Raw genomic sequence first — 115,343 nt, 5'->3', positions numbered from 1 at the left:
CGGTGCCGCGCAGGCATCCAAGACCCGCATGCCATCTTGCACATCGAGCAAGCTAGCGGCTAATTGCGCACCGGCATCTTGCACCGACACCAGACCTTGTTCAAATCCTGGTAGTTGAAGAACCGGAACTGGCTTCACCAGACGCACCGCGTCCGGGCCGATCTGGGTGGCGGCCATTTGTGCCGCTTCCAGCATGACTAAGTAATCCGCCACGGAAATCTGCCTTTGATTGACGCGCAGTGTCAAAGGCGGCGGCTGATTGCCGGCGCGCAAGATGGCTTGCCAATCTTGCGGATACGCCGCTTTACATTGATCTACCCACCATTGCGGGTAATTCCATAGCGCGGTCGGTTGCTTCATCACGGTAGCGAGCAGACTTGCCTGCTCGCGCAAAAAACGCCGCAAGATGGCATTGACCATGCCTTTGGCAAACACCATGTGCGGGCTAGAGGCGGCGGCATTGACGGCTTGATCGACCACGATAAAATCTTCGTAGGGAGCTTCTTCGCCATCCACTTTGACTAATAAGGTCAGCGCACAACACATCAAGCTGTACAGCAAGGGTGGCTCAGGCGGTTTAGTCGTCATTAAAGTCAGCAGGGCATCGACACAACCGACCTGCCGCATGCTGCGATAGGAAATATCCTGAATCGCGCCGCGCGCTTGCGGTGAGGCATTGGTTTGCGCAAACACTTTGGCTAGCGCCTGAGGTAGGGCCATCCCTTCCAACACATAAGCGACCGCTTGCGCAGCACCTACCAGACTAAAGGCCAAAGAATCGGCTTTAATTTCTGTCATTTTGAATTCGGCAGTGGCAGTCGGCGCTGGCGTTGCCGGATTGGCAGGCTTGAATGATTTCGCCTGACTCGACGGCTTCGCCGTCTTACTCGGGTTACTCGGCTTAGTCAGGGTTTTTCTTGAAGGTGTTTGCATATCATTCTTAAATTTTAGCGGTGCATTTACTAGTCTTGCCTAGATAGGCCGCTAGTGTAACAGCCTGACAGGCGCTCCAGCTATTTCAAACGTAGCGCCAGCTGTGCGCTGCTTAGATTCAAACAGATTCAGGCAGGCTCAAGCTGACTTCGCCAACAAGGGGGTGAAATGCTGTTGCTCTAACCAAGTTCGCAGATCATCGAAAACCTGCGTCGCTTCCAGCTCATTAAAAATTTCGTGATAAAAATCTGGGTAGAAAATCGCCTTGGCACGCGCTGGGTTTAGATTTTTGGCGAAGGCGGCACTGCCTTTCGGGTCGACCAGATGATCTTGTTGCGCGACCAGAAGTAAAACAGGAATCGTCAATTGCGCGGTGTGCTGAAGCGAGAACTCAGCCGCTTGCAACATTGCATTGAGCAGACGCGCACTGATCTTGCCGTGTACTAAGGCATCATTCTCGTAGGCCGCGACCACTGCTGCATCATGCGACAAATAGCGGGTTTTTAAACCGTTCGGTATTCCTAAACCTGGGATTAACAGGCTCGCCACTTTCAGCAAGACTTTCTCTAGCCCCGACATGTGCAACGCCAGCGCTGGAGAAGACAGGATCAGCGCCCGCACCGGCGCTAAGCCAGCCGTGGCAAAACGCGCTGCAAATACACCTCCCATGCTGTGCCCAAATAGCAAAGGCGGTGCTTGCAATTTTTTACTGAAATCGTTCAGCAGCATACGCGCATCGCGTAATAGTGCCTCGGTATCTGGCACATCACCGCGGCTGCCGCCAGACTGCCCATGACCGCGATGATCATAGGTGCGCACCGCAAACCCCAAAGTATTAAAAAACCGCGCCACATGCGCATAACGACCACAATGTTCACCTAAACCATGCATGATGAAGACCCCATCCTGCGGCGTGGCTGAGCCTTCTAAGGGCCAGTCGCGCACGAATAGTTGGGTGCCGTCGTTGCTGCTTAAAGTAAATTCCTGGGTGTTTTCTATGTGCGCGCTCATGCCCTTACTCGCTCCAGATCACATCATGTTGCTTCTTGTGCGCAGCTCTGAGCATATCTAGCAAGGGAAACATGCGGGCAGAAAAACTGACTTTGGCGACCGCCTCTTGCTCGTGTTCATGCTCATTGTCGTCATCATCTGGATGGGCTTCAATATCATGCACTACCTCTTCGCTGATAGGATGAGCGCGACTCTCAGCCACCGCATCCTCTATCACCTTGATCGCATTGGCAGTCTCGGCAAAGGTCAACACCCCACGATCGACATTTTTATGGAGTAGCTCTAAAGCCCGACGCGCATGTTCTTTATACATGGTCACTTCGGCGGCGGCCTTGGATGTAAAAGTGATTAACATTTTTTCTCCTATGTGGTGGTGAAACAGCGGCCATCTCCTTCTAGACGAAAAAAACGGTCAACGTAACTAAATGATAGTCCTAAAAAGACATTTAGGAGAGTCCCAGTGTTGGTAAATCACAAAAAATCCTAAGGCAGTGAGTGTTAAATTAGTCCGCCACCTACGCGCCTCGCACTACCCTATCCTGCTTTGAAGGAGGTCAGAAAGGTATCGACCACGTCGGCGTTCAGCGCTTTTTCCGGGCCTATGATGACGACCTGATACACCCAGTTACCACGGGCCACAAAACGCCCTAGTAGTTTGACCGTTTGGCCATTTTGGAGTTGGCCGATCGCCTCGATTTCACTGCCATCTGATTGACGTGGCTTGCTACTGGTGGCGCGTATGTTTTTCAACATGCCCGCTTGCATCGCGGCGAGCACCCCGGGTATTTTGCTGCTCTCATTGACTTTGGCATAACCGACCGCAAAACTCACGCCGCCCGCATCGGCGGCGGTCATGTGCAGATTCAGATTGACGCCATCGAGTTCCATCAGACGCGAGAACGAAGCCGCTTTGGCGGGCATTAGGATGGTAAACGGGGCATCGCTACCACGCACTTCGCGCCAGTCAAACTTAGGAGAACAGGCCATCAGCGTCACTGTCAGGAGCAGGGCTGCGAATTTAAGGAGAGAAGTCAGCACGGGGATAAATATATAAACAGGGAGGCAGCCATTGTATGTTATTCCGCCCCTACCCTGCAGCTCACCCTAAAACTACTAGCGACGGCACACCGTTTATCCACTGCCGTCACCATTCACCCGCATGCTGCTGCAATTGGTCGCAGCACGCTGGTGTCGTGCAGCACATCCGCTTACAGTGAGCCTAACGACTGGCCGCTGCGCTGATATCAGCAAGCATTTACACACTAAGGAGAGCAGTATGCAAAGCCCTACATTCGCACAAGTAATCAAAAGCTTGCGCCAGACTAGCCTGGAATTTTTTGCGCTGGCCCGCCAGGTTTTTCAGTATTTGATGACTTTAGCTATGCCTAACTTAATTCTGGCATGTCTGGGTGCCGCCTTGCTACTGAGCATACTGCCCCTGGCCTTGAGCCTGTTTATCGCTTTCTTGTTGATAAAGCTAGTAGTATTGCTGTGCGTGCTCAAGCCCAAGCAAACCAGCAATCAATAATCTAATTTAACTAAATCCATTTGCAGCGCCCTGGTGTAGAACCCGGGGACAGGGAGAACTAGCATGCATAAGTCTAACGAGAATAAAGTTTTAAATTTCACCCTGGATGTGTGCGAGACCGCGCGCGTCTTATGGTGGCGCTTCTTCGACTGGTTGGCGGTGGTCTCATGGTTGCACCTGATCCTGATTTGCTTTCTGGTGTTTCTGATTACCGGCCCTATCGGTTTTGGCCCTTTGGGCGGCTTGTTCTTCTGGGGCTCTATCGTCATCAAGAGTGTGGCTGGCGGCAAGCGTAAGGCCGAGTTGGCAGCCAGTGCCGCCATCACGCGGGCCGATGTAGAAGCCTTGGAGCGACGTTTGCTGGAAGCGCAAATGGCGGCCTTGCAGGCACAGATAGAGCCGCATTTTTTATTTAATACCCTGGCGCTGATCGGCCAGTTAATCGAAACCGATCAGGCCCAGGCGGCCAAAATTCATGCCGCCTTAATCCTGTATTTGCGCGCCGCCTTGCCGCAGATGCGTGACAAAAACAGTAGTAGTCTGGGGCAGCAAGTGGAGATGTCACGTGCCTATCTGAACATCATGCAAGCTCGCATGGGAGAGCGTCTCAGCACCAGTATTGAGGTCGCACCTGAGTTAGCACTGGCGGCTTTTCCAGCGATGATGTTGCAGACCCTGGTAGAAAATTCGATTAAACACGGGCTAGAACCAAAAGTAGCTGGCGGCCATATTACGATACAGGCGATCCGTCTCGACAACGATCTGCAAGTGACGGTCACTGACGATGGGGTAGGCTTTAATCTGCATGCCGATGACGGCATAGGCTTGTCGAATATCCGCGAACGCCTCAAAATACTCTACGGCAGCCGTGCGCAATTGATAGTCGAAGCGCCGGCCAATGGCGGTGCACGCGTCAGCATACGTCTGCCACTCAATTAATCTGTCTCCAGGAAATCTCTATGCCGACCGCCCTGATCGTCGATGACGAAACCCCGATGCGCGAGCAACTCAAGAGCCGCCTGGCCGAGGTCTGGCCAGAGTTGCAGATCGTGGCGGAGGCGGCCAATGGCATCGCCGCACTCGAACAAGCGCAGTTGCATGCGCCCGACATCATCTTTCTCGATATCCGTATGCCGGGTAAAAACGGCATAGAGGCGGCCCGCACTTTAGCGCAACAAGCGCAGATCGTGTTCGTCACCGCTTACGATGAATACGCGATTCAGGCTTTCGAGCAAGGTGCTATGGATTACCTGTTGAAACCGGTCGATGCGGAACGCTTAGCCAGCACTTGTCGCCGCCTGCAACAAAGACTGGCTGCCGTCGCCAGCGCCGCGCCGAGTACACATCCAGGCGCTGCCCCGCAATCCGAACAAATGGAACAATTACTCCAGCAATTGCTGCAACATAGCCAGGCACATAAAACCGATTATCTGCGCTGGATACAGGCCAGTGTCGGCGCCAGTTTGCGCATGATCAGCACCAAAGAAGTCTTATTTTTTCGCTCTGACGAAAAATATACCCGGGTACAGACCGAGGCCGCCGAATATCTGATACGCAAGTCGCTCAAAGAGCTGGAAGATGAACTCAATCCAGATGAATTTTGGCGCATACACCGCTCTTGCATCGTCAACGTGCAAGCCATCAGCGAAGTGACACGCGATTTCCGCGGCCGCCAATTAGTGCAATTAAAAGGCCACCCCGAGAAATTAGAAGTGAGCCGCAATCATCTGCATCTATTTCAACAAATGTAAATAATGTGGGGAGTATCTGAAATCGATGCTGGCTTGCGCAATGATTACCTACGCAAAATAGAAATCACCATCGATACTCACCCCTAGTATCTGTATAAAATTAAGCTCAACAGGCGGCAACTTCAAATCAACGCAAGCCACCGCGATCTTGCTCAGTTCAGGATTTGATCACCAGCAATCATCATGCTGCAGTCCCACGACGCCCCTCTTATTTTCTCGTAAAAATCGTTACTGTTCAGCCCGCTATGAAGAAAGTCAAAACCACTCAACACAGAGGCACAGAGACACAGAGATTCACAGAGGAAAGCAAGGCAGTTCCCCGTTTTTCTCTGTGTCTCGGTATCTCCTTTGAGAGGTTTTCGTCTTTTTTAATAATTTTAGTAGCAGGTTGAATAGATACTAAAAATCACAAAAATAGGGGAGTATCGCTTTTTAGTGGGCAATTGTCCTTATCTGTATTGCGCAAATGAGATATCACGACAGATACCCCCACTGAGTATCTTAATGATCTAAAAGGCGAATTGAGCATCATATTGAGAGTCGCAACATCTATCCCCTTTCGCTGGCAAGTTTTGCTATAGTGATCACCTAGCAAGCCAGCATCTAGCTTGGACCTCACAATTTTTTTCGCATGTTCTCAAGAAGACTAGCTAAAAAGGGCGTCACATGCTGCAACCAGGCATACCGGATAACGAAGTCGCGCGGCTGGCAGAGCTACGCTCACTGTGCGTGCTCGATACCCCGAGCGAAGAGCGCTTTGAGCGCATCACGCGTAGCGCGCAACTCTTGTTTGGCGTGCCCATCGTGCTGATTTCTCTGATCGATCAAGATAGGCAGTGGTTCAAGTCAAAACAAGGGCTAGACGCCAGCCAAACTCCGCGCAATGTCTCTTTTTGCGGACACGCGATCCTGCAGGATCCCATCTTTGTGGTGGAAAACGCCGACCTTGATCCGCGCTTTGCCGACAATCCCCTAGTCACCGCCGCCCCTTTTGTTAAATTTTATGCGGGCGTGCCATTAAATGGACCGAACGGCTACAAACTCGGCACTTTATGTCTGATCGCGCACAGCCCACGCAGCCTCAGCGCGCGCGAGCTAGCGGCACTCAAAGACTTCGCAGCCTGGGCCGAAACTGAGCTGGCCCTGAGCTATCATCAGCAACGTGCTTTAGACTGCGAATCCAAACTCGTTAACGTCCTGGAAAACGTCGCTGATGCGATCATCACGGTGGACCTGAACGATAGAATACAGGCGCTCAACACGGCCACGCTGGCGATGTTTAACTATACGGAAGAGAGCTTGCTAGGCCGCAATATTAAGAGCTTACTGACCGAGTCTTATCACAGCACCAGCGAAGGGTTCATACAAAACTACCGCCGCGTCAATCAGGCCAAGATGGCTGATCCACGCCGTGAAATGATAGGCAAGCGCAGTGACGGCAGCCACTTCGCCATCGCCATTTCCATCAGTGAAATGCAGCTATTGGTTGAGAAAAAATTGTGTTACCTGGTGATCATACGAGAGATTTCCGAACTCAAACTGGCGGAACAAAAACTCCAGGACAGCATTCAGTTATTTAACACCCTGATGAATAGCACCACCTCCTACGTGCATGTACGCGATTTGCAGGGCCGTTATCTGTATGTGAATAAGGAATACGAACGCATTTTTCATTGCAGCAATGCCGATATTCTAGGTAAGAGCTATCTTGATGTGCTGCCCTTGGAATTGGCAGAAAAAGTAGCAGTGAGCGAGCGCCTGCTGATCGAGAAAGGGCTCACGCTACAGACCGAAAATAACGTGCAAGGCGAAGATGGCACGCATACTTATCTGGTGGTTAGATCGCCCTTATTTGATCTCGAAGGGAAGATTACCGGCACCTGCGGCGTTGGCACCGACATCACGGACAACAAGCGTTTAGAACAAAAAACCATCAAGGCACTGGCTTCTTTGCGCGCCAGTGAAGAGCGCTGGAAGTTTGCGCTGGAAGGCAGCGGCGATGGGGTCTGGGATTGGGATATTCCTAGCGGTAAAGTGCAACTCTCAAAACGCTGGAAAGAAATGCTAGGCCACAGCGAAGCAGAAATCGGTGATGCTTTGACAGAATGGTCGAGCCGGGTTCATCCGGAAGACATGCCCGCCGTGATGGCTGATGTAGAGGCAAATCTGGACGGCATAACCAATAGCTTTTCGAACGAGCATAGGGTCTTGTGCAAAGACGGCAGCTATTTGTGGATACTTGATCGCGGCATGGTGGTGCAACGCGCTGCCGATGGTGCTGCTTTACGCATGGTCGGCACCCACACCGATATCTCGCAACGCAAACAAATGGAGCGTATCAAATCCGAGTTTATCTCCACTGTCAGTCATGAGTTGCGTACACCGGTCACCTCCATCCGTGGCGCTCTGGGTTTACTGGAAGCGGGCATACTCGGCACTTTACCGGACAAGGCCTTAGAGTTGATCAAGGTCGCGAATCGCAATAGCCAGCGTTTAATTACCCTGGTCAACGATATTCTGGATATGGATAAACTACTTTCAGGGCAAATGACGATCGCCAGTGTCAGCGTCAATCTGAAGGACTTGATCGCCCAGTCTATCGAGGCCAATGCCGCTTATGCGGCCAGCTATCAGGTGCGTTATCGGATGGAACAGACTAGCCTGAACGGCATCGCCATCGGTGACCCGGATAGGCTGATGCAAGTGTTGGCGAATTTACTCTCGAATGCGGCTAAATTCTCCCCACCCGGGGCTGAGATAGAAATCCGTCTGGCAGAGGCCGAAGCCTACTGGCGGGTCGAAGTCGAAGACCACGGCAGCGGCATACCATTAGATTTTCAAAGTCGTATTTTCGAGGCTTTTGCGCAAGCCGAAAGCGACAATACCCGCCAGCAGGGCGGCACCGGCCTGGGTCTCAATATCAGTAAAAAACTGATAGGAAAAATGGGCGGTGAAATCGGCTATGTGACGCAGCCAGGTCTGGGCACCTGTTTCTGGTTCACCGTGCCCCGTCCCTAAAAATCTCTATTTTTAGGGGAGTATCCTTAATGTTGCTGTTTAAACGCACGTACTGCAAGCGCAACCCCCAGGCACAATAGGCATACCCCTAGTAGTATCTGCTTCGCCGGGAACTCGCCGCGCAAGATAAACGTGTACAGCAGAGCAGACAAAGTTTCAAACACGATTAGTTGTCCAGCCAGGCTAGTCGGCAATTTTTTACTGGCGTGATTCCAGAATAGCGTGCCCAACCAGGAGGCGGCAAAGCCCAAGATCAACATCGCCGCGATAAATTTAGCCGGCGCGCTGCCCAAGGGAAAAGCATAGCCACCCGGTGCCGCATACAGTTGGGCAAACAAGGCGTAGCCCGCTAGACCTAGCAGCGCCAGCGGCAGTGTCATCAAACCCTGAGCGGTGGCCCAGGTGCTGGCACTAATATGCGTGTAGACCTTCATGTAACGCGCATTCATGATCGGATACCAGGTCCAGGCGGCCACTGCCAACAGTGCGATCAACCCGCCCTGCAGATATTGGCTCAGGCTACGCTGGCCATCCAGATGGCGTAATTCGGCCGCATTGACCAGCATCAGACCTATAAAAATACACAATAAGGGCAGTGCCAGTTTTTTCCAGGCGATGCCCTCGCTGGCGTGCTGCGGTGACCAATTCGAGCATATCGCGATCACCACTGGCAGCGTGCCGATCAACATGGTTGGCAAGGGCGCGTCCGCCAATTGTATGGCGCTTGCCAAGGCAGCGTAATAAATCACATTGCCGACCAGTGCCAGCTTGAGTGCCGCCAGCCAATCCTGTCTACGTAAGCGCGCAATGCGCTGGCGATCGAACCAAGCCGGAAGCAGGGCGATCAGGCCAAATGCGGTATACCGGCCAAACGATAAAATCAGGCCAGGGTAATCGGGCAATAATAAAGGCGTGATGAAAACCAGACCCCAAAGCAAGCCAGCAGCGAGTGCGGCCAAGATGCCGCTTAACATAAATTGATTCCTCATAAGGGAGAGCGAGCAGAGTGCGCATGATACTAGTTTAGCGCAACAATTGCGCGCATTCCCCTATTCTGCGCGAGCATTTCTGGTCTACACTACGCACTAAGTCGCCCCATTGGCGAATGCAAGTCCTAACACTCACTGGTGCCTTCATGTTGCTACGTTCCGCTTTACTATTTCCCCTGTTTTCTCTGTGCATGCTGAGCGCTTGCGATCGCCTGGGTCTGGCTGATCCGGCTAAAGACGCGGCCGCCAAAGAAGCCGATGCGCGCGCCACCGGCAGCGCCTGCCGCCACGCCGGGCGCGGCGTAGAAGATTGCTATACACAAAATCCGGATGCATCCCGCGCCGCGGTTTTTGCCGGTTGGAAGGAAATGAACGACTACATGCGTGAAAATAAGATAGAAGAAGTCAAACCTGATACCAGTGCAGCAGCGGCCAAAGCTGCGGCAGAGGAAGCCAGTAGTGCCGCGGCTAAAGCGAGCGAAGAGGCCAGCGCCAGTGAAAAATCTAAGTCATCTAAAAAATCAGCGAAACCCTAGTCATGCATAACAATGCCGCCTTAATTGAAAAATTTTATACCGCCTTTCAACAGCTAGACGCCGAGACCATGGCGCTCTGTTACGCCGACGACGTACAATTTTCCGACCCGGTTTTTCCGAATTTGCAGGGTAATGAGGCGGCCGATATGTGGCGCATGTTGACTAGCAAAGCGCAAGATTTCTCGCTGGTGTTTGACGGCATTACGGCGGACGAAAAAAAAGGCCAGGCGCACTGGATCGCCACGTATACGTTTTCGCAAACCGGAAGCATCGTGGTCAACGATATCCAAGCAAGCTTTGTGTTCAGAAACGGCAGAATTATTCGCCACACAGATCACTTCGATTTATGGAAATGGGCCCGTCAGGCGCTAGGAATCAAGGGAGTACTCTTGGGTTGGACGCCGCTGGTAAAAAACGCTGTGCGGGCGCAGGCGGCTAAAGGATTGAAGATATTTCGTAGTAAGCGTAGCTAAAATAGGCCGCAATCGCCACTTTAATACTGCGACTTAGAAAACCGAGAAACCAGCGTTTGCCAGCCTCTCGTCGTACCCTCAGGCTGCAGCTTTTTTCGCGGCAGTCTTGTGATAAATGATGATGTTTTTTCCGCCGTCGCAATTGCCGACCACGCGCTCTTTGGTTTCTGTGCCTTTGGGTGCGACTTCCAAACTGTAATTGCTGACGCCCTTGCCTGCCAGTTTCGTCTCAATTTTCGTTTTTAAATCCTCACAGGACGTCGTTGCAGCCCAACTGGTGGCGGATAACAGCATCAGACTGCTTGCCAAAATAGCTTTTTTCATCATGCATGCTCCTCTGTTTACGGAATAAAATTAGACAATCATCGTTGATCTTGCCTGTCGCCTCACTGAGCAGCGACCCGATTACCGTTCGTCAGTAACTGGTGATAAAACCTTATCATCTCTGCGTAGTTCTTAACAGATATTCTTTCATTTGTACCATGAAAGCGTGGTAAATCGTCTGCGCTGGCGCGCACCGGAGAGAATTTGAAGATATTTTCACTCAAACCATCAAAATAGCGCGAATCGGTGGCACCTAACATTAGCCCAGGCGCCACGATGGTATTGGCAAATACTTCGCGTATCGTGGTATTGAGCCGGCGATAGGCGGCGCTATCGATAGGCGAGACGCGTGATGGTTCGGAATTCCCCGCTGCGGTCTTGAGCTTAATCGCCTCATTTGCCACCACCTGTTTCACATGCTGTAGCACCGTGGCCTGGGTATCGCCCGGCAAAGTGCGGAAATTCACGCTCGCTTCGATATGTCCGGGTAAGACATTATCTTTATTGCCTGCATGTACCACGGTCAGTGCGGTGGTGGTGCGCAGCATCGCGTTGGTGCTGCCGCCTTTAACTAACTCACGCTGCACCAGAGGCCGAAATAGCCATAGATTCGACAGCAAGATCCGGTTCACACCATTCATCTCAGGCGCGATAGTCTCAAACATATCAAGTGCAACACCCTGTATCTGGGCCGGAAATTGCTGTTCCTCTAGCCGCGCCAAAGCCAGACTCATCATGCCTATCGCGGTCTTTTGCGGCGGCATGGAAGAGTGTCCAGGCGTGGCATCCAGACTCAGCTCTAGCGTTGCATAGCCTTTTTCCGCGATACCGATCAGAGCGGCTGATTGGTCCAGGCCTTTGAGTATGCCTTCGGTAATCAGCAAACCCTCGTCCAGCACGTAGTCGAGCTGGATCGCACGCGACTGCAATAGCGCAGCGATGGCCTGTCCACCTTGCAGGCCGCCCACTTCTTCATCATGACCGAAGCCCAGATAGATGGTCTGACGCGGTTGAAAGCCGCTTGCCAGCAGCGTTTCTACTGCTTCCATGATCGCGAATAAATTACCCTTATCATCCCAGGAGCCACGACCCCAGATATAGCCGTCTTTGATGACGCCATCAAACGGCGGCTGTTGCCAGTTTGCTTCGGTCGCTACGGCGATAGGCACCACATCCTGATGCGCCATTAAGAGTAAGGGCTTGGCCTTGGAATCACTGCCTTGCCAGGTGTACAGCAAACTTGCCGCGCCCACAGTTTCGCGTTTAAGTTTGCTGTGGATTAAGGGAAAAGCCTGCTGCATATGCGCATGCATTTTTTTGAATTCTGCGATGGCCGCATCGGGCTGGCCCTGATGCGAAATCGTTTGAAAACGTAGCGCTGTAGCCAAACGCTGCGCCACTGCATCCTGATCCAAACTCAGCACCACGGGCGGCGTCACCGCAATTTGTTTCGATGTGTGGCGTAGCGTATTAAAGCCCAGCACAGCCACCAGGATCAGCAACAACATCACTACAAATAGAAAAATTCGTTTCAGCATGGCGACTCACAGAAAATTTGCGGTGCCCGATCATTCCATGATTTTGTCGAATTGCCTAGTTTTTTGTCGCAAGCGCTATGTGGCTAAATAAGAAAATTTTCAGCTGCACTTCTTCCCTACTTAAAAACTTCATCCTGGCTCTTAAATCAAGCCGAAATCACGCGCTTTCACCCCTACAAAAATTTCTTGTAATTGTTTTTCATTCAAACCGAAAATCCCGGAAAACAGACCGCCCAGCACGGCGCGATATTCGTTCAAGACCGGGTAATCGCGGTTTTGAAAGAGCTTGCCCGGCTCTAGCCTGACTTGCTCACCGACGATGCGGCCGCCCTTGATGCCGCCACCCAGCACCCAGTACACGCTACCATGCCCGTGGTCGGTGCCGCGCTTGCCATTTTCGCGAAAGGTGCGGCCAAATTCACTGATTACCACCACCGTGGTATTGCGCCAGCTCGTCCCCATTTCTTGCTGATAAGCGGCCAGACCACGGCCAAGTTCTTCAAACTTATTCGCCAGCGCCCCGCTTGCTCCGCCCTGATTGACATGGGTATCCCAACCGCCGACATCGATAAAGCCCAGCGCATACTTATCGCGCATCAATTTGGCGACCCGTCGTGCTTCCAACTCAAAGCCCTTGGTCGAGAGCGCATTCCGGTCTGCCTGCATCATTTCATTTTGCTCGGCTTGCTGCTGGCTGCGCATTACCTCATCACGCACCGCAAATCCCTCGCTCACTTGTTGTGCCAGCCCTGTTTGCCCATACATAGCGCTGATGATGGCGCTTTGCCGCGCATCCATAGAATTTTTACCTTTTACTCGCAAGCCCGCATTAGCAATCTGCTGACTGCCTTGCATAATCAAAGGTAATTGATCGGTGAATGACATCGCTGCCGCACCATTGAGTTGCGCTGCCAGCCGGTTTAAAAATCCCGAATGTAAGTTGCGGGTAGTATTGAGTGGCTGCCCCAACTCTATGCTGTCTTGAGTTTCAAAATGGCTGCGCGATACATCATCGGTGCCGGCAAACGGGATAAACGCCGCCTCGCCTTTTTGGAACATCGGGTAGATGCTGGTACGCAGGGCTGGATGCAGGCCCCAATCGGCATCCAGTAATAAGGCACTGTCTAGCGACTCACTCGGTTTGGCGATGGCGATATTTGGTCTGGCCTCATAGTAAAAATTACTTGAGGTCGGGATTAATAGATTGCTGGCATCGTAAGCGCCGCGTAAAAACACCATCAACAACTTATTCTGGGTTGCAGGCGCGGCCAACAAACGGCTGCTAAGCGTGCTGGCACTGAGTGCGGCTGCAGCCTTGAGTAGTTCACGTCGATTCATAAAATAGCCTCGAAATTAAAGAGTTAGGACTTACGTAAAACCGCCCAAACGTTGTTGTAGCCGCCTTGTCGTACTAAAGTACTGTCTTCGGCGACACGCCTAGCTGGGACAATTTTGCGTAAGTCCTAAGAGTTTTTAAATTGAATTTAACGCCGCATCATCTCTGGGCTTGCCAGAAAAAATGCGGCCCATTCTTGCGGCGAACCGGCTTGCTGTAGCGCCTGCTGAGACTGCGGGCTAAATTTTTTCACCCAATTTTTCACATACTCAGAATTTGCCAGAGCGGGACGTGGCAAATCTTTCGCAGCGACCTTTAGCTCTGAATTTTCACTACGAAATAGCCCCGGACTGCCAGCGGCGATGGTTTTGGCGATATCGAAACGGCTGGCCATTTGCGCCGGGCTAGCCCAACTGCTTTCCTCCAAAGAGTAACCATCTGGCGTCTGGTGCCCGTTGCTTTGCTGTCCTAGACTATTCAACCAATTCAGCATGGGCAAGGTATTGACGATACTAGCGCCATCGTAAGCCAGTCGTACGCTTGCAATCACATAATGCAGCGGGTCTTTAAATTTAAGGCCTAGTGAGGCGGCAAATTCTGGGGTTTCGAACATGGTTTTGAGCACCGACGGGATATCGCCGTCGCTGCGTAGAAAACTCTGTGCCATGCCTTCAATCAAAGCCGGGCTGGGGCTATCCGAGACAAAATACAGCGCCAATTTTCGGCTAATGAAACGTGCGGTCGCTGGCTGCCTGCTGAGTAAATTGATGGTCTCATCCAACTCCGCCAAACCACGTCCGCGTATGCGCTTGCCTAGCAACTGTTTGTCGCCAAAATCATGGCGTTTGGGATTAAATTCGAACAAGCCTTTTCTGACGTAGGCCTTTTGCAGCTCAGGACGCAAATGCGGTGCGCTTGAACTGAGATTAATACCCACGCCGGTCAAGACGCGAGCCAATTCCTGCACATCGTTTTGACTGTAACCACTGCCTACGCCCATGGTGTGCAATTCCATCAGTTCACGCGCATAATTTTCGTTGATACGGCCGACTGCATTATGCTCATTGTCGAGATAGCGCAACATGGCCGGATGCATCACGGTGGCGCGTAATAAATCGCGGAAATTCTCTAAGGCATAGGGGCGTATCGCCTGTTCTTCAAAGTCACCCAGCATGGCACGCAGATTTTGTTTTTGATTCGAGATATTGAAGTGATTCATCCAGAACCACACCATCTGCTCTTGCAATTGCGCGGGCGAATACACGGCACGCAGCAAGGAGCGCGAGGCCGCTTCACGCGCCAGTCGGTTCAACTCTTGTTGATAGGCTTTGCGTAGCGTGTCATCGCTGCCTTTCTTTTGCACCGCCGCTTCTTTTTGCGCTTCCAGCGCGACCATCATTTGCGCAAACGGCTGCTGGCCTATCGTCATGCCATCAATCTGCGCCTGTATCGTCGCTGGCAAGACGGCGCTAGGGCGATGTAATTGTTGATCCAGATACAGATCCATGCCTAGCGTCTGCAAGGCAGCGGAGGTGGAGGCGTTCGCGCCCCAGCTAATCCGGTTCAAGAGTTTGTCAGGGTCGACTTTAGCCGCTTGCAGGGTAGCGCCAGGCGCAGCATAAACGGGCGCGACGGTTTTGACGATGGCGGGCGCTGCCGCAACAGCCGGCAAGGGGCGTGCGGTGTGCGGTTTGCTGGCCGTACTGCAGGCCACCAACAGGCCCAAAGTGACACAACTGAGGGCACAGCGCACGCGCCGCTGAAATAGAACTGACATGGAATAGGCTCCGATATATTTTTTATCAGGATACAACGCATGCCCGGCTTTTTCGTTGTCGTCTATTGCAGTTTTTAATAAAAGTTTAGTAACGCCATGTAACAAGCTCACAGCCCGTGTTACCGCACGGGCTGTGTCTGGGGCTGATTTATTCAGGAGCGAGGTGTTGGCCTAGAAATTTTTCGACTCGGTTCCAAAAATCGAGTTTGTTTTTTAATAGCCGGAACCCATGTCCCTCTTCTTCATACTCGACCCACTCAACTTGTGGATTTCCAGTTTTCACTGCCGCATAAAATTTTTGGCCATGTGGCAGCGGCACCCTTCTATCTGCTCCGCCATACGCCAGCAACAGCGGTTGCTTAATCTGGTCTGCGTGTTCCAGCGGGGAAGTGGCTTTTAACTGCGCGGCATCCTTGATCTGAGCGCCAACTAAAACCGGCATCCCATAGTTTTTCCACTCATCCCTGAGATCACTCCAATGGATGTCGTACAGCAGGTTAATATCGGTCACACCTACCCAATTGATACCGCAACGATACAGTTGTGGATCCTTAATTAAGCCCATCAGCGTCGCATAACCACCATAACTGCCCCCGGCTATACAGATACGCTTGGGGTCGGCAACTCCTTTGGCGATCGCCCACCGTACGCCATCGGCGATATCGTCCTGCATCGCCAAACCCCATTGCTTTAAGCCAGCATTAAAATGCTTTTGGCCGTAGCCGGTACTGCCCCTAAAATCCGCTTCTAACACGGCATAACCGCGCGAGGCCAGAAACTGCACCTGTGAATCCCATTGCCAGTGGCCGCCTCTTACATACGGGCCGCCATGCACTAACATCACCATAGGTAAATTTTTTCCGCTGCTAAATTTTGGTACAGTCAGGTAGGCGGGTATAGTGAGTCCATCTCTGGCGCTATAGCTGATTTGTTCTTTTGCCGACATGAGTTCAGGATTAATACCTGGCTGACTGCGTCCCAGTCGCGTCAATTGATTGGTTTTTTCATCGTGCAAATACCATGTGCCAGGATCGACATCAGAAAAGGAATGCACCAGCACGGTTGCAGCATTCGCCTCTTCGGCAATCGAGATTTGGTTCACCGTGTGCGGCAGCAGAGTATCAATATTTTTTTGACGCGCTTTCATGGCATCGTCGAACCAGACACTGGCGGCAGTACCCATTTCATAATGCAGGCCCAGCACTTTTTTCTGCGCCGTGTTATACACAAAATTGCCATTAAAATCGTAGCCTTTGAGCGAAATCACTGGTGCAGTTTCTAACTGATTTTTTTTCAGATCGAAAATATACAATGAACTTAAATTCTGTCCTTGATAGGCGCTTACATACAAATCACCTTCCGGGCTAAAAAATTCAGGGTTTATATCTTTTCGGCCACTCCAATCACTCTCTGAAATGACCCGCCAAAGGCCGCTATCCGGATCTTTATATTGTAGTTTGATTGAGGCGCCGTCTATGGTTTTTGCAATTCGTGGCACACCTTTTTTGTCGATCAGCCATTGACTCACCTTGCCAGGGCGCTGAATCATTTCTGTATTGCCGGTCTTGGTATTGAGCCTATACAAGTCATACGCGGTATTTTGATCGGATTTGCTGGTGACAGCTTGCATCACAAAAATGTCTGAAGATGAACTGTCATGTACGGTATCGAGGAAAAAAGTATTCCAGGGCAGTAGCGCATCGGTCTTATTTAGCAACTGCAATGATCGGGTATGACTCACCAGTTGCAAGCGCCCGCTACCGTCTTTATTCACCGCATATAAGCCTGGGCCGAAGAAATTTTCTCCCTGCGCCAGTTTGCGATTGCTCAAGTCGTACACCAGACGCGAATTATTTACCCAATGAAAATGACTGATATCACGCACTTCATAGCCAGCAATCACCTTCGCTTGTGTCTGCCCAATCTCCAGTACCGCCAATACCATTCTGTCATTTTTATCGGCCATCAGCATGGCCAGAGCGGTGCCATCTGGCGACAGCCTGGCGCTACTAAATTGCGTGTTTTGAAAAAAAGCGGGAGCTGGGATCTGCTTCGATTGCGCCTGTGCCGCGCCACTAAGAGCAACACAAAACAACAGGCAACATTGCAGCACAACTTTAGAACTGAAAAATCTAATCTTAAAACTCATTATCACTTTCAAAAAATTTAAAAAATCGAAAAGCTACGCTTCACTTTTTAACGAGTCAAAGCCAAACGAAAATAGCTAGCTACTGACTCGCTGAAGCGAGTCAGGCTAACTGGTATTTATGACCTGTTGATTGCAAAAGAATCGAGGGGTAAATAATTAAGCGACTCGATCAATTATTTACCCGCGTTTTTATACTAGAAAATCTTGAGGCGTCTTAAAAAGTCAATTAAGGCGTCGCGCAACTGGTCTTATTATCCTGCATCACACAGCTACTGATAGGCTTGCCTAGTTGATCCCAGGCTTGCATTTTCCAACTGGCGCCGACGCGCTCCATGGTCATGAAACCGGCTTGATTGCTATTGCTAAAGTGCGCTACTTCGGCTTTCGCGTAAGGCGTGGCGCCCGCTGGTACTTGCGACGGCAGTGCCTGATCTAAGGAAGAACCCCCATTGCCGGCGACAAACTGGGTAGGATGATCGGAAGCAAAGCTAATCGCCTCAAACAAATGCACGTGGCCGGCTAGCGTCGCCTGTACCTTAGCTGGAAACAGACGTTGGGGATGACTTAGCTGCATGATGTCTTGTAAAGCCGGATTACCCGATTTGAAGGCGGGGCCAAAACCCAAGATAGGATGGTGATTCATGAAGATAGAAAATTGTGCCTGCTCGGCCAGGCGATCGGCCGCCTGCAATTGCGCGGCATAAATTTGATAGGCGCTGGAAGTCTTTTCTAAAATTTGCCCGGGGACTTTGGATGAATCAAAGACGATTAATTGCGCGCTCTGCCCTCCCATCGTGCCTAGAGGTATTGCATAGGGCGCGCTGTAATCGCCTTGAATATCGTCGGCTTCGCGATTGCAATCACGTCCCGCTTGCAGTGGTCTAGGGTCCATAAAACGCCACCAGCCTTGACCGGCGCGCGTGCAGGATTCATGATTGCCGCGCACCACCACCCACGGTGCTGCCGCCAGCAACGGCGCCGCCGGGGTAAAAAAATCGGCGCGCCAGGTATCCCAGCCATAACCCCAGGGGCTGGCGGCACAGCTAGGATTACCAAGGCTGCAGGCATTTTCGCGGTAGTGATAATCACCCACGTGTATCACTAAATCAGGCTGAAAACTGGCTGCGGTCTTGGCCACTTGGGCGAAAGCCCACTTGGCCGCGTCGTTACACTCTTGAAAATAATTACTACCTTTTTGTAAGCGGCAACCGGTATCGCCGATTACGATAATTTTTTGCAGCGTGGCTTTCGGCAAGGGCAGTAGCTGCCCGGCGATACTGGCGGTTTTTACACCCGCGTGCAAGTCGGCTTCGCAACTACTTACCTCAAACAAGGATGCCTTGCTATCGGCAGCGCTGCTGACGGTTTTTCTTTGCGCGATGCTGGCCGGCGCAGCGCGTAATTGCATGCGGCTAGTCACGCCGTCCTGGCTCAGCTCAGGACAGCTAGTGGCCGTGGTGATGGCGCGTGCCTGAGCCTGCCCTTGTTCACCCAATACCACCCAAGTCGCGAGGATAGTTGCGTCGCCAGCCAGCGGCGCTACCAGCACGGTGCTCGGCGTATTCTGAACCACGCTAGCACAGCCAGTTAAGCTGAGAAGCAGGGCGATGCGACTCACCGCAGCTAGCCTGGGTTTTTTTAAACTAACAGCCATAATGGTTTTCTCGATTGAAATGTAATGTTGTTTGTTCGACTATTGTGCCAGTATTTAAGACTTGTTTATGCCTATTTCTGTGATGAGCACAATGGGGAACTTCTAAAAACCAAGGAACCGTGATGATAGCGACTCACAAGGAAAAGCTTTGCCGCAGAGGCGCAGAGGACGCAGAGGGAAAAACAAAAATTTTCTTTGCGTCCTCTGCGCCTCTGCGGCGAGAAAAGTTTTTGTTTTTAGGTTTTTAGAAGTTCCCTTTTGGAATTTTTTTCGGTGTGCTGTCAGCCTTCGAGCTAACCAATCGCCGCATTACACCCCATACGGTTCGACACACCTCTGCCATGAGCCTGCTGGAATCAGGGGAGAATATCAGTGTGATAGCGCTTTGGCTGGGCCACGAGAGTCCTGCCACCTCACATCACTACGTGGAGGCAAATTTGGCAATGAAGGAAAAAGCGCTCGCCCGATTACAGGAGCCAGGGGGAAAACTCCCACGGTTCCGGGCATCGGACTCGTTGTTGGCATTCTTGAAGACGCTGTAATTATGAATAACAAGTGATCATGCCTGCGCCACATTTGTAACGGAGCAGGCATGCTCGTTGGCAAATGCTATTCATAATCAAGTCCTATGCATAAAGACTGATTGCGACAGTCGCGGTGAGCCACCCATCGTCAAGTCAATTGCTTACATAACAAGCTAGAGTGTCTATCGCAGGTCGACAAAAAGCAACAAAAAATAACTGATTGGGCATACAGTATTCATCCATCAATTGCGCTATGGATGTTGCTGCCATGTCAGCCACCGGTCATTCCGATGTGCCACAAGCCGCTGTTTGCCGCCCACATGCCCGGCATGCAACAGTGCGGCCGGTACAAGGGCAAGCCGCCCCCAAGCAAGCCCCCGCGCTGTATCAAGCCCGTCATCCCGAGCAAAGTCTGTTCTATCGCACCATCGCTGGTCACGTCGAAACCTGGCTCGCGCTTGCCTCTAGCGGCCAGTTTGATGGGCAAGGTGATCTGCACACGCCAGCGCCTTATGTCGAGACTGCGTTTCGCAAAACCTCAAATGCGGCACGCATTTGCAAATTCGGCTTATGGCTTCGCCCGCGTCCGTTGTGAGGCTTGCGGTCATGATTTTCTGGTCGCCTTTTCCTGCAAAGGGCGCGGCGTGTGCCCATCGTGCAATACACGGCGCATGGTGGAGACGGCGGCGCATCTGTCCGATCACATTTTTCCCAAGCTGCCCGTGCGGCAATGGGTGCTCTCGCTGCCCAAACGCTTACGCTATTTTCTGCAGAACGATCCCAAGGCACTCAATACCGCATTGCGGATATTTCTGCGGGTGATCCTGGCCAGCCTGCAGGCACATTGCCCCAGTGCGGTGGCGCTCGATCGCAAGCGGGTGCAATTGGCGGCCTGTGCTTTTATTCATCGCTTTGGCTCGAGCCTCAATAGGCATGTGCATTTTCATATCTGCGTTGTCGATGGCGTGTTTGAGGCTGTGGATGGTGACGATGGCGATGAGAGCGGCAAAGTAACGTTTCATGCACTGGCGCATCTCAGTGCCGAGGCCATAGCTCAAGTGCAAAATGAAGCCAAACGACGTATCGTGCGCGCCTTCGTTAAGCGTGGCTTACTTGACAGCATTGATGGCGAAGTGATGCTGCTAGCCCGCCATGGTGGCGGTTTTTCGGTTGATGCCAGTGTGTGCATCGCAGCCGATGATAGAGCTGGCCTAGAGAGACTACTTCGCTATTGCGCACGTCCACCGTTTGCCATGGAAAGGCTGCACCGCAAAGGACAAGATCATTTGCTCTACCATTGTCCCAAACCGCAATCCGGAGGCAAGCAAGGCGATTTAATCCTGACACCATGCGAATTCATCGCCAAGATCGCCGCGTTGGTGCCGCCACCACGTATGCACCGTCATCGTTACTTCGGTGTCTTGGCACCGAATTCTCCACTCAGGGCAGCAGTCACCGCCATGGCGCCCATGCCGGTGACCCCGCCCGTTGCGCCGCAAATAGCTGCAGACCAAGAAGCCCAGACCAACGCCAAACGATCGCCAGCACGCTACCTATGGGCGAAATTGATCGCACGGATCTATGAAGTATTTCCATTGTTATGCCTGCACTGCGGCGGCCAAATGCGGTTGATTGCTTTCATCAACGACGGTGCTGAAATCCGCAAAATCCTCGATCACATCGGCGTAGAATCTAGCCCGCCAAAGATCAGCCAAGCCCGCGGCCCACCATTATGGGATGCTTGTGATGATGCCGAAGAAAAGGACTACTTTGATGATGGCGCAGGCGACGATATCGGGCAGAAGGGGCCCGATGACGATGTCGATCAGAGTGTGAATTGGTAAGGCTAATTTTCTAGTTTTTCAAAATGGGTGCGCGCAGTTTGGCGCATCAGGGCTAGCTTTGTGCTGACGGTTAATCAGAGGATGTTTTGAGGCGATGGTTGCTGCGATTTTGTGTGGATATGATGTTGCGCGTAGAAATGTATTGTGCAATCCAATCTGATTGGATAGAAACTTGCCCTTGTGATCACAGGGTTGGGGTAGAATACTTCGCTTAGGTGGGTTGAATTTCCTATCCTCACCAAACATCATTTAATCGTTGCGCATGAGGTCACCAATGTGGGTAACGACAGAACGCAACTATGTAACATGGCGGTGCAGGCACGCGAGGCCATTGGTGCCGAAGACCTTACCGTTCTGGCAGACCGTGGTTACATGAAAGGCGAGGAGATTCTGGCCTGTCACGGATTGGGGATTGATGCGCTAGTGCCAAAGACACATACCTCTGGCAATAAAGCTCAAGGTCTGTTTGATAAGGCGGATTTTAAATACGTCGCGGAGAAAGATGAATATCGTTGCCCGGCCGGACAAGCGTTAATTATGCGTTTCACCTCCATCGAACAAGGAAAGACGATGACCACTTACTGGAGTTCACAATGCCAGAGCTGCCCACTGAAAGTCAAATGCACAACAGGAGAGCACCGGCGCGTCAAACGATGGGAGCATGAAGACGTGTTGGAACTGATGCAGGCTAAACTGGCGGAAATGCCTGACGCCATGCTTGTGCGTAAGAGTACAGTCGAACACCCCTTTGGCACCATCAAAGCCTGGATGGGCGCGACACACTTTCTGACCAGGACCAAAAATCATGTCAGCACCGAGATGAGCTTGCATGTGCTTGCCTACAATCTGAAGCGTGTCATGAAAATAATGGGAATCATGCCGTTGATGGCAGCAATGAGGGCCTGAGAGCTTTTTTGGGTTCAAATACAGGGCTGTGGCACGCTTCAAATCTGAATGCCTATTTCCACCTTTAAAAATAATCGCACACTTGATAGACCTTCGTATTGCCTCTGTTCGCATTTCTATCGCGTCTTGTCTGCTTATCTCTGTATTTCTGCGTTTTGACACAGCCTGGCCCCGAAAGAGACGGCCAGAGTTCCGGTTAGCTGCCATTCAACCGAGATTTACGATATGAAGTAAATTTGGATTGAAATTAGCGGCTACCTTAAGATGCCAAAGCATGGCTGGTTTGCCGTGCAAACCGGTGGCTTATTTGATGCAAATACACAAGCAAAGTTAAAAAGAAAAATTTCAGAGTAGTCGAAAAAGGTAAATGTAGCGCTGAAAGCGCGTTTAAGATGGCTGGTCTGGATTGGCAAGTGCCTGTTTCCACTTGGTGTGACGACGGCACAAGAATCTTGCATCGAGCATCGCAGACCGACAGTACCAGTATCAACATAATCTGTTTAGCAATAGCGGTACACCAAGAGGCGTGGCGAATACTATCATTGTCAACCACGCAAGGTAAACTTGGGGGGATCTATGCGACGAAACCGAAAGTCGGGGTCATCGCAGTGATGGATATAGCCAAAGGCGAGGTTCTTATACTGCGATGTTTGTTTGATCTGAAATCGAAGATGAAATGAACGGCAATGCTTACTACCTGATACTGAGGATTGTCTCAATAGCCCAATTGTGAAGAGGATTTTCCGCTACCCTCCGGTGCCATGCCGCCACTACACCGAAGGATTGTGGGTTTGCATCAAATTTGAGTGTTCTAAAATTTCCAAGGCGAGCCATCGCAGAAGGAATAAAGGCGATTACGTCATTTACAGACAGGAAGCTCTGTAAGAATGTGTAGCACGGCAATGTGGCAATGACGTTCCTCGTCACACCTTGCTGATTTAGAAAATGATCGACCGTATCGCTAAAATAAAAAGCACTATTGTTCATAGCGACATGAGGAAATTTTGACAGGTCACTGAGATTTTGTACTGCATCGGGTATTCTTGATTTTGCGTTGACGATGCACGAGTAGTAGTCCTCCTTGATCAATGTCTGGTTAAGCCTGTCATCAATAAAATCTTTGAAGCCAATTAAAATGTCGGCCTCCCCCGATGCCAGCATTTCTTCGTGGGTTCTTTGATCAAAGTCCAGGATTTTGAATTTTATATTTGGTGCAGATCTTACGGCGGCTTGCACAATGAGTGGTACATAAGAAAGCTGTGCGTATTCATTCGCTATGATGGTGAATGTCTTTTTGATGGATGCCAGGTCAAATGGAAGAGTTTCATAGACATTGTCGAACTCGTGTATGACACGCTCAAACCTTGAGCAAAGTTCGTAGGCAAAGTCGGTAGGTTTTAGGCCGTTGCTTTGACGCAAAAATAGCTCGTTTTTGAATTCTTCTCTTAATTTCTTCAAATACCCACTGACGGCTTGCTGTGTCAAACCGGTCTCGGACGCGACCTTGGAGACGTTTTTTTCTTTGACGAGTTTGACGAAAACTCTCATGTGCCTGATTTCTATCTTGTCCATCATAAATATTTGTATCTCTTACAGGTAATCTCTGTTTGTCATTGTATCACCCGCCTCCTAGAATCTCCTCTCTTTCAATCATTCGAGATAAATTTATGAAAACTGTCGTCGTAATCGGAGCACTTGGCATGATGGGACAAGCAGCACTTAGTGGGTTAACGAGGCACAAGGTAGTCACAGCGAGTCGATCGGGTAAGGGCTGTGACTTTCAAGTAGATATTACAAATAAGGATTCATTGCGCAAATTGTTTGAATCTGTTGGCGAGTTTGATGCGGTTGTTAATACCGTGGGCCATTGCGAATATGCACCGTTTCAAGAAATGACCTCTGACCAATGGGCAACAACGATTCAAAGTAAGATGCTTGGCCAAATCAATGTCGTTCATGTTGGCCTTGAATATATCAAGGATGGCGGCTCTTTTACCTTGATTTCTGGAATACTAAACATGAAACCGGTGCCGCAGGCCATCGCTGACGCTACTACAAGTGGGGCGATTGACACCTTCGTAAAATGCGTTGCACATGAATTGCCTCGTGGAATTCGCATTAATGTAGTCAATCCCACTGTATTGGAGGAGGCGATGGATGTGTATGGAGACATGTTGCGCGGATTTCAGCCGGTTCCGGGGGCTCTGGTCGGAAAGGCATTTGAACGATCTGTCGATGGTTTTGTTACTGGCCAAGTTCTATTTGTTGATGCATAAAGCTTTGTCTTAACGCGATTTTCGATGAGACACCGACCGGATAACTATTTAATTGGCGCAGGTATGAGCGATCGTAAGATCGATGCTTGCAGCCAATTACATTTTTTCTCAATTGGTTCAGACGTAGTGATCGCGACTTGATCAGATAATTTACAAGGTGATCTGCACACGCCAGCGCCTTATGTCGAGACTGCGTTTCGCAAATACCTCGAGTGTGGCATCTTTGCTTACGGCTTCGCCCGCGCTCGTTGTGACGCTTGCGGTCATGATTTTCTGGTGGCATTTTCCTGCAAAGGGCGCGGCGTGTGCCCCTCGTGCAATACACGGCGCATGGTGGAGACGGCGGCGCATCTGTCCGATCACATTTTTCCCAAGCTGCCCGTGCGGCAATGGGTGCTCTCGCTGCCCAAACGCTTACGCTATTTTCTGCAGAACGATCCCAAGGCACTCAATACCGCATTGAGGATATTTCTGCGGGTGATCCTGGCCAGCCTGCAGGCACATTGCCCCAGTGCGGTGGCGCTCGATCGCAAGCGGGTGCAATTGGCGGCCTGTGCTTTTATTCATCGCTTTGGCTCGAGCCTCAATAGGCATGTGCATTTTCATATCTGCGTTGTCGATGGCGTGTTTGAGGCGGTGGATTATCATGACAGTGGCGAGGGCAGTAAAGTGAAGTTTCATGCGCTGGCGCATCTCAGCGCCGATGCCATCGCACAAGTACAAAATGAAGCCAAACGACGCATCGTGCGCGCCTTCGTCAAACGTGGTTTGCTCGACAGTATTGATGACGAAGTGATGCTGCTAGCCCGCCATGGTGGGGGCTTTTCGGTCGATGCCAGTGTGTGCATTGCAGCCGATGACAGAGCGGGGCTAAAGCGATTACTACGCTATTGCGCCCGTCCCCCGTTTGCCATGGAAAGGCTGCACCGCAAAGGTCAAGATCATCTGCTCTACCATTGCCCCAAACCGCAATCCGGTGGCAAGCAGGGCGATTTAATCCTGACACCATGCGAATTCATCGCCAAGATCGCCGCGCTCGTACCGCCACCACGTGCCCACCGCCATCGTTACTTTGGTGTCTTGGCACCGAATTCTCCACTCAGAGCCGCCGTCACTGCCATGGCGCCCATGCCAGTGATATCTCCTGAGGTGCCGCCTACATCCTCAGACCAAGAAGAGCAGACCAATGCCAAACGTTCGCCAGCACGTTACCTGTGGGCGAAACTGATCGCACGGATCTATGAAGTATTTCCATTGCTATGCCTGCACTGCGGTGGGCAAATGCGGCTCATTTCCTTCATCAACGACGGCGCAGAAATCCGCACAATCCTCGATCACATCGGCGTAGAGTCAAGCCCACCAAAGATCAGCAAAGCACGCGGCCCACCCTTGTGGGATGCCTGTGATGAGGCTGAACCGATAGACTACTTTGATAATGGCGCAGACGACGATCTCGGGCAACATGGCCCCGCTGAAGATGTCGATCAGAGTGTGAATTGGTAAGGACTGATTTTTAATTTTTCAATATGGATGCACGCAGTTTGGCGCATCAGGACTCGCTTTGTGTCTACGCTTCATTGGGAGCTGTTTTTGGGCGATCGTTGTTGCGATTTAGTGCGATTTTGATGCTGCTCTTGGAAAAGTGTTGTTTGATCAGACCTGGTTGGGACAAAACTTGCACTTGTGATCACGGGGTTAAGGTAGAATACTTCGCTTAGGTGGCTTGAATTTCCTATTCTCTATTCTCTTCTCGGACGCAATCGAGTCAGCCGCATTGACGAAGGTCGCGCTCTGTACATGCGAATTCGAGTCGCTTCCATCCAACTGAAGAGAACATGACCCACCCACAAGACCTGCACGCTTTGGCGAACAAGGCGCTCAATCAAATTGAATCGGACCAGGAACGGCAGGCCGCCTTGCGTATAAAGCCGTCCGGGCGCCGCCTCTGGGTAAAGGTAGTCAGCACAATGATCCTGGTGGCTGTCGTCACCTCTATTGTTGACAGCCGTACCCTGATCTTCTGGCTAGGGGTGTCTGAGCAGAAACAACTAGCCGAAATGACAGCAGCCCTGACTGCGGCCAAAGTTGCCGTCGAGCAATCTCACTCCACGACCGGCGAATGGCCGGACCGGGTGCCGCTTCCCGCACTGGCTTCACTGGTGGAGTTGCAAAATCCGGGACCCACCTACCGCTTGCTGGCCACAACCCAGCAATGGCAACTCACCATGACACCGTCTGGCGATCTGCAAAAGGCCCAACCATGAAATCTACCCCCCACGCTAGTCAATACGCGCGCACGGAAATCCATGGTTTCACGCTGGTTGAAATCTTGATGGCGATAGGCATCATCGGTCTGCTCGCGGCGGTCGCGGTACCGCAATACCAGCGGTATGTGGCGCGCTCGCACGCCGCAGAACTGCTGCTCAAGTTCGACGCCGTTAAAACCAACTTGGGTTCGCTCATTAGTTCAGGCAATGTGCAGGTCAATTGCGGCACGGTGCCCGCGGTGGTTCACGCGGCCAACCTGAAGAGCGAGTACGCCGGCATGGATGTGGGCTTTGAGCCCGTGACCGGTGGCTTTACCCCGGTGCTGCGGTATTGCGCCACCATCGAGGGACGTGGCCCGCAAGCGGTTCAGGTCGTCAGAGAGGCGCATACCGTCATGTCCCGTTCTGCAAGCATCAGCCAGCCCGTAGTGCTGGGAGATGCGGCAGCGAGCTTTGCTGTTAGGCTGGCCGGCGACACGGTGCTGTGCAAGGCGCTACCCGCCGCGAAACCCGCTGACATCTGTGCCAAACCGATGGGGCTCACCATGCAAGCTGATGTCATGCGACTTGCCAGTGGTGCCATCGTCCCCGGTGGCTATCACCTGCATACGCAGGGAAATCCGTTTGCAATGACCGTGGAGATGACCATTCTGGGGGTGCCGCCGCCTGGTGGCGCGGTGCTTTTCAACTACGGCAACTATGTAGATGACCACAACGCCTTCTCGCTGTGGAACCCAGGCAGCTTGACCGTGGCAATTTTGGGCAACGACTTCAACACAGGGCTCAATCTGCGTGATGGACAGACCCATCGCGTGTCAGTCTCATGGGACGGCGCAACGCAGACGCTGGCGGTGTACGACAACGGCAACCTCGTCAAGACGTTCACTGGGGCTGGTCGTGGTTATGCCTTGAACGGAAATGCAGAAATGTCGATTGGCGTCAAGAACAAAAGCCCTGGATTTTTCGAGGAAGGAACCCGGTTCAGCGGCGAGATTCTGCGTACCTCGGTGGTACAGCGTGCAATGACGGCGGCAGAGCTGGCAACCCCTGTCTTTCAGACGATGGCAGGCAAAAGTGAGCTGCTGATGGATGTCACCGTCGAAAACGGCAAGGTGGTCGATACCACGGGGCATCACGACATGCGGGAGGCGGGTGGCGTTAGTGTGACCCAGGCAGAGGTCGCAACGGCCCTGGTGCTCAAACCATGAAGTCCTCCCCCCACGCTATTGAGCGTGCCCCTAAGACAATCGGTGGTTTTACGCTGGTTGAGATCCTGATAGTGATAGGCATCATTGGCCTGCTTGCGGCAGTCGCGTTGCCCTCCTACCAACGTTATGTGGCGCGCTCTCAGGCGGCAGAACTCGCCTTGAAGTACGACGCGGTGCGTACCGCCATTCAGGTAAGTGCCAAGTCGGGGGAGATTCATGCTGCTTGTGGCAACCTGGCCAGCACGGTGCAGCCCGCCAATTTGCAGAGTAGCTACGCACAACTAGCCTTGAATTTCGATGCGGTGCCTGGCGGTTTCTCGCCGGTGCTGACCATATGCGCAGCGGCAGCCACGCAAGGCCAGCGGGGTGTGGAAGTGGCCCGGGAGGCGCATAACCTGCTCATGCGCAACAGCACCATCGGCCAAGGAGCGGTGATTGGTGAATCAGCGGTGAGCTTTTCCGTGAAGCTGGCAGGCGATACCGCCTTGTGCAAGGTGTTACCGCCTGCGGGAACCGCAAAGGCTGCGTGTGGAAAAGCCACTGGGTCGAGCGACAACACTGTTGTTACCCCACCCAAGCCCGGGAACATCACACCAAACATTCCTGCGTCTGGCGCCTCTGCGCCGCAGGGCCCTGTCTCCACACCGCAAAAGCCTGTAACTACAACTACCAACACGGCCTCTAGTTGCAATGCAGGCCCCGTCAATCTGGGAGTGATGCGCTTCTCCGGCAACAACCGCGTCAGCAGCGCAGGCAATCTCAACACCAATGGCGATATGACTGCGTTGTCGGCAGAAGTCGTCTTTACTGGCGGCCCCGGTAACGATCCGCTGGCAACCCTGCTGAGCTACAGCACCGACGCGGCCTATCGGGGTTTCACAGTTTATGACCCTTCGAATGTCCACATCAGCCTTGCCGGAAGATCCTACGCTTCTGGCGTGAACCTTGAAGACGGTCAAAACCACCGCCTGACCGTGAGCTGGCAACAAGCAGGCGGCACTTTAGTGCTTTACGACAACGGGCGCGAAGTCTGGCGCCGCGCAGGTGTGAACAGTGGTGGAACGGTTGCGGGCAACGGGCGACTAACGATTGGCCAGGAAGACTACTCGGCTGTCATGGGTTCGACGTCTTACAGAAGTGGCTATGTCGGCTCCATCGTGTCCGCCTCGCTGGCCACTACCGCTGTTACCGCTGCACAGGCGGCCTCGGATGGGCTGCATAACGTATTGGCGTCGAGTCTGGTGACCGATGTAGTCATGGGGCCGAACGGCCAACCTATCGACACCACGGGTCGGGCTACATATACCTCGGTAGGTGGAGTAACCTCCCAAAAAGCTCCGGTGGATACATCCATCATTCGCGACAAACGATGCCCATGACACGGAGCGATTTCTTGAACCATTCCTCACGCTTCAACACCGACCCGGTGACTGCACTTTTGGCTGCCGTAAAGCAAGCTTTTCCTCATCGCCCGGAACTGGCACGCCTGGATGGAGCCGACGGGTATTTGCGTTTGTGGCAAAACTTGGTAACAGCCAGCGGGCTGGATGAAAAGTCCTTGGCCAAACAACTGGCGCCCGCTTTGGGTTTGGACTTTGCCCAGAGCTTGGATGATGCCGAATCCGCTGCGCTGAGCTTGGTGCCTGTCCAGTTCTGCCTTAGCCACAAGGTGCTCCCACTCTACATGGATCAACTCACTTTGGTAGTGGCTACCGGTAACCCGTTTGATGAAAGCGTGGCCGAACGCTTGAATTTTTTAGTCAATCGCCCGGTGAAATGGGTGTTGGCGGCGCCTGACGCCATTGAAATTGCAGCAACCATAGCCTATGGCCGAGAAGCCACCCGACAGGCTAACGCCAGTGCACAGGAATTGGGCGTCGTATTGGCCAACGGTAAGGAAAGCTCCATCGTCACCCTTGGGCGCGCCATGCTGACATCGGCCATTGAACAGCGTGCATCTGACTTGCACATTCAGCCCTTTGTGGGCTCTGCATCGGTGCGTGTTCGGGTGGACGGTATGTTGCGGCGGGTCATGATGTTGCCCGATGCCGTGGCCGTTACGCTGATTCGCCACTTCAAAGCCAAGTGTGGAATGGACTCGACCAACAGCCTGATTCCGCAGGATGGCCGCATGACGCTTGTGTTTAAGGATCGCGAATTCGACATGCGCGTTTCGGTGCTGCCCGCCACCCATGGTGAGCGGCTGGTCATCCGGTTCTTGGAGCAAGGGCGTGTTCGTCGTCTGAGTGGTGCGGGCTTTTCATTGGCTGCGCTGCAAACCTTGCGCCGTGCGATACGCCGACCCTCGGGCATGGTCATCCTGACGGGGCCTACCGGATGTGGCAAAACCTCCACCCTGTACGGCATGTTGTCTGAGCTCAATAGTCACTCTGTCAACATCATCACCGTTGAGAACCCGGTGGAATATCGCATACCTGGTATCTCGCAGGTGGAAGTGAATGAAAAAGCGGGGCGGGGTTTTGCTACGGTTTTGCGTTCCATCCTGCGGCAGGACCCCGATATTGTGCTGATTGGTGAGATACGCGATGCAGAGACTGCTGAGATTGCGGTACAGGCCTCTTTGACAGGCCATCTGGTGCTGTCTACCTTGCACACCAACGATGCGATGACGGCCATCCCTCGGTTGTTGGATTTGGGCATTGAGCCCACGGTGTTAGCCGACTCACTGGCGGCAGTTGCCGCCCAACGGTTGTGCCGCACCCTTTGCAGCGAGTGCAGGACGCCCATAGCTGAGCCCTATTCGCCTGAGGAGATGTTGTTTTTGCAGACCACACACAACCCGCCGCGTTACCGCAGCGTGGGTTGCAAGGTATGTGACTACACCGGTTTTTTCGGCAGGCTGCCGATTGTGGACATCGTGGAGATGACGCCCGCACTGCGCGATGCAATTGCTGGGGGCCAGACCCGACTGTCCGAACTGGAAGCCTTGCGCGACGGAGGCTTGAAGTCTTTGGCGGCGTCGGGAAGCCTGCGAATCATTTCGGGTGATACGACGGTGCGTGAGGTGGTGGACACGGTAGGCCCCGGTTTCTGGTCGGAGCTGGCGCGACACTACGGCACTACCTTCCAGAGCGACCCTCTGGATACGTTCCCCGAGCCTATGGCGCTGTCTCCAGCGGTGTTGTTGATTAGTTCCAACGCGGCGATGTCGCTGACACTGAATGAGCTGCTCCAACCCCACGGCTACCGTGTGCTCCATGCCGCCACGCCTGACGATGCGCACGCCCTACTGGTGCAGGATGAAGAAATTGTGTTTGTGGTGGGGGATGTGGATGAGCACATCACGGTCGCGCAAGCGCAGACCGCATTTTTGGAAAACCGAGCCCGCATTGCTTGGGCGCGCTTGCCAGCTGCCATTTTGTTGCCCGCTTCACTGGCAGCGGATCAGGTGGCCTTGCGGGACTCGGGTGTAATGGGCACCATGTTCTTGAAACCGCTGGAAGGACCAGCGTTGGTGAACCATATCCGGCGCAGCCGCTCCCTGTGACGAAGGCCGCTGCCAGCGGCTCCAGTGCCTTACTAAGTAAATCCGTTTTTAACGATCGGGCCTTGCGTCCCGGTGTCGGAATCATTCCAGATGTCTTCGCCTACCAAGCGACGGTCACCCTGAATCCTGTATGTAATCAAACCCGACTTAAAGACCAAACCGCCATCACTGCGCTTGGCCTTGGCGGGCTTGTCATTCACCCAGACACGCTCTTTTGCATCAATTCGTATGGTGGATACAGTGGCACCACCACTATTTTTGGCGATCCAGTTGCCGGCATAGGGGTTTTCGTTGGAGACCACGGCAGCGGGTGTAGAGGACGGCGGTGGGGCTTTGCTCACAAAGCCGGCTTTCGCGTTGTCCGCCCTCGACTTTTTAATATCGCAGCGTTGTAGCTCGCTCATCTGGGTGCAACCCGACCGCTCCAGTTGCTTGGCATAAGTGGCGTTGATGGCATGTGCCGAAGTAAGGCTCAAAAACGTGGCGATGATGGCCACTGCAGATTTCATGGTTTGCATAGGTGACATTTCAAAGGAGGTCGTTGAACAAATGGGCAAGTTATATGATTTTTAAAAAATCAAAATTTCTTGAAAGTATGAAGCTGGTCCTTACGAAAGTAGTGAACGCCGAAGAACAGCCCACCGGCGGTGCCTGGGCTCGCCATATCGCCGGCCATTCTGGCGATCACATGAGTATCGGTTTCCTCGAGCAGATCAGCGCCTTTGGCAATGACGATGGTCGGCGCAATGAGCCCCGCAGCCCTGCCACCGACCAGGTGCAGGCTACCGACATCGGCCTTGGCGCTAGTGGATTGCAATTCGCCCTGCCCGGCGCGCTCAATCAATTGTCGTAACGTCTTAGCACCCTCTTGTAGCTCGGCTTCCAGTACGCGCAGTAGTGCGTCTGAGGGCGATTTGAATTCCGCCACGGCGTACGCTGTTGGCAAGTGAAACATGTAGCGTCCCACCCAGCCACCGCCCTGCAGCTGAAATACCAGCGCAATCCGGTAGGTGTCATCAATACACTCGGTCATAAATACAAAGGGCTGCAGAGTGAGCGCGCCACCGGTCTTGCGGTACAGGGGGCTCATCGCCATCTCCGTCTGCGCTAACTTGTAGGGCGCGATGCGAGCATAGCGGGCTTCAAATGCATCGGCTGTCATGCGGTCTATGGCACTGCCAATGGCCTCGCTGACAAACGGAATGGGCATGAGTAGCCCCGCCGCGCTCTCAGATGGAATTAGTACAAACTGACTATGCGGTATCGGCACAGCCTTTGCAGGTAAAACAGAGGGCAAGGTGCGCGAAAGACTGATACCCCGGTCGGCCGCTGCCGCGCTAATGGGCACGCTGGCCGGTGGCGCCGCGCAGCCAGCGAGCAGCGCCAGTTCTAGCGGGACAAGGAGAAGGAGGGATCTGCATAGGTCATGACGGCTAGATGCTTTAAACGGCGCTGGACGCCCTGGGCAGGGTCAGGGTAATGGCGGTTGTATTGTTTTCGTCGGATACCGCTAGAGTAATGGTTCCGTTTTGAGCTTCTGTGAGCAGTTTGGCCGAGTAATTGCCAAACCCTGTACCGCCTGACTTTCCACTGGTTGAATACTTTTCAAAAAATCGAGAGCGGATGTCGGCGGGAACAGCCCCTTGGTTTTCAATAACGATCCGAAGGGGAGACTGATCATAGAGTTTGACGGTGATTTTGCTGGAATCCGGTGCCGCTTCACAGGCGCTTTTTAATATGTTCGGAAGTAGCGAGTAGCACAGCATGGCATCACCTAAAGACTGCGGCACCTCATCCCCAACGGGTACATCGGTATCGACAGAGATGTGGATGTCTTTGCCCGCGTATGCGGTGCGGTTGATCTCCGCAATGCGTCGCAAAATGTCTGCAATTGGCACCGGCACCGCATGCAACTCGAACCGGCCAGTTTCAATTTTGAAAAGCTCACCTGACAGATTGATCATGTTCAGCACTTGCAAGGCCGTTTCTTCCACCAATTTGAGTTGCTCCAGTTGCTTTCTCCCCACGGAGTCATCCTCAATCAGCGCGTGCAGCAGGCCTAGCACTCCGGCCAGTGGGCCTTTCATATCGTGGCGCGTGATGTGGGCGACGTCCTCTTTGAGTTGGGCCATCTCCACCATGCCGTCATACTCGGCTTGCAAGTTTTTGCGCAATTGAACATAGCGCATGAAGTTGCGAACCCGGTGCTTGAGTGCATCGGGGTCCACAGGTTTGGTAATGAAATCCACTGCACCCAGGTCCAGGCCCTTCAATCTTGCGTCACTCGAGGTCATGGCTGTGACAAAAATGACCGGAATGTTTTCCGATGTGGGATGCTCGCGCAGATGCTTAGCCACCTCAAAGCCATCCATGCCCGGCATCATGATGTCCAGCAGCACCAAGTCGGGTGGGTCATCCGAGGTGCAGATCTCCACGGTCTTTGCGCCGTTTTGGGCCAAACGTACCCGGTATTCCGTCTTAAGCAGGCCTGACAGCAACACCAAATTGTCAGTCGTGTCATCTACGATCAGGATGGTCGGTTTTTGAGGCGCAACGCTCTGGTCGTCCGGTTTCTTATCCAGCCTTTTAGGTGCGGTAGTAGCCGCTTTGGCACCAGGCGCACGCCCAGGTTTCCAAGCTAGGGCTTTTTCTACCCGCACCATGAGTTGGCTAGGTGAATAGGGCTTGAGGATCATGGACGTCACGCCACATGCAATGGCTTCTTCGATGTGCGTGCGCTCAGCCTCTGCCGTGATCATGATGAATGGTAGTGTGAAGAGTTTGCTGTCCTCGCGCATAGTTTTTAGTAGTTCCAGCCCGGACATGACTGGCATGTTCCAATCTGACAGCACCATGTCTACATGCTGACTTGTCAAAATGCGCAGGGCGGCTTTTCCATCCACGGCGGTGAGTATTTTTTCCGCACCCAACTGACGCAACTGGTTAACTATCACCCGTCGCATGGCTTCGAAATCATCCACCACCAAGAAAACGAGTTCCTTGTCCAGATTGGGACATGGGGTTGGTTATAGATGGCAATGCTCATGCAAGTCTCTCCTGCTGCAGGGCCGCCAGTGCGGCATCAAAATCACAATCGGCCACCGCGGCAGCCACTCTTTCTAGTTTCGTTGCCAGTGGTGTCCCTTGGGCCAAATCCAGTAAGGTATCCAGTGCATCCGCTGCCTCTACATCACCGTCATGTAGCAGTCGGGTCAATTGCTGAAGCGAAGTGTGCCAGCATGGTTACAACTTTTTCCACATTGACCCGGTAGGCCGCGTAATCCGCCTCGAAGCGGGCAAGATTTCTCTTGTTTTCTTCCCGGAAAACTGTGGGCCTGAGTGTTTCCAACTCTTTCTGCACGGCAGCCTCCGCTTTGGCGACCTCTTGCATCGCAGAAGCGCGCACCGCAGGGTCTTGGGCCAATACCGCCTGTCGGAGTTCACGCCCCATCACCAGGTAATTGATCTGGGCATCTTTGGCCGCGGATACGCCGAGCAGGTCGTCGGAATACAACTTGTCGAAACCATCGATAAGCTGGCGTTGAACGGCGAGGTTGTAGATTCCCGTCACCAGCAGCAAGGTCAGTAAGGTGGCGTAGCCGAAGACAAGTTTGAGCGAGAGTGTGCGCCGCTCAAGTAATTTCATTAATGAGTTCATGAACGGGTCTCCGCAACTTCCAGATCGTGCATATGTGCTCTTTTTAACAACAGGTTTCCATTGAGCGTCGTACCGAGAATTTCAAAGCGGCTGCTCTTTGATGTGAATGTCGGCTGTGATGATGTCTGCACCCACCGCAAGGCTGAACAAAACAACCAGCGCCCACCCCTGTCGCAAGTGCCGGGCCAGAAAGGGGACCAATCCATTTTTTAGAAGTTCCCTTTTGGGATTTGCCTCGGTGTGCTGTTTAGCCTAGGCCCATGCACTGATACGCCAGCTTTTTAAATTCGAAAGAAAACGGGTGCCAGAAACTCATCTGGCGCTGCGCCATCAACACGCCGGCGATATTGTGGCGCGGTGAAATCCACCAATGCGTGCCAGCGATCCCACCCCACTCAAACTCGCCGGCCGACCCCGCTGGATCTGCTAAGCCCGGTTGTAAAATCACCGCGCCCCCGAAACCAAAGCCCTTGTTCGGCAAATAGCCAACGCTAGGGAAGGAGATGCCCATGCCAGCGGGCAGCTGATTTTGCATCATCATGGCGATCGTCGCGGGTTTCAGCAGCGCTCTGCCACCGGGCATCAGGCAGCGCAGCAGCGCCAGCATATCGGGCAAGCTAGAGACTAAGCCACCGCCACCGGACAGGCGCGGCACCGGCGTCAGATAGGCTCCGGGATAGGGCGCATCGTCGCGCCGCTTCAGACCGCGCTTGAGCCGGTTAGTCGGGTCGCTGCCCGAGTAATAGGCGGTCAGACGCTGGCGCTCAGATTCGGGCACCACGAAGCCGGTGCCATGCATGGCGAGCGGCGCAAAGATATGGCGGCGGATAAACAGATCAAAACTCTCGCCACTAATCACTTCAACCAGATGCGCCAGCACGTCGCTGGCGATAGAATATTCCCAGGAACTGCCCGGCTGAAACGCTAGCGGCAAATCTTCCAGCAAATCGAGCAGATGCGATAAAGGCGTAAACGCGTTAAACACATTGTGTTCTACATAGGCTTTATAAATGGTCGAGCCATGATCTAGCCAGCCATAACTGAGCCCCGAAGTATGCGTCAGTAAGTGGCGTATCGTGATCGCGCTTTTAGCCGGCTCGGTGTCATGAATATCCGTGGTGCCGGGACGCAGTACCTGGCGCTTAGCGAGTTGCGGCAGATAGATCGCTACCGCATCGTCCAAACCCAATTTGCCCTGATCCATCAGCAATAACACGGCGATAGAGGTGATCAACTTGGTATTCGAGAACACCCGAAACAAATGCTCGGGGCCTAAGGCAATCTGGTTTTCGATATCGGCATAACCGACACTATCCTGATACAGCAGCTCTTGGCCATGCAAGATGGCCGACGAGACACCGGCCAGGATTTGTCTATCGACATAGCTTTGCATGGCAGGTCGGATCACACTAAAGTCGTGGCTACTGGGCGCTGTCATGGTGAAAAACTCAAGGCAGAAAAATCACATTCTAACTGTTCGCAGTGCTCTTGCGTAAGGCCTTTGGCCGAACCAGAAGCGAGCAGCAGCGAGGCTAAGAGCAAACTGCGATTTGCTCGCAATGCCAGTTTTTAGTGCGACTAAACAGGCACAATAGCAGGCACAATTATTGCTATTAAGAATTTAACTGCGGGCGACTTTTTGGCGGCATCAGCGCAGCTCAGCAGGGCAGCAAATAATGCCGTTGTATTAGGTAAAAATCTAAGTATTAATACTTGCAAGCAGTAAAGATTTGATGCACCATGCCAACGCAAGCTTTGCTGGTGAATTGAGTGTCATTGAAATTGTTTTTTTAACTGGGAACGATATGTGTCAGGCGCATCAAAACGATATGAGAAGATTTTCTGTACTGCTATCCACGGTCATTTGTTCTGCGACGCTGCTGAGCGCCTGCCAGAAAACACCAGAACCAGAAGTGAACACCGAAGCCCCAGCCGTCGCCATCAGCGACAAGCCCACAGGCTTAGTCAAGGCCGCAGTCCGTCAAGTCGATAAGAACAAAGATGTAGGCCAATACCTGGATCAATTCTCAACCAAAACAGCGGCAGATATCGCCAAAGAAGAAAAACTGGCGAAAGAGGCGAAAGACGCCAAACTGGCACTCGAGGCCAAACTCGCCTTGGAAGCCAAAGCCAAAGACAGTAAATCAGCTAGCAATGCTAAGCCGCTTGCGGCGGCCCCCGTGCTGGTCGCGAAGGCGCCAGAAGTTGCCGCCTCGGCGGTGGTGTCAGCGCCCCCCAAAGCTGCGCCAGTTGCCCCTGTGGTAGTGGCCGCGACACCAGCCCCAACGCCTGCAGTAGCCGAGGTGACCCCGCTCAAACTGCTCTCTAGCGTGCAACCTGGTTTTCCTAGAAACGCGATACGTGCCAATGTCACCGAGGGCATAGTCAGCGCGCGCATCCATATCAGCACCGATGGCAAGGTGACTCAAGTCGAAATTTTAAAAGCCAAACCAGCCAAACATTTCGATCAGGAAGTCATCAGCGCCGCCCTGCAATGGAAATATGCACCAATCTCCAGCCCTCAGACCAAGCTGCTAGAGTTCGCCTTCAATCGTGAGAATTAGGCCAGGCACGCGTTAGCAATATCGCGCTTTAACTAAGCACCAAATAGCCATCAAATAGCAGCGCAGTCTTGGCGCTGCTATTTTTTTTGTCTGGTCGCTGCGCGCTAGCAGGCGCCCGCAGCGACGCCAATTCTTAGTGCGTTTCTGAGCACTGCGCCTCATTTTGGCGCTGGCAGAAGCTGGTAGACGTGGGAATTAGCGGCGTTTCTCTTCCTCCATACCCAAAATGCTTGGCACGCAAATTGCGTTACTCATACTTAGTTAAACAAAATTAGGACTTACGCAAAATTGTCCCAGCTAGGCGTGCCGCCGAAGACTTACATTAGTACGGCAAGGCGGATACAAGGACGCTGGGGCGGTTTTGCGTAAGCCCTAAAGATTCCGGTTTGATGTGCATGCATGTAAGCCCCATCCGGCAAAACATTCATCTTCGATTCCTCATTTTTTTGAATAAGGCGTCACGCAGCCTATACCCAGAGCTGGCGTGCGTACGTTCACCCCTTAAGGAATTTCTTATGCTAGACAAAATCAGTAAAAGAATTTTGGCCGAATTACAAATCGACGGCCGCATGAGTAACGTGGAATTGGCGGCGCGGGTCCGCCTGTCGCCCGCCGCCTGTCTGGAGCGGGTCCGCAAATTACAAGAGGCCGGTTACATCCTCTCGTACACCGCGCAACTCAATCCGCACATGCTAGACGTGGCCTTGCTAGTGTTTATCGAGGTGGTACTAGACCGCACCACGCCCGATGTATTCGAATCCTTCAAACGCGGTGTGAAGGCGGTACCGGAAGTATTGGAATGCCATATGGTGGCCGGTGGCTTCGATTATCTGGTCAAGGCCAGAGTCAAGGACATGAATGCCTATCGCCAGTTTTTGGGTAAATCGTTACTACAACTCAATGGGGTACGCGAAACCCATACCTATGCGGTGATGGAAGAAGTTAAAAACACCACCAGCTTACCGATCCATTAGTGGTTTTTAAGGAACATTGATACTTTAATAAAAACTCTCGCCTGATCCCCCACTGGCGCTACTCATTGAACTACCAATAGCTGGCAAGGCGCATATTCCATGCGGCTTGCCAGCCTATTTCGGCCTGCAGCCCGCATAGAATATGCGCGTGCGTCCAGCCATCCGCACTAAAGCTTAGGCTTCGCTAGCGGGCTTTTACATCTCCTTACACTCTTTCGATTTTTTGCCAAATCGGCTTAGGCTAAAATCTTCAATTGCCCAAAATCAACACAATGGGCACTATTCGCTGCGCCTCTTAGTCGGAATCGAAAATCTCTTTATCCAATTGTGCCGTGCTACATTTGCCAGGATTTTTGTGCAACAAGAAAATACCGTGTTTTTCCAGTGACAAAATTTCACCTATAAATTAACTACTCCTCATGCGCCCACATCCCAAGCTCCTCAGATTTTTTTCTATCGCACTATTGAGTGCGCTTGCTGCCTGCGGTGGCGGCGGAGGCAGCACTCCTGCCACGTCTGGGACTGGAACCATCACACCGCCGGTAGTGACGACACCGGACAGTTCGCTAGACCTGGCCTTGCGCACAGGAGACGCCAGTGCTATCACGGATGCCGCACCGATATCGATAGCCGCTCGCGATTTTGTGGCGCAATTATCCGATCAGCAAGCCAAACGTATCAGCACTCTGGTCGCTGGAGTCAGTAGCGAATACGCGCCTACCCAAAACAGTCAATTTTTATTACCACTCAATACCGAGTTGTCGGCACCCTGGATTATCGGCGACAAAGGACAGACACTGGCCAGTATCAGCATTGCCAGCAATGGCCGTAGCGCAGGCTATGGTGCCAACGTGCTCGAGCAATTTCGTAACAACAATAATCTGAACCATGCGCCTGCGTTTAAACGCTTGCTGAGCTGGTTGGTGCTGGGCGACGCGACTCTGGCGCTGCCAGCCAGCTTGCCAGTTGCCTGGGCCGGTATCAACGCCAGCAATGGTCTGGCCGGATTGACCAAAATAGGAGTGACAGCCACCAGCCTCGGTTGTGACTTGTTTGCCGATATCAACTGCAATCAAGGCGCGAAACTGCTGGTTTTAGGAGGCGATATGTTGGCCAATGCCAGTGCCGAGGCGAGCGTACGCGCCTGGGTTAGCGCTGGCAAGCCGGTACTTTATCTGCATACCAAGACCTGGGGTGACAGCGAATCCGGTCGCCAGATATTGAGTGGCATGGGTTTACAAATGGGCGGCTATGCCGGCAATTATTTCAGCAATGACTTAGTGGCAGCCGGCCGCAGCGAAGCCGACAATTTGGCCAAGCTTGATCAGTTTGCCGATAGCCGTGCTTTGATTAATCGTATCGCCAACAATAGCTGGCGCACTGACTACGGCTGGAGCGCCTGTACCACCTATGTTGGCTCGATTAACTGCGACAATGTACCCGATCTACAAAAAGACCTGATGACACCGATCGAGTCGCTGCGTCAGCAAATCGATAATTTCACCCGCAGCGGTCGCAACCTGTTCGCCACTCCGAATACCACGAGCTTACGCTTGCTGGCATTGTGGGCCGATGTGCAGCGCAAACAAATCGTTTATCCGGTCGATAAAACCAGTAAGCCGGTAGAGTTTCAGAAAGCGCTGGTGGCCGATGCGCTGGTGGCCTATGTGCGTCCACTGGGTGTGGCGCAAACTGATTTGAGTTCTTTCCTGAGTAAAAGCGCCGCCACTTTGCCGGTTTCCACCAGTGATGAAACCATCAGCATCAGCCTACCTGCCGATCAGGGCTTTACCGCGATAGGCCGCTTTGCCGTGCCTGGTAAAACCTTGCAGATAGAATTAATCGATGCCGGTAGCGCCACGGTGGCCTTACGCCTCAACACGCAACGCGTGAGCTCGACCCGTTACCTGGGCGCGACGTCCTATACCCGGCCACGCTATCTGGCCAGCCCGGCAATGCGCCTGGCGAAAGCGAGCCCCTTACAAGTGAACAGCCCTTACGGCGGCACCATGCAGCTAGAATTTAGCGGCGCTACTGCCGGCCAGATCGTAACCCTAAGGATACGCGGTGTAGCGCAACATCCTTACTTTGATCTTAGCGCTGGTAGCGATAAGGCGGCCTTTATTGCCGCACTCAACAATGGTCAATTTGACTGGGCTGAAATCAAGATGCCGGGCGCCGAAATCCATACCAAGGTCGCCAAGATGAAGGACGTGCTACAGAAAGACTATGGTAACGATATGGTGCGTTATCTCGATGAGCTACGCGATCTGCTCATAGAAGGCGATTACCGCATGGCTGGTTATGCATTGAAAGGTCTCGATCTACCCGCCGCCGTGCAAACTTTTTGCAACGGTCTGGCCTGGAATTGTACCGATGCCGTGATGCACCGCGGCCCTAGCACCCAGCACATTAATTCCGACGATTTTGCCGCATGCGGTAATGGTTGCTCGGGCAATCCCTACGATCAGGATTGGGGCGTGAATCCACGCGGTTGGGGCGAGAGTCATGAGCTTGGCCACAATCAGCAACAAGGCTTACTCAATATCTATGGAGGGCGTAGCGGTGAAGTGTCGAATAATCTGTTCCCGCTAAGGATGAACTGGCGTGTGCTGCATGAAAAGAATACCTATGTCGCCAATCATGTAGGCTATCGTTCTGCCTTCGATATGATCAATGCCGGTCGCACTAATGCCGATCCGCTGGAAGCCCGCTATCAGAGCATCTGGGGCTCGGACGCCTACGCCACACAGAACGGCGAACGCATGGCTTTCTACATGCAGTGGATACATTACTGGCATGCCAGAGTCAACGACGAGGCGCGCGGCTGGGATATCGTCACGCTGCTGTACTTGCATCAGCGCCAGTTTGCACGGGCTGATTGGGCCGCCAATAAAGACAAGCTCGGCTATAGTCAATACGCCACTCGTCCTAGCGTGGATGGTAACGACAATATGTTGATCGCCTTATCCTGGATCACCCAGCGCGACCAGCGTCCAACGTTCGACCTGTGGGGCGTACGCTACTCAACGACTGCCGCAGCGCAGGTCGCCAGCTATGCTTTTGCGGTAGAGCCAGCCTTGTTTTACGCGTATAAAGTGACGCCAGATAAAGTCTCTGCGGTTAAGAAAATAGACATGAGCGTGGCGACACCAGTGTGGCCGTTTTAAATTATACAAAACCAGTAACTATTCCGCCGACTATAAAGAAAGTCAAAACACCTCACCGCAGAGATGCTGAGACGCGGAGAACGGCAATGTAGTTCCCCGTTTTTCCTCGGCGTCTCAGCGTTGAGAGGTCTTAGTTTGTTTCGTCGTGCTCCTAGTAGACTGAATAGTTACCAAAACCATCATTGCAAAAACTATTGCGCAATATCCATGGACCTCGCAAGCCGATATCGGCCTGAAAGGCGCATGGGATGTTGCGCATAGTGTTTTGAAAACTTCTAAAAACCTAAAAACAAAAACTTTTCTCGCCGCAGAGGCGCAGAGGACGCAGAGAAAATCTTTTTTTCCCTCTGCGTCCTCTGCGCCTCTGCGGCAAAGCTTTTCCTTGTGAGTCGCAATCATCACGGTTCCTTGGTTTTTAGAAGTTCCCTTTTTGGATTTCTGAAAAAATCCTGGTTAAGCTCGTCTCATCCTCCCACTGCAAATCCCCAACGGTTAAAATAAAGCACGTCGCGCACTTAGTCGCGCTGCTTGTTACGACACGGGAATCAGTATGAAAATCGGTATGCAAACCTGGGGCAGTCATGGCGACATACGCCCGTTTTTGGCGCTGGCGCAAGGCTTGCAAGCGGCGGGCCATGAGGTCACTTTAGTGATTACCTGCGTCGACCATGCGCAGTACCAGGGCATGGATAACGAGCATGGCGTGAAGATCATCATGGTCGCCTCGCCGGTGATCGCCGATCCAGCCGAAGGCGCACAAGCGGCTTTAAAAATTTTCAATACCCGCAATGCGGTCAGACAATTAAAACTCATCTTTAGCACACTGTTCGCACCCGCCGAAGCGGCGATGCTGGCGGCGGCGCAAGCGCTGTGCCAGGAATCTGATGTATTGATAGGTCATTTTTTTCTGCATCCTTTACAAATCGCTGCCGAAAAATCCAAAAAACCATATATGACGGTGATGTTTGTGCACAGCCTGATTGCGACAAAATTTTTGCCGCCACTAGGCTTCCCTGCGCTCGGACAATGGGGCAATCGATTGGGCTGGTGGCTAGTGAAAACCACGCTACAACTGCAGCTCAGTAAATACCCGAATCGCTTACGTCAACAGCTAGGTATGCCGGCTGGCCCCGACCTGCTCAGCAAGGTCTGGAGTTCAGAACAATTAACTTTAATCGGCGTCAGCCCTACCATCGCAGTACGCCAGCCTGACTGGCCAGCGCATGTGCAAGTCTGCGGCTTTCTCGACATGCCTAATGTCGCACTCGAAGGTCAATTGTCCGGGGACTTGCAGCATTTTCTGCAGACCGGTGACGCACCGGTTTACATGACGTTTGGCAGTATGATGGTGAAAGACTTAGGCAGTCAAAGCCAGAGCTTGCAAGTGCTCACGGCAGCCGCCAAACTGGCCGGCTGTCGCGCCATCATTCAAGCTAATTTGTGGCAAGAATGTGGCTACACAAACAGCGCGAATATTTTGTACCTGAGCGCGGCGCCGCATCACCTGGTGTTCCCACATTGTCAGGCGGTGCTGCATCACGGCGGCGCTGGTACCACCCACTCAGCCACGCTGGCCGCTAAGCCATCGATCGTGGTGGCGCACCTTGACGAGCAAGAATTCTGGGGCAAACAATTGCAAGACCTAGGAATAGGCGGCAAGCCGCTCAGACGCCGTAGCCTCACAGCCGCCAAATTAGCCCAGCAAATTCTAAGCGTCCTGAACAGCCCGCAGATGGCACAACAAGCTGAAAAAATGGCGCTTACCATGCAAGCAGAAAATGGGGTCGCGACTGCGGTTAAGCTGATCAATGCGCAGTGTGCTGCGATTAAAATATAGAGGCAGGCAGCAAGGCTGCCAAATTACACTAGTCAGCCATGCATGCTACGGCTATCGCTTGGTGCTTGCGCGCGCTCTGTCAACCCATAATCGCGAATGACCCCGGCGATACGCAGGCGGTAATCCTCAAACACCACGTTGCGGCCCTGACTTTGCGCTTCTCTATGGGCTTCGCGGTTACGCCAGCCGGCCACCTTGACCACCAAATCGATGATTAAGCTGTCCTTCTGCTCAGGGCTTCGCTCGTGTAAGTTGGGATTTTTTATCATCCCCTGCACTATGCCGTAAGTTGATTGTGTTGATTACTGTTAAATAGCTACAAAATAGAATTAGATACCGCACTATTTAGTTATTTCCGCATGGAAAAATTCTTACTACTAAATTATAATCGCTCTGTTTTTTTCAAACAGAAATACTTTTTTTGAAAAAACTCCTTTTCACATTAAAGATGCCTGGTTCACTGCGTCAGGTTTGGCAGCATTTTTTCCCGGTTTTTCATTTCAGCGCTCAACACCAGTCTTAGCGGCATGCCGATTGCGGCATATCGGTATTCAAACCACATAGGAGAAATAAGTGCATCACCTGCTTACCTGTTTCCGGCTCTATCAAAAAAGCCGAAGCAATGTCACATCCGCCGTTTCCCGTCCTGCTAAGCTATCAGGTTTGGGTCTTATCCTAAGCACCCTGCTATCAAATCCCGTCTTTGCACAAAGCCAAGTAGATATCGGTGCCGCGCAACGTCAGTTGGATCAGATCCAGCGTCAGGAACAACTGCGCCTGCAACACGATCAGGACGAAGCACGCCGCCGTAACGACCCATCGGAGGGCATGGATACCAAAGCACTACAGCCAAAAATCAGCGTACCAGCGCTCGGTGCAGCCTGCCGCCAGATTGATAGCATTAGCATCAACGGCGCGAACCAGCTCTCGTCATGGACGCGCAACGGCATCACCAGCGCATTTACGCACCAGTGCCTGAAGATCGATGATTTCGAACGTCTGCTGGGCGAGATCACCAAGCGCTATATCGACCGCGGCCACATCAGCACCCGTGCCTACCTGGCACCGCAAGACTTGAGCAAGGGCCATCTGGAAATTCTTGTGATCGAAGGCCATGTCGAGAAAATCATTGTCGATGACGGTGATGCGCACAGCGTCTCACTGCAAAACGTGCTACCCGGGGTAGCTGGAAACATTCTCAATTTGCGCGATCTGGAACAGGGCATAGACCAGATCAACCGGCTCTCCTCGAACAACGCCCAACTCGATATCCAGCCCGGCGAAAAAGCTGGCGCCAGCGTAGTGGTGATTCACAATCAGCCTCGTTCGCCTTGGCACGCCACGCTCTCGCTGGATAATCAAGGTTCGGAACCAACCGGCAAACAGCAGGCCGCGTTCAATGCCAGCGTCGATAACTTGCTGGGCTTCAACGAACTATTTTTTCTCACGCACAGGGAAACCGTACCGGGCAATCAAGATAAAAAATTCTCGGGCAGCGACAGCTTTGGCTTGAATATCCCGTTCGGCTACACCACCTTTTCCATGAGCAGCAGCTATTCACGCTATGTCAGCACGCTCCGTGTGCCTAGCGGACTAGATTTGATTTCCAACGGTGACAACCGCGTTGACAACATACGTCTCGACCGTATCCTGTACCGCGATCAAGCCAGTCGCGCCTCGATGGCGGTGACACTGACGTCCAAAGACGCGAAAAATTTTCTGCACGACCAGTACCTGGGCGTCAGCAGCCGCGCCCTGACCGTGCTCGATATCGACAGCAATCTGTTCACCAGCTTCGCCGGTGGGACTATCTCTCTCGATTTCGGTTACGCCATGGGCCTGGATAAGTTAAATGCCCTGCATGATCCGGACTACCTGCCGGATTGGGCGGCACGCGCACAGTTCGCCAAATTTAAGGCAGGATTTGCCTACTCCCTTCCGCTGCGTCTGTTTGATAAAGACGCCAGCTTCACCAGTCAGCTGACCAGCCAGAAGGCCAAGCAGACCTTGTACGGCTCAGAACAAATCGCCATAGGCGGGCTGTATTCGGTACGCGGTTTCGTGCATAACACCCTGGCCGGCGACGACGGCTACTACTGGCGCAATGAACTTTCGCTACGTCAGCCACTGATACTGGGCGGAGAGAGCATGTCCAGCCGCATCTATCTGGGCTATGACCTGGGCGAAGTAAAAAATCGCACCGCTAACATTCCGCAAGGGCACATGGCCGGTATGGCCGTCGGCATCGCCGTCAATTGGCGCGGCGCTACCTGGGAATTGATCAATACCAGACCACTGGCCTTGCCAGCCACCATGACCAGAGAATCAAGCCAGACTTGGTTCCGCCTTGCTTACTCAATGTAAAAAATATCATGAATAAAATACACCGCGTTATTTGGAATGAACACACTGGTACCTGGGTTGCTGTCGCTGAAACCGCTAAAGGCCGTGGCAAGGGCAGTGGTCGCGCCGCCCGCAAAGCCATGCTGGCCGCGCTGCTCGCCTCGGGCTTGAGCGCCTTGCCGGCACTGGCCGAACTGGCATCGACCACGGCAGTACCCGCCAGCGGCAAGACCAACGCCTATATTTCCGCCAACGGCGTGCCGGTAGTAAATATCGAAACTGCCAATGCCAAAGGTTTGTCGCACAATAAATTTACCCGCTACGATGTCGAGACCAAAGGTGTGGTGCTCAACAACGGTAACAACAGCCTGGTCTCACGCCAGTCGCAATTGGCCGGGCAGGTCATCTCCAACCTGAACCTGGTCCAGGAAGCGAAGATCATTCTCAATGAAGTGGTGTCGACCAATCGCAGTACCCTGGCCGGGTTCACCGAAGTACTGGGCGGCAAAGCCGACGTCATTGTCGCCAACCCGAACGGAATTAGTTGTAACGGCTGCGGCTTCATCAATACCGACCGCGTCACTCTCACGACCGGCACCTCAAATATCGCGGCTGACGGCAGTCTGAATGGCTTTAACGTCAACCGCGGCGATGTACTGATCGAAGGCCTGGGCGCGAATGCCAGCAGCCAGCAGATCCTCGATATCGTCGCGCGTTCGGTGAAAGTCAACGGCAAGATCAATACCCTGGGCCATGGCAGTCTGGGCATCACTACCGGTAGCAATAGCTGGAATTATGCCGACCGTAGCGTAGGTCAGCCACTCGCCGGTGAAGGCGCAGCACCAGCTTATGCGCTCGATTCCACCACGCTTGGCGGCATGTATGCCGGCCGTATCCGCATCATCGCGACCGAAGCGGGCGTGGGGGTACGCATGGCAGGCGACGCCGCCGCCAGCGCTGATGATTTCAGCATCAATAGCGCCGGCAAGATAGAGCTGCAGTCAGCCATCAGCGCGGCACGCGATGCCAGCATCAACAGCAGTTCGAATAGCGGCATTCAAGATGTCTTCCTGAATGGTAGCAGCGCCAAAGTATCGGCTAAGCATGACCTGGCAATTACCACCGCTGGGCAGCTCAAGCTCAGCGAAGCCGAACTATATGCCGCAAATCAGCTCGCGCTCAGCGCTGCCAGCCTGAGCGATACCAGCAGCGCTGGCAAAATGCGTTTTGCCGGTGGCAACAGCAAGTTGGCCATCACTGGCAATGCCACGATAGACGGCGCAGTATGGGGGGCAGGGCAGGCCTTATCCGGTAATTTTGGCAGTCTGACGATAGCGGGCGGCAGTGCTACCCTGTATGCCGGTAGTAGCCTCGATTTAAGCGCGACTGGCAATCTGAACCTGGCTACCGCAGCGGTGCGTGCCAACAACGACCTGACGCTAACTTCCAGTGGCGGTAACATCAGCACCAGCGCTGGCGCCACCCAGGGAATACAAAGCAGCTCAGGAACGCTACGCCTGAATGCCGGCAATGGCATCAATAATGCCGGCACCATGACCGCCGACGCCGGCAGCCTGATATTGCGTAGCAACGCCAACGTGCTCAACTCCGGCACCATACATGCAGCAGGCACGCTCGATATCGCCGACCAGAACAATGGCAGCACCGAAAATTTCACGAATACCGGCAGCCTGCTAGCCGATACCAACATCACTGCCAAAGCGGCAAATTTTATCAATACCGGCAACCTGCAAGCCACCGCGGGCATCAGCCTGCAAGCCAACAGCCTGAACAATTCGGGAACCCTGACAGGTTCGACTACCGCCGGAAAATCCGCCAGCCTCAACCTGAATTCGCTCGACAACAGCGGTACCCTGCAGTCACAGGAAGACCTCAACATCAATATCGGCGGCAGCCTGAGCAATAGAGGCAAGCTGTTGGCAACGCATGACTTGAACATTGCAGCGGCCAACTCAGCGCTGGTCGTCAGCAATAGCGCCAGCGGCGTGATCCAGGCCGGCAACGCGCTAAGCATCAGCGCTAGCAAAGCCACGTTTGATACCCAGGCCGGCACCGTATTGGCCAATGACATCAGCCTGGCGCTCGCCAGCCTCAACAACAGCGGCACCGTACAGGCAAATAATGCGATGCAGCTGGCGATCGGCAATGCGCTGATTAACTCCGGAGTCCTGCTGGCCAAGGCTGGCTTGAACAGCAATTCGGCCAGCCTGGACAATAGCGGTACATTACAAGCCACGCGAGGCGCCAGCATCAGCACCGGCGTACTCAATAACAGCGGCAAACTGATCGCCTCTGATTCAGCCAGCCACGCCGGTCTGCTGAGTGTCAGCAGCCTCAACAACAGCGCCAGCGGCGTGATCCAATCGGCACAAAATCTCAACATCACGCTGTCCGGCGCCAGCCTCAGCAATTCGGGCAAGATCATCGCCGCGGATGACCTGAACCTGACATCGACTGGCGGCGGTTTAAGCGTAAATAACCAAACCGGCGCCTATCTACAAGCTGGCAATACCAGCGGTGACAGCCTGAATCTAGGCGGCACCCCGGTCAGCCTCAACAATGCGGCCAACGCCTATATGCTGGGCGATCAACTGAGCCTAAACCTGGCCAGCCTGAACAATGCCGGCACCATCCAGGGCGGCACGGCCAGCAGCAGTATCAGCAGCAGCGCCATGCTGAGCAATAGCGGTGTACTGACGCTCGCCACCGGAGGCAGCGGCGATAGCAATATCAGCGCCGGCACCCTGACTAACAGCGGCACCCTGCAAAGCACATCCGGCATCGCCATCAATGTCAGCAATGCCTTAAGCAATGACGGTACCTTGCTGAGCGCCGATGACCTCACTGTCCATTCGGCCAGCCTAAGCAATACCGGCACCCTGCAAGCCAATCAGGGCAGCAACATCAGCACTGGCGCGCTGAGCAATAGCGGTAAACTGCTGGTCTCAACCTCGGCCTCCTATGGTGGCACGCTCAATGTAGCCACTCTCAGCAATACGGGCAGCGGCGTCATCCAGTCAGCCCAGGATCTCAATCTCAAGCTGAGTGGCAACAGCCTCAACAACGCCGGCAAACTGATTGCGGCAGATGACCTGAACATCGCCTCCAACGGTAGCGCCCTGAGCGTCACGAATCAGTCGGGCGCTTACCTGCAGGCTGGCAACGCTAGCGGTGACCGCTTACATCTGGCCGGCACCGCGATCACCCTCAACAATAACGCCGGTGCCAGTCTGTTGGGCGATCAACTGGACCTGAGCCTGGCCAGCCTGAACAATGGCGGCAATATGCAGGCTGGCAACGCCGCCAGCAGCATCAGCGCCAGCGGCGACATCAGCAATACCGGTACGCTTAACCTGGCCAGCACGGCCGCCGGTAGCGGCAGTATCACGGCCAACAGCCTGAGCAATAACGGCACGCTGCAATCGGCTGGGGCGGCCAGCATCACCGTAGCCAATACCCTCACCAACAACGCCAATCTGCTGATAGGCGGCGCACTGACCGTGCGCGGCAGCGATACGTTTTACACCCTGAACAATAACAGCCGCCTGCAATCCGGTGGTCTGATGGATCTAAGTGGGAACGGCGGCGGCAACGGCATGGATCTAACGCTAGGCAACAACGCCATTCTGTTGGGCGACAGCGTCTACCTTAACCTCGGTACGCTCAGCATAGGCAATAACGGCATGCTCAGTTCTGACAAGGGCATGACTATCAACGCCAATTCGCTGTCTTTCGGCGGCAGCGCTGCACGCATCGTTGCGGTCAATTCCGGTAGCGGCAGCGCCAGCATCAGGCTCGCCAACAGCTTTAGCAATAACGGTGCGGTGCACTCCAGTGGTGACCTGACGTTTTCCGCCAGTTCCGTCAGCAACAGCAATACCGGCGGATACTCGGCGCTCAACAATCTCACGCTGATCGCGCGCGACGGCAATCTCTACAATGCCGGTGCCCTATATGCCGGCAATCAGCTGACGGCATCAACTCCAGCCACCTTTACCAATGCCGCAATCAGCGGCACGATAGATTCAGACCGCGATATCAGCATCACGGCAAACACCTTCGTCAATGACCATACCGTCACAGCCGGACGTGACATCCGGATCTCCGCCAACACCTTCCGCAACGAAGTGGCCGGCGGCGATACCCGTGCCTGGACCGCTATCAACTGGGGGAGCGACGTACATGATTCGACCGATAACTATAAAGATGGCGCTGACGATAAACAGACCCAGTACTGGCACCGTGACGGCGAATCACATCAATACTATCAGGGCGGCCAACCTGGTTTTAAACCGCAGATCATTGCGGCCAATAGCCTGTCTATCGTCGATTTCAGCAACGCGTATAACACCGGCGGCGTGATCTCGGGTTCCACGGTCAACCTGAGCAGTGCGATTTCTGGCGCACAATTTACCAACAATGATCTGGCACTCAACCGGAAATCGCATAAAAACACCTGGGAAATTTTCACTCACTGGATCGCCTTAGGACCGGCAACCTATGATGATCATGTCACCAGAAATAACCAAAGCTTCGTCAATGGCGAGTCGCAAATCAGCAATATAGGCGCTGGCATTTTCGCCAGCAATTTGAATGCCTCCGGTTTCGCGCTGGTCAATCAGGGTTCCGCATTGTCGGTCTCGACCAAAAAGAAAAACGAAAGCGGCGCCAGCGGCAGCGCTTTGGGCGGTGCCGTCACCGGTACCGATAGCAGTAATGGCACAGCCTTGGGCGGCACGGTAAACGGCGCAAACCTCGGTTCCGGCGTCGCCGGCGTCACCAATGCACAAGGCAAACCGGCGATTCATTTCGGCGGTCTGCTGATCACTCTGCCTTCCAACCCTAACGGTTATTTTGTGCCTAATCTGGCACCGGGCAGCAAGTATCTGGTCGAGACCAATCCCTTGTTCCATGTCAGTTCCAACTATGTCGGTTCCGATTACATGGCGCAGCGTTATGGCTACAATCCCGACAGCGTCATCAAACGTCTGGGTGACGCCAATTACGAAGCCTATCTGATACGTCAGCAACTAATCAACCAGACCGGCAGCAATATCCTCAAGGGCTACGGCAATGAAGCGGGGCAGATGCAACGCCTGATGGATCAGGCCTTGGCCGAAGGCAAGCGCGCCGGCTTCACTTTCGGCGCGGCACTAAGCGCCGATCAGATCAAGAACCTGCAAGAAGATGTGGTGTGGATGGTGGAAACCACGGTTGCCGGCCAAAAAGTGCTGGCACCGGTGGTCTACCTGTCCAGCAAGACCCGCGATGCCATCGTCAGCGGCGCGGTGATCTCCGGCGACAATGTCAAAATGAACCTGAGCTCGCTGAGCAATACCGGCGGTACGATCAGCGGTAGCGAATCACTGAGCGTGGTTTCCAAAGGTGATATTAGCAATACCAGCGGCACCATCACTGGCGGCAATGTATCGCTCACCTCCACTGAAGGCAGCATCAGGAATGAAACCCTGGCGAAGGGCGACGGCAATAGCGAAAACTACGCGACCGTGATCGGTAAAACCGCTGGCATCAGCGCCACCGGCAACCTCTCGCTTGATGCCAAGCAGGATATCATCGTCAAAGGTGCCGATGTCGACGCCAAAGGCAATGCCTCGCTGGCGGCCGGCGGCAATGTCACGTTTGACACCATCGTCGACAAAACCACCGACACCACGCATTCCTCGTCAGGCAATCTGCTGCATAACACCCGCTCCAGCACCACCACAACGACGGAAAATAATCTGGGTTCAAAACTCAACAGCGGCGGCAATCTCAGCATCAAGAGTGGCGGTGACACCACGATTGCCGGTAGCAGCGTGGACGTCAAGGGCGATCTGGCAGTCGATACCGGCGGCAGCTTCAACGTGATAGCGCGGCAGGATAAAACCACCGTGCATTCAGAAGAAACTACCTCGGGTCTCGGGGTAGGCGGCGGCTTGGCAGGTAAGGAAAAAGTCACGACCGACAGCTTTAAGGGCACAAATTTCGGCTCTACCCTGAATGTCGGCGGCAATGCCACGATCAAGGCGGAAAAAGAAATGGTGGTACAAGGCTCGAATGTCGATATCAAGGGAGATGCCGAGATTGACGCCAAGAAAGGCATCAGCATACTCGATGGCCTCAACGAAGAGCGCACCACCACCCGTACCGAAACCACGACTTACCTGAAAATGGATAATGCCGGTGAAAAGAAATCGGGCGCCAAGACCGGTGACAGCAAGAAAAACGGCGACCTCTATGCCAGCGCCGAAGCCAATGCCGATGCCGGAGCAGGTGCTAGCGGCACTTCCGATCTGAAGCTGTCGGAAGTCACCACCAGCACGACACGCTCTGGCTCCAACACCAGCGTGGCTTCGAATTTCAAGGTGAACGGCAACCTCAAGGCAAAAACCGATGGCAAGCTGACAGTACAGGGTTCGAACGTGGAAAGTGGCGGTGACATGACGCTGGAAGCCAAGGAAATCGCAGTACTGGCTGGCCGCAACGAAACATGGAGCAACACCGAAACCACCACCACCTCGGTCGGCATCTACAACGAAGGTGACGCTTCCGCCAAGGCCGGCGCCAACGGACAAGCCAAGGCTGGCACGATAGGCACGAACGCCTCCGGCGAGGCAAAGGCAAATGCGGAAGCCGGTGGCACCACCACATTCGGGGCGCGTACGGAAAATGAAAAAACCAGTGAATACAAGCTCACCAATAGCGGCTCTAGCCTGAAGTCTGGCGGCAAGATGAAAATTGCGGCAGAAAACACCGCGCTCTTCGTTGGCGCCGATGTACATGCCGACGGCAATCTCGATATCAGTGGTAAAGACATCGTGACTCTGGCCGCGCAGGATATAGAACTCAAAAGTAGTTCCAAAACCACGCATACGGCCGGGCTGTATATCGATGGCAAAGTCAGTGCCGAAGCCAGTGCGCAGGCCGATGCCGGCAAACTTAGGCTAAACGGTGATCCGGCCAGCGCCAGTGGCAATGCGGAAGCCAAAGCTGATACCAGTGCCGGTGTGCGTTACAAGAACGAGCAGGAATCGAGCTCTTCCGGTTCCGTCACGCAAAAAACCTCTAGTTTCAGCTCTGGTGGCAGCATTAGCCGCACTGCGACAAATACCATCGTCGATCAGGGAACGCAAATCGATGCCAAGAAAAATTTCACTCAGAGTGCCCGTGAAATCAAGGAAATCGATGCCAGCGACTCGTCATTTTCCAGCTCCAGCTCCTCCAGCCATGACGTGAAATTAGGCGTAGGTGCAGGTGCCAGCGCCGGTGCCAGCGGCGATGCAAAAGGCGAAGGCAGTGCTGATAACGGTGCAGGAGCAGGTTTCCGCGCCAAGTACGAAGGGGAAATCAAGGGCGAAAGCGAAAGCAGCACCACTGCCAACACCAGCCGTTATAAAGCCGGTGGCGACATCAGTTCGACTTCGACCGAAAAAACTACGCTGATAGGCGCCAAATTTGAATCCGGTGGTAACACCACCCTCAATGCCGGCTCTTTAGACTATCAGGCCGCACGTGACACCACGAGCAAGAGCGATAGCTCGCATGAAATGAGCGCTGAACTCAAGGTTGATGTGATTGGTTCCGTCGGCGGCAGTCTGAGCGCTGAATATCAAGGTAACGACAACCGCGAAAAATCGAGCACTGCCAAGACCGGCAGCATCAATGCCGGCGGTAACCTGATCATCAATACCAAAGGCGATGCCAAATTTGAAGGCACCAATCTGAACGCCGACAACCAAGCCAGCATCGTCGCCGGTGGTACGGTAGAGATGAAAGCGGCACGCGATACCCAGGAAAGCAGCAGCAAGAGCGCCAATGCCAGCCTGGAACTGTCAACCAGCAAAGAAAGTAAGGGCGGCGAAGCGAGTCTGGGCTATGCGCAGGAAAACAGCTCTAGCAGCAAGGCGCAAACCGGCAGCGTCAACGCCGGTAGCGGTGGTATCGTGATCAGTGCCGGCAAAGATGCCAACTTCGAAGGCACCAAAATCAAAGCGAGCGGCGACGTTGCCGTCAGCGCGGCCGGCAAAGTTAATTTGAGTGCCGCCAAAAACACCGAAACCAGCACCTCATTTGGCGTTGAAGCCAGTGTCAGCGCAGAATCGGGCGGCGAAGGCAGCAAAAAATCCGGTGAAATCGGTGGCAACGCAGCCTATGCTAAGTCGGTAGATTCCGATACGGCATCGATACAATCCTCGTCCGGCAAGGTCAGCGTCAAGGCCAAGGAAATCGTCAGCCAGGAAGCTACCATCAAGGGCGAGCAGGGCAGCAAAATCGACGGTCGCCTGAGCACGATCAAGGCGGAAAAATCGGATATCGCGATAGGCATAGAAATGAGCGCCTCCGGTGAAAGTGAATCGAAGAAAGCACCGCCAAAATCCGGCTCCAAGACCACCGATGATATGCCAAACAAGAGCAGCAAACCGGAACCGGATGGCAAGCCACGCGCCAAAACGACTGACGATTTGCCCGCCAAATCGGCGAATGACAAGCCTGCCGTGCCATCTGCCGCTGAACGCAAGGCGAGTACCGAGCAATTGAAGGCGGACCAGGGCAAGCTTAATCAGGCCATGAAAAGCGAGCAGGAAGCCGCCGCCAAACCTGCCGTCAAGAGCCAGGCAGAGCCTGCGGTCAAGGGGGGGCTGAGTCCGGCAAAGCTGCGCCTGGCAATGACAGCGGAAACAATCAGTTAAAGGTCGATAACGCCAAACCTGATCAGGCCAAGGAAACCAAGCCACAAGCCGCTGACAAGCCTGTGACTGCAGAACAGCGCAAGGCACAGATCAATCAGCTCAAGGCAGACAAAGCCAAACTCGATAAGGCAATGGGACAGAAAACGGCCGCTAAGCCGGCAGTCAAGAGCGAAGCTAAACCAACTGCCAAGCTAGACAACAAGCCTGCCGAAAGCCAGGCGAAGGATGTCGCGCCAGCAGCCGCAGCCGCCACGCCGCCCAATGCGGCGACTCAGCAATAACCGCCAGCGTTAAACGGCGCTCCCGGAACGTAAGGTCAGCATCACGACACTGCGTTCCAAATCCGGACTATTTTGGCAAACCATTCATCAGCGTATGAGTGGCCAGCCAGAACAGTCCGGATTTTTTTTAGCGGCTTACTCCGGCATCAAGCTGGCAGCGCAGCACCGCTTGCCAATACCAAAGAGTATCAGCCATGCACGCTGCGGCTATCGCTTGGCGCTTGCGCGCGCTCTGTCATGCCGTAATCGCGGATCACGCCGGCGATACGCAGGCGGTAATCCTCAAACACCACGTTGCGGCCCTGACTTTGCGCTTCTCTATGGGCCTCGTGCTTGCGCCAGCCGGCCACCGCCGCTTCATCGCGCCAGAACGACAGCGAAAGAATTTTTTGTGAATTACTCAGACTCTGAAAACGCTCTATCGAGATAAAGCCATCCATCTGCTTGAGGCTAGGTGCGAGCGAAGCGGCGATATCCAGATAGGCTTGCTTGGATGCCGCATGCGGCAGTACTTCAAAAATAACGGCGATCATCTTAGTGACTTTCTGTGAGGGTAGGAGAAATTTGCTGAAACAGCGGCAAACGGCCATTCAGCGAGGGGCGATACGTCCATTGCAATTGTGTTGGATCTAAACCGATAGTCAGCGCCAGCAAGCTTTGCAACGCCGCTGTGCCTATGCCCAGGGCCAGAGTTTGTCCCGGACAAAGGTGGCGGCCGTGACTAAAACCTAGCAGAGTATGCGCAGGACGATCCAGACTAAATTCATCGGCATTTGGGAAGTCACTCTCGTCTCTGCTGGCCGCCGCCAACACCAGCAGAATGGCGTCACCAGGCTGGAGTTCGACTCCGGCGATGCTGCAGGTCTGCACCACGAAGCGACGGGTGTTTTGTACCGGTGGATCATAACGGCAAACTTCTTGCAGCATTGCCGCGATTTGCTCAGGCGTGTCGCGCATCTGCTGCTGCAAGCCGTTTTGGCTCAGCAAGGCCACCAGACTATTTGCGATTAAACCGGCTGTTGCCTCATAGGTTTGCGACAACAGGCCGATCAGGTTGGCGAGTATCGCATCCTGATTTTGCCAGCCAACTTGCCGCGCTGCTTGCTGTATCCGGCTGACTAAACTATTTTCGCTAGTCGACGTGGCGGCCAACAATTCACCGAAACGCGCTAGCAGAGACTGTGCGGCAAGGCCGGCGCTAGCCAGTTGTTCGGCACGACTCAAAGGCGACAGGCAACGCACAAAATCGCCCATCCATATGGCCAATTGCGACAACTCCGTTTCGGCAAAGCCGAGCAAATCAGCCACCACATACACTGGCAACTCGAACATCCAGGCATTGATGCCCGCGGCAGTTGGCAGGCCATGCTGCTGTGCCAGCAAGTTTGAAAAATAACTGGTTCTGGCGGCGATCTGCTCCGGTGTTAGCGAGGCCAAGGCTTGCGCTAAGACCAGCTTAGGCGTGCTATGGGCACGGCCTTCATTCATTCTGACCAGACGGCCAAAGACTTGCCCAGCGCTAGTGGCAGCGATGGCGAGTGGCACAGGCTCGCCCGCTGGTCTCACCACGCATGCTGGATGCTCCAGTACTTGCCGCACTACGGCCGCACTGCTGGCGACCCAGAGCTTGAGTTCAGTATCAAATTGCAAGGCTGGGCCAACCCGCAGACTGCGGTAATAGGGATAAGGATCAGAATGGCAGACCGCGGCGACTGGGTTTGATGGAAACATTTTGTGTGCTTAAGAAGTAAAGTATGGAACGCAGTGTAGCGCTTGATCGCCTGCGACAATTCGCTTACCATCAAACTATGCATGCAGACTACGCTGACACCCAACTGTCCCAACTGGCCGCCGCCATCGCCGAACCGGCGCGCGCCCGCATCCTATGCTGCCTGATGGATGGGCACGCCAGAACCAGCACCGAATTAGCGGTGGTGGCTGAGGTCAGCCCCTCGACCACCAGCGTGCATTTAGCGAAACTCAAGCAACAAAACCTGGTCAAGCTGATGGCGCAGGGCAAGCATCGCTACTATCAGTTGGCCAGCAGCCAAGTGGCCGTCGCGCTAGAAGCCTTACTGTCTTTGGCGGGCGTCCCCAAAGCCAAGTTTGTACCGAATACACCGAGTAGATTGCGACGCGCGCGTACTTGCTACGACCATATGGCGGGTACTGTTGCGGTGCAGATTCACGACTGCATGATGGAGCGCGGCTGGTTACTGACTAGCGCATCCGACGACCCGGCCTATACCTTGAGTGCAGCTGGCGTCAGTGGCTTGCAAGAGATCGGTGTCGATGTCAGCGCCACGTTGAAATTGCGACGACGCTTCGCCTGCTCCTGCCTGGATTGGAGCGAGCGTAGACCGCATCTGGGTGGTGCTTTAGGCGCCGCCTTGCTCGCTCTGTTGCTGCAACGCGGCTGGCTAGAACGCGATCTGGACAGCCGCGCACTGGGGATTAGTCAGCCAGGCGCTAAGGCCTTGCAGCGCCTATTCGGGATTAAAATTTAAGAAAATTAAAAAGGCAGGCGCAATATCCATGCGCCTTACAAGCCATTTTGCTGCCAGAAGGCGCATCCACATTGTGCCTCGCTCTGGGGCGCTTTGGCTAATTGCGCCAGCACTTTATCTCTGAGCATCCTGAGCATGCAATATTCTACGATACCGTCGAAGACGTAAATGAGTCCCAGATTGATGAAGATGGCAGACCAGATTGATTCGTCTTGCAAATGTCGTCCGCTCCCGAATTGGAACCAAAAATATAAGGCGGCGCAGCCTAGCGCCAATGCACTGAAACGGCTCCATGGGATGGCGGAACGATCTTGTTTTGCCTGATCAAGAATTTCCTCATAGTGCCGCGGCGCTATCTCTTTCAGCTCCGGTATCGCCATTAATAAGACGGTGGTACTACTGTAATTATGCATTTCTTAATTTGAATCCGAGGCGGGTTGCGGGTTGCGGTCAGTTAAAACCGGTAGCAACCCGTGCGCTACACTTACTTCAATAAGCCTTCTGCCGTCATCGCCGCTACCACTGCCGGGCGAGCTGCCACGCGGGCGCGGAAGGCCAGCAAATTGCTCAAGCCCGATATATCCAGACCGACGAATTGCGCCCAGTTGGTCACGGTAAACAGATACGCGTCAGCCACTGTAAATGTGTCGCCCATCAGATATTGTTTACCTGCCAACTCACCATCGGTAAACTTCAAGCGCTCGGCCAATCTGCTCAGCACCATAGGCTTGTAATCAGCCGGTGTAGCGGGGTTAAACAGCGGGCTGAAACCCTTATGTATTTCGGTGCCTATGAAGTTTAACCACTCTTGTAATTTGGAGCGTTCAAAAGTGCCGTTGGCGGGGGCCAGATGTTTATCCGGTACCTGGTCGGCGATGTATTGGACGATGGCCGGGCCTTCACGCAATTGTCTGCCGTCATCCAGCACCAGTAAGGGCACATAGCCTAGTGGATTAATTTTGTAATAATCGCTGCCGTCCGGCAGTTGATGGGTCTTGGTCGGTGCCGAGATCGCCTCATACTTCAGACCCGCTTCTTCCAAGACGATATGCGGTGACAATGAACAAGCGCCAGCAGAATAATATAGTTTCATGGTTCAGCCTTATTAAGTTCTTAGCGTTAAATTGAGGGCAGGCATACGCCTGAATCACCATCTTAACTCAGCTAAATTAGTTTGGCTGAAATGGCAATTATTTGACGTCACTCTGTGTCATCACTCTCGCCACCAATATTATCTGCAGCTTTTTTACGCCCCTTATCGACTCCAGCCTTGAGTTTATCGGCCTTCAGCATAAACCCATCGACACTATGATTATTGCTGACGCGTAGCGCCGGAGAAAACAAATCATTCATGTAAAACTCGTCTGCCATGCGGCCATACCGCTGATGGTTCAGCATCAACACCAGAGCCGATCCTAGCCCCGACAAAAATACGACCGTGATCAGTAGCCGTCGGCTCGGGCGCGGCTTGATGGTGAGCAAATGAAAATACAAAGTAGCGCCCGCAATCGCGACAAACATATGGCTGCCGTAACGTGTCAAAACCTCCCATGAAAAAGCGAAGGCCAGCAGCGCACTGCTAAAACTCCAAAGTTCAGCGAGCATTAGACCGCAGGCAGCGATAAACAGATGACGACCAAAGCGTGCGTGGCCACCAAACAGGCGGTTGGCAAAAGCCCACATGCCGCTCCACACCAAGCCAGTCGCCAGTACTGGCGCTAAGGCAATCAGATAGCGTATCGGCGCAAATTTATCGGTATCGGATAACCAGGTGCCAAACAGACCTAGGATGCAGATCATCAGCAGGCCGGTCAAGGCCGGTGGCAATCCTTCCCAGGCATAATTATTCGTGTCGAAAGCTTCTTGCTCGACCTGAAAATCGGCAGAACGCAGACGCACATTGGTTTGCCCCAGACGCACCACTGCATTGCCATCGATGCTCAACAATGTGTGGCGTTTACCCTTGTAGACCAGACCATTGCGGCTACCCAAATCGATCAGGCACAGTTGCCCTTGCGGATCGAGATCGACCACCGCGTGATGCGCCGCAGTATGTACATCATCGAGAATAAAATCATTGTCGTAAGCGCGCCCCAGACGTATCGGCAAACCACTCAGACCGTGGCGCTGCTGCACCTCGCCATTGCGCGAGAGAATTTCTATGTAGTAAGCGGACTTCATGGCTTGCTCACTTTGTTGATGCTGATAGAGTTCAGGAATAGGCGCGATAGCCGCATCCCATTTTCATACGAGACCCCGCGCGCATCGATACGGCTTTGCAGGCTCATGCGACTCTGGTCAGTGCTGGCGGTGAATAGGGCAAAATCATACAGCCCAGAAAATTTTCTATAAGCGCGCACGCACAACACAGCGCGTAAGGGCAAACTTGGATTCTTTACGAAGTCTTCAGTACAACTTGCCGCTGTCAGGCGCTGATCTTTATTCCCGGCCGGAACTTGATTTTTAAAACTATTGCTGATCAGATGAGAAAAACGCAGCGCATCGAGTTTTTCGCTACGGGTAAAGGTATGCCGTATCGCAATATTCCCGGTCTGCATCAAGGCCGAAACATAGATCGCCGACTCCATCTGGCAATTCATTTGATCGACTTCAAACGGCGCCTCGGGTTTAGCATTGGAGCGCCCCCAGCAACGGACCTGCTCAGATTCCCTGACCGGCACCCGATACGGTCCCAGCGCTTTGAGCGTCAAAGGCGTTTCGAGTAATTTGTTCACCATGACGTTTTGATGCGCGATCAGTTGTTGAGCTACTTCGGCATTAAAGTCTTTCGCCGTTTTCTTTTTTTGTTCAGCTTGTGCCGCCACTTTATTGAGCAGCTCGACCACGAAACGCGCTGGCACCAAAAAACTCACCAGTTCGCCATCGAGGCGCTTAGAAACATTCACCCCGGCGATCTTGCCTTCGGCGGTGATATTCGGCCCACCACTCATACCAGAATTGATAGGGCCGGTAAACATGAACTGATCATAAAAAGCCCGGCCTATGATGCCGTTGTACGAACCTTCAGAAATGGCGAAGCCAAGATCGAGAGGATTCCCCAACGAATACAAATATTGACCCTGCGTCAGAGCAAATAATTTGGCAGGCAATTCTGGCACCTTGAAAAATCCAGTGCCTTTGCGACTCACTCGTACCACAGCCAGATCATGCAGCACATCCACCGCCAACAATTCGACATCACCGCGCTGGCCATTGGTATCGACGAACTCGCCAACATACACCTCAGGCTCTAGCGCAATTTGCGACATCACATGGTAATTGGTCACCACCAAATCGCTACTACCAATTAAAAACCCCGAACCTACCGAGGCCTGGGTACGCCCGCTTTTGAGCAAGACGCGGATTTGCAAAAGATCGTTCTTCGCTGCGGAATACAGTTTTTGCGCGGCCGAAGAAGGCGGCGCCAGCGGGATGCTCTCCAAGGCGGCATCCGCTTCGCTGGTGGCGGGTAGCTCGGGGACGGCATCGGCCGCCATCAGCAGCGATGGCAGGCACACTAACAAGATCAAGAGCTGCTTTAATTTCATGAAAACTTTCAAAAACCAGATGCCTAAATGCACTTATCAGAGTAAGCATACTCGATTTTATTGCAACTATGCATAGCAAATATAAACTCGCAAATGATTAGCAAAGGATTACCAAAGAAACATTGCAATAAATTACATTTTTACCAATAATGAGGCTCTAAATTAGCTTTTTAGACACACTGGCCGCAGGCTTCAGCGCTCATGCACGGCCATTTTCTGTTCCGATTGAAGACTCAATAAGGAATCATAATGACACCACCAAGCATGCCTGTTACAACCAAGTGCGCGCTGCTCGCCTTGGTCTGCCCGCTATTCAGTTTTGCGGCCAGCAATGTTCTAGAAAATCAGCAATTCAGCCCACCAAATTTTGACCTGCATCATCACTATCACGCCGAAATCCGCCGCACCAGTTTGGGTGTGCCACACATCAAGGCGGATAATTGGCGTAATTTGGGCTACGGTTATGGCTACGCTCAGGCCGAAGATAATCTCTGCACTATGGCCGATGCCTTTATCACCTACCGTGGTGAGCGTTCGCTGTATCTGGGTGCCGAGGCAGGGCCATTGAACGGCAGTACCCTAGAAGCGGCCGCCAATCTGGACTCTGATTTTTATCATAAACATATAATTTCAGCGAGCGTGATTGCCACTGCCAAAGCCGCACAAAATACCGACTTGCGCGAACTGATCGCAGGTTTTGCGGCAGGTTATAACCGCTATCTGCAGCATCTAAAAAATAGCAGCAATACCGCACACCGTACCTGCCGTTATGCGGCCTGGCTGCGGCCTATAGAAACCGAAGACATCTACCGACGTATGGTGGCTGCCAATCTGGCCGGTGGCTATAGCAACTGGCTCAACAGCATCGCCAGCGCGCAGCCACCGACAAATAGTCCTGTGATGCAGAAACAATCGCTTCCACAAAAACTCTTACCCGAACACATCAAACTACCTGCTATGCAGGTAGGCGGCAAGCATGGCGTAGGCAGCAATATGATCGCTTATGGCAGTGCCGCCAGCGATACTGCTAGTCCACTGCTGTTTGGTAATCCGCATTGGTATTGGCGCGGACCTGATCGCTTTTATCAGACGCAGCTCAGCATCCCCGGCAAAATCAATGTCAGCGGGGCCTCGTTTCTGGGAGTGCCGGTCATCTTGATAGGCTATAACGACAATGTCGCCTGGAGCCATACGGTCTCGACCGCCCGCCGCTTTGGCTTCTTCGAACTCAGTCTGGCCAGCGACGATACTAGCGCCTATCTGCGCGACGGTAAAAAAGTCAAGATGAAGGCCGTCAAATTAAGCGTGGATGTGTTGCAAGCCGATGGCCGCGTGGGGCAAGTGAAACGTACTCTGTATCGCTCCGAATTTGGGCCCATGGTCAATCTGGGCTTACTCAATCCGGCACTGGCCTGGAATACCAACACTGCGTTTGCAATACGCGACATCAATGCCGACAATTTTCGCAGTTTTCGTAACTGGTTACGCTGGAACCAGGCCAGTTCTCTGGATGAATTTATTCGCATCCAAAAACAAGAGTTAGCCATTCCCTGGGTTAACACCGCAGCGATAGGGCGCGGCAGCAGTAAGGTCTGGTATGCCGATATTGGTGCGGTACCCAACGTCAGCGCGGCCCAGTCCGCAGACTGCACCACCCCGATAGGCCAGATGTTGGGCGCGATTCCGCAATTGGCACGCATCCCGTTTTTTGACGGTGCGCGCAGTAGTTGCGACTGGAAAACCGATCCCGATTCGGCACAAGCCGGAGCACTGGGCGCCGCCCGTATGCCAAGTCTGCAGCGCAGCGACTATGTTGCCAATATGAACGACAGCTATTGGAGCACTAATCCCAAGCAGCTAATGAGCGGCTACCCCGACATCATGGGCGATACCGGGAATTTTTCTTTGTCTATGCGTACTCGTCTCGGCCATCTTATGGCGCAAGGACGCTTGGATGGGCAGGATGGCTATCCCGGAAATAAAGCAAGTATAGAAACGCTGAAGCTGATGGTGCTCAACAGCCGGGCGCTGACAGCCGAACTCTTCAAGTCTCAGGCGATAGCGCTGGTTTGCGCCGCGCCGCAAATAAATCTATACAGTGATCCTGAGACTGGCCAGAGTTTCCCTGGTAGCGCGATCGATGTGCGGGCCGCCTGCGCCGCCTTGCGGGCCTGGGACAATACCGGCAATCCTGGCGCGCGCGCAGCCCATGTCTGGGATGAGTTCTGGCGGCGCGCCTCGCTGTTACCCGAAGCGCAGCTGTATCAAGTGCAATTTAATGCCAGCGATGCGATCCACACGCCACGCGACCTGAAACCTGCAGCCAGCGGCTATCTGCAACAGGCTTTTGCGGCGGCGGTCGTGCGGGTGCAGGCCAGTGGTTTCGGTATGTTGGCAACGCGCGCCGAAACGCTGTTCCTCACTCGCAATCAAAGACGCATAGGTCTGTATGGCGGTTGTGAATACTCAGGTTATTTCACGGTCAGTTGCTCTGAGAATCAGCTAGATCAGGGTGGCTATAGCATGGACCTGAATCCTAACGGCAATACCTATATGCAAGTGGTGAGATTTCAGCCACATGGGGTGGAGGCCTACAGCATGCTAAGCCACTCGCTATCGGACGACCCGGCCTCGCGGCGCTACAGTAATTTCAGTGAATATTATGCGAATAAACACTGGTTAAAAGTACCGTTTTCGGAACATGAAATCCGTAACGATGCGGGCTATCAAAGCCTAGTGATCAGTCAGCACTAAAAGTGCGGCATAAAAAAAATCCGGATATTTCATCCGGATTTTTTTATTTACTACTTACTGCGGCTAAGGGTTTTTTCTAAAAATCAATACAGCCACAGCTTATCGGCATCCAGTTGCAACCAGTATTCGCCCTGCTCTAATTTGAACGGGGAATAGGCGCGTAGACTGCCCTCGCTACCGGCATGGCCGAACAGACATTCCCAGCGATCCCCCAAATACATGCAGGTGGTCAAAGGTAGTTTGATCGCATTATCGGTCTGGGTAGATGACAGGCGCACTTTTTCCAGGCGGATGATGGCAGTCGCCTCCTCGCCTACATGCTTTCCGCGCAAAGTTGCCTTGAGCTTGCTACCGTTGACATCGATGGTGGCAAACTCGCCGTCACGCTGTACGATTTTTCCGCGCAGGCGGTTATTGCTGCCCATGAATTCAGCAGTAAACAAGGTAGCCGGTGTTTCGTACATACTTTGCGGTGTGCCTTGCTGCTCAATCACGCCATTGTTAAGTAATAAAATACGATCGGAAATCGCCATCGCCTCACCCTGATCATGCGTCACCATCAGTGCCGATAAATTCAGTCGCACGATCAGTTCACGCAAGAAGGCGCGCGCCTCTTCACGCAATTTGGCGTCCAGATTCGAGAGTGGCTCATCCAGCAAAATGACGGGTGGGTTGTACACCAGCGCACGGGCTATCGCCACCCGCTGTTGCTGACCGCCCGACAATTGATGCGGAAAACGTTCACCCAAGTGTGCCAGGCCGAGTTGCGCCAAGACTTCTTTGACCTTGGCGGCAATATCGGTGCCGTTCATCTTGCGCAGCTTTAGCCCGTAGCCTACGTTGTCGTTAACGGTCTTGTGCGGCCACAGTGCGTAGGATTGAAATACCAGACCCAGATTGCGTTGCTCGGCCGGAATCTCTAAATGCGCAGCGCCATCAAACACTTTACGTTCACCGATATGGATACTACCGGTCTTAGGTGTTTCCAACCCTGCGACGGCGCGTAACAGCGTGGTTTTTCCACTACCGGATGGTCCCAACAAGGCCACCACTTCGCCGCGTTCCAGATTCATGGAAACGCCCTTGAGAATAGGATTGGCAGTAGCACCGGAACCGTATTCCAGGGTTAATTCATTGACGCGTAATTCAGACATAATGTGCTCTCTTAATTTTGTAGGTATTCGTTTGTTCTAAGACGATTTTTTAATGGCTTAACTTGACGCCGAAACGTAGTGCCAGACCCAGACCAACAGCGACCAGCGCGATATTGATGAAAGATAGTGCAGCCACCAGATCGACTGAACCGCCCGCCCACAGCGAGACGATTAAGGCACCGATCACCTCAGTACCAGGTGACAGCAAATACACACCGGTAGAGTATTCACGTTCAAAGATCAGAAACACCATCAACCAGGCACCCATCAGGCCAAACTTCACCAAGGGCAGAGTTACATCGCGCGTCACCTGGCCACGGCTGGCACCGACCGCACGTGCGGCTTCTTCCAGCTCTGGTCCTACCTGCAACAAGGCAGTGGAGATCAGCCGCAGACCATACGCCATCCAGACCACCGAATACGCCAGCCAGACTGAAAAGATGGTGGAGCGCACTTCACGCAACGGCGGGATCAAATTGTCCATTAACCACAGCGCCACAGGATTGTCGAAGTGCTTGAGCCCGCCTTCCAGCCAGCTAGGCACGAACAAAAATACCCATAAAAATGCCAGACCTGCCAATAAACCTGGAATGGCACGCGGCACCAGCACGCTGTAGTCGAGCAGACGGGTAATGCCATCCGGTTTTCTATGCATCGCCAGCGCAATCGCGGCATAACAGATGACAGCCAAGGCACCACCGATAACGCCGATCAAGACAGTATTCAAAATACCGCGCATCAGCGAAGGCTGCTCTAAAATATCGCGGAAATGTTGCAAGGTCAGCACATCAGCCAGTTGCACGCCTTCACCCCAATACGAAACAAAAGCGCGCAAGACGATCCCCGACAACGGGATCACGATAGTGAAGGCCAACCAAGCCGCCAACACCGCAAATGCCAACCATTTCCAGCGTCCCAAAGGCAGGGGTTTTTGACGTGCGCCCTTGCCCTTGATGGAGACATATTTATTCGCAGATTTGAGTAACCAGCGCTGTATCATCACCAAAGGCATGGTGACCGCCACCAGACAGACTGCCGCTGCCGCCATCAGATGGTAAGAAGGGGTACCGAGTTTATTCGTCAATTTATACAAATAGGTGGCCAACACCAGATGGCCCTCAGGATCACCTAAGACCAGCACCAGTCCGAACACTTCAAAGCCGAGGAAAAACACCAGTACCGCGGCAAATGCCAGCGCTGGCATGATCATAGGCAGGGAAACATGCAAAGCCACCTGAAACGGTGAAGCACCTGCCACACGAGCGGCCTCTTCCACATCGGAGCCTAGACTCTTCAAAGCCGAAGAAGAATACAGATACACGTGCGGCACATGGGTCAGTCCTGCGATCAGCACGATGCTAAAGAAGGAGTAAATATTCCATGGTTCCACGCCGGTCAATTGCTTGATCCACAGCGTATAAAAGCCGACTGGCCCCATCGCCACCACATAGCCGAACGCCATCACCATAGGCGAGACAAAAATCGGCACCAGTAACATCGGTTCTATCCAGCTGCGCCCTGGCAGATCGGTACGCGTCATCAAAAACGCCAACATGCCACCGAGCGGCACCGCGATCCCGGCCAGGCCACTGGCGAGTATCAGACCATTCCAGAAAGCGTCGCGAAAATCCGGATCATCAAAAATGAAACGATAGGAATCAAAGGTAAATTCTTTGATAGGCGCAAAGAAGGGCGCCGACAAAAAACTCTGAAAAAATATCAGACAAATCGGCGTAAAGATCACCAACAAGGCCAAAGTAACGACCAAACCGCGTGGCCAGTTGAGGTGCGACCATTTAGCGGGGGGCGCGAGAGCGGGGGTGTGCATAAGATGCCCTGTTCAAATTAAAAAGTATGTGCTTAGCCTACATCAGATCCAAGGACGCTAACGCATGCAAATATAAAAAGGGGAAGAGAGCGCGTAGTCACGGCTCAGGTCTGCAACAGCGACTACGCACAATTGAGGGGTTTACTTCTTACCTGCGGTTTCTTTCCATTGCTTCAGGAAAGCCAGGCGTTTAGTTTGATCCAGATATTGCAAGAGCATAGGATTAACCGGCAAAGGCTTCATGCCCGCACCGACTCTTTTTGCCAAGCCTCTAGGATTGGCTTCGCCAGTGACATCGGGTCGGATAGAAAATAAATTCGCCTCATTGGCGATAATATTTTGACCGCGCTTGGAGAGTGTGTAATCAAGCCAAAGCTTGGCCGCATTGGCGTGTTTAGCGGCTTTGCTGATAAACATCACACGCGCCAGGATCAGCGTGTAGTCGGTAGAAAATTGCACGCCTATCGAAGGATCTTTGGCGGCTCTGGCCAGAGCATAAGAACCGAGGATGTTGTAACCGAGCAGATTTTCACCGGACGAGATGCGCTCTAACATGGTGCCGGTAGAAGACTGTACCCGCACGCTAGCGGTACCAAAGGCCTTGGCCAGATTCCAAAAATCAGTATTCTCGCGGCTGTCCTGAGTGATGAACATGAAGCCGACACCCGATTTTTCGATATCGTAAGTCGTCACCTTGTTTTTGAATTTTCCGGTGTTGGTGCTAATTAGCTTGGCAAACTCGGCGTGGGTCTTAGGCACTTCATCCGCGCTCACCAGACGCTTATTGTAGACAAATACGGCCGGCTCAAAAGTGGTGCCGTAGGCGGTCGTATTCCAGATTGCCCAAGCTGGGATATTGCTGATTTCTGGTGAGGCATAACTCAGGCCATAGCCATCCGAAGCCAATTTAATTTGCAGATCCATGGCGGATGACCACAACAGATCCGCGCTATTGCCGCCGGCCGCCATTTCAGAAATATAGCGGTTATAGACTTCGGTGGAATTCATGTCGTTGTATTCGACCTGCAATTCCGGGTAGATGCTCTTGAAATCTTTGATCAAAGGCTCGACCGCCTTAGTATCGGTGGCGCTATAAATCACCACTTTGCCTTCTTTTTTCGCGGCATCGACGATCTTGCTGTAATCGGCCGGATAGCCGGCCGGCAATTGCGCCCAAGCCGACAGACTGAAACTAAGACCTGTGATAGCGCTGACTATGAGTGATTTTGAAATCATTTTGTCTACTCCGTGATGGGATCTAATTTTTTATTTATGAATGTTTATGGATGAAGCGGGTATAGCGATCAAATTTATTGCGCGCTTACTTTTACTGCAAACTGCTAGCTAACGTACCTGACCAAACTCTTGCGCCTGCGTGCGGTAATTTTGTACTGCGCGTTCTATGTAGTCAGTCAGGGCTTTGCCAGTCATGGCAAACGGATACAGACCATGCGCCTTGCGCATTTCATCAAAGGCTGGGGTCGCCATCACAGTCTGGAAGTGACTCACCCATTTTTGATATTCCGCCTCGCTGACCTGCGGCCCCATGTAGACCCCGCGAATAATCGGCCAGGTGACGTCGTAACCTTGTTCGTGCGCCGTCGGCACGTTCGCCAGCGGACCCGGCAAGCGCGCGTCCGACAATACCGCCAATACCCGTATCTTGCCTTCACGCGCATGTAGACTCGCTTCTGAGGCGTCGCCAGAGACTGCCTGTACGTGGCCAGCCAATAGCGCAGTGAAAGATTCACCACCGCCCTCAAACGCCACCAACCTCAAGCTCTTAGGATCGATCTTCGATTGTTTCGAGAGCTGCGCCATCTTGAGCCAATCCTGACTACCGATGGTGCCACCGGCGCCGATCGCCACCGCCGCAGGCTTGTCTTTGATGGCCTTCATCAAATCACGCAAATTTTGGTAAGGTGAATCGGCGCGCACCGCGATCATGCCGTAATCGGTGCCTATCGCTGCCACCCAGCGCACATGACTAGGTTCAGAGCGACCAAATTTACCCTCCGCCAGATTCAATAAGGAGCCGCCTGAATACGCCACCAGGGTATTCGGTTCATTCTTGCGCTGCGCCACGATAGAACTCCAGGCTACCGCACCGACCCCACCTGGCAAATAATTGATCTGCATATCGCTAGCTGGCATCGCTTGCCGCGCCAGCTTACAAGTCTGATCCATGCCGCCGCCAGGCTTGGCCGGAACGATGCACTGCACCTTGTGATCCTCAGCCTGCACCGGTGCCAGCGCCAGCCATAACAGGCTGATCGATAGGGTGATGCAAAGTGGGCGAACGGCAAACGACATGAACGGCTCTTTCTTGTAATGAGATCAGGAAATCAAGAGATTCCAGAATTGGACAAATCATACCGCTATCTGTCTTTCAGTAAGCTTTCAGCAAATAGCGCAGCTTGAAGTCATGCGCATATCAGAAAAAACTGTAGTTTTTATGAAAAAAAATAGTGAACACCCCGCTCGCGCATATTCCATGCGCCTCTCCAGCCAGCATGGCTGCAAACCCGCATGGAATATGCGCGTTAGCGGCATGGTTTAAATTTAATACGGCTCAAATGGTGAACGCTTTTGCCTTACCAAAGCCAACGCCTGTCGTACCTGCTTTATCCGGGTAGCGGCTGCAAATCGTAGTGAAACACTTTGGAGATAATCTGCCAGCGTCCCTCTAGTTTGATCAGGGTCAGCAGATCGGTGAAAAATTTGGGACCGATCGCACATTCCAGGCGCGCAAAAGCGGTCACCGGCCCGGCTAGCTCTATCGATAGTATACGATCCCGGCGCGCTTCATGGCGACTAGCGGGAGACTCGCGCTGGGCGACGATGGGGAAATACTCTTGCATAGTCAGGTGCAACAGGCTGCCGTCGCTGGCGCAGAAATATTGTGCGCTGGGATGGAACACGCTTGCCAGCAATTGGCTATCACTGCGATACAGACCGTCGAAATAGTCGGACAGCAAGGCGATGATCGCTGGGTAGTCGGTTTGCATAGTGAGCATTCAGGTTTGAGAGTTTAGAAAATTTTTAGTCTTAAACTTCGACTTGGTTCAGCCACAGTCTGATTTGCTGTATTACCCAGTCCGCGTCATCGAGCGGGATATCGTGACTGGCATGCGGATGTAGCCTGAGCGGACAGCGCCAGCGCTGCGCCAGGGTGATCGAGCACTGTACATTCACCAATCTATCTTGCTGCCCAGCGAGTAATAGCAGCGGCACGGTGGGGGCCTCTGGGGCGGCGCGATAACTGATGGCGGCGTACAGCTGGCGCAAAATATTGCGCCGCGTGCTAGGGCATAGTCTGGCATAGCTGATCCACTGTTGCAAAATAGCTGGCGCCGCTGCGCTAGCGCTTTGCTGGCTGGTCAGGCGCAAGATCAGGGCTTCGCGCTGGGCTAAGGAGGCTGTGCACAAAAAACGCAGCAAAGCTGGATAATTTTGCGGTCTGAGACGCTGATAAAACGGGTTAAAGGGCGCCAGGCTGGTATTGATCAAGACTAGTTTTTCTACCTCATGTGGAAACTGTCTGGCCCAGTCGACTGCCACCATCGCGCCTAAGGATAAAGCCAGCACCCGATAAGGTGGGCTATGTCCGAGTTGCTGCAATTGCCTGCGTAGATCTTGCCACATGGCCGCCACATTACTGGCGCTGGCTTGCGCATGCAGACTGCCATTGCCAGCAAAATCGAGGCAGATGACGGGGGCTGCGAACTCAGTTTGAAATTGCGCCGGGAAAGCGCCCCAATGTCTTTGCTCACGCATCAAGCCGCGCAATAAGACCCAAGTGCCGGGCTGTGTGGGCGCGCTGCTGCTCATGGGCGATACCAGCGCGCGACCGCGCGTTCTTGCTGACGACAGCGGCGTGGGCCAGTGGCCAACCAATTCTCATGACCGCAGGCGGCACGAATTAAAAAATCCAGCCAAACTGTATGCCCGCGCAAGACTCTTTGCAGGCGATGTTGCGCGGTAGGATTGAACATGCCATGGCGTGAGAACAATTGCCTTGGGTTTTTCTTAACCCATAACCAGGAGCCCATCTCCAGCGTCAGTGGTAAAAAAGTTTTGCCGGGATCTTGTTGCGCTTGCAGATAGAGATAATCCCAGATGTCGCCATGGGTACGATATTGCAGACTCTGAGGCTCAAACAGGTAACGGTGATTCGGGTGGCTCTGTTCGAATAATTCTTCCAGCGCCAGGATGTCTGCCAGATGCGAGATTGGATGTACGCTATGCGCATGTGGAAACCACAGGCGATCGCGTAAGCCAAAGCCAGAATGGCAATCGAGCGCAATGCTAAATGGGCGGCTGAGTAATTCGTCGCTGACGACACGACACAGAGCCAGATTTTCTAACTCCATCTCACTTCCGAGTACCCCTCGATACCAAGGCAGACGCGGGCTGTAGCGATGCCCGCCAAGTAAAAATGGTACCTTGCCCAAGGCCTCTACCGGCGCATTGCGCATCAGATCGACACCCTGAAAATTGCAACGGGTATTGTCTGCCATGCCGGCCGGATTGATTAAGGGCATGAATACTAGCCGCACTTCTTGCAAGAGATGATGCAGACTCTTATCCCAGCTCAGACGGGTAATCAGACCACGCAAAAAACATAATAAGACTTGCGTACCGATACGCTCCAGCCCGTGGATGCCGCCAAAAAATCCTATCGCAGGCAGACTTTTATCTGGATTCCCCAGGCTCAGTTGATACACGGGATAAGTCTGCGCGGCGGCAGTCACTTGGCACACTACCTGGCTTTCCAGATGGCCAGCGCCTAGCTTAATCAGACGTTCCAGTTCTCGTAACTCGGGCAGGCTGTGCATGGGCGTTGTGGGTGGAAAAGAACTCGCCCATGCTAGTGGAGTAATAAAAAGAAAGCAAGATTAATAAGTCAGCGAGAACTTAGGAAGTGTGAAACTTTTTTGCTTAGGCTCACTCTAACTCACTCCACCAATTGCATTTGCCCTGTATCGGAAGCCAAGACATGTTAAAGATAACGACGACACTCGCGACTAGCTGCTTGATTTTATGCGGACTGGCAGGCTGTGCAATCCCTTACGACATCATGCAAGAGCAGGCGATCGACGCCTGTAAAAAAATCGACGATAGAAATGAAAGAAATAACTGTCTGGCAAAAAATAAAACTAGCTATGAAAGCTACGAAAAACAGCGGCAAGAATTGCTGAATAAAAAATAGATACTTAGGGCTGCGTCGCCAGATTCAACACGGCTTGCCGCAGCGCCGCATGGATATGCGCGACCTCGCCGCCCGGGCTGCGTTTATGCAAGCGGAATAGCATTAAACCTTCGACTTGCGCGACGATTAAGATCGCTCTGAGCATGGCTTGCTCATCCGAAATTGCCGGTGAAATACCCTGAATTAATTTGAAAATTGCTTTTCTTTCACGCGCCAACATCTTATCCATCAGATTAGAGGCAAATTCATTTCGCTCTGCCAGCGCCCAAATCTCAAAAAATACTCCATGCGTGACCGGGTCGCTTAATTCATCCAGGAACATCTGTATCGTGCTGTCCAGCCGTTGTATGCGGTCGCGTCCATCCATATTGGCGGCAATCGCGTCGACCTTGGCCTGAAAATTATTCATGCTGAACTGCAGCATGGCTTCGATCAGAATATCTTTACTTTTGTAGTAATGCTGCACATTGCTCAAACTGATGCCGACATCGCTAGCGACCCGCCGCATACTTAGACCGGCATAACCTTCGCTGGCAAAAATTCGTCGCGCCGCATGCAAAATCTCCAGCGCACGGCCCAAACCTTTTTCTGTGGTGAGCGAGGTCTTGCTCTTGAGTGGGTGAGTGCTAGCTGTGGTATTCATGTCAGGATAAATGGGTAAGTAACAGGATTTAGCCTCCCGTACCAGGCTAGGGTTTTCGGCGGCGCGCCTAGCGCGCAACAATTTTGCGTAAGCCTTAAGCCGGTAAATTATCCCACAGCCATTGACAAATAGTAGGGCTGACCTATAATTTGCACGCTATAGGTCGAATGACCTAATTACTCTCTACTTGCAAAAAATCTACTGGAGTCTGTATGAGTCATCAAGTCTTTGTGTCCGGCGTAGGTATGATCCCCTTCACCAAACCCAGCGCCACTGGGCCGTATGACGAGATGGGCGCGGCCGCCGCACGCATGGCGCTAGCCGATGCGGGTATCGCCTATGCGGACATACAACAAGCTTACGTAGGTTATGTGTATGGCGACTCGACCAGCGGTCAGAAAGCCTTGTACAAAGTCGGCATGACTGGCATCCCCGTTTTCAACGTCAACAACAATTGCTCGACCGGTTCCACCGCCTTGTTTCTGGCACGTCAGGCGATCGCTAGCGGCGCGCTCGATTGTGTGCTGGTGCTGGGTTTTGAACAGATGAGTGCGGGCGCTCTGGGTTCGATTTTTCAAGACAGACCGAGTCCGTTTGATGCCTTCGATGCGGTCACCGATCAATTGGTGGGCATGCCGCAGATCCCGCTGGCCTTGCGCTATTTTGGTGGTGCTGGTCTGGCACATATGCAAAAATACGGCACCCCGCTAGACGCCTTTGCCAAAATCCGCGCCAAAGCCAGCCAGCATGCCGCGAATAATCCCCTGGCAGTGTTCAAGCAGGTCGTGAGCGCCGAAGAGGTGCTTAATTCCACCATGATATGGCCAGGTGTGATAACCAAGCTGATGGCGTGTCCACCGACCTGCGGTGCGGCGGCAGCGGTGCTGGTATCAGCCTCTTTTGCTAAAGCGCGCGGCCTAAACACCAGCGTGTATATCGCAGCGCAAGCCATGACGACCGATACCCCATCCACCTTTGAATCCGATGACATGATGCGCTTAGTCGGTTACGACATGAGCAAGGCTGCCGCCGCGCAGGTGTACCGCCAAGCCGGCATTGGCCCTGAGGATCTTGATGTGGTCGAGTTGCATGACTGTTTCGCGCATAACGAGCTGATTACCTACGAAGCGCTGGGTCTGTGCCCAGAGGGCGGTGCGGATAAATTTATTTGCGATGCCGACAATACTTATGGTGGCCAAGTGGTGACCAATCCTTCCGGTGGCTTGCTATCGAAAGGCCATCCTTTAGGCGCAACTGGGCTGGCGCAGTGTTTTGAGCTGACCCATCAGTTACGCGGCAGCGCAGGTGCGCGCCAGGTAGCCGGTGCACAAATCGCCTTGCAACACAATCTGGGTCTCGGGGGCGCTTGCGTAGTCACCATGTACCGCGCCAGTTAAAATTTTTAAGGGACAAGCATGAACTACCAATCCGCCTGGATGACACCAGAATTAGAAAGTTTTAGGGATGCCGTAAGACGTTTTATCGCGAGCGAAATTACACCACATCAGGACGCCTGGAAGCAGCAACAACATGTCGACCGCAAGCTGTGGAATAAGGCCGGCGAGATGGGCATGTTATTGGCCGATATCCCGGAACAATATGGTGGCGCTGGCGGTAATTTTGCTTATCAATGCGTGGTATTTGAAGAACTTGCCAGTGCTGGCGATAGCGCCTTCGGCATCCATGTACATGCGATAGTCGCGCATTATCTGTTAAACCAGGGTACCCAAGCCCAGAAAGAAAAATACCTGCCCAAATTAGCCAGCGGCGAAATGGTGGCGGCGATCGCCATGTCCGAGCCGGGCGCAGGATCGGATCTAAAAGGCATACGCAGCACTGCCTTGCTAGACGGTGACGCCTATCTGCTCAATGGCTCCAAGACCTTTATCTCTAACGGTTATCTGGCGGATCTGATCGTGGTGGTGTGCAAGACCGATCCTGAGGCCGGTGCCAAGGGCGTCTCTTTGCTGCTGCTGGAAACAGAGAATTGCGCGGGCTTTAAGGTCGGCCGCATACTCGAAAAAATGGGCCAAAAAGGCCAGGATACCTGCGAGCTGTTTTTCGATAATATCCGCGTGCCGGTAGAAAACATTTTGGGTGGGGTAGAAGGAAAAGGCTTTAGCCAACTGATGACCGAACTACCTTACGAGCGCACCATACTCGGTGTCGGCGGAGTGGCAAGCATAGAACGCGCCCTGCGCCTGACGGTAGAACACTGTAAGCAACGCAAGGCCTTTGGCCAGGCTCTGATAGAGATGCAGAACACCCGCTTTGTACTGGCAGAAATCAAGACCGAAGCGACCATCGCGCGTACCTTCATCGATCGCTGCATCGTCGATATGATAGAGGGTCGCATGGACGCCGAACTAGCCTCGATGGCGAAATACTGGGTCAGCGATTTGCAGTGTAAAGTGGTGGATCAGTGTCTGCAATTATTTGGCGGTTATGGATATATGCTGGAATACCCGATTGCCCAGATGTATGTGGATGCCAGAGTGCAAAAAATCTACGGCGGCGCCAATGAAGTCATGAAAGAGATTATCGCCCGTTCTCTGTAATTGCAATCCCAGACGAAAGACATACCATGGCCGGACCCTTGGCAGGATTACGCGTTATAGAAATGGTGGGGCTAGGCCCTTGCCCGTTTGCGGCCATGATGCTGGCCGACATGGGTGCCGAGGTGATACGAATCGACCGTAAAGCGCTCGTTGGCGCAGCGAATCCCTTCCCTATGCTGGGTACCAAATTTGATGTGATGGCGCGTGGTCGCCGTTCGCTAGCGCTGGATCTAAAACAGCCCGAGGCGCGCGAATTACTGCTCGATTTGGTGCAGCACGCCGACGTTCTGATCGAGGGTTTCCGCCCCGGTGTGATGGAGCGCCTAGGCTTGGGTCCTGAGCCTTGTCAGGCCCGGAATCCTAGTCTGGTGTATGGACGTGTGACCGGCTGGGGTCAGACCGGGCCGCTGGCACAGGCCGCTGGGCACGACATCAATTATCTGGCACTCAGTGGCATGTTGCAGGCCATGGGGCGCGCCGACACGCCACCGCCTCCGCCGCTCAATCTGGTGGGCGATTTTGGTGGCGGCGGTATGCTGCTGGCCTTCGGTGTGCTGTGCGCACTGCTAGAGGCGCGCGGCTCGGGTAAAGGACAAGTCATCGATGCCGCGATGCTAGAGGGCTCGGCCTTGCTCGGTTCCATGATTTACGGCTTTCGCGCCTTTGGTGCATGGCAAGATCAGCGCGCGGCGAATCTGCTCGATGGCGGGGCCCATTTTTACGATAATTATGCCTGCGCCGATGGTAAATTTGTCTCTATCGGTGCGATAGAACCGCAGTTTTATGCGCAATTATTACGCTTGTGTGAGATCAGCGATCCCAGCTTCGACGCGCAAATGGATAGGCAGCTATGGCAGCAGCTGAAACAAAAGCTGGCCGCCATCTTCAAAACCAAATCGCAACGCGAATGGTGTGACTTGATGGAAGGCAGCGAAGTATGCTTCGCCCCGGTATTAGACATGGCAGCAGCACCGCAACATCCGCATAATCTGGCGCGTGCCAGTTTTATCGAAGTGGCAGGAGTTAGCCAACCGGCCCCGGCGCCGCGCTTTAGTCGCAGCCAAACAGCGGTCAGCGCGCCACCTGCCACGCCAGGGCAACATAGTGAAGCAATACTCAAAGACTGGCATATTGCCCCCGAGCGTATCGCTATGCTTTTGGATAAAAGAGTGATTTAAAGCTGTTTTTCTGAGCGTTGATGTTTAATCGATGACCACAAGGAAGCAAAAATAAAACTCACCCCGACTAAGCCCGTAAACAATTCAGGGATATGGTATTTGATACTGGCAAACATGATCAGGGCCAAAATACCGATCGCATAATGTGCACCATGTTCCAGATACACATATTTCTCCAAGGTGCCTTGCCTTACCAGATAAACCGTCATGGCACGCACGAACATGGCACCGATGGCCAATCCCAGCATGATCAAGACCACATCGCTGGTGATCGCGAAGGCACCGATCACGCCATCGAAAGAGAAGGAGGCATCCAGCACTTCCAGATAGAGAAAACCGCCTATGCCACCACGTTTTACGACACCGCCCAGATCGACGCCGGTGAGTTCTTCTTTCTCCAGCAAGTTACTGACAAAATCGACACCGACATAGGTGATGATGCCCCACACCCCGGCTAATAACACGGCCAACTGTTGCTTTGCGCCCACCAGACTAATACTCGACAGCACCACCGCCAAAGCGAGCAAGACCGGCACCGATCCTATCCTGCCGAATAAGGCGAGCTTTTCTTCCACATGGCCTAACCAGTGCAATTCTTTTTTCTCGTCCAAAAGAAAATTCAGAAACACCAAGAGCAAAAATACCCCGCCAAATGCCGCTACCTCGGCATGGTGGGCAATCAGATGCGTAGAAAATTCTTTGGGATTGTGTAGCGCCAGTCGCCCCACCTCCAGCAAGCCCAAATCAGCCGCCTGCGCCACCACCACCAGAGGAAACAGCAAGCGCATCCCGAACACTGCCAGCACGATGCCCAAGGTTAAAAACAAGTTTTGCCAGTAGGCGTCCCAGTTTTTTAAAACAGAGACATTCACCACCGCATTATCAAAAGAAAGCGAAATCTCTAATACCGCCAAGATCAACGTAAGCCCGAGCGCGCTGGCGGCCGCTGCCATACCCCCATGGGTGTAACCCCAATAGGCGGCCAAGGCTAAGCAGATCAGTGAGATCAGGATGGAAAAACGGAAGTGAAGCATGTGCGCCTATCTAATCGGGGAAAGTTGACAGCAAAGAGTGACATACAAAGGCTTTTTGACGCAAACTTATTCGCCTGAGCCCAGGCTTGCTTGCCCTTAAAAATGAGCCCCCCCGCTGCGGCGCATATTCCATGCGGGTTTGCAGGCATGCCGGCCTGTAGATCCTATGATTTAAAAAAAAGAGTCGATCCCAAATCTCCCCGCCCTAAAATAAAAGTACGAACAATCAATTTAAGGAGATCAAAATGGAATCGACTCTTATCACAGATTTTACGCCAGAGATGACTACTTTGGCTGTGGCGTTTGAATTATCCAAAGCGAGCTGGAAGATAGGCTTGCACGATAGCAAACGAGAACACCCTGCGATGCACACCGTTGCCGATGAAGCTGCTCAGAAACGGCTAGAGCAAGCCGTAGCGGTGATTGAAGAGACCAAACAAAAATGGGGACTAGCTCAGCCGCTGCGCGTGGTCGTCATGTACGAAGCGGGGCAGGACGGTTTCTGGATCGCCAGAGCGCTCATCCAACTCGGTTATGAAGCGCTAGTCATTGATCCGGCCAGCATCCCGGTAGAGCGGCACGCACGACGTGCCAAGACCGACCGTTTAGACACGATCAAACTGCTCACCTGCTTGCGCGCCTGGCTACGCGGCGAACGCGACCGCATGCATGTCATCCGGATACCGGAGTCTGCCGCGGAAGCGCAACGCCAGCTGGTACGTGACCGCGGTGAACTGCAAAAGGAATGCGGACAACATCGCGACCGCATCCGCAAGCTATTGCGCACCGTTGGCTGCTGGGACAGCATGGATAGTCACTTTGCCAGGCGACTGGCCGATGGTGACGTCAGATGTCACGACGGCAGCGCACTAGCGCCCGAGTTACAGCAGCGGCTGCGCCGGGAAAGCGTACGCATGGAGCTGGCCGAGCAGCAACTGCTGGCGTTAGAAAAGGCCCTGGTCAAGCAACTGCCAGAAAGCACCCAAGAGCGCATCGCCACTCTGACCCGGCTCAAGGCCATCGGCAAGGTGGGTGCGATGCGCATTGTGCTCGAATTATTCTGGCGCGATTTCGACAATCGGCGCCAGGTCGGCTCCTGCGTAGGCTTGGTGCCGCAACCCTACGACAGTGGCGAAAGCCATATCGACCAAGGCATCAGCAAGCAAGGCAACCGGCGTGTGCGCGCCTTGCTGGTCGAAATGGCGTGGATGTGGCTACGCTACCAGCCGGAAAGCGCACTGACGCGCTGGTTTGATAAGCGGACACAAGGCAGCGGACCGAATAAACGCGCCCGACGTATCGCCATCATCGCGGTCGCCAGACGACTGGTGATTGCCTTATGGCGCTATTTGAAGGATGGGGTTATTCCAGACGGGGCGACGTTAAAGGCAGCGTAGAGTTAAGCAAGGGAGCAGCGACAGAGCAAACCAACGAATTGAAGTGAATAAGCCCGCCATGCGCCTTGGTTGCCAACAGCAACCGCCTATACGAGATGGGGTTTATTGGAATTGAGGTCACCTTAGCGCAACGCGCATGCAGGATTTGGTTGGCGTAGAAAAGCCAGCGGATAGAAGGTGGTGAAGCTCTATGCTTCACGAAACGATGACCGAAAGCTTCAAAGAGTTTGAATGAGCGTCACTGTAGATATGCCCAACAGGAGTCAAGGACGCGCTGAAAAGCGAGCATGGTGGTAAGGCAAAAAGCGCGCCTTACCACCCGGCGACAGCGTAATGTTGATTACTTGGGCGTCAAGGGTTCGCTACGCTGGGCTACGCCCACCCTTGACACCCAAGTAATCAACAAAGTAAAAATAGCCGTGAATGGGATAAATTTGAGAAAACCTCTTGATGTTAATCATAGAAGGCGCATGGGATATGCGCCCTGGGCTTGCCCGCTTTGAAAATTAAAATGTCGCCAAAGTACGACAAAGCTAGACGATAAAAATCGCTATTGCTACCTAGCCGCGCGCGCTTTTGGCGCGATACAACAAAAGCTCTGGCATGAACGCGCAATACACTTGCTGCTATCACTCTCTACACTGGTTTAAAAAACACGCCAAACATGGCAAACCAAACTACAAGAGAGAGACACGAGATGATGGATAGGCGACAATTTATACGTAGTGCAATGTATTTTACGGTGGCCAGTGCCACCGCAGGTCTGAGCGCCTGTGGTGGTGGCGAATCAGCGGCTGCCGAAGGCACGTTTTCCTTCCCTTCAGGCGTCGCCAGCGGTGACCCAAAAGCGAACAGTGTGGTGTTCTGGACCCGCTGCGTCGGCCCCGCAGCCCAGCTATCGATCGCGCTAAAGCTGGAAGTTTCCAGCTCAGCGAAATTTGAGACCGTGCTGGCATCCGTCGCACTCTCAGCCACCAGCCAGTATGATTTCACCGTGCGCGCCAAAGTAACCAATCTGCAAGCCAATAGCGTGTATTTCTACCGCTTTGTCAGTGGCCAGGATAGCAGCGTGGTAGGCCAGACTAAGACGGCACCAGCCGCCGGCAGCACCCCAGCGCAAGTGAAATTTGCCTGGCTTACTTGCCAGGACTGGAGTGTGAATCACTGGTCGGCCATGGATTTACTGGCGGCAGAAGAGATCGATTTTATGGTCCATCTGGGCGACTACATCTACGAAACCGTGGGGGCATCGTTCCAAACTGCACAGGCCGAAGCAGCCCACACGCGCATCAGCTTACCAAACGGTCTGGCTGTACCTGGCGGTGGAACCTACGCCAATAGTGTGGACGATTACCGCACGCTGTACCGCACCTATCGCTCCGATCCGCGTTTGCAAGAATTGCATAGAAAATTCCCTATGATCGCGATTTGGGATGATCATGAATTTTCTGATGATTGCTGGCAAGATCACCAAACCTATAATAATGAAAATAAGCAGGAGACCTCGCGCCGACGCAATGCCAATCAGGCTTGGGTAGAAAATATGCCCATCGATTTCGGCGATGTTTCGTTCGACCTGAACAATAGCAGTTACCAAAATATCCGCATTTATCGCGATTTTCAATTCGGTACGCTGATGCATCTGGTGATGACAGATCAGCGTCTGTACCGCGACGACCACGCGGTTGATGAGGCCGCGGTCGCACTAGCCTTAGGGCATAATCCGGCGAGCGGCAACGATGCCATCGGTGCGCGTTATTTTGTACCGCAAACGAGCTTGAAGCAATTTGAAGGCCTGGATACTTTTGCGCTACAACACGCACCAAGCATACTCGGTGCCACCCAGACCCAGTGGTGGAAAGACACCCTAAAATCGAGCAATGCGGCCTGGAAAGTATGGGGCAACGAGGTCACCCTGAACCGTATGTGGGTCGATATGCGCGCCGCCGCACCAGCGCCTTACAACCAGGTGTATATCGTCAATGCAGATGCCTGGGACGGCTATCCTACCCATCGCGCCGAGCTGATGACTTACCTGAAAACCGAAAACATTAAAAACGTGGTGGCGATCACGGGTGACTTGCATGCCTTCCAATGTGGCACCATCCGAGATAATCCTGATCCAGCCATCGGTACTGCAGTGGCGGTCGATTTTGTTGCGGCCGGCATCAGCAGCACCTCTTTCTACAATTATCTGAAAGCCGGTGCTGGTGGAACACCGCTGGAACCTTTGGTGGCGACGCCCGCGACATTTGATGCGATCATACGCGGGAATAATCCTGATTTTGCTTACGTTGATCATGATGCTCAGGGTTATGCCGTAGCGACGGTTACAGCCAGTGCGTTTACCGTGATGTTCAATAAAGTTAAACCACTCAACGCCGATGGCAGCAAGCCAGCCCAGCCTTTACTCAAACGCACCCGTATCAACCTGGCCTCAGGTTCGACCTCACCGCAAGTGACAGACAACGTTTAGTCGCGTTTGCGCAACACTGAGCGCTTGGTTTTTAAAAAACTGGGCGCTCTGAATAAGTCACAAGTCTTCACTTTCTTATTCGTAAAACTTATCCGGGTTTACAATACTGCACGATGCCGCATGGTGATCCCTTGCGGCTTTTTTCATAAACGGGCTAACAAGGACCTATCATGCACCTGACCCCCTTCAAATACCTGCTTGCCGCCTGCACCGTGGCGGTGAACCTGGCGCAAGCCGCTCCCGCACCGGCAACGCCCCCCGCCACCGTACGCCTGGACTATATGCATAGCGGCAATGCGCTCAATGAACAATATGCGATAGAACGCGTGGTGATAGAACCCTTGCCATGGCCGGGTAATCTGACACGCAATCTGGACGACAGTAATTTGGGGATCAACCGTGTCGAAGTGGTCGATGCCAAGACGGGTGAGCTATTGTATTCACGCGGCTTCTCGACGATTTTTGGCGAGTGGCGCAGTACCGCAGAGGCCGCGCTTACCAGTCGTGGTTTTCAGGAATCGGTACGTTTTCCTAAGCCCGAGCGGCCAGCACGGGTGCGCATACTCAAACGCGACGAACGTAATGCTTTTTCGGTAGTCTGGAGCGTAGATGTCGATGCCGATGCGCCGGACGTGGTGCGCAAACAAGTAGCAGCACCAGTTAAACCGATTGCCATCCGCGTCAATGGACCTTCATCAGAAAAAGTCGATCTATTGATACTGGGTGACGGCTATACCGCCGCCGAAATGGGCAAATTTGAAGCCGATGCGCGCCGTTTGTCTGATCATCTGTTTAAGGTCTCACCCTTCCGTGAGCGCGCCAAAGACTTTAATGTCTGGGCGCTGGCTCAGCCTACCGAGGAATCTGGCGTGTCGCGACCATCGACCGGCGTTCATCATGCCTCGCCATTGGGAACCCGCTATGACATTTTCGGTAGCGAGCGTTACATACTCACCACCGACAACCGTGCGCTGCGTGAAATCGCACAGTACGCGCCTTATGAATTCATTGAGATACTGGTAAATAACGATACCTATGGCGGTGGCGGAATTTTCGGACAATTTAGTACCGCAGCGGCCAGCAATGACTGGGCCAATTATTTATTCGTGCATGAATTTGGTCATCATTTCGCAGGTCTGGCCGATGAGTATTACACCTCGCCCGCAGTTTACCTGCCGTCCGACAGCCGTCAGGAACCGTGGGAGCCGAATGTCACAGCGATGCGCGATCCAGCCCTACTGAAGTGGAAAAATAAGATCAAAGCTGGCATTGCATTGCCGACTCCTTGGCCTAAAGAAACTTACGAGGAGCATGCGCGTATTTATCAAAAACGCCGCACAGAATTACGTGCCGCCAATCGCCCAGAAGCAGAAATGAACAGCTTATTCACTGAGGATCTGAACTACAACAATGCGTTATTTTCCAAGGCACCACATCAGCATACGGTAGGCGCATTCGAGGGCGCCAACTACGAGGCAAAAGGTTATTATCGCCCAGAGCTGCAATGCCTGATGTTTGATCGCAGTAGCACTTTCTGTGCGGTCTGCCAGGATGGCATCAGTAAAGTGATCGACTTGTATACCAAGACGGTAAACCAGAAATAAATTAGTACAAGCGAGAAGAAGAGACCTGTCCGTGCGCTGTTATTAGCGCGGACAGTGACATCGTTGCCCTCTAAAGCCATCTCGCCAAATAGAAAAAGCCCGTCGACAAATGCACGACGGGCTTTTTTACAACAATCTTGTATTAGCGTTTGTTGATTTTAGGACTTACGCAAAATTGCCCCGGCTAGGCGCACCGCCGAAGACAGTACGTTAGTACGGCAAGGCGAGTGCAACGAAGATGGGGTGGTTTTGCGTAAGTCCTATATTTATTAAAAGAAACTCTGAGGTATCACCAACACATCGCCAGGCCGTACCGGTACGTTGGCAGAAATATCGCCATCCTTAATTAAGTCACTTAAACGAACACTGAGTTTTTGTTGTTTTCCATCTACGCTACGGATGATATTTGCTTTATTTCCTGAAGCAAATTCAGTAATGCCACCGACCGCAATCAAGACATCCATCAAAGACATACCTTCCCGATATGGCAAGGCCTGCGGTCTGGCCGCCTGTCCTATCACACGTATCTGCTCTTGATAGGGGCCGATAAACCCAGTGACGATGACAGTGACCACCGGCTGCTGTATGAATTTAGCCAGGGCTTTTTCAATATCACGCGCTAGCTCAGTCGAGGTTTTCCCCATTGCAAGGACATCTTCTACCAAAGGAGTAGTGATTTTTCCATCCGGTCTGACCGTAATGATGGAAGAAACCTCAGGATTACGCCACACCACCACATTTACACTATCACCTGGACCGATCAAATAATCATGTGCCGCAGCCATAGGCGCAGCTGCCGGAGCCACCATTTCGGGTGTGCTGGCACAACCACTCATCATTAAGAAGCTAAAATATATAGCAATAAAAGCAAGCAATTTTGTAGCTTTGTTAGATAGCGTATTCACATTAATTCCTTATATACGATGAAGAATTCTCATAGTCGAACATCTGACACAAGTTGACACGAGTACATGATAGTAACATCAAGCGAAATAAAAATATTGTTTCAATACCATGTATTTTTATAAATTTAAATCAGTCTGATATTTTTATTTTCTACCAAGAAACGAAAAAGAATTTCCGACTAGCACAGCAAAAAAATCGCCCCCTCCGTATCAAAATCAAAGCTAGCCATACCACTCAACACAAGCAAATATTTTAGTAAGTATCTCGGTTAGTATTACAAATACTGCCACAAAAAAAGCCAAGCATAAAGAATTCTATGCTTGAGAAATTGAACGCCTTAATTTTCTATGCCTTGAAAAGCATTTCAAAAAATGAAATTTTTTATGCATTTCGGAATGTTTGCTATTTTTATACATTTCATAATATGATTTGTTCACAAAAGCGTGTCAACATATCGAATAAGATGGTAAATTACTACTGTTTAGTTTCACTCACACGGAGAATTCGCAAAGATGGAGGAGTTGCTTTCACAGTTACAATCCCTGGTGAGGGGCGGTTGGAAATATCGCTGGTATGCCGTAACGATCGCTTGGATAGTCTCAACGATAGGTTTCGTCGTCGTCTACAAATTGCCGGATAACTTTCAAGCGTCCGCTAGGGTCTTTGTTGATACACAAAGTATCTTGAAGCCGCTGCTATCGGGAATGACCTCCGTTCCCAACGTCGAGCAGCAAGTCTCAATTATGAGCAGAACGCTGCTTAGCCGCCCAAACGTGGAGCGAGTAATGCGTATGGTCGATCTCGACATCCGAGCCAATACCGGCAAAGATCGTGAACGCATGATTGATGACTTGATTGCCAAAATCAAGATAGGCGGCACCGCCCAAAATGACATCTACTCCTTGGCCTTCAGCGACGAAAATCCCAAACTAGCAAAAGATGTGGTTCAGGCCTTGTTGACGATTTTTGTAGAAGGCAGCTTCGGGGATAAAAAACAAGACTCAAACAAGGCGGTCGTATTTATCGATGGCCAAATAAAAATTTATGAAGAGAAATTGGTCGCTGCAGAAAATGCCTTAAAAGATTTCAAACTAAAAAACATGAATATCTTGCCTCGTCAGGGCAGCGATTCTAGTAGCAAACTAAGTGAGATGACCGACAGCCTCAGTCAGGCAAGATTAGAATTATCTGAAGCAGTCCAAGCCAGGGATGCCATCAGAAGGGAAATTTCCAATGCGGAGTCTGCGCTAAGACCAAGCAATCCTGTGCTCGCACCGAATCCTGAAATCGACGATAGGATACTGGCATTAAATAAAAATCTTGATTCTTTGCGTTTGCAATTTACCGACCAGCATCCCGATATACTTTCGACCAAACGCCTTATTGCACAGTTAGAAGCGCGAAAAGCGGAAGAAGCCAAAGTAAGAAAGCCTAGTTCAGAAATAACCACTAGCAATCCTTTGTTTCAGCAATTAAAAATCTCTCTGTCAGTCGCCGAAGCTCGGGTCGCTTCTATGCATGCGCGCACCGACGAATATGCACGACGCATAGCAAGACTGCAGGTATTAAGTAATGCCGCACCAGAAATTGAAACGCAACTGTCTCAATTGAATCGTGACTACCAAATCAATAAAGAAAATTACGAAAAACTGGTCGCTAGTCGAGAGTCTGCCAAGTTGTCTGGGGACTTGAATACCACCACAGAAATGATGACTTTTAGAGTGATTGACCCACCGTCTGTCCCACTAACGCCAGCAGGTCCGCCGCGCTTAAGATTATTCTCTTTAGTGTTTGCCGCGGCTTTAGCAATAGGACTGGCGGGCTCAGTCTTGATGAGCAAAATACGTCCAACTTTCCTCAGTCATATAGATCTACTTGAAGCTACTGGCTTACCTATTTTGGGTACCATTTCTATGAAATGGACCAGCGCAGAACAGGCAAGGCAAAGAAAGAGTTTATATGCATTTGGTCTATCCACTTTCGTGCTTTTAACGTTTTATGCGGCGCTGATGGGCTTTATTTATTTCAAGTCATAATTTGAAACCTACATAAAAAAGTAATTTTTTGTAGGCAGCAGATTGTTTTTACTTTTGCTGATCAAACAAGGATCAGAGAGCGAATATTTTTGGAGTTAGCGTGAGTATTATCGAAAAAGCAGCAGGTAGACTTGAGCCAAACAAAGCAGCAGTGGTGCCGCCTATCGATGCCACTATTGTCACGCCTGTAGTCGAGAGAAAACATGAAATTCGCGCAGAAAAAAAGGCCGCATTGGAAGAGCTTGGTAAAACCAATACCCGAAAAGTTGAAATTGACATCGAGCAACTACATCGACTAGGTATGGTCACACCAGATGGTGCCAGGACCAGTATTGCAGAAGAATTTCGTCTGATTAAACGCCCATTGATAGAGAAAGCTTTCTCTCAAAAAGGGAAGCCGATTCATCATGGCAATCTGATTATGGTGGCCAGCTCGCTTCCAGGTGAAGGCAAAACGTTTTGCGCAGTGAATTTAGCTATAAGTATGGCGATGGAGTTAGATCACACCGTCTTATTAGTCGATGCCGATGTGGCGCGCCCCTCAGTTCCGCGCTATCTGCAAATACGCGCTGAATCAGAAGCATCCGAAATAGGTTTAATGGACGTGCTACTCGATGATAATTTGGATCTGGCTGACGCCATGCTAAAGACAAATATCGATAAATTGACACTGCTTAGAGCGGGCAGAAGCCATCACAGAGCGACCGAATTACTGGCTAGCCAAAGCATGATTGCGCTACTGAGTGAAATCGCCGATCGCTATCCAGACCGCTTGATTATTTTTGACTCACCACCTTTACTGTTGACGAGTGAGGCCAGAGTATTAGCCAGCCAAATGGGTCAAATCGTCTTGGTTGTTGAGGCCGAGTCGACCACACAACATGCAGTTAAAGAAGTATTGCATCAATTAAAAGCCTGTCAGAACGTCAATCTTATTTATAACAAAGCCAAGACACTCTCTAACGGGGATTACTATGGACGCTACTACGGCTAAGAGTTTTGGCGTTTTCAGAAGCACTAGCTTTTCTGCACTCACCATTATTTCTATTTTTTCTACATCCAATGTGCTTGCTGCAGACTGGAAATTCGTCCCTACGCTCGACTTCACTGAAACTTATACCGACAATTATAAATTGACGAGAAAAGGCACAGAAGAGAATGCCTTCATTACACAAATAATTCCTGGAATCCTAATTAACGGGACTGGGCAGAGGCTGAAATTTCAAACAAAATACCATCTGCAAAACACCTACTACTCGGGATCAAATAACGACTCTAAGATTGACCATCTTTTGTATGCGAACGCCAATGCAATATTGGCGGAAGATCTTTTTTTTTTAGATGCTAGTGCCAACATTTCGCAACAAAACCTTAGCCCTTTCGGTCAAGTAAGCAACAATAACATTAACGCTACAAATAACCAGGCAGAAGTCAGAACTTACAGCGCTTCGCCTTATTTTCGAAAGAAATTTGAAAATAATTTCATAGCGGAATTACGTTATACACGTGACTCGGTTTCTAGTGACCAGCAACTTTATTCCAATAGTAAAGGAAATAGTTTTCGCGCCAATATCAATAGTGGATCAGCATTTAAATCGATCAAGTGGGGTCTAAATTATGACCGCAAAGAAATCGATTTTGAAAAACAAGCCCCACTGAATACCACCACCACCACAGGCAATCTCGATTACGCAATTTTACCTTTAGTTAAATTGACGAGCACCTTCGGCTACGAAAATAATAGTTACTTCTACCAAGGGTCACAGGCCTCAGGATATTTTGGAAGCCTAGGCTTTATCTGGACGCCCACTGAGCGTACCAATATCCTTTTTAATGCGGGTCAACGTTTCTACGGGAAAACGAAAACACTGAGCATAAATCAACGCGCCCGCATGAGCGTCTGGAGCTTAGGATATAACGAAGACGTTACCACAACTAGGGCTGAGTTCCTCATCCCTGCAGGAAACAACACCTCGGGATTTCTAAACCAACTATGGCAAACCAGCATTCCCGATCCGATACAGAGACAAAAAATTGTCGACGGTTTTATTCGTGATTCGGCGCTTCCAACCTCTTTGTCACAACCGATAAACACATTTTCCAATCAGGTTTTTTTACAAAAGACTCTGCTGGCCTCCGTTGCTATGACTGGCGTACAAAATACCGCAATCTTAAGTCTTTTCGATTCCAGCCGCGACCCGCTGTCAAAAACTGCCAATTCGACCCCGCTTCCTTTAACACAGGGCATAGTCAAGCAGACCGGAGCGAATGCCTCGTGGCAGCTGCAATTTTCTCCACGAACCAATGCAAATTTAAATCTTGGCTACACAAAATCTGAAGACTCTCTCACTTTAGTAAAGGATACGTTCAAGACCGTAAGACTGTCATTATCCCGGCAAATTCAACCCAAATTGAACGCGATGTTGGAAGCTAGACACGTACAAAAAAGCTCTAACTTTGTGCAAACAAATTACGAAGAAAATGCCATCACCTTGTATCTTTTTTTAGGTTTTTAGCGGAGGCGGGCCACCGATGTACGAGTTATATTACGGCTTTACTGCGAAGCCATTTCAATTAAAACCAGATCCGCGTTTTTTCTTTGGTAGCAAAGGACATAAACGCGCAATGGCGTATTTAGAGTATGGAATTTCTCAAGGTGAGGGGTTCATCGTCATCACTGGAGAGGTTGGAGCAGGAAAAACCACCCTAATGCGAAATCTATTTTGCGAGCTGGAAGCAGACCGTATTTTAGCGGCACAAATCGTCAATACGCATGTCGGTTCAGATGATATTTTAAGGCTAGTTGCGGCCGCCTTCGGCTTAGCATATGAAGATGCCAGCAAGGCCGCGCTCTTGACTAGATTAGAACAATTTTTAAGGCAATGTGATCAGCAAGGTAAGCGCGCCTTATTAGTAGTCGATGAGGCTCAGAATTTAACCCCACGTGCGGTCGAAGAGTTGCGCATGCTCTCCAATTTCCAAACCGAAGATCGTTCTTTATTGCAAACATTTTTACTTGGTCAGCCAGAATTTCGACGAACTTTATTAAGTGGAGAAATGCAGCAATTATTACAAAGAGTCATCGCCAGCTATCATCTTGGCCCACTCGATCTCACTGAAACCCAAGCATATATAGAACATCGCTTACATACAGTAGGCTGGAATAATGACCCTAGTTTAAGTAGTAAGGCATTTGCTGAAATCTATGAATACACGGGTGGGATTCCACGAAAAATTAACTCTTTATGTGACCGCTTATTCTTGATGGGATACCTAGAGGAATATCATGCTTTTGGTGAGGCGGAAGTAAAACAAGTCATAGCAGACATTCGACAGGAATTTGAACTCCCCTCGAAAATTGCTTTAACAAACCAGAGCATTCATAAGTTACCTGAAGAAAAAGAACTTGCGCTGGCAAGTTTAGAAAGTGTAGACGACCGATTAGGAAAAATGGAACGATCTATTGCATCCATGATAGACGCGCTAAAAAAAATGCTTCCGACTACAAAAGCTAACCACTCATCCGAGAAAGATAGTTGATGGATCAATCTAGTACTTCGCCTCACAGCATCATTTGCATCGTAGGTGCTCGTCCAAATTTTATGAAAATCGCTCCCATCATGGCAGCGCTGAAGAAATTTGAACCCAACTTAAATGTGAGCTTGCTGCATACCGGGCAACATTATGATGTGGCGATGAACGAACAATATTTCCAAGCGCTGGGAATTCCCAATCCGGATATCAATTTGGAAGTAGGCTCTGGGACTCATGCCACGCAAACGGCAGAAGTGATGTGTCGATTTGAAGCTGCGATTGAAGGAAAAACTCCTACGGCGATCTTGGTTGTTGGTGACGTCAACTCGACCATCGCCTGTGCCTTAGTAGCTACAAAAAAAGGCATCCCTGTGATCCATGTTGAAGCTGGTCTGCGTAGTTTTGATCGTGCCATGCCAGAAGAAATCAATCGCGTTTTAACCGATCAAATTTCAGATATGCTATTCACCACTGAACCTAGCGGCAAAGAAAATTTGCTGCGTGAAGGTATCGCTGATCATCGTATACATTTTGTGGGCAACGTGATGATAGATACTTTGCGTCACAATCTAACACGGGCAATTTCCCCACAAAAAATAGCAAGTGATATAGGTCGTTCTGATTTTTTCTCTGATGATGCCAGATACGCGGTAGTGACTATGCACCGACCTTCGAATGTCGACGACAAACTAGTATTAGAAAGTTTGCTCCAGACGATAGCAACGATTAGCACCCAGCTACCGGTAGTTTTCCCTTTGCATCCAAGAACAAAAGGAATGATTCATCAATTTGGTTTAGATAAATTACTCGACACCACAAAAATATTGCTATTGCCACCTATGGGCTATCTTGAAATGCTAGGTCTGATGCAAGGAGCAACGGTGGTGTTAACCGATTCAGGCGGAATACAGGAAGAGACTACCGCGCTAGGTGTACCGTGTATTACGCTCAGAAACAATACCGAAAGACCAATCACGATAGCTGAGGGGACTAATACTATCGCAGGCCAAGACCCAGAAAAAATTCTTGAGATTCTTCAAGATGTACTTCGCACCGGCGGAAAAGCTGGCCGTATACCTGAATACTGGGACGGCCATGCGTCCGACCGAATCGCCGATGTCATTGCGACGAAGTTCGGAATACACAAAACGACGACCTCTTGAATTTATGCATCGCGTCGAAAATATTAAGAAAAAAGTTGCCACTCCTATGATACGCAATGCAATGACGATTGATGTCGAAGACTATTTTCAGGTCTCAGCATTTGCGCCTCATATATCAAAAGAACTTTGGCCAACGTTGCCATGTAGGGTTGAAAAAAATGTGGATCGCATACTTTCTTTGCTCGATCAATCGGGAGTAAAGGCCACTTTTTTTACGCTAGGTTGGATCGCAGAGCGATATCCTGAAATGGTGAAACGCATAGTCAGCGAGGGGCATGAACTGGCTAGTCATGGCTACTCGCATCAGAGAGCAAGTGAACAAACAGCGTCAGAATTCTATGCGGATGTCAGCCAAAGCAAGGCCTTATTAGAGCAAATCAGCGGTCAAGTGGTACTGGGTTATCGGGCGCCCAGTTTCTCTATCGGCAGTAATAATCTTTGGGCTTTAGACGTACTCTTGAATGCAGGTTATAAATATAGTTCAAGTATTTACCCCATCAAGCACGACCATTATGGAATGCCGCATGCACCGAGATTTGCTTTTTATCCGAATGGAAAAGATGGTTTGCTTGAGTTGCCCATTACGACCTTGCGTATCATGCAAAGAAATTTTCCAGCCGGCGGCGGTGGATATTTTCGACTATTCCCCTACCAGATGTCGCGCTGGTTATTGAAACAGGTGAATCAAAACGATCAGCAATCTGCGATATTCTACTTTCATCCCTGGGAATTAGATCCGAATCAGCCTAAACAAAAAAACATAGGATTTAAAACTCGCTTTCGTCATTACGTAAATCTTGATAGAACCGAGAATAGACTTAAGGCTCTGACTAAGGATTTTCTTTGGGATCGTATGGATAAAATTTTTTTAAGTAACAAATGAATATGGAAGCACAGTCCGATCACCCAACAGCACTAGGAAAAAATGCCCCCATTGAAATTCATTTGATGCAGGCACAAGACATAGCTCGCTGGGACAGCTTTGTTAACTCCAGTCCAAAGGCAAGTTTTTTCCATAGAGCTGGTTGGCAAGCCGTCATAGAACAAGCGTTCGGACATAAAACTTGGTTTTACTACGCACAGCAAGAGGGGCAGATTGTCGGGATATTGCCCTTGGCAGAAATAAAAAGCATTTTATTTGGGCACTCATTAAGCTCCCTACCATTTTGTGTCTACGGTGGTGTCGTTGCCAACACAGAGGATGTAAAAAATGCACTCGATCAGACCGCAATTTCGCTCGCGGAACGATTGCAGGTTGGACATCTCGAATATCGCCATATCCAGGCACAAAATCCGACCTGGTTATCTAAAGAGCTGTATGTAACGTTTAGAAAAACGATAGCAAGTGATGAAGAAGCAAATATGCTTGCAATTCCTCGAAAGCAACGCGCTATGGTACGCAAAGGAATTAAATTCGGTCTGTGCAGTGAGTTAGACGAAGATATTAATCGCTTTTTTTATGCTTATTCTAGCAGCGTGCATCGCTTGGGCACTCCCGTGTTTTCCAAGAAATTTTTCCGCCTGCTTAAAGAAACCTTTGCTGAAGACTGTGAAATCATGACCATCGTTAAAGATGATAGGACGATCGCAAGTGTCATGAGTTTTTATTTCAGAGATGAAGTCTTACCCTACTATGGCGGGGGCACCATAGAAGCGCGCGATCTTGCTGCTAACGATTTTATGTATTGGGAATTGATGCGCAGGGCTGGTGCGCGAGGTATTAAGGTATTTGATTTTGGACGTAGCAAATTGGGAACAGGCGCCTTCGATTTTAAGAAAAACTGGGGCTTTGAACCAGAACCACTGCATTATGAATATAGATTGCAATCATCTAAGGCTATTCCAGAGAATAATCCACTCAATCCTAAATATCAGCTTTTTATAAAATTGTGGCAGAGAATGCCAATCAGCTTTGCAAATTTGATAGGCCCGCATATTGTTAAAAATCTGGGTTAAACGATGACGCAAGAAAAAGAACATTTATTGCTGTTGGTTCACCGTATTCCCTATCCGCCGAATAAGGGTGACAAAATTCGCTCTTATCATTTATTACAACATTTGCGCAAAACACATATCGTTCATCTCGGCACATTTGTCGACGATGAAAACGATGTCCAGCATATTGATACGGTAAAAGACTGGTGCGGGGACACCTACTTTTCTATGCTTCGGCCAAACTTTGCAAAATTGGCGAGCCTTACTGCCTTGTTGAAAAATAGGGCATTATCCTTAGATTACTATCGTAGCCGATCGATGCAAACCTGGGTCGACTATACGATTAAAAAATATGCAATCACTAAAGTGATGGTCTTCTCGTCAGCGATGGCTCAGTTCGTTGAAAATATGCCTAACATGCTACGTGTTATTGATTTCGTCGATATTGATTCCGATAAGTGGGAACAATATTCGAGCAAGAAATCTTGGCCTATGAGCTACCTTTATCGGAGGGAAGCGCGTACTTTACTCGCATACGAAAAAACACTAGCGAGTCAGTTCGATGCTTCCTATTTTGTCTCTCAGGCTGAGTCGGATCTATTTAAGCAACTCGCCTTTGAAAGCGCAAAAAAAATTGGCTATTTTAACAATGGCGTCGATACCGATTATTTTTGCCCTAAAACACTTTATGAGAATCCTTATTCGGCAAATGAAAAAGTAATCGTTTTCACAGGCGCAATGGATTATTGGCCAAATATTGATGCGGTTGAGTGGTTTGCCAATGAAATTTTCCCCGCTTTGCGAATTCAACATCCTGAGGCCGGGTTTTGTATTGTTGGAGCCAGACCATCGGAGCAAGTTTTGCTGTTAGCGCAACGCCAAGGAGTGCGTGTGACTGGCACAGTTCCTGATGTTCGTCCTTTTATTGCGTATGCGCATACTGCAGTAGCACCACTACGTATCGCACGTGGAATTCAAAATAAAGTACTTGAGGCTATGGCGATGCAAAAGACCGTAGTTGTTTCTGAACAGGCTCTGGAGGGTATAGATGCCCTTCCAGGTGAGGGACTGCTGCTTGCCAAAGACGCGGATAGTTTCAAAAAAATCTTATCAGAATTATTAAAAGAAAACCATCCAAGAGATGTACCCATCGCGCGCCATCTAGTCGAAACAAAATATAACTGGAATCACAATTTATCGGTACTCAACCCGGTATTTGAAACCGGTTCAACTGTTCGAGCTAAAAATTCCTCTTACGCGGCGTAATATTTCAGAAAAACCAGAGAGTTCAGCTTCAAATTCAATTGCAGAAATATTCTCACCATCTAAGAAGCGATTTAGCTCTAATAATGGCGTAGTACTATAGTTTAAGCCCGGCTTACATGTTGTAGCTGAAATAATTCCGAGCTCGCTTAGCCATGGAAGGTATTCTTTACTATAGATACCGCTAGGGTAACAAAAGTGTTCTAGGCGATGCGAAACAAGGTTTTGTATGCTGTCCCTATTTTCCTTCAGTTCAGTTGCCAGTCCTGCTTTTTCGTTTCCACCCAGATTGTGCCTATGAGTATGCAACTGTATATCAACACCACTTTCGTGCATGGCCTTTACTGTTTGCATATTCAACAGATAGAACAAATCAGATTTCTCAAAGGCGCTACGGTCTATACCCAAAATGGATGCCAGACATCCTACAAAATCCTGAACCTGTTCAGCGCTAGCTAGGGTTTCGGCAAAGCTTATCAATTCATCCACTAGTTTACGAGTCTCGAACTTGGTAGCCCGATGACCGGCATTCCGGGGAAAACCATTGATGAGAGAAAGATCAATCTCAGTTTTTTCTGTTTTCCACAAAAGATAGCTTACTGCGACATTCATAACCTGTGTCTGCTTTTCTGCATAGTAAGTTGTCAGATATAAAGTCCAAGCGAAGTTGTGCTCCTTAAATAATGGCCATGCAATGCTTTCTACACCTTGCCAACCATCATCAAGAGTGAATACTAAAGAGTTATGGATTTTCTCTCCAGATTTGAGCATAGCAACCGCATTATCGAGACTAAGTACAGTAAAACCCATCTTAGATATTTTATCTAGGCGTTGCTTAAACAAATCCCTAGTCATAAACAATTTTGGCCGAAAGAGATGTTCATCGGAGGTAGAAAATCCGTGGTAACAAAATATTCTCAAACCATCAGAAGTAAGTTTTCTTGATAAGCTAAATAATCCCAAATATTTAGAAATCAACAAAATAGCTATTTTTACATTTAACACAACTATCCTTTGAAATTCCTTAGGCACATTACTATCAAACGCAAAAAACACCTGAAAGACTATGATTTTGGTGGGAATATCGAATGATTAAATTCTCGGCTACGATCACTTAATGCAAAAATACAAGTCAAAGTAGCTAGCCGACGTTGTTTATTTTTTCAAAAAATTGCTCTAACATTAATCCATCCATAAAGAATTTTGTCGCCCAATTTGGATATCGATAGGTCATGTAACCGCCATTGATAGGATGAGAACCTTTGAGTGCACCCTTTATTTTCAGGTCATCAGTAGTCAAATTTTGTATGCTCATATTAAATCGATTAGCTTTTTTTGCATACGGTATCAATTCTTGATCACCAGTCAATTGTGCCAATCGCAGCCAGTTGATCGCCATTTGCGAATTTCCTGTAATACAACTCCAAGACGCTGCTGTTTTCCAGTCTGGCGTGTAATACGCATTTAAAGCCCCATCTTCTCGCTGAGATAGCGCGACATGCTTTGCCATCTTGAAGGCTTTTTCAATGAAATCGTTTCGTTCTGCTGCAACGCCAACTTCCAGTATTCCTCGAATGGAATAAGCAATCGTATGTGTCAATGCCGTTAAATCGGAATTTTCCGAAAGACAATTATCTGGTAACCAATCATTGGTTTGAGCGCGTGATAAAGTCCAATCGACATTGGCGATTGCCGCGTCCAGATATTCATCTTTACCTAATGCTTGATATGCTCTAACCAGACCAAATGCGGAGCGGGTATTGTAACTATTGAGTTTAGATGAGGTAAATGGAGATGGAAAACGTCGCCAAGCACCATCCGTGTCCTGCGCGGCAACCAGCCAATCAGCACTTCTGATCAAGGATGATTTAAATCGTTCATCACCGGTTTCTAGCCAAGCTTTAGCCCAACCGAAAAGCACTTGTCCTGTGTTGAAAATAGTTGGTGCGACAACCTCCGCGTCGATCATGCCAGCTCGAACACCACCGTCAGCTAATTGAATATCCGACTCCCAAACAGCCATTCTTGTGGCTGCTTCAGCATATTTGGGGAGATTGTAATATTTGGCATAATCATAAAGCGTAGGGATCACATATCCCGTTGTTTCAGGATAAGATGCCAGCCATTTTTTTGCTCGAATATCATAACTATGGGGAACGCCATCATCAGATGTCGCCGTTTGTGCATACAAAAGCCAATCAGCTGCAGCGCGTAGATGGTTCTCAATTGGCTGAACTGATTGCTGAGGGCTTGTCAGTTTTTCTTTTACAGCTTGTATTAAATATTGCATAAACCACGTCCCATATTATTTTCTATTGATCACATCAGCAATTTGGCTTCAATCGAAAAACAAGAAATTATTATCAAATTTATTAGTTTTCTATTTTACATTTAATGATCTAATTCCCAAGTATCTATTTATCCACATTTTTCAAAACATGGACATAGCGTGGCAATAGTTTTTGGAATGCCCAATAAAATAGTTGTCTTCTGACATCAAAAGGAAGGGCATATCTATGTAAAGGTTGAATTAGTAGTTCTATTAAATTTTTAAGCCTATATGAAAAAAACCCGAAAAAATGGGCAAGTTGATTGGAAAATTGCCACAATTTTCGCAATATGTGATCAGAAAATTTTGGACGGGAAGCGTACTTATCCGTAAACGCTAGGAATTCTTGTAGGGACTCTGGGCCGAAATACCATTCCAATTTTTCGCTAATGAAGGATCGACTCATTACTCTCTTTTTTTGACCAAAACTTGCACGCGCTAATCCAGCCTCCTCTGCAATACGGCGACAAATTGGCCTATCATAGTCGCCACCTATCGACCATGCATGCATCTCGGGCGAATTCGATATGGCCACAATATCGCGATGAGCGCGACAACCAAAAAAAGGGAGTGGCATATGAATAAACCCAACACGTAATCTGAATTCTTCCAAGTCCCCCCCGCTAGGATCGCCGCGAATAATTTGATCTGAAATATGTTCACAGTTTTTATCCCAAACTTTATCGCCATGAAACCCAGAGATAAAAACTCTAGCTTGAAGTAAATTCTCAAATGGTGCAAAAAAAGCATCCTCACCACCTGTGCCTAAAGACAGGAATTCGCTTTCTTTATTGCCATTTTTATATGCGATACGGGAAAATTCTTTTACTTTCAAACCTAGGGTTTCTGCGATTTCGGCACCATTGTCGTTATATGGCTCATCAGAGTCCGGATTAAACAATGTAATTGCTTCTTGACAACCAGCTTCTTTCGCCAATACAGAGCAAGTGACAGAATCATATCCTCTAGAGATTGAAACTAGCGGGATAAATTGTTGTAAGCGACCTGGTAGACTAGCATTTTCCAAAAGAACGCTTAAGCAACTTGCCAAAAAATTCCTATATTCGGAAAATGTAGAAAATTTGGGGCAAGGTGTTTTTTCCAGCCTGCGAACGACAAGATTTTGTTCAATTAAAATATTGCAATGAAAATACATTTCGATTCGCATAGCTTTTTCTAGCGGTACGCTTTTTATTGCTTTATTGAGACCGTTGATTATTGATGAGATGTCATCTCTATAAAAAAGATAATCTGCTTTTAGCGACTGTTTAGAAGATGCAACAACAAATGCCATCGAATTCGAGGCCCAAAGCGTATTTTGAACCTTGATGATATAAACACGTGCCACAGTATTACTAGGGCATGCGATGAATAGCTTCTCCCCTTGGATAGCCGCCCCGCTCGCAATACAAACCGAGGATTCCAACATCCCTTTTGCTGTTAAATTTCCAGCCCAGCAACCTTCGTAAAAAAAATCGTTTCGGCAATCAATTCCAGATCCATGGATAACTTCAATCTTGTCGAATCCTTGCTCAATACGCATACACCAGGCAAGCATAGGTAATTCTTGTATTTCATCAAACACAAAGTTCATTATTTAGCACTCCTTTCTATGCTTATTTACATTTAAATGACTCTGTCTATAAAATTGAAGCAAGTGCCGATTGATCTCGATAAGCTCCGTATTTTTCCAACGTCCCCAAGCAATCAAGTGAAACTTATTTAAAACATCAATGTAAAAGCATGCTATTTATTAAAAATCTATATTGATTGAACTGAGTTAAGTCGACTCTATTCAATTATTTCTTTCGCTATGGAGTTTTATTTCACTCAAAGTAAGGTGAAGAATTTTGCAAATTTCCTCGATTTCGACCGGGGTCATACTCGCGCCGCAAGGTACACCTAACATACGTAAAGACAATTGCTCGGCATTCTTAGTATTTTGTGAAAAAAAACTTTTATAGCCGAGACGACTCTCCACTCCTTTTTTTTTTAATTTTTCCTTCATCACTGTAAGATCGACCATTTCTGGCAGCTTGAGCATAATCCTAGCTAGATATCGACCTTCACTATATTGTGGAAATCCTATCACTTCGGATTTTTTTAGATTCTGATAATAAAGTTCAGCAACACGAATTTTTTGCCTATTGATGTCAAGCAGCTTAGAAAATTGGATCAAGGCAATACCAGCCTCCAAGTTGCTGATCATCGAATAATGATTACTTTTTTCACTACGCCATCCAAAGAGCCCAAGCAAGCGGCCTAGATAGTAGGACGAATTACCCGTGTAAGCGCTCCAATGATAATTCCATAGGAAATCAAGCAATGCGCTCATGCGCTTATATGATGGAGGTAAGGCTTCCATCATCAATTTTGCGGCCTCATTGTGTGCCATGTTATTAACGATCAGAGCGCCACCAGAACCTCTAATTCCAGTGACCAGGGTCTTTGATTGTGCAAAACTAAGGATACCAACATCACCAAAAGTCCCCAACAGCTGGCCATTGTTGCTCCTTACCCCCATCACCTGTGCTGCGTCATCAATCAAGAATATTTGAGCGTCTTTACAAATTTGTTCGATTTGTTCAATTTTTGCAGGGCATCCATACATATGGGGAGCGATTACTGCCAAGGTTCGGGAGCCAAACGCAGCCAGCATCGCATTTGGATTCAAATTCAAATCATCATCGACATCGACACTTACCGCTATCAATCCGCATGTTTGTATTGCCTGCACAACGCTAGGACAAATATACGCAGGGATAATGACTTGATTGCGTTCTGAACGTGACCGGTGGAAAATATTTAAAGCCACTTCAATTGCGTGATGCCCATAATTACTCAAATATATTGGCGACGAAGAGTAATACTCCATCAATTGCTTGCTTAAGGCCGTTAAATATCTTCCTTGATTTATTTCCCCCATCAAAATACAGCGCACTATCACTAAGTACTCAGCACATGACCATTCTGCATACGCTAAACGATAGTGCCTCATCCCTTGCGCCTTAAACGATTTTGCAAACGAAGCAGCATAAAATCCATCCAAGGTAGTGGGTCATTCCAACGCCAGCAGGAATCAATCGTTTTAAAGGAAAGCGATGGCTGGTCTTTGATCTTGCCGCCCTCTTCAAAAGACCAACGGTCGGGCAATTCATCTCTCCAGATGCGGCTAGGCTCGATTTTAATTTCCGACGGAGCGGCCAAACCGCATTCATATGCATAAGCTGCAAATGGCAAATTAGTCCCGTTCACGGTCGCAACCTCTTGCTGGAAATCGGTTCTGGCAACAGTTGGTTCAACCATATAGAATCGACCATCACGCTTATCGCGTTTGTACTCCATGCTCCCCATGCCGGTAAAACCTACCTTCTTGAAGAAATCGCTGGTTGTTTTTGTTAACTCTTCGTGAAATTCTCTTGCGACCGTACAACTAGCAGTTCCCCCTATCCGCGGGGGCCAAGAGCGTATCTTGCGTCCGACAAATGAGCTTACGACTTCACCCATTTCGCCAATGTATTGCAAACAAAAATATATTTCTGCATCGCTACCCTCTATCCATTCCTGCACCACCATATCCGCTAGTATGGGTTCGATTTCCCGGTACATATTAATTGTCTCAGCTACTGAATTGAGTTTATAGGCCTTCTTAAATCGCTCACCGTAGACATAACTTTTATTACTAGGTTTTAAGACACAGGGAAAAGTCAGTACATCCAATTTGCTCAGATCATTTAGCCCTTCCAATCTGACAGTTTTGGGAATTAAGGCACCAGAGTCCTCAGCAAGCGCTTGAAAGCCTTGTTTATGCATCAATTGCATCAGGCGGGTATGCTCTGGCAAACGGATAAAATGATTTGCAGGAAGAAGATTTCTTTGATCAGAAATGGTATTTATAGTTTTTTCTTCAGTTAGAAAAAGCATGCAAGGACCAGTCCGCTCGTGCGCAAGTTGGATCAGACTATGCATCAGCGCTTGCCCTTCTAAAGCGGGTACTCGCAATTTTTGACCGTATCGCGAACGCATTGCAGGTGAATGCAAATCTGTGTCTAACACCAATATTGGTACACCGACGGCGCCGAGACTGCGAACTACACCCAGAGCGTTAATGCCCCCACCGATTACGATTGCGGTAGTACTAAATTTATTGGTCTGCTTAGGCAATTGAACCTCTTTTTATAAAAATTCAGTGTTCACAAATTAAATTACTGTGCATCACGATTGAAAAAAATAATTTCCTTCGCCGCATCTAAAATATAGCTGTAATCTCGGATTTTCAGATGCGTCAAGCAATAAGCGAACCACAGTTTATTCTTTGAAAGTATTTGTTTAGGAAAACCACTCCTTGCCAACATCGTTCGCCACTCATCTAGTTTTTCTTTTTGCTTCCTGTCGTTTTCTGTTTTATCAAACCAATCTTCGTTCCATTGATATCTTAATTTCCCATACTCGTCAGAAGGAACCGGACATGGCACGTGATTAGGATAAGCTTGCCAGGGAACCGTGGATATAGCAGGCCCAAATTTTGCCAACCATTTATTATAAAAAGCATGCAGCAGAAATTCATCGATAGGAGCAGCAACGATTAGCTCCAATAAAACACTGTCAAAGAAAGGAAGCACCACTTCAAATTTATATAAATCCAAGTCCTCAAAATAATTGAATAAATGATGTCGCTGATCGTTCATTAAGAAAAACAACAAGCCTGATTTTGCTGCATCCTCGGGCGCGAAGCTTTTCAATTCACTAACCATTTTTTCTAGAGGGCTATTTTCCGCTTCGTGTTTCATATCCGAGCGTAGCATTCCCAATGGGATACCTAGCTTTCTATGTTTCATTAAATATTCGGCGGCGGCATGTATTTTTTTTTCTCGCAATAACTGAATAAATGCGTGGTCCAAATATACGTGCCCCATACCAACACTGCCACCATCTCCTGACCAGACTCGATGCGTTTTAACGCCTTGCTTGACCAATTCTTGATGAGTTTCCGCCCAGCTATCCAAAATTTTTCTTTGCCGCTTTGAAAAACTATCTCGTCCAAGACCTAGCTCGTAATGATGCGAACCAAGAGCAGTCGCGGCAAGGCGACCAAAAAGGTGGTCCTGCGATCCTTCTGGTGCGAAATTTAAGCTCCATACTGGTCGATCAATGTTGCGCAGACCGGCAACAATGCATCGAGAATCCAATCCTCCAGACAAAAAGCTTAGCTCCGCAGGAGTCGATTCGGCTCGAATTTTTACAGCATCAATAAAGGCTTCGTAAATTCGCTCTTGTAATTCATCGTCTGAATAATGACTTGATTTAAGCTCATCCCAGCTCCAATATGAATTCGTATGCATTGAAGATGCTGTGATTTCAACAAATTCGCCCGCATACATGCGGTCAATACCTGAAAAAATAGTATCGCGGGCAAGGCAATAGCCAAACGCCAGTTGAGAAAACATATGTTCAGGTACAATCTTTTTGGATATCTTTGTAATCGACCTAAGCATTCTCAGTGCATTTGAAAAATAAATTCTATCTCCAACTTTTGCGATATAGATAGGGAAAACACCCACTTTGTCAGAGCAAAGCATGAGCGCTTTTGATTGTCTATCGAAACAGAATCCGCAGAAACTCCCTCTCGCAAGTTTGAGTGTATCCAAATCCCGATTCTTTAAAGCTTGGATCAGAATATTTGCATCGACGCCAGCGCTATCCTTATTGATATACGGACGACCAACAACCACGCCAACTTTGTCCAGATCATTCTCAACAATTAAAGAACCTCCACTAGCCCCAAAATCTATAGTTAGCAGTGCGAAATTCTCTGTCAAAACCAGATCTCTTTTATCTTCCGGCTGACGAGAAATTGCGCACTTTAACTCCTCAATTTCAGAGGTCTCAAACTGAGAACAAGATGGATCAAATACACCAAGAAAAAGCATAGATTTATCTTTAGTTTAAAAAACTATTCGGGTTTAAAAGAGTATTTTCGCGAGATAAAGCGGGTACATAAAGAAAAAGTTTTTCTATCGAAAATAAACAATGCGCATACATTGCTGATTACGCCAATCAAGACAAGAGCCAGTAAACTTGGTATAGAGAGATAACTTAAATTTAGAAAAGAAGTCAGCATCATCACTGTTAAGAACATGACCGACGATGTCAAAAATGGTCCAAGTAAGGCGACAAAAATATCTCGATAATTAAAGCCCAAAACGTCTTTTGAGGAGCGCACTGTTAAGTAGGTATATATAGGCGTCCCAAAAAACCAAGAAAGGGACAAACCTAGAACGCCATAATGAACACCAACAAACAAACATATTGGAAAAATTAAAAATGCCGTCAAAGTATTTTTCAATTCGATATCTGCGCGCCCAAATGCTGAAACGGCCGTAGTAAGTAAAGTACAAATTGAACGTAATGGTAGAACTAAACAGACTACTTGCAGAGGCAGTACAGCATCTTTCCATTTTTCGCCCATCAATATTGCAACCACAAACGGAGCAACCGCTGCCAAGCCCCACATAACTGGAAATAGCAAGTATGATATTAATTTCCCTCCGTGCAATAATCGCTCACCGGTCAGGCTACCATTGTGATTCATGCGCGACATCGCAGGAAATGCGACTTGATTAATCACTCCCATCGCCTTAGACAGTGGCATGGACGCTAATTGCATTGCCACCGAATATATTCCCAAGGCATCGCGGCCCAGAAAAGCTCCGGCAATCAATATATCCATTTGAGACAAAAAATGGCCTGCTATACGCCCAGCCATGGTTAGACCACCAAATTTTACTAACTCGCGTACCGGGAACAAGGAAAGCGATGGCCATACCCAATCTCGTAACTGAAAATGCAAAAAAAGTGTACGAAAAACACTACCACATAGGGGACTCAGTATCAGTGACCAATACCCCAGCCCTTTATACGCAAAGACTAAAGTCAACACACCCGTAATAGCTCCGGTCGAAAAATCTATCGTTGCCATTTCACGAAACCGCATTTCACGACGTAAGCGTGCATCTGGTATCGTACCAAATGCGCTAATAATAAATTGACATGCTGCAACTTGAATTATGATAGTGAGTCGGCTATCTGCATAAAGCATAGCAATTAGAGGCGCACCGATTACCAGTAGTAAAGTAACTAGTCCATTTAAAGCAAGCGAGTAACCAAACAAACTGGCAAGTTGTTCCTTTTCAACGTCTTTTGCCTGAACAATAGCAGCGGCAAACCCAAACTCAGCAATCAATCCAAATAAGGCCGTGAACGCTGTACTTAATGCGACCAAACCATAATCAGATGGCGCAAGTAAACGCAAAACGAAAAACGTCATACCCCACGTGATGAGCTGCGTAAACAGGCGCCCAGTCGCGACCCATTTCATCCCGGAGAGCATTTCTTTTTTAATTTTGTCGCTCATACCTTCTACCTAATTGCTAAGACAAGATGTCAGAAATTTCAAATTATCTATTTCCGATTTAATCTAGGTTTTTGAGTCATTCCGCATACGTATCATCGAACTCAAAAGTTCACTCTCACAAATAGCGTGCATCTACTCAATCCACTATTTGGGAAAAAATTTTTGCCAGTTGCTGCGCCCTATATTTTCGTGAAGACGATGCGACTAGTTCGTCTGATGCGGTATACGCCTCTCTCAATTTCACTTGCGACAAAAACCGTGTTAATCCCGCTTGAATATCCTCTACCGAGGTCATATTGACAGTATTTTCAAAGCCTGCGGTGTGTAGAACTCTCGCCGTTTCTCCACTGGTATCCAATAAACCCAAAATAGGTTTACGAGCACGAAAATACTCATAAATTTTTGCCGGTATCTGGGTGTTGAAAGCGCTTCCCTGGAACACCAATAAGCCATCTACAGTGAGCATTTCACGTAAGGCATCTTGATATGCAATATGTGGCTCTATGAATACAATATCCTCAACGCCATACTCCAACACCAAAGCTATAAAGTGTTGATCATCACCTGTTGCGCGTAAAACGATACGCAGAGTGTCTGCACTAAGATATTGGCTTAATTTCAAGGCTGCAATTGCCTTGAGGAAGGCTGTTGGATCTCGCCCTTCAGAATACAATTCACCGCTATGCAATAAGCTTAATTTTCTTTTTTCTTCGTTTGGCGAACTGATACTTTTCAATTGGAATGGATCAAAACCATCTTCGTCATAGCCATTCTCGATCACTTCAAACTTTTCCTGCGCAACTTGAGGAAAGCGATGTCTATAGATTTCACGCGCACTCTGTGTCGTAAAAACCGCCATATCACAGCGCTCTATGGTTTTTCTCTCTATCCAAAGAAAGGTTTTTCTTTGCCACTTCCCTTGCGGATAGTTTTTCTGAGTCATAGGATCGCGAAAATCGGCGACCCAAGCTTTTTTTGTCAGAAATTTCAGCGTCAATCCTATCAAGTGCGCGGTTGCGATTGGATAGGTTGTCCAAATCACCTTCACCTGATTTTTGTAGATTATCCACAAGCCCAAAGGTATCGCACAGATCCACCACGACGCCCAGCGATCCGGCAAAGCCAATATTTCTGGGTAACGTCCAAAAACGCCCAGATGACGCTTTACATCTAAGGCCCAAGCGCGCCAGACTTTCAGATTTTCAGGCAATTGAGACAATTGAGATGCATTTTGCGACTCATAGGCAGCAGAATTCACGGATAAAACACTTGCTTGCCAATTTTGCTCACGAAGATTTTTACTAAAACTCAAAGTTCTTTGTATCCCACTGCTTCCGGCTTGCGGAGGAAAATGATAAGCAATTAACAAAGCTTGATTCAATTTCTGTACCTGACTATCTTTAACAGAACATACTTTTTCCTGATTTTTTTCCACCTGTCCATTTGTGCATAGCCAACTTAACAAACGCACACTAAACATCAACGGATTTGTATCCCATGGACGACGACGCGGCAACTCGAAAAGATCGCTTTGTCTATTCAAGGTTCCGAAGCCTGTCGTAAACGAAGCAAAATAACCTGCCTCCTGCACCATGCGACTATGCCTCTGATCAAAATCTATTCCCACTTTTCCATTCGGATAGGCAAAAAGGCGTACTGGTTTTTGAATAATTTCTTCAAGTACCCGCTTATTTTCATTGATCTCGTATCTGGCGGCATCTTCATCTAAAGTAGTTAAAATTGGATGTGTAATCGTGTGTCCGCCAATTTCGATTCCCTGCTTCGCAAGGTTGGCAACCATCTCTCGCGTTAGCATCAGATCACTAGTCGATATCGGATTACTCAATTTCTCCAATTCCAAAATAACTCTCAAACGTCCTTCGCTAGTTAAATATTTACAGCTGTCATTGATGGAATCTACAATTTTTATACGATCTTTTTGCTCGGACAGAGCCCACGTTCCCATCCCGACGGCCCTTAGATCAAGTGGGCCATTAGGAAGTGCCCGAATTGCTTCCACGATTCTGTCGTTCCACATATTGCCACCGGTCAAAAAACCTGTAGTAACAAATACTGTGGCGGGCAGGTTTAAGCGTGCGAGCACTGGCAGGGCAAGATCATGCGTAGACCGATAGCCATCATCAAAAGAAATACAAATTGCCCTAGGTGGGACTCTATTTTCTTGGATTGCAATAATTGCATCGTATAAGGATAAAACATTAAAGCCTGAAGCCAACACTTCCATGTGCCAGGTAAATGTAGCGAGGTCAGGTTCAGACTCCAGCAATGGATCTTTACAAGCCAGTATCCTGTGGTAATTGATTACGCAAACCCTATTTTCTTGACCAAGTAGACTAATGCCGCCACCGACGAGATGAATTAAGTTTGAAGTAAAATTAAAGGGCTTTTTTTGCACATTCATCGTGATGAATCCCCCTTTCTCTAGCTTGGAGAATAAGGGTGTATGGAATATAGCGGCATCACTATTTTGCTTAAATTCACTCAATTTTTTCAATAACGTGTGTAAATATACAAGTATATAAATACTAACATAAACCAATGGGGCTGTATTTATATGTCCCTAGTGACATACAAAATTCGATCAAAATTGGAAATACACAAACGGTGCTTTGCCACTAGTCATCGCGATCAACACATACACAAAGAAGACCAGGCAGATGGCAAGCTGCCAACTACTCCGACTTCGTATTAAGTCATACATTGCGAGGCTAAAACGCGTGGGGACGAAATGACAGACAACAGCCAAGAGCAAAGCAACAATACCAATCGCGCTTAAGGGTGCAGCACTACCCGCGGGAGTGAGAATGGCCGATGCAAACTTCATCGCTGCCGCTAAGTCCGGTGCTCGGAACAGTATTCTAGAAAAAGCAACGATCTGAAACACGATGATCATTCGCAATAACCACAGGTATCCTGATTCTTTTAGTGGAGCTAATCCTAGACGAACACGTCGATTTCGAGAAAAACGCTCGATACAAATCACACTGCCGTGTATCAGGCCATAGACAATAAAGTTCCAGCCGGCCCCATGCCACATTCCAATTGCCACAAATGTAATGAATAAATTTAGGTAAGCATTTCCAAATTTAGAGCCGCCTACACTAAAGTAGAGGTAATCCCGAAAAAATCCGGACATGGAAATATGCCAACGTTGCCAAAAATTAGAAACACTGTCAGCTAAATAAGGTCGATTGAAATTGATAGGTAATTCAAAACCGAGTAAATTTGCGGCGCCCCGTGCGATATCGGTGTAACCGGATAAATCCATGTAGATTTGAAAGCTATACGCATAAACAGCGAGCAACAAAAACCAGCTTGAATAAGCACTAGGATCGGAAAACGCAGGATTGACAAGATGTACGGCCAATACATCAGCGAATGCAATTTTTTTTATAAAACCGCGGAGTAACAAAAATAGCCCGGTTTCAATTTTTCCTGAGCCGCCTTGAGGAATAGCTTGTAGCTGAGGCAGTAATTGATGGGCGCGCGTAATTGGTCCAGATAACACAGTAGGAAAGAACGCCGCAAATAAGGCAAAATCACGAAAAGAATTGCAACTGGCCTGCCGTCCGCGATACACATCGAGAGTGTACGACAAACTTTGAAACGTATAGAAGGAAATCCCTATAGGTAAAATTAACTGCAGCATCGGCGCATTGATTTGCAAACCAAATCCACCCAATAATGCCGAAAAAGTTTCAATGAAAAAATTAGCATATTTAAAATATGCTAATACGCCTAAACCCGAAATAACTGCCATCCATAGCCACCACTTTCGATAACGCATATCTGTGCTGACTGCAATTCGCTCAGCAGCAAAAAAATTGATCAAAGTGTTGAATAGCAATAAACAGGCAAAACGCCAATCCCAGCACATATAAAAATAGTAACTGGCAAACAGCATGACGTTATTACGTAAATTTAGACGCGTCCCACTTTTGTGCACCAACACAAAAGTAATAGCAAGAAAAAGTAGGAAGTGAAAAGATAAGAATGACATTAATTACTCTACCAGCAACTTATTCGTAGCGATGAAGTCATATAGTGCCTCTGCGACTAAGACCTCGCCCTGAAATGAAAAATGGCTAGAGTCCGCAAAATAGCGAGGCCCGCCTGGTACCAAGGTATCCAAATCGATTAATTGTATTTGATGCGCCTTTGCCGCTTTCCTGATCGCAGCGTTATGCCTGTCATACAGTTGGTGCAGGCCCGCTATGTCAAAACAATGATTGTAGTAACGTGCCGTTTCAGAAAGTTTGGCTTGATCCGATAAAGATTGCTCTGGCCGGTAGGCACGCGCATTAGTTGCAAAAACCAAGCTCAATTTCAACTCTGCGGCTCTTTGAATAAACGCCTCAAGCTTGCTCTCATATGCCTGCAAATTAATGCTTGCAGGGTTGCGAATGCTGGCTTGCTTGATATTTGTGGTGCGTAGAAAAACTGTATTTTTCTTGATCATATCCACTGTTTGCAACCACTCTGGCAAAGAAATAATCGGCAAACCCTGGCGCTGAAATCTTTGATTTGAAGTCTCGTCGTTTCGACAATACACAGCAAAATCATTAAAGCCAGGATACACAACGACCAGATCTGGTTTTAAAGTAGCGACACGTGTTTCCAGCATACGACGTTGCTCATCAAGACCCATTCCAGCGATACCTGCGTTCACGACATCAATTTTTCTTAAGGGAAATTGCTTACGCAGACGTTGCTCCAACTGAGCGGGGAAGGTCTTATCATTGTCGGCCGCATATGCGCCCATCACCGTCGAAGCGCCGACCACCGCAAGTCGCCAACTATGATCTTCTCTTACGATAGATATTTCAGGACTGCGCAAGCCTAAGGAATTGCTACGCAAAGTCGTTTGACTGCCGATGATAGTCTTATTTGGCCTTAGTAATAACAATCCTGTTTCTGCGTCTTTTACGTAAACGCTTTCTGAAAAAATGAGATTAAAAACGCTTTCGCCAGAACGAAAATGGGCACGAATTTGAAGTGCTAACTCAATAATGAGCATCAATACAATCGCCAACAGGACGATGCCGATCACTTTTTTCATACCAGCAACGCGGGACAGATGTGAATCTATAGACATTTTTACAAAAGCCTTTGCTGCTACCGAGAATAATGATGGGAAGAATTACAAAAAAATGCTTTTTAAATATTTGCATTTTATTTAATAAATTATTCTAATCTAGTGCCTTTCAACAATCAATCATCGGTGGATTTAACAACACACTCTTGGGTTATTCGCATTATTTATGCCTTTAAGAAAAGGCTCAGTGCTTATCTCCGAATCCAATCAAGCAACTTGCGGATTTGCTGCTTTCCTATAATTTTCTTTATTTCATTAAACAAAGTGACATAGGCTTGATGAGCAGATATCAGTAAACGATTTTTCCAAGTTTTTCTTAGCAATAGCATATGCCCACGAATTTCGATTTGATTCGATGCGTGATGGTTGTTTGCGGGATTGCTGTAGCCCAAATCGATACTTTCCATATGGAGATTGTTAATCAGGTCCTCGATCGCCATATACAAAATAGAAATACCCGCAGATAAATGTGCTACGTCTGGATGGTAGTAAATATTATGAATAAGCAATTTATTTTCAGAGCGTGTGGCAACAATAACGGCGTATGCCTTGTCCCCGGACCTAAGTACATAGGATAGAAACAAGCCTTGCTTTGCCAGGCCTTGATATATTTTTTGGCCTAGTAACTGTGGCAACCATTCGGCCGGTACCATGCTTTTTCTGGCGGCAATCAAAGCGGGTATTTGATCCCCTTGCTCGATTCGATCCAGTTGCATGTCGACCTCGCCAAATTCTCGCAATAGTCGAACTTGGCGCTTCAAGTTGAAACGTTTTTTAGAACTAAAGCGTTGCAAATACGCCTCAAAATTCTTTGCCAAGGGGATTAAATGACATTCTCGCCACTCGTCTATCACGTATTGGCAATAGGCATTTTCGAGCACAGGCGAATGCTGTATATATGTATGCCAAGCACTATCCCTTCCCAAAGAAGGCATAGACAGAGCGCTGCATGATGGGTATGTTTCAAATAGATATTTCAACAAAACCTCAAAAGCAGCATGTTCAGCCGAGATTAATGGGACACTACCCAGTAGTGTAATTACCTCCAGAGTTGGCTCCGCAAGTGATCTTGGTCCTAAAGAAAAACAAAAGCTCTGCCGCCGGAAGCGGATAGGGATGACACCAACGATATGCTTGGTATCGAAACTTCTGATAACGAGTATTTCAAAATGGTCGTTACCATTATTGGTATCAATTAAAAATTCGAAAAATTCTGGTGTTTGATACACTTTTTCGGCACTCGTACTATCAGACAGCAGCTCTCTCCACGCGGATAAGATAAGCGCATCATCCCTAGAATTTGTGGCGTTTTCCACGCTATATTTCGGCATATTTTTTTGTAACAAGATCATGTTGATGTCGCTTTTTAATTCAATTTACGTAAATTTCTACGCGTTTTAACGATTAAATAGATTAAAAAGGCAGCACTTAATTTCCATTATTGCAATATAATTAAAGCTAATTTCGAGTGAAGTATATAGTTGTTTTGTCAATCTTGTTTCATTTAGTTACAAGTTTTAGGCAAAAAAAAATTTCACTTTGAATAACATGACAACATTTCTAAAAAAGTTTAAGCGATACTAGCCGAACATTGGTGGTTTTTACAATATTTGTACATTAATAGTAGCGAAGCAAAAAGGACGAAATTGGAAAAAATTAAAGTCATGATTTCTTTTGATATTGAATTTAATATCAATGGGGCTTTCTCCAATCCGGACAATTACGCTCCACTTGGTGCCGCATCATTAGTGCGGGCACATGCTGGGCAAGATCATGGTCTAGGTTTTGCACTTGCATGTCTGAAACGTTACCAATTACGAGGAACATTTTTTTTAGAAACTTTGTGCTCTCATTGGTTTGGTATTGCTGAGATGAAAAAAATTGCCCAAAGTATCGCTGTCGATCAGCATGATCTGCAATTACATTTGCACCCATGTTGGACCGCGTTTAAAAATCCTGATTGGAAAACTGCGGTTCGAAAAAAAAATCCTGACGACTCAATTGCAAACAGAAGTGCCGAAGAACTACGCGCAATCATTGGCGATGCAAAAAAACTCTTTGTTGAAATTACCGATAAGAATCCAAAGATATTTAGAACTGGAAATCTTGAAATTGACCGGCAAGCCTTTCGAATTTTCTATGAGCAAGGTCTGAAGTATTCGTCTAGTCTGGGTGCCGCAGGTACCGGCTATGCGGATGAAACCCTCAATTTACACAATGGTGTGCATGAGATTGAAGGTATTACCGAAATCCCTGTTTCCTGCTATTTGAGCAAAATCCCAAACAAGGGCTGGCGCTTATTCACGATACCAGGTAGTTCAACAAAAGAAATCGAGCATTTGCTCAATTTTGCCTATCAACATCAAATTAGCCCTATCGTGATTCTGGTGCATGCCTCAGACTTTTCTCCACAAAGTGGACATAGTCAACCGCAATTCAAACCTAATCATTTTAATCAAGATAGGTTTGAATTTTTGTGCGCCTTTCTTGCAAAAAATACGCAGCGTTTTTCTACTCTGACTTTTGAAGAATTTTGTAAAGAGACTCCAGCCACGACGGGAGCAGCAATGCCGGCATTGTCAGCGCCTATTTCTGGCGCCTTACTACGCATCTTGCAAAACAATGTACTCCCTAAAATCGGTGTTAATTGAAGTGAATACCATCAAAGAAGAGACCCGGAATTTTTGGGAATATCGTCAAGTAACATTTAAATTTCAACTAAGCGATATTAGCCTTTTTAAGGTGAACTTAGCGCTACAGATTAGAGATATTTCACTGACTGAGCATCTGGCGGCAGTTGAGGATTTAATTCCGCCTTCCGAGACCTGCCGCTCAGATAGTCAGGGCTATGCGATTCGCTCCCTTCCCGTAAAAAAACTGTTCCCAACTATTACGAAGAAAAACAATTTTTATTGTTACGTCCAAAAACAATACCAGCACTGCTATATCGACATGCAGCTTTCATTTGACGAATACAAACAAAAATTCTCTTCGAAATCACGTTCGACGATGAATCGCAAACTAAATAAATTCGAAGAATATTGCGAGAAAAAAAATTCCTGGCGGGTCTACAAAAGCGCTGAGGAAATGCTGGTCTTTCATCGCTTGGCCAGACAGGTTTCAGAGAAAACTTACCAAGAAAAATTACTCGATGCCGGCATCCCAGATAGCCCGCGATTTGTAAAAGAAATGACGGCCCTGGCGGCGGATCAGCAAGTGAGGGGGTATATTTTATTTAACGACACTGTCCCCGTCTCTTATCTGTATTGCCCCATCGTAGATGATGCCCTGATTTACGCCTACCTAGGCTATGACCCCGACTATTTGAAGCTTTCTGTGGGGACGGTGCTTCAATGGCTGGCATTACAAGATATGTTTGCTGAGACTCGCTTTAAGATTTTTGATTTCACCGAGGGCCAGTCAGAGCATAAGCGCTTTTTCTCCACCCACGAATTATCATGCGCGAATGTGCTTTTTTTACGTGCAAATATAAAGAACTGGATATTAATTTACAGCCATTTCTGTATGGATAGTTTGTCCAAAGGCTTAGGGGATTTTTTAAATCGCTTCGGATTGAAAACAAAAATAAAGAAAATTTTACGTTTTGGTTTTTGAGCTGCCGCCGCATGCACTGCCCTAGTGTGAGCAGCACCCATGGCTGGCGCGATTGACTCTTCTTGCAGGTATAAAAACGACCATTTCTCCTTAATATGCTTGGGATGAATACGATGAAGCAGTTACTTAAGGCGCTGGCAAAAATATTATTGGGCGAATACGCTTTATATTACATTTATACGCGCAGCGCCAAAGATAGCCCCCTAGCGCCTGCTAAAGTACCTCACGCTTTTACAGTGCAGACGGTCGATGCCGCAATGATACTCAAGAGCGAAGACCCCTTGATTCTGCAGCAAGCGGGCTACTTGGGCTCAGGCACATTTGCCTATGCCTGTTTAGAAGGGCCGCGTATAGTCGGCTTATGTTTTTATTGGTTCGGCGAGCGCTACCGCGAGCGAAATTTTTGGCCGCTATTAGAGCGAGAGGCTAAGTTGGTACAGATTATCTCGCTAGCCGAAATGCGCGGGCGCGGTATCGCAAGTCGTTTAATTGAAATTTCTTGTCAAGATCTGCTAGCGCAAAAATTTGAGCGAATTTATGCGCGCATATGGCATTCCAATTTACCTTCAATAAAAGCTTTCGAACGCGCCGGTTGGAAGCGGATTGCGCTAGTGATAGAGATCAATCCACTGCGCCGTGCCGAGTCGTTTAAAATTCGAATTAATTCGAAATTATTGATACGGTGATTGCGCCAGTTTGTCCTAAGTCCCCACAACCGCTAAGCGCTTGATGCCACACGCGCTTCTAGTTCTCGGCTTGCAGCCAGCGGCACCAGAAACTTTTGTTCCAACACCAGCACCAAGGCCATGATGGCGTAGGTCATGTCGAAATAGGCGAAACTCAGAGCCGCGCCCCCCACGGCGTAGGCGAACAGCGAGAGTCTTAACATCGTCGCCAAACTGATGAGCCAGTCAGGGCCATTCAAGGCACGTGCTCGTTTTGCGATGCTGCCGGCTTTGAAAAATGACAGGCCTATGAAGCTGATGAAGATAAATAAACCGATGAAACCATGGTCGCCAAGAACCTGGAAATAACTGCTGTGCGCAGCATGTGCGCCGAAGGTATCCGGGACTGCGGTCCCCGTATAGAAAAATGGAAATTTATAAAAATCCTGGGATAAGGATGACCACACAGGGAAATATTCCAAAGCCTTAAAGCCGCCGCCAAATACATTTTGTGAAGCCAGAATAAAGGATAATTTCCAAGCCACCATACGCCCCAAGAAGGAGTTATCCTGATCCGCGGTACTGATAGTATCCATACGATTAAACCATTGATCGGGGATCAATCCAACCATGGCGCCGCCGATACACAGTACCAAGATGGCAAACCAAATTTTTCTTTTACTCTTGATGAACAGATAGCCACCTACCGCAACCAAGGCCAGTAAACCACCGCGCGAATTGGTCCCGATGATAGAGGTGATGACCAGGGTAATAAGGGCAATCAGGCCGAATTTTAGTATCCAGGATTTTTTCCCGAACTCACCCAACAAATAGAAACAGATAGGCAAGAGCATCGCAAATGCCACAGCTAACTCGTTTCTATCGGCCAAGATATGCCCGTACATTCCTCGAATATTATGCACGCCACCACTATTGACGTATTTCAAACCCTCAACCGAGGCATAGAAACCCACGGAAAAAATCAGGCACCAGAGAAAAAAATCAATATGCAGTTTTTTATCGATGATGAGTAAGATACAAATAAACAGGGCTATCACTTTGGCCAGCCTGGACCAAATATCCCAGGCCAGCTCGGGGATGCCTATGGCGAAGATAGTCGTAATCAGAGTCCACCCTAAAAACAGCAGCACCAAGCCACCAATATTACCCAATTGCAGTTGAGATTTTTTCTTGGACATCAGATAAACAACAATGGTCAGACCGGCAAACAATAAGTTATATCGGACGTCGCCAGCGATGCCGTACACCCAGCCATTCGGGAAAAACATCGCGGTCCATATCCATAGGCCTAGCCCGATAAAGGCCCGTTGAAACATGGCAAAAATCAAGATCGGTAAGATGGACAGTAAAAAAATATCGCGCATGATCTACTTTTCGTTTTCACGCATAGTTTCAGCCTCAAGCTCAATCTTGTCCTGGCGTATCGCCCAAAAACAGACAAACACCAAGACCACTAAATTTATTGCCCAAAGTGCGCTTTCCATCTTTTCTCCGATTCCAATACCGTTATTTTTATATTTATTAACAGCTGCTTTAGATGCCTAATAGGAGCAGCAATTTCATATACTCCCCTATTTTTTTTAATATTTATGCCACTTGCCTATATAAACACAGCGGCGTAAAAATATACTAGCTCCCAGTATCTATAAATTTGACGAATCGGCAGTAGCGCCGCCACACCAGTTTAATAGGCCGCAACTTTGCTAATGACGTAGCGAAATTTTCCAGATTTTTCTGCCGGTATTTCATTCACCTGCTCTACTTGTATCTCGACTGCTGCACCGAGTCTGGCGCGGAAACCTAGAATAATTTGGCTACTTAATTCTGCACTAAGCGGCTCTTCTAGCACCACCAAAACCCGCGTCAAGTCCAGACTTTCTTGTATGATTTTGAAGGCGCGTACTTGCGGTAAATCGCGCAAAATATAGATCAAGGCGAGGCCGTGCATCACCGTGCCATTGTGCGCCACCAAGAAATCGGTGCTACGGCCCTGTATCTCTTGCAGCACTGGCAAGCCGCGGCCGCAGCTACAGGCTGCGTCCGAGAGCACGCCGATGTCACCGGTACGATAACGAATAAAAGGGAATTCACTGGTGGCCAAATGCGTCACGACAATTTCGCCCGATTCGCCTACCGGCACCGGCAAACCATGGGTATCGACGATCTCGACGATAATATCTTCTGCCGTAATGTGCATGCTGCCATGCGGGCACTGATGCGCGATAAAGCCGGCATCGCGTCCGCCATAACCGTTGGCGACCGCGCAGCCAAAAGTGCTCGCAATTTGCTCACGCTGTTCATCATATAAACGCTCAGAGGTGACGAAGGCCACTTGTATCCCCAAATCATTCATGACCAGGCCACG

Annotated in this window: 87 protein-coding genes and 3 pseudogenes (2 of these 90 cut by a window edge); 42 read left to right on the top strand and 48 right to left on the bottom strand. The window is 50.2% G+C overall.

What is annotated here, in order from left to right; translation table 11 throughout:
* The 4 genes from rsmB to EJN92_RS09965 form a co-directional block, all read right to left on the bottom strand.
* On the bottom strand, window positions 1-933 hold the 5' portion of the coding sequence (gene rsmB / locus EJN92_RS09980) for a 16S rRNA (cytosine(967)-C(5))-methyltransferase RsmB (RefSeq protein ID WP_126127681.1). It extends 507 nt beyond the left edge of the window; only the first 933 of its 1,440 coding nucleotides appear in the window; it begins with the start codon at window positions 931-933; its stop codon lies off the left edge, out of view.
* Window positions 934-1,071: 138 nt separating this feature from the next.
* On the bottom strand, window positions 1,072-1,944 hold the full coding sequence (locus EJN92_RS09975) for an alpha/beta hydrolase (protein WP_126127680.1): 873 nt from the start codon (window positions 1,942-1,944) through the stop codon (window positions 1,072-1,074).
* A 4-nt stretch (window positions 1,945-1,948) separates the two neighbouring features.
* Window positions 1,949-2,299 (bottom strand): DUF1840 domain-containing protein, encoded by a 351-nt coding sequence (locus EJN92_RS09970; protein WP_126127679.1) that lies wholly within the window; start codon window positions 2,297-2,299, stop codon window positions 1,949-1,951.
* Window positions 2,300-2,478: 179 nt separating this feature from the next.
* Window positions 2,479-2,982 carry an SH3 domain-containing protein gene (locus EJN92_RS09965; protein ID WP_126127678.1) on the bottom strand — a complete coding sequence of 168 codons (504 nt, stop codon included), beginning with the start codon at window positions 2,980-2,982 and terminating at the stop codon, window positions 2,479-2,481.
* Between the two features lie 238 nt (window positions 2,983-3,220).
* On the opposite strand from EJN92_RS09965, the gene EJN92_RS09960 reads away from it, so the two are divergent.
* The 4 genes from EJN92_RS09960 to EJN92_RS09945 all read left to right on the top strand — a co-directional run bounded on the left by EJN92_RS09960 (window position 3,221) and on the right by EJN92_RS09945 (window position 8,241).
* A complete protein-coding gene (locus tag EJN92_RS09960) occupies window positions 3,221-3,472 on the top strand; it encodes a hypothetical protein (RefSeq protein ID WP_126127677.1) in 252 nt (83 codons plus the stop codon).
* A gap of 63 nt (window positions 3,473-3,535) precedes the next feature.
* Window positions 3,536-4,411 carry a sensor histidine kinase gene (locus EJN92_RS09955; RefSeq protein ID WP_126127676.1) on the top strand — a complete coding sequence of 292 codons (876 nt, stop codon included), beginning with the start codon at window positions 3,536-3,538 and terminating at the stop codon, window positions 4,409-4,411.
* 20 nt (window positions 4,412-4,431) lie between these two features.
* Complete coding sequence (locus EJN92_RS09950; RefSeq protein WP_126127675.1) at window positions 4,432-5,223, top strand: LytR/AlgR family response regulator transcription factor; 792 nt, start codon at window positions 4,432-4,434, stop codon at window positions 5,221-5,223.
* A gap of 666 nt (window positions 5,224-5,889) precedes the next feature.
* Window positions 5,890-8,241, top strand: coding sequence for a PAS domain S-box protein (locus tag EJN92_RS09945; protein ID WP_126127674.1), 2,352 nt, complete (start codon window positions 5,890-5,892; stop codon window positions 8,239-8,241).
* Between the two features lie 26 nt (window positions 8,242-8,267).
* Here EJN92_RS09945 and EJN92_RS09940 read toward each other — a convergent pair whose 3' ends face one another.
* Window positions 8,268-9,215 (bottom strand): DMT family transporter, encoded by a 948-nt coding sequence (locus EJN92_RS09940; RefSeq protein ID WP_126127673.1) that lies wholly within the window; start codon window positions 9,213-9,215, stop codon window positions 8,268-8,270.
* A 161-nt stretch (window positions 9,216-9,376) separates the two neighbouring features.
* Between EJN92_RS09940 and EJN92_RS09935 the strand changes: the two genes are divergently transcribed.
* Window positions 9,377-9,766 (top strand): hypothetical protein, encoded by a 390-nt coding sequence (locus EJN92_RS09935; RefSeq protein ID WP_126127672.1) that lies wholly within the window; start codon window positions 9,377-9,379, stop codon window positions 9,764-9,766.
* Between the two features lie 2 nt (window positions 9,767-9,768).
* Window positions 9,769-10,239 carry a nuclear transport factor 2 family protein gene (locus EJN92_RS09930; RefSeq protein ID WP_126127671.1) on the top strand — a complete coding sequence of 157 codons (471 nt, stop codon included), beginning with the start codon at window positions 9,769-9,771 and terminating at the stop codon, window positions 10,237-10,239.
* Window positions 10,240-10,317: 78 nt separating this feature from the next.
* Here EJN92_RS09930 and EJN92_RS09925 read toward each other — a convergent pair whose 3' ends face one another.
* From EJN92_RS09925 to EJN92_RS09900, 6 genes are all read right to left on the bottom strand, one after another.
* Window positions 10,318-10,566, bottom strand: coding sequence for a DUF1161 domain-containing protein (locus EJN92_RS09925; protein ID WP_227869788.1), 249 nt, complete (start codon window positions 10,564-10,566; stop codon window positions 10,318-10,320).
* 59 nt (window positions 10,567-10,625) lie between these two features.
* Window positions 10,626-12,101: a M20 family peptidase gene (locus EJN92_RS09920; RefSeq protein WP_126127670.1), complete on the bottom strand. Its 1,476-nt coding sequence runs from the start codon at window positions 12,099-12,101 to the stop codon at window positions 10,626-10,628.
* Between the two features lie 141 nt (window positions 12,102-12,242).
* Window positions 12,243-13,439, bottom strand: coding sequence for a DUF1501 domain-containing protein (locus tag EJN92_RS09915; protein ID WP_126127669.1), 1,197 nt, complete (start codon window positions 13,437-13,439; stop codon window positions 12,243-12,245).
* 146 nt (window positions 13,440-13,585) lie between these two features.
* On the bottom strand, window positions 13,586-15,214 hold the full coding sequence (locus tag EJN92_RS09910) for a DUF1800 domain-containing protein (protein WP_126127668.1): 1,629 nt from the start codon (window positions 15,212-15,214) through the stop codon (window positions 13,586-13,588).
* A gap of 148 nt (window positions 15,215-15,362) precedes the next feature.
* Entirely contained in the window at window positions 15,363-17,363 is a 2,001-nt protein-coding gene (locus EJN92_RS09905; RefSeq protein ID WP_126127667.1) for an alpha/beta hydrolase family protein, read from the bottom strand.
* Window positions 17,364-17,589: 226 nt separating this feature from the next.
* Entirely contained in the window at window positions 17,590-19,017 is a 1,428-nt protein-coding gene (locus EJN92_RS09900; RefSeq protein WP_126127666.1) for a metallophosphoesterase family protein, read from the bottom strand.
* A 275-nt stretch (window positions 19,018-19,292) separates the two neighbouring features.
* Between EJN92_RS09900 and EJN92_RS09895 the strand changes: the two genes are divergently transcribed.
* The 3 genes and pseudogenes from EJN92_RS09895 to EJN92_RS09885 all read left to right on the top strand — a co-directional run.
* Complete coding sequence (locus tag EJN92_RS09895; protein ID WP_227869787.1) at window positions 19,293-19,559, top strand: tyrosine-type recombinase/integrase; 267 nt, start codon at window positions 19,293-19,295, stop codon at window positions 19,557-19,559.
* A gap of 319 nt (window positions 19,560-19,878) precedes the next feature.
* A pseudogene (locus tag EJN92_RS09890) lies at window positions 19,879-21,385 on the top strand (transposase).
* 219 nt (window positions 21,386-21,604) lie between these two features.
* Window positions 21,605-22,291 (top strand): annotated as a pseudogene (locus EJN92_RS09885) (transposase); the annotation flags it as partial.
* Between the two features lie 693 nt (window positions 22,292-22,984).
* Here EJN92_RS09885 and EJN92_RS09880 read toward each other — a convergent pair.
* The gene (locus EJN92_RS09880) at window positions 22,985-23,866 is read right to left on the bottom strand and encodes a LysR family transcriptional regulator (protein ID WP_126127662.1); all 882 of its coding nucleotides are present in this window, start codon (window positions 23,864-23,866) and stop codon (window positions 22,985-22,987) included.
* A 92-nt stretch (window positions 23,867-23,958) separates the two neighbouring features.
* On the opposite strand from EJN92_RS09880, the gene EJN92_RS09875 reads away from it, so the two are divergent.
* The 6 genes and pseudogenes from EJN92_RS09875 to EJN92_RS09850 all read left to right on the top strand — a co-directional run bounded on the left by EJN92_RS09875 (window position 23,959) and on the right by EJN92_RS09850 (window position 31,550).
* A complete protein-coding gene (locus tag EJN92_RS09875) occupies window positions 23,959-24,567 on the top strand; it encodes a short chain dehydrogenase (RefSeq protein WP_126127661.1) in 609 nt (202 codons plus the stop codon).
* Between the two features lie 153 nt (window positions 24,568-24,720).
* Window positions 24,721-26,070: pseudogene (locus EJN92_RS09870) on the top strand (transposase); the annotation flags it as partial.
* 332 nt (window positions 26,071-26,402) lie between these two features.
* Window positions 26,403-26,831, top strand: a complete 429-nt coding sequence (locus EJN92_RS09865; protein WP_126127659.1) for a hypothetical protein — start codon at window positions 26,403-26,405, stop codon at window positions 26,829-26,831.
* On the top strand, window positions 26,828-28,042 hold the full coding sequence (locus EJN92_RS22080; protein WP_126127658.1) for a LamG-like jellyroll fold domain-containing protein: 1,215 nt from the start codon (window positions 26,828-26,830) through the stop codon (window positions 28,040-28,042). Before EJN92_RS09865 ends, EJN92_RS22080 begins: the two co-directional genes overlap by 4 nt.
* Window positions 28,039-29,421 (top strand): prepilin-type N-terminal cleavage/methylation domain-containing protein, encoded by a 1,383-nt coding sequence (locus EJN92_RS22075; RefSeq protein ID WP_126127657.1) that lies wholly within the window; start codon window positions 28,039-28,041, stop codon window positions 29,419-29,421. Before EJN92_RS22080 ends, EJN92_RS22075 begins: the two co-directional genes overlap by 4 nt.
* Window positions 29,422-29,435: 14 nt before the next feature.
* Complete coding sequence (locus EJN92_RS09850) at window positions 29,436-31,550, top strand: GspE/PulE family protein (RefSeq protein ID WP_170174890.1); 2,115 nt, start codon at window positions 29,436-29,438, stop codon at window positions 31,548-31,550.
* A 32-nt stretch (window positions 31,551-31,582) separates the two neighbouring features.
* Here EJN92_RS09850 and EJN92_RS09845 read toward each other — a convergent pair whose 3' ends face one another.
* The 6 genes from EJN92_RS09845 to EJN92_RS09825 form a co-directional block, all read right to left on the bottom strand.
* Window positions 31,583-32,068 (bottom strand): hypothetical protein, encoded by a 486-nt coding sequence (locus EJN92_RS09845; protein ID WP_126127655.1) that lies wholly within the window; start codon window positions 32,066-32,068, stop codon window positions 31,583-31,585.
* Between the two features lie 59 nt (window positions 32,069-32,127).
* Window positions 32,128-32,760: a hypothetical protein gene (locus EJN92_RS09840; RefSeq protein ID WP_126127654.1), complete on the bottom strand. Its 633-nt coding sequence runs from the start codon at window positions 32,758-32,760 to the stop codon at window positions 32,128-32,130.
* A gap of 232 nt (window positions 32,761-32,992) precedes the next feature.
* Entirely contained in the window at window positions 32,993-34,534 is a 1,542-nt protein-coding gene (locus tag EJN92_RS09835; protein WP_227869822.1) for an ATP-binding response regulator, read from the bottom strand.
* Window positions 34,535-34,592: 58 nt separating this feature from the next.
* Entirely contained in the window at window positions 34,593-34,766 is a 174-nt protein-coding gene (locus EJN92_RS21430) for a hypothetical protein (protein WP_157984341.1), read from the bottom strand.
* The gene (locus EJN92_RS09830; RefSeq protein WP_126127653.1) at window positions 34,747-35,208 is read right to left on the bottom strand and encodes an MCP four helix bundle domain-containing protein; all 462 of its coding nucleotides are present in this window, start codon (window positions 35,206-35,208) and stop codon (window positions 34,747-34,749) included. Before EJN92_RS09830 ends, EJN92_RS21430 begins: the two co-directional genes overlap by 20 nt.
* Before the next feature lie 247 nt (window positions 35,209-35,455).
* Window positions 35,456-36,646 (bottom strand): serine hydrolase domain-containing protein, encoded by a 1,191-nt coding sequence (locus tag EJN92_RS09825; RefSeq protein WP_126127652.1) that lies wholly within the window; start codon window positions 36,644-36,646, stop codon window positions 35,456-35,458.
* A gap of 391 nt (window positions 36,647-37,037) precedes the next feature.
* On the opposite strand from EJN92_RS09825, the gene EJN92_RS09820 reads away from it, so the two are divergent.
* From EJN92_RS09820 to EJN92_RS09805, 4 genes are all read left to right on the top strand, one after another.
* Window positions 37,038-37,772 (top strand): energy transducer TonB, encoded by a 735-nt coding sequence (locus EJN92_RS09820; protein WP_157984340.1) that lies wholly within the window; start codon window positions 37,038-37,040, stop codon window positions 37,770-37,772.
* Between the two features lie 515 nt (window positions 37,773-38,287).
* Entirely contained in the window at window positions 38,288-38,746 is a 459-nt protein-coding gene (locus EJN92_RS09815; RefSeq protein ID WP_126127650.1) for an Lrp/AsnC ligand binding domain-containing protein, read from the top strand.
* A 419-nt stretch (window positions 38,747-39,165) separates the two neighbouring features.
* A complete protein-coding gene (locus EJN92_RS09810) occupies window positions 39,166-41,916 on the top strand; it encodes an ImpA family metalloprotease (RefSeq protein ID WP_126127649.1) in 2,751 nt (916 codons plus the stop codon).
* Window positions 41,917-42,466: 550 nt separating this feature from the next.
* Complete coding sequence (locus tag EJN92_RS09805; protein ID WP_126127648.1) at window positions 42,467-43,753, top strand: glycosyltransferase; 1,287 nt, start codon at window positions 42,467-42,469, stop codon at window positions 43,751-43,753.
* Between the two features lie 32 nt (window positions 43,754-43,785).
* On the opposite strand, the gene EJN92_RS22125 is transcribed toward EJN92_RS09805, so the two are convergent.
* On the bottom strand, window positions 43,786-44,022 hold the full coding sequence (locus tag EJN92_RS22125; protein ID WP_194074976.1) for a hypothetical protein: 237 nt from the start codon (window positions 44,020-44,022) through the stop codon (window positions 43,786-43,788).
* A gap of 304 nt (window positions 44,023-44,326) precedes the next feature.
* On the opposite strand from EJN92_RS22125, the gene EJN92_RS09795 reads away from it, so the two are divergent.
* The 3 genes from EJN92_RS09795 to EJN92_RS09785 all read left to right on the top strand — a co-directional run bounded on the left by EJN92_RS09795 (window position 44,327) and on the right by EJN92_RS09785 (window position 55,088).
* Entirely contained in the window at window positions 44,327-46,117 is a 1,791-nt protein-coding gene (locus EJN92_RS09795; protein WP_126127647.1) for a ShlB/FhaC/HecB family hemolysin secretion/activation protein, read from the top strand.
* A gap of 8 nt (window positions 46,118-46,125) precedes the next feature.
* Window positions 46,126-54,807 carry a two-partner secretion domain-containing protein gene (locus tag EJN92_RS09790; protein WP_126127646.1) on the top strand — a complete coding sequence of 2,894 codons (8,682 nt, stop codon included), beginning with the start codon at window positions 46,126-46,128 and terminating at the stop codon, window positions 54,805-54,807.
* 62 nt (window positions 54,808-54,869) lie between these two features.
* On the top strand, window positions 54,870-55,088 hold the full coding sequence (locus EJN92_RS09785; RefSeq protein WP_126127645.1) for a hypothetical protein: 219 nt from the start codon (window positions 54,870-54,872) through the stop codon (window positions 55,086-55,088).
* Between the two features lie 188 nt (window positions 55,089-55,276).
* Here the strand turns inward: EJN92_RS09785 and EJN92_RS09780 are convergent, their stop codons facing one another.
* Both EJN92_RS09780 and EJN92_RS09775 read right to left on the bottom strand, forming a co-directional pair.
* Window positions 55,277-55,621, bottom strand: coding sequence for an antibiotic biosynthesis monooxygenase family protein (locus EJN92_RS09780; protein ID WP_126127644.1), 345 nt, complete (start codon window positions 55,619-55,621; stop codon window positions 55,277-55,279).
* A gap of 1 nt (window position 55,622) precedes the next feature.
* Window positions 55,623-56,819 carry a cytochrome P450 gene (locus tag EJN92_RS09775; RefSeq protein WP_126127643.1) on the bottom strand — a complete coding sequence of 399 codons (1,197 nt, stop codon included), beginning with the start codon at window positions 56,817-56,819 and terminating at the stop codon, window positions 55,623-55,625.
* 77 nt (window positions 56,820-56,896) lie between these two features.
* Between EJN92_RS09775 and EJN92_RS09770 the strand changes: the two genes are divergently transcribed.
* Window positions 56,897-57,595 (top strand): ArsR/SmtB family transcription factor, encoded by a 699-nt coding sequence (locus EJN92_RS09770; protein WP_126129862.1) that lies wholly within the window; start codon window positions 56,897-56,899, stop codon window positions 57,593-57,595.
* A 35-nt stretch (window positions 57,596-57,630) separates the two neighbouring features.
* On the opposite strand, the gene EJN92_RS09765 is transcribed toward EJN92_RS09770, so the two are convergent.
* From EJN92_RS09765 to EJN92_RS09750, 4 genes are all read right to left on the bottom strand, one after another.
* Complete coding sequence (locus EJN92_RS09765) at window positions 57,631-58,008, bottom strand: hypothetical protein (RefSeq protein ID WP_126127642.1); 378 nt, start codon at window positions 58,006-58,008, stop codon at window positions 57,631-57,633.
* 71 nt (window positions 58,009-58,079) lie between these two features.
* A complete protein-coding gene (gstA, locus tag EJN92_RS09760) occupies window positions 58,080-58,688 on the bottom strand; it encodes a glutathione transferase GstA (protein ID WP_126127641.1) in 609 nt (202 codons plus the stop codon).
* A 107-nt stretch (window positions 58,689-58,795) separates the two neighbouring features.
* Window positions 58,796-59,776 carry an FHA domain-containing protein gene (locus EJN92_RS09755; RefSeq protein ID WP_126127640.1) on the bottom strand — a complete coding sequence of 327 codons (981 nt, stop codon included), beginning with the start codon at window positions 59,774-59,776 and terminating at the stop codon, window positions 58,796-58,798.
* A complete protein-coding gene (locus tag EJN92_RS09750; RefSeq protein WP_126127639.1) occupies window positions 59,773-61,143 on the bottom strand; it encodes a S1 family peptidase in 1,371 nt (456 codons plus the stop codon). Before EJN92_RS09750 ends, EJN92_RS09755 begins: the two co-directional genes overlap by 4 nt.
* Window positions 61,144-61,392: 249 nt before the next feature.
* Here EJN92_RS09750 and EJN92_RS09745 point away from each other — a divergent pair, with 249 nt between their 5' ends.
* A complete protein-coding gene (locus EJN92_RS09745; RefSeq protein WP_126127638.1) occupies window positions 61,393-63,897 on the top strand; it encodes a penicillin acylase family protein in 2,505 nt (834 codons plus the stop codon).
* A gap of 83 nt (window positions 63,898-63,980) precedes the next feature.
* On the opposite strand, the gene EJN92_RS09740 is transcribed toward EJN92_RS09745, so the two are convergent.
* From EJN92_RS09740 to EJN92_RS09710, 7 genes are all read right to left on the bottom strand, one after another.
* Window positions 63,981-65,051, bottom strand: a complete 1,071-nt coding sequence (locus EJN92_RS09740) for an ABC transporter ATP-binding protein (RefSeq protein WP_126127637.1) — start codon at window positions 65,049-65,051, stop codon at window positions 63,981-63,983.
* 49 nt (window positions 65,052-65,100) lie between these two features.
* Window positions 65,101-66,879 carry an ABC transporter permease gene (locus tag EJN92_RS09735; protein ID WP_126127636.1) on the bottom strand — a complete coding sequence of 593 codons (1,779 nt, stop codon included), beginning with the start codon at window positions 66,877-66,879 and terminating at the stop codon, window positions 65,101-65,103.
* 141 nt (window positions 66,880-67,020) lie between these two features.
* Window positions 67,021-68,115 (bottom strand): ABC transporter substrate-binding protein, encoded by a 1,095-nt coding sequence (locus tag EJN92_RS09730; protein WP_126127635.1) that lies wholly within the window; start codon window positions 68,113-68,115, stop codon window positions 67,021-67,023.
* A gap of 108 nt (window positions 68,116-68,223) precedes the next feature.
* Window positions 68,224-69,192, bottom strand: coding sequence for a Bug family tripartite tricarboxylate transporter substrate binding protein (locus EJN92_RS09725; RefSeq protein ID WP_126127634.1), 969 nt, complete (start codon window positions 69,190-69,192; stop codon window positions 68,224-68,226).
* Between the two features lie 311 nt (window positions 69,193-69,503).
* Entirely contained in the window at window positions 69,504-69,896 is a 393-nt protein-coding gene (locus EJN92_RS09720) for a nuclear transport factor 2 family protein (RefSeq protein ID WP_227869786.1), read from the bottom strand.
* A gap of 31 nt (window positions 69,897-69,927) precedes the next feature.
* Window positions 69,928-70,710, bottom strand: coding sequence for an alpha/beta fold hydrolase (locus EJN92_RS09715; RefSeq protein WP_126127633.1), 783 nt, complete (start codon window positions 70,708-70,710; stop codon window positions 69,928-69,930).
* Window positions 70,707-71,717: a M14 family zinc carboxypeptidase gene (locus tag EJN92_RS09710; RefSeq protein ID WP_126127632.1), complete on the bottom strand. Its 1,011-nt coding sequence runs from the start codon at window positions 71,715-71,717 to the stop codon at window positions 70,707-70,709. The genes EJN92_RS09715 and EJN92_RS09710 overlap by 4 nt, the downstream gene beginning before the upstream one ends.
* 161 nt (window positions 71,718-71,878) lie before the next feature.
* Here EJN92_RS09710 and EJN92_RS09705 point away from each other — a divergent pair, with 161 nt between their 5' ends.
* Window positions 71,879-72,091 (top strand): hypothetical protein, encoded by a 213-nt coding sequence (locus tag EJN92_RS09705; protein WP_126127631.1) that lies wholly within the window; start codon window positions 71,879-71,881, stop codon window positions 72,089-72,091.
* Window positions 72,092-72,095: 4 nt separating this feature from the next.
* On the opposite strand, the gene EJN92_RS09700 is transcribed toward EJN92_RS09705, so the two are convergent.
* Complete coding sequence (locus EJN92_RS09700) at window positions 72,096-72,734, bottom strand: TetR/AcrR family transcriptional regulator (protein WP_126127630.1); 639 nt, start codon at window positions 72,732-72,734, stop codon at window positions 72,096-72,098.
* 212 nt (window positions 72,735-72,946) lie between these two features.
* On the opposite strand from EJN92_RS09700, the gene EJN92_RS09695 reads away from it, so the two are divergent.
* Genes EJN92_RS09695 through EJN92_RS09685 form a run of 3 tightly spaced genes read left to right on the top strand, consistent with a single transcriptional unit; the run spans window position 72,947 to window position 76,470 of the window.
* On the top strand, window positions 72,947-74,131 hold the full coding sequence (locus EJN92_RS09695; protein ID WP_126127629.1) for a lipid-transfer protein: 1,185 nt from the start codon (window positions 72,947-72,949) through the stop codon (window positions 74,129-74,131).
* A gap of 18 nt (window positions 74,132-74,149) precedes the next feature.
* Window positions 74,150-75,292: an acyl-CoA dehydrogenase family protein gene (locus EJN92_RS09690; RefSeq protein WP_227869785.1), complete on the top strand. Its 1,143-nt coding sequence runs from the start codon at window positions 74,150-74,152 to the stop codon at window positions 75,290-75,292.
* A 26-nt stretch (window positions 75,293-75,318) separates the two neighbouring features.
* Window positions 75,319-76,470 carry a CaiB/BaiF CoA transferase family protein gene (locus EJN92_RS09685; RefSeq protein WP_126127628.1) on the top strand — a complete coding sequence of 384 codons (1,152 nt, stop codon included), beginning with the start codon at window positions 75,319-75,321 and terminating at the stop codon, window positions 76,468-76,470.
* Here EJN92_RS09685 and EJN92_RS09680 read toward each other — a convergent pair.
* Window positions 76,467-77,504, bottom strand: coding sequence for a DUF475 domain-containing protein (locus EJN92_RS09680; RefSeq protein WP_126127627.1), 1,038 nt, complete (start codon window positions 77,502-77,504; stop codon window positions 76,467-76,469). The two genes, EJN92_RS09685 and EJN92_RS09680, sit on opposite strands and share 4 nt — an antisense overlap.
* Before the next feature lie 245 nt (window positions 77,505-77,749).
* Between EJN92_RS09680 and EJN92_RS09675 the strand changes: the two genes are divergently transcribed.
* The 3 genes from EJN92_RS09675 (at window position 77,750) to EJN92_RS09665 (ending at window position 82,981) form a co-directional block, all read left to right on the top strand.
* A complete protein-coding gene (locus EJN92_RS09675) occupies window positions 77,750-78,901 on the top strand; it encodes an IS110 family RNA-guided transposase (protein ID WP_126127626.1) in 1,152 nt (383 codons plus the stop codon).
* Between the two features lie 700 nt (window positions 78,902-79,601).
* Complete coding sequence (locus EJN92_RS09670) at window positions 79,602-81,377, top strand: alkaline phosphatase D family protein (protein ID WP_126129859.1); 1,776 nt, start codon at window positions 79,602-79,604, stop codon at window positions 81,375-81,377.
* 170 nt (window positions 81,378-81,547) lie between these two features.
* Entirely contained in the window at window positions 81,548-82,981 is a 1,434-nt protein-coding gene (locus EJN92_RS09665) for an IgA Peptidase M64 (protein WP_126127625.1), read from the top strand.
* A gap of 269 nt (window positions 82,982-83,250) precedes the next feature.
* Here EJN92_RS09665 and EJN92_RS09660 read toward each other — a convergent pair whose 3' ends face one another.
* Window positions 83,251-83,817, bottom strand: coding sequence for an XrtA/PEP-CTERM system exopolysaccharide export protein (locus tag EJN92_RS09660; protein WP_407701554.1), 567 nt, complete (start codon window positions 83,815-83,817; stop codon window positions 83,251-83,253).
* Between the two features lie 582 nt (window positions 83,818-84,399).
* On the opposite strand from EJN92_RS09660, the gene EJN92_RS09655 reads away from it, so the two are divergent.
* The 8 genes from EJN92_RS09655 (at window position 84,400) to EJN92_RS09620 (ending at window position 93,821) form a co-directional block, all read left to right on the top strand.
* Window positions 84,400-85,923, top strand: coding sequence for an XrtA system polysaccharide chain length determinant (locus tag EJN92_RS09655; protein WP_126127623.1), 1,524 nt, complete (start codon window positions 84,400-84,402; stop codon window positions 85,921-85,923).
* Window positions 85,924-86,023: 100 nt separating this feature from the next.
* Entirely contained in the window at window positions 86,024-86,917 is an 894-nt protein-coding gene (locus EJN92_RS09650; RefSeq protein WP_227869784.1) for an XrtA-associated tyrosine autokinase, read from the top strand.
* Window positions 86,898-88,439, top strand: coding sequence for a TIGR03016 family PEP-CTERM system-associated outer membrane protein (locus tag EJN92_RS09645; protein WP_126127622.1), 1,542 nt, complete (start codon window positions 86,898-86,900; stop codon window positions 88,437-88,439). The genes EJN92_RS09650 and EJN92_RS09645 overlap by 20 nt, the downstream gene beginning before the upstream one ends.
* Window positions 88,440-88,455: 16 nt before the next feature.
* Window positions 88,456-89,463 carry an XrtA/PEP-CTERM system-associated ATPase gene (locus tag EJN92_RS09640; RefSeq protein WP_126127621.1) on the top strand — a complete coding sequence of 336 codons (1,008 nt, stop codon included), beginning with the start codon at window positions 88,456-88,458 and terminating at the stop codon, window positions 89,461-89,463.
* Window positions 89,463-90,620: a non-hydrolyzing UDP-N-acetylglucosamine 2-epimerase gene (gene wecB, locus EJN92_RS09635; protein ID WP_126127620.1), complete on the top strand. Its 1,158-nt coding sequence runs from the start codon at window positions 89,463-89,465 to the stop codon at window positions 90,618-90,620. The genes EJN92_RS09640 and wecB overlap by 1 nt, the downstream gene beginning before the upstream one ends.
* A gap of 4 nt (window positions 90,621-90,624) precedes the next feature.
* Window positions 90,625-91,503 (top strand): XrtA system polysaccharide deacetylase, encoded by an 879-nt coding sequence (locus tag EJN92_RS09630; RefSeq protein WP_227869783.1) that lies wholly within the window; start codon window positions 90,625-90,627, stop codon window positions 91,501-91,503.
* On the top strand, window positions 91,500-92,576 hold the full coding sequence (locus EJN92_RS09625) for a FemAB family XrtA/PEP-CTERM system-associated protein (protein WP_126127619.1): 1,077 nt from the start codon (window positions 91,500-91,502) through the stop codon (window positions 92,574-92,576). The genes EJN92_RS09630 and EJN92_RS09625 overlap by 4 nt, the downstream gene beginning before the upstream one ends.
* A gap of 3 nt (window positions 92,577-92,579) precedes the next feature.
* Complete coding sequence (locus EJN92_RS09620; protein WP_126127618.1) at window positions 92,580-93,821, top strand: TIGR03087 family PEP-CTERM/XrtA system glycosyltransferase; 1,242 nt, start codon at window positions 92,580-92,582, stop codon at window positions 93,819-93,821.
* On the opposite strand, the gene EJN92_RS09615 is transcribed toward EJN92_RS09620, so the two are convergent.
* The 11 genes from EJN92_RS09615 to EJN92_RS09560 form a co-directional block, all read right to left on the bottom strand.
* Window positions 93,783-94,823 (bottom strand): polysaccharide deacetylase family protein, encoded by a 1,041-nt coding sequence (locus EJN92_RS09615; protein ID WP_126127617.1) that lies wholly within the window; start codon window positions 94,821-94,823, stop codon window positions 93,783-93,785. The two genes, EJN92_RS09620 and EJN92_RS09615, sit on opposite strands and share 39 nt — an antisense overlap.
* Window positions 94,824-94,959: 136 nt before the next feature.
* Entirely contained in the window at window positions 94,960-96,108 is a 1,149-nt protein-coding gene (locus EJN92_RS09610; RefSeq protein WP_126127616.1) for a hypothetical protein, read from the bottom strand.
* Between the two features lie 124 nt (window positions 96,109-96,232).
* Window positions 96,233-97,741 carry a hypothetical protein gene (locus EJN92_RS09605; protein WP_126127615.1) on the bottom strand — a complete coding sequence of 503 codons (1,509 nt, stop codon included), beginning with the start codon at window positions 97,739-97,741 and terminating at the stop codon, window positions 96,233-96,235.
* 201 nt (window positions 97,742-97,942) lie between these two features.
* The gene (locus tag EJN92_RS09600; RefSeq protein ID WP_227869782.1) at window positions 97,943-99,196 is read right to left on the bottom strand and encodes a DegT/DnrJ/EryC1/StrS family aminotransferase; all 1,254 of its coding nucleotides are present in this window, start codon (window positions 99,194-99,196) and stop codon (window positions 97,943-97,945) included.
* The gene (locus EJN92_RS09595; RefSeq protein WP_126127613.1) at window positions 99,142-100,311 is read right to left on the bottom strand and encodes a carboxylate--amine ligase; all 1,170 of its coding nucleotides are present in this window, start codon (window positions 100,309-100,311) and stop codon (window positions 99,142-99,144) included. Before EJN92_RS09595 ends, EJN92_RS09600 begins: the two co-directional genes overlap by 55 nt.
* A 41-nt stretch (window positions 100,312-100,352) precedes the next feature.
* Window positions 100,353-102,077: an asparagine synthase-related protein gene (locus EJN92_RS09590; protein WP_126127612.1), complete on the bottom strand. Its 1,725-nt coding sequence runs from the start codon at window positions 102,075-102,077 to the stop codon at window positions 100,353-100,355.
* Between the two features lie 23 nt (window positions 102,078-102,100).
* Window positions 102,101-103,561 (bottom strand): lipopolysaccharide biosynthesis protein, encoded by a 1,461-nt coding sequence (locus EJN92_RS09585; protein ID WP_126127611.1) that lies wholly within the window; start codon window positions 103,559-103,561, stop codon window positions 102,101-102,103.
* A 136-nt stretch (window positions 103,562-103,697) separates the two neighbouring features.
* Window positions 103,698-106,076: a polysaccharide deacetylase family protein gene (locus tag EJN92_RS21830; protein WP_227869781.1), complete on the bottom strand. Its 2,379-nt coding sequence runs from the start codon at window positions 106,074-106,076 to the stop codon at window positions 103,698-103,700.
* Between the two features lie 87 nt (window positions 106,077-106,163).
* Complete coding sequence (locus tag EJN92_RS09570; RefSeq protein ID WP_126127610.1) at window positions 106,164-107,582, bottom strand: MBOAT family O-acyltransferase; 1,419 nt, start codon at window positions 107,580-107,582, stop codon at window positions 106,164-106,166.
* A gap of 3 nt (window positions 107,583-107,585) precedes the next feature.
* On the bottom strand, window positions 107,586-108,677 hold the full coding sequence (locus EJN92_RS09565; RefSeq protein ID WP_126127609.1) for an SGNH/GDSL hydrolase family protein: 1,092 nt from the start codon (window positions 108,675-108,677) through the stop codon (window positions 107,586-107,588).
* A 191-nt stretch (window positions 108,678-108,868) separates the two neighbouring features.
* Complete coding sequence (locus EJN92_RS09560) at window positions 108,869-110,029, bottom strand: GNAT family N-acetyltransferase (protein ID WP_126127608.1); 1,161 nt, start codon at window positions 110,027-110,029, stop codon at window positions 108,869-108,871.
* Between the two features lie 294 nt (window positions 110,030-110,323).
* On the opposite strand from EJN92_RS09560, the gene EJN92_RS09555 reads away from it, so the two are divergent.
* From EJN92_RS09555 to EJN92_RS09545, 3 genes are all read left to right on the top strand, one after another.
* Window positions 110,324-111,328 (top strand): polysaccharide deacetylase family protein, encoded by a 1,005-nt coding sequence (locus EJN92_RS09555; protein WP_126127607.1) that lies wholly within the window; start codon window positions 110,324-110,326, stop codon window positions 111,326-111,328.
* 1 nt (window position 111,329) lies between these two features.
* Window positions 111,330-112,292, top strand: coding sequence for a GNAT family N-acetyltransferase (locus tag EJN92_RS09550; RefSeq protein WP_227869780.1), 963 nt, complete (start codon window positions 111,330-111,332; stop codon window positions 112,290-112,292).
* Window positions 112,293-112,405: 113 nt separating this feature from the next.
* Window positions 112,406-112,978 (top strand): GNAT family N-acetyltransferase, encoded by a 573-nt coding sequence (locus tag EJN92_RS09545; protein ID WP_157984339.1) that lies wholly within the window; start codon window positions 112,406-112,408, stop codon window positions 112,976-112,978.
* A gap of 32 nt (window positions 112,979-113,010) precedes the next feature.
* On the opposite strand, the gene EJN92_RS09540 is transcribed toward EJN92_RS09545, so the two are convergent.
* Both EJN92_RS09540 and EJN92_RS09535 read right to left on the bottom strand, forming a co-directional pair.
* Window positions 113,011-114,342, bottom strand: a complete 1,332-nt coding sequence (locus EJN92_RS09540) for a putative O-glycosylation ligase, exosortase A system-associated (RefSeq protein ID WP_126127604.1) — start codon at window positions 114,340-114,342, stop codon at window positions 113,011-113,013.
* 320 nt (window positions 114,343-114,662) lie between these two features.
* Window positions 114,663-115,343, bottom strand: partial view of a phenylacetate--CoA ligase family protein gene (locus EJN92_RS09535; protein WP_227869779.1) — the final stretch only. Its footprint extends 696 nt past the window's final position; the window shows 681 of its 1,377 coding nt (coding positions 697-1,377); its start codon lies beyond the right edge, outside the window; the stop codon is at window positions 114,663-114,665.

Origin of the sequence: Undibacterium parvum, assembly GCF_003955735.1 — a bacterium.
Classification (GTDB): Bacteria; Pseudomonadota; Gammaproteobacteria; order Burkholderiales; family Burkholderiaceae_D; genus Undibacterium; species Undibacterium parvum.
Note: the sequence above shows the minus strand (reverse complement) of the source record. Positions and strands in the feature narration are given on the sequence as shown.

Bases quoted from the DNA above. Each gene is read 5' to 3' on its own strand.
- EJN92_RS09685 (WP_126127628.1), top strand. From the start codon at position 75,319: ATGGCCGGACCCTTGGCAGGATTACGCGTTATAGAAATGGTGGGGCTA.
- EJN92_RS09765 (WP_126127642.1), bottom strand. From the start codon at position 58,008: ATGCATAATTACAGTAGTACCACCGTCTTATTAATGGCGATACCGGAG.
- EJN92_RS09875 (WP_126127661.1), top strand. From the start codon at position 23,959: ATGAAAACTGTCGTCGTAATCGGAGCACTTGGCATGATGGGACAAGCA.
- EJN92_RS09695 (WP_126127629.1), top strand. From the start codon at position 72,947: ATGAGTCATCAAGTCTTTGTGTCCGGCGTAGGTATGATCCCCTTCACC.
- EJN92_RS09930 (WP_126127671.1), top strand. From the start codon at position 9,769: ATGCATAACAATGCCGCCTTAATTGAAAAATTTTATACCGCCTTTCAA.
- EJN92_RS09740 (WP_126127637.1), bottom strand. From the start codon at position 65,051: ATGTCTGAATTACGCGTCAATGAATTAACCCTGGAATACGGTTCCGGT.
- EJN92_RS09750 (WP_126127639.1), bottom strand. From the start codon at position 61,143: ATGAAATTAAAGCAGCTCTTGATCTTGTTAGTGTGCCTGCCATCGCTG.
- EJN92_RS09780 (WP_126127644.1), bottom strand. From the start codon at position 55,621: ATGATCGCCGTTATTTTTGAAGTACTGCCGCATGCGGCATCCAAGCAA.
- EJN92_RS09840 (WP_126127654.1), bottom strand. From the start codon at position 32,760: ATGCCCATTCCGTTTGTCAGCGAGGCCATTGGCAGTGCCATAGACCGC.
- EJN92_RS09560 (WP_126127608.1), bottom strand. From the start codon at position 110,029: ATGATCTTGTTACAAAAAAATATGCCGAAATATAGCGTGGAAAACGCC.
- EJN92_RS09925 (WP_227869788.1), bottom strand. From the start codon at position 10,566: ATGATGAAAAAAGCTATTTTGGCAAGCAGTCTGATGCTGTTATCCGCC.
- EJN92_RS09815 (WP_126127650.1), top strand. From the start codon at position 38,288: ATGCTAGACAAAATCAGTAAAAGAATTTTGGCCGAATTACAAATCGAC.
- EJN92_RS09700 (WP_126127630.1), bottom strand. From the start codon at position 72,734: ATGAATACCACAGCTAGCACTCACCCACTCAAGAGCAAGACCTCGCTC.
- EJN92_RS09940 (WP_126127673.1), bottom strand. From the start codon at position 9,215: ATGTTAAGCGGCATCTTGGCCGCACTCGCTGCTGGCTTGCTTTGGGGT.
- EJN92_RS09975 (WP_126127680.1), bottom strand. From the start codon at position 1,944: ATGAGCGCGCACATAGAAAACACCCAGGAATTTACTTTAAGCAGCAAC.
- EJN92_RS09605 (WP_126127615.1), bottom strand. From the start codon at position 97,741: ATGAACTTTGTGTTTGATGAAATACAAGAATTACCTATGCTTGCCTGG.
- EJN92_RS22125 (WP_194074976.1), bottom strand. From the start codon at position 44,022: ATGATAAAAAATCCCAACTTACACGAGCGAAGCCCTGAGCAGAAGGAC.
- EJN92_RS09935 (WP_126127672.1), top strand. From the start codon at position 9,377: ATGTTGCTACGTTCCGCTTTACTATTTCCCCTGTTTTCTCTGTGCATG.
- EJN92_RS09880 (WP_126127662.1), bottom strand. From the start codon at position 23,866: ATGATGGACAAGATAGAAATCAGGCACATGAGAGTTTTCGTCAAACTC.
- EJN92_RS09905 (WP_126127667.1), bottom strand. From the start codon at position 17,363: ATGAGTTTTAAGATTAGATTTTTCAGTTCTAAAGTTGTGCTGCAATGT.
- EJN92_RS09820 (WP_157984340.1), top strand. From the start codon at position 37,038: ATGAGAAGATTTTCTGTACTGCTATCCACGGTCATTTGTTCTGCGACG.
- EJN92_RS09920 (WP_126127670.1), bottom strand. From the start codon at position 12,101: ATGCTGAAACGAATTTTTCTATTTGTAGTGATGTTGTTGCTGATCCTG.
- EJN92_RS09715 (WP_126127633.1), bottom strand. From the start codon at position 70,710: ATGAGCAGCAGCGCGCCCACACAGCCCGGCACTTGGGTCTTATTGCGC.
- EJN92_RS09915 (WP_126127669.1), bottom strand. From the start codon at position 13,439: ATGAATCGACGTGAACTACTCAAGGCTGCAGCCGCACTCAGTGCCAGC.
- EJN92_RS09825 (WP_126127652.1), bottom strand. From the start codon at position 36,646: ATGACAGCGCCCAGTAGCCACGACTTTAGTGTGATCCGACCTGCCATG.
- EJN92_RS09675 (WP_126127626.1), top strand. From the start codon at position 77,750: ATGGAATCGACTCTTATCACAGATTTTACGCCAGAGATGACTACTTTG.
- EJN92_RS09900 (WP_126127666.1), bottom strand. From the start codon at position 19,017: ATGGCTGTTAGTTTAAAAAAACCCAGGCTAGCTGCGGTGAGTCGCATC.
- EJN92_RS09805 (WP_126127648.1), top strand. From the start codon at position 42,467: ATGAAAATCGGTATGCAAACCTGGGGCAGTCATGGCGACATACGCCCG.
- EJN92_RS09845 (WP_126127655.1), bottom strand. From the start codon at position 32,068: ATGCAAACCATGAAATCTGCAGTGGCCATCATCGCCACGTTTTTGAGC.
- EJN92_RS09755 (WP_126127640.1), bottom strand. From the start codon at position 59,776: ATGAAGTCCGCTTACTACATAGAAATTCTCTCGCGCAATGGCGAGGTG.
- EJN92_RS09640 (WP_126127621.1), top strand. From the start codon at position 88,456: ATGTACGAGTTATATTACGGCTTTACTGCGAAGCCATTTCAATTAAAA.
- EJN92_RS09590 (WP_126127612.1), bottom strand. From the start codon at position 102,077: ATGCTTTTTCTTGGTGTATTTGATCCATCTTGTTCTCAGTTTGAGACC.
- EJN92_RS09735 (WP_126127636.1), bottom strand. From the start codon at position 66,879: ATGCACACCCCCGCTCTCGCGCCCCCCGCTAAATGGTCGCACCTCAAC.
- EJN92_RS09705 (WP_126127631.1), top strand. From the start codon at position 71,879: ATGTTAAAGATAACGACGACACTCGCGACTAGCTGCTTGATTTTATGC.
- EJN92_RS09655 (WP_126127623.1), top strand. From the start codon at position 84,400: ATGGAGGAGTTGCTTTCACAGTTACAATCCCTGGTGAGGGGCGGTTGG.
- EJN92_RS09725 (WP_126127634.1), bottom strand. From the start codon at position 69,192: ATGTCGTTTGCCGTTCGCCCACTTTGCATCACCCTATCGATCAGCCTG.
- EJN92_RS09645 (WP_126127622.1), top strand. From the start codon at position 86,898: ATGGACGCTACTACGGCTAAGAGTTTTGGCGTTTTCAGAAGCACTAGC.
- EJN92_RS09680 (WP_126127627.1), bottom strand. From the start codon at position 77,504: ATGCTTCACTTCCGTTTTTCCATCCTGATCTCACTGATCTGCTTAGCC.
- EJN92_RS09945 (WP_126127674.1), top strand. From the start codon at position 5,890: ATGCTGCAACCAGGCATACCGGATAACGAAGTCGCGCGGCTGGCAGAG.
- EJN92_RS09810 (WP_126127649.1), top strand. From the start codon at position 39,166: ATGCGCCCACATCCCAAGCTCCTCAGATTTTTTTCTATCGCACTATTG.
- EJN92_RS09970 (WP_126127679.1), bottom strand. From the start codon at position 2,299: ATGTTAATCACTTTTACATCCAAGGCCGCCGCCGAAGTGACCATGTAT.
- EJN92_RS09960 (WP_126127677.1), top strand. From the start codon at position 3,221: ATGCAAAGCCCTACATTCGCACAAGTAATCAAAAGCTTGCGCCAGACT.
- EJN92_RS09660 (WP_407701554.1), bottom strand. From the start codon at position 83,817: ATGAGTGGTTGTGCCAGCACACCCGAAATGGTGGCTCCGGCAGCTGCG.
- EJN92_RS09950 (WP_126127675.1), top strand. From the start codon at position 4,432: ATGCCGACCGCCCTGATCGTCGATGACGAAACCCCGATGCGCGAGCAA.
- EJN92_RS09730 (WP_126127635.1), bottom strand. From the start codon at position 68,115: ATGATTTCAAAATCACTCATAGTCAGCGCTATCACAGGTCTTAGTTTC.
- EJN92_RS09565 (WP_126127609.1), bottom strand. From the start codon at position 108,677: ATGTCTATAGATTCACATCTGTCCCGCGTTGCTGGTATGAAAAAAGTG.
- EJN92_RS09585 (WP_126127611.1), bottom strand. From the start codon at position 103,561: ATGAGCGACAAAATTAAAAAAGAAATGCTCTCCGGGATGAAATGGGTC.
- EJN92_RS09710 (WP_126127632.1), bottom strand. From the start codon at position 71,717: ATGCACAGCCTGCCCGAGTTACGAGAACTGGAACGTCTGATTAAGCTA.
- EJN92_RS09625 (WP_126127619.1), top strand. From the start codon at position 91,500: ATGAATATGGAAGCACAGTCCGATCACCCAACAGCACTAGGAAAAAAT.
- EJN92_RS09790 (WP_126127646.1), top strand. From the start codon at position 46,126: ATGAATAAAATACACCGCGTTATTTGGAATGAACACACTGGTACCTGG.
- EJN92_RS09775 (WP_126127643.1), bottom strand. From the start codon at position 56,819: ATGTTTCCATCAAACCCAGTCGCCGCGGTCTGCCATTCTGATCCTTAT.
- EJN92_RS09665 (WP_126127625.1), top strand. From the start codon at position 81,548: ATGCACCTGACCCCCTTCAAATACCTGCTTGCCGCCTGCACCGTGGCG.
- EJN92_RS09690 (WP_227869785.1), top strand. From the start codon at position 74,150: ATGAACTACCAATCCGCCTGGATGACACCAGAATTAGAAAGTTTTAGG.
- EJN92_RS09955 (WP_126127676.1), top strand. From the start codon at position 3,536: ATGCATAAGTCTAACGAGAATAAAGTTTTAAATTTCACCCTGGATGTG.
- EJN92_RS22080 (WP_126127658.1), top strand. From the start codon at position 26,828: ATGAAATCTACCCCCCACGCTAGTCAATACGCGCGCACGGAAATCCAT.
- EJN92_RS09570 (WP_126127610.1), bottom strand. From the start codon at position 107,582: ATGTCATTCTTATCTTTTCACTTCCTACTTTTTCTTGCTATTACTTTT.
- wecB (WP_126127620.1), top strand. From the start codon at position 89,463: ATGGATCAATCTAGTACTTCGCCTCACAGCATCATTTGCATCGTAGGT.
- EJN92_RS09610 (WP_126127616.1), bottom strand. From the start codon at position 96,108: ATGCAATATTTAATACAAGCTGTAAAAGAAAAACTGACAAGCCCTCAG.
- EJN92_RS09830 (WP_126127653.1), bottom strand. From the start codon at position 35,208: ATGAACTCATTAATGAAATTACTTGAGCGGCGCACACTCTCGCTCAAA.
- EJN92_RS09545 (WP_157984339.1), top strand. From the start codon at position 112,406: ATGAAGCAGTTACTTAAGGCGCTGGCAAAAATATTATTGGGCGAATAC.
- EJN92_RS09865 (WP_126127659.1), top strand. From the start codon at position 26,403: ATGACCCACCCACAAGACCTGCACGCTTTGGCGAACAAGGCGCTCAAT.
- EJN92_RS09770 (WP_126129862.1), top strand. From the start codon at position 56,897: ATGCATGCAGACTACGCTGACACCCAACTGTCCCAACTGGCCGCCGCC.
- EJN92_RS09745 (WP_126127638.1), top strand. From the start codon at position 61,393: ATGACACCACCAAGCATGCCTGTTACAACCAAGTGCGCGCTGCTCGCC.
- EJN92_RS09620 (WP_126127618.1), top strand. From the start codon at position 92,580: ATGACGCAAGAAAAAGAACATTTATTGCTGTTGGTTCACCGTATTCCC.
- EJN92_RS09720 (WP_227869786.1), bottom strand. From the start codon at position 69,896: ATGCTCACTATGCAAACCGACTACCCAGCGATCATCGCCTTGCTGTCC.
- EJN92_RS09540 (WP_126127604.1), bottom strand. From the start codon at position 114,342: ATGCGCGATATTTTTTTACTGTCCATCTTACCGATCTTGATTTTTGCC.
- EJN92_RS09670 (WP_126129859.1), top strand. From the start codon at position 79,602: ATGGATAGGCGACAATTTATACGTAGTGCAATGTATTTTACGGTGGCC.
- EJN92_RS22075 (WP_126127657.1), top strand. From the start codon at position 28,039: ATGAAGTCCTCCCCCCACGCTATTGAGCGTGCCCCTAAGACAATCGGT.
- EJN92_RS09910 (WP_126127668.1), bottom strand. From the start codon at position 15,214: ATGTCAGTTCTATTTCAGCGGCGCGTGCGCTGTGCCCTCAGTTGTGTC.
- EJN92_RS09630 (WP_227869783.1), top strand. From the start codon at position 90,625: ATGCATCGCGTCGAAAATATTAAGAAAAAAGTTGCCACTCCTATGATA.
- gstA (WP_126127641.1), bottom strand. From the start codon at position 58,688: ATGAAACTATATTATTCTGCTGGCGCTTGTTCATTGTCACCGCATATC.